This window comes from Virgibacillus sp. MSJ-26 (assembly GCF_018918075.1).
Lineage (GTDB): Bacteria > Bacillota > Bacilli > Bacillales > Amphibacillaceae > MSJ-26.
In genome coordinates this window covers 1-115,343 of record NZ_JAHLPW010000010.1, presented here as the reverse complement: position 1 = coordinate 115,343, position 115,343 = coordinate 1, and the positions used below count along the sequence as shown (strand labels likewise).

Sequence of the window (115,343 nt, the reverse complement as noted above, 5' to 3'; positions counted from 1 at the left end):
TTAAGGAAAGAACAAACCAAAACGATGTGAAGATATCAATATATATAAATGATGTGGAGGGATATGAAAGCGGCTATTATCGCTATGAATCAGACACACTGGTGAAAGTTAGGAAGGCCATCAATCAAATCGAACCTAATCGAATATTAGCAAGCCAGCAATCATATACGAATGTTACAGGGTTAAATATGTGGGTGTTTTTTCATTTTGATAAGCATCAGAATCAACAATCGTATGATCAGAAATTTGTTGACATCGGGTATATTGCCCAATATATATCATTGCTTATAAGTAAATGGGGTAGAGCTTCAAGGGGAATGAAAAATTATAAAGATAGCTATTTAAAAGAGCGCTTTAATATACCCAAGAAAGAATTTTTAGGTTATTCATTGATGATATTTCCTCCTTCTCACAGTGGGCACACTTCTTTTATCGAGGATTAGCAAAGACCCAATTTTTAGAATTGAATATTAAAGGAGAATTTGTATGTGGATATCAAAACATATATTCATTCATGATTATCAATTAATAGATACGTATCTGAAAGATGTCCTTTTGCCTTTAGCAGATAAAGAGTTGTCAGGTAGTTACTTTTTTATCCGCTACTGGGATGGGGGCCCTCACGTTCGAATCAGATATAAAGAAAAAAAGAATAAAACTGACAACAGCTTTGAATATAAATTGCAGTGGTCTTTAGAACAGTTTCGGATTGAAAATAAAAACTGGGATTTTAAGACTGTCATAGATGACGAGCGAGTGGAGAATACAGAGGGGAAAGGCAGTGGCATATCACATCCAAATTTTAGTATTCAGTCAATTGACTATAATCCTGAATATCTGCGTTATGGCGGACAATCTGTTATGAATATTTCAGAGGAAATATTTAAAGCTTCGTCGGAATTTGCTAGTAGTATTATTCAACAAGTTTCCCGAAATAAGCGATACCAGATAGCTTTTGACGTGATGTATGAATGTGGAAGACTGATTGAGAAAATGGGCTTAATTCAAAATCTAAAACAATTTTATCAAGATTATTTCATGGTATGGATAGAGTTTCAGAATCAGCCTGATTTTGAACAATTAAAAAAAGCCTTAATTAAAAGGGCTGGTCAGTTAGAAAATAAGGATACATTAAAACCATACCGTCCGTATCTATCATTTTTAGAAGAAAAAATGAATCAAATTAGAAAAAATCAATCCGTTTATAAAGAACATGAGATATTTTATATTGCAATTTCTCATATGCATATGTTGAATAATCGCTTAGGTGTTTCACCTGATTATGAATATATTTTTTCAAAAATATTGTTTGATTATTATCAAGAAAAAGTTTATCAACAAATTTAGACAAAGGGAGGGAGAACGATGACTTGGACATGGGATTATTCTTTAAAAGCCGATAACAAAATGAAGGATTATCATTATTTCTCAATCAATGATAAAAAGTTCACCTCAACACAGCTATACCGGCATTATGAACGTCAAAAAAAATCCAACAAGGGCTATATAACAAAAGATTTGTCTTATACATTTAACACTTCTAATAGTTTTGAGAATACTATATTTCAAAGAAAAACATGGGTAAATGAACTTCCAAACAAGCAGAGTATTACTAAAGACTTTATATCTCAATTTTCCCAGTTAGCTTTTATTGGAGGAGATCGTCCACATCGTTCATATCCATCAGGTGGAGCACAATATTATGTAAATATCCATTTATTATTTAATGAAAATCGCGTAGAAAAGGAAATATGGAACCAAGGTAATGTGACTGAATTAAACGCTGATACCAATCAGCTTTTAATAAAAAGACATGTCCCATGGTCTCAGATACAAACTACTTTTATTCAGGATCATTTAGCATATACTAGTCAATTCGCTATCGTATTAAGTGTAGATTTTCAATCAATTTTTGAAAAATATAACGATATTTCTTACAAGCTTGTTCAGCAAGAAGCGGGACATATTGGACAAAATATTCAACTGGTAGCAACATACTTGGGGATTGAAGCAATTCCGCTCGGAGGGTTTTATGATTTGGAACTAAACAAAGTAATCGGGGATAGGGAAATAACATTGTATGCATTATTATTAGGGTAGGTGAGAAAATATGTATCTATTAGATCATCGATATGAGATCAGGGAACACGACAATGTTATGATCGTTTCTGATAGTGTACAAAATAAAGTTGAGTTTGCTTTTAAATCACAGGCTGTGGATGACTATAAGTTAAAGAGATTATTATATTTTGGGACTCCCATTAATAAATCAATCTCATCTTTAGAGGAGAGGATGACGCATAATATTGTCAAAAAGTATAATAATTATTTTATAAATTGCAATGAAGAAAGAACCTATCGTTCTTTTAAGTTAATAAGAGAATATACTGAGTTATTACGCGCCGAATTTTTATCGAGAGATCATTTCAATCAATATATTCAAGATATTCAACCGTTTATTCATGGGGACAAGATTGTGCGTATCATCCTAGATATCAATGGTTATAATTATTTGGCAGAGATGCTTGATAAACATCCTTTTCTCGACATGACCGTTATGGCAGGAAATCAAGTACCAATTGATCAGGCTACTTACGACTTTGTAATAACTGAACCATCTGGAGAAGACAAAGATTATCTATGGCAAAGTTTTGCGGAAAGTGTCTTGTTTTTAAAAACTAATCAAGACAAAATAGCAATAGGCCCACTTATTTATACTGATGAATTTCATATACCTAAATTTGATACCGTTAATTCACATGATAAACCTATTATCCTTCACCAGGAAGAGCGCTTACTATACTTCTTTATTGAACGCATTTTATATAGTCATATTTTTGGGTTGAATAGTAAATTAAATAAGGATTGTTGTATTCCTACACGTCATAGTCTAGTTATTAGTCGTTTGGATTTACAAGGTTATAGTGAGGCAGTCACGATCTTTCCGAAGACACCCACTTTGATGGGCGCAAATAAGTGATTATTCATAACATTTATGATACAAATTAAATTTATTTATATCACTTAAGTGTAAATTACACCTTCTTAGATAAGAATTAAGATAGTAAGGACAAACAGATGTATGATGTATGTGAGGTGAGAGAGATGAAGAATTCGGGAGTAAATAAAATTAGTCTTACGGAAATAGCTGCCGCTCGTCTGGCAGATTGGGTGAAAGAGTACCAAAGTACAGACAGGCGAACCTATTTAAAGTTGAAGTATGGCATTGAAGTTCTTTTTATTAACATCACGAAAATGTTTGCAGTTTACTTAACTGCCTACATACTTAATCTACTCACAGCCACGATTATCTTTCATATATCCTATTGTATTATTAGAAAAACAGCCTACGGAATTCATGCTTGGACAAGCATCATGTGTACTTTATTAAGTATCATGTATTTTGTCGGTATTCCATACCTTGCAACATCATACAGCATACCCGGTCCAATGATTCTGCCAATCTACCTTGCAAATGGATTCATATTATATTTATTCGCACCTAGTCTCACTAAAAAAGGTGTGAGCATGGATTACAACAAAAAGCGGAAACTACGTAACCTATCAATTGTTATGTGTATTGTATTAATGATTATTACACTGTTAATCTCAGATGAAACGACTAAAACGCTTATTACTACGGGGGCAACCTTAGCAAGTGTCTTAACGATTCAAAAAAATACAATTTAAATGGAGATGATATGTGATGATGAAAATTATCAAAGGGAATTTTTTTAAAACCATATTAACAGGAATGGTGTCGACATTGGGAACAACAATTGCATCAGCCTCGATGAATTTAAGTTGTTCGATATTTGTTTACGAACCCGAATTTCCAGAAGAACTGAAAGAAGAAGTAAAGTAAACTTTCAAAAATTTCAATATCATGATAAAATGCTCCTAAAGGCCGAAGAGGAGCATTTTTGTGTTGGCAGAGTATATTGGTAGTTTAATTCAAATAATGATTCTTTGTGTTATTAACTTTTGCTTATTGAAAACGAAAGGTTTTACAAAGCAACGAGTGCTGTCAGTTATTCTGCTGGCAGGTAGTGGACCGTTATTTTTTATGTATATTGGTATTATCGGGATTTTTATACCTGTCATTTTTTTGTTTGTCATTAATTACTGGCAAACGAAAGATAAGTTGGGAAGTTTTATTGTCCCTCTTTTCTCATTGTTCATTTTAGTAATTAGTGATCATTTAAGTGCATTGATGGAAATTTATTTATTTAATTTTTCATTTGAAAATGTTGAGACAGATTTATCTTATATGCTCATCCATTTATTAATGATTTTTTTCTTTTGTATGGTATTAACAATTTTTACAAATATTATCATTCGTCGTATTGGCCTATGGGTCCCCTACATAAGAAAGTATGGTTTAATTCTAGCATTGTTAATCGGTGTAACGATTGTCTTTATTTATATTAATATACTTATTTCAAGTCGAATCGGCTTTTCAAACGAAATTGTTCAACTTAATAGTTATATCTTCTTTTTATACTTGATATTTTTTGTTAGTATACTAGGTCTATTATTCTCTTCTATTGTAAAAGAAATAAAGGTTAAGAGTAAGCAAGAAGAGTATAAGCAACTGCGAATTTATTCGGAAAACCTAGAAGATATGTACAGTGAGCTGCAAAAGTTCAGGCATGATTACATTAACATTTTAACTTCTATGTCAGAATACATACGAATGGGCGATATGAAAGAGTTGGAAAGTTACTTCAATCAAAAGATTATGCCAGCCAGTGAGGGTATTAGATTAAATAAATATAAACTTGAATCGATAAAAAATATTAAGATAACAGAAGTGAAAGGAACGCTTGTTTCAAAATTGATGAAGGCCGAGGACGCGGGAGTTGATATTTCTGTAGAAGTCGCGGAACCAATTGAACATATCAATATTGAATCGATCAGTCTTTGTCGTAGTTTAGGTATTCTCTTAGACAATGCAATTGAGGAGTCAGTCGAACATGAAGATGGCAAGGTGACCATTGCATTTATTAAGAAGGAAACCTCAATATTAATTATTGTTGTTAATACTTTTGCCGGAGAAGCGCCTAAGTTATATAAGGTTTTCGAAGAAGGATATTCAACTAAAGGAGAGAATAGAGGATTGGGTTTAACGAGTTTAAAAGATATTGTGTCAACTCTCGATAATGTTACGCTCGAAACAAAGATAGAAGGCAACCAATTTTTTCAAGTGATTGAAATATTAGGGTAAGGGGACATCGTCATGTTAGATATTTTTATTTGCGAAGATGATGAGCAACAAAGGAAAAAAATCACAAAGTATGTTGAAAATTACATTATGATTGAAGAACTGGATATGAAAGTCACACTTTCTACAGATAACCCTGATGAAATTATTGATTATCTTAAAGCAAACAACGTTAATGGGTTATATTTTCTCGACGTTAATTTAAACCATGAAAAAACGGGTATTGCTTTAGGAGCGGATATAAGAAAATATGACTCTAGAGGTTCTATTGTTTTTGTGACATCACATTCTGAGTTGACGTATTTAACCTTTCTTTATAAAGTTGAGGCAATGGATTATATTATTAAAGATGATATTACAGATATTCAAAAAAGGGTCATTGACTGTATTGATACGGCTAATGAAAGGTATATGTCTGAGCATAATGAAACGACGAAAAAAAGGTTTAAAATAACAAGTGGCGATAAAGTTATAAGTGAGGATTATGATAAAATTTTATTCTTTGAAACGTCCTCTAAATTACATAAAATAATTATGCACTCTGAAAACCGCCAAGTAGAGTTTTATGGCAAATTAAAAGAAATAGAAGATTTGGATGATCGATTTTATCGTTGTCACAATTCTTTTGTCGTAAATACGGATAACATTGAATCTATTGATAATAAAACGCGTGATATTACCATGACAAATGGCGCAGTATGTTTTGCTTCGAGCCGGAATTTCAGAAAACTGAAAAAAATGTTGTGGGATGAGAAATGAATTAATTTTGACTATAGGCCTTAGAACAGACGATAGAATATTATGAAATATAGAGGTGGATATCATAAGCACCCACCTCTTCACTTAACCGGTGTCTTTCCCTTTTCTTTCCTAGCTTTAAATCCTTTTCCAATAATTTCACTGACCGTATAAATTGTAACGTAGGCTTCGTCGTCAATCCCGTAAATAATGTCTTTGAGCGTGGGGATTTCGTATTTATTGATGACGAGATAAAGGAGTTCGCGACGTTGGTTGCTGAATCCGCCACGTCCTTCTAAAACAGTGATACCCCGGGACATTCTTGTGAGGACTTCATTTAAAATCTTTGTTTCATATCTCGAAATAATTGTAACGGCAACTTTTTCTTCTTTACCCTTAATAATAGTATCCATCACTTTCGCCCCAACGTAGACCGCAATGACGGTGTAGAGAGCTTTTTCAATACCAATAATATAAATGGAACCAATAACAACAACTATATCAATAAACAGCATCGCACTGCCGACACTCATTCCTAAAAACTGATTGAGAATACGGGCAATAATTGTCGTCCCACCCATAGTACCACCAGATCTGAAAATAAGTCCGATCCCCATACCAACGAAAAGACCGGCAAAAACGGAAGCGAGCAGTGTGTCACTCGTGAAAACCGTCTCGACCCCTTCAGTGTAAAATAGGGCAGTTGAGCTTACGACAATGGCGATAAGTGTATAGATAATTTCTTTTTTATCAAGATATTTAACACTGAACGTGAATAAAATGATATTTAATGTAAAGTTGATTAATCCTGTTGACCAATCAGATAAGTAATGGATAATGACGGTAAGCCCCGTAATTCCCCCTTCAGATAGTTGATTCGGGATGGTGAAATAGTTAATCCCAAACGCGAAAAGGATGGAGCCGAATATGATTATAAGTATTTCTATGGGGTTAAGTTGTGTTTTCATGTAAGCCTCCTCAGTTTTGCTCTAGTTGTTTTAGTGTTTTATTTGAAAAAATAATGTAAATCCACTTGGATGATGCCTATTAATCAATAACCTTTACACCCGGCAGAAAAACATAAATCTACAAAGAGTAAGTCGGCCGTAAATTTTTTAATTTTCCAAGGGGTTGTATAAGCAACATTTCCTTCTTACTTGTAATCTATCATACTACTATATAATATGTTTAAATACAGGAAATCCTAACGGAGGTGATTTTTTGAATTGTAAAAAATGTGGAGCAGAGCAAAGCGCGGATGCGGAGTTTTGTAATGTATGTGGAGAAAAACTAACGAATGGTAATCAGGCTGAAGATGTACGGGAAAATGAACTTAATGACGTGGTAAATGGGACAGGGGAAGGAATAGAACCTAATCAGGAACATGAATCATCAGATGTTGAGGAGCCTTTTCAACATTTAATCAGTTTATATGTAGGAGACAAAATTGATTACTATAGGGCGAAGTGGAAAAAGGGTAAAAATATTAGTTGGAACTGGCCAGCTTTTTTCTTAACGTTCTTTTGGCTAGGTTACCGCAAAATGTATCGCACAGTTTTTATTATTGTAGGTATCTATTTTGCGCTTGATATTGTCTCACTTGTAACTGGAGTTGACTTGGATAGTACAACAAACATAGGTTTGGTTGTCAGCGTCGTTCTTGGCTTAAGTGGGAATAATCTTTATAAAGAACATGTCAACCGCCAAGTAAATAGAATTGAAGAAGAACAAGGTGAAAATGCCGAGTCGTATATTAGGGAAAACGGTGGACCAAGCTGGGGTGGTGTAGGAGTAAGTGTTGCGATTTTCCTAGGCTATGCAGTCATTTCGGCATTTTTATTTCCGTTTTAGGAGACTGAATAATGAAGAGTGTCAGGAGCCGTTTTTTGCTAGCGATTGATTTTAAACGGTATTTCCATTAAAAGATTTGTATTAGTAGGAAGACCACATATATCGGAAAAAGCAGCAATTATGTCATTTATAGCTTTGCAAATGTAAAATCTCCTCATGAAGTAGTCATAAAAAAAGAGGTTCCATCCAATAAAAGGAGCGGAACCTCTTTCTTCACATCTCTAACTAAAAATCGAATTCGGTAAAAAGGCAGACACGAGACAATTCGGCATATTGACAATTTCACTAATCCGCAAATCAACAGCTACACTACAAAGCATATATGCTTCAACTTCTGACATTTTATAAGTATCCATTAAGTGCTCAATCATATAACGGATGGCATTTTGAGACGCTTTATAAATATCTTCCCCGTGACCTGTTGTTACATAATAACCTTTACTATCCGCTTCAGGGGTAGGTGGTCCTGGAATTTCATAACGAGGTTCAGCGATAGATTTTCCTTTATGCAGCTTGAAGCGAATCGTTGTTTCCATGGACGCTTCAATCGCTGTTCCACAAACTTCACCATCACCTTGTGCGGCATGGGTATCCCCGATTGAGAACAGAGCACCTTCAACCCAAACCGGTAGATAGAGTTTTGCTCCGCGTGTGAGGTGGCGAATATCAACATTTCCACCATTTTTGCGAGGTGGCACAACACTGTGATTGCCTGCCTCAGGTAATGCCACACCAACTGTACCCGGAAATGGTTTCATAAATAAATTAATCCCATCTAAAAATTCAACCGTATTTTTCTTAGTTAAATCAAATGTTTTAATAGCTGGTTCCTTAAATTCATCGGTCAGTAAACCGAAACCAGGAATAAGAGCAGTCCATCCCCAGTCAAGTTGAGAAAAATCTAGCATTTCAATTTCTAACGTATCGCCAGGTTCCGCGCCTTTCACGTAAACAGGACCAGCAACAGGGTTAATTCTACCAAAATCAAGCGTTTCAACATCTTTTTTCGTTGAATGTTTTGTAAACTGTCCGCCTGATGCTTCAGTAATTTGATAGGTTAGTTTTTGCTGGGAATCGACTTCAGCAATTGGTTTGATAGAATTATCCCAACCGATATGGCTGTGTGAGTCAAAGTCATGAATGGTCATATAAGGATGTTGGTGATGGTGAATTGTCATTTCAATACGCTCCTTTTATTTGGGAATTCGGAAAAAGGTGTAGAAAGTTTAAAATGCCGCTCATGGAATATACTCGCTTTCCGTGGGCTAGGAAGAATTGGGTTTCATTCTTCTTTGCTAATGAGCCTCCGAATGCTACATTTCGGGGGCGCGTTAGGCCTTAGCTCCCACTGGAGTCTCGCATATTCCATTCGCTAGTAAAAGTGTCTGTTTTATAAACTACACATAAAAAACACCGAAATCCCTTTATTTATATTAAAAAAGTATTAATATTTAGTATACTTTAGGTTTATCACATGTCAATGGATGCATCTTTCTTCTTAATTGCAAAGTAAATAGCGACAACAATACCAATCGCAAGCCAGGCTAATCCAAGAGTTTTCGCTTCGGTTGCTAAGTTAATCCAAACGTAAGCGATGATGATAAAGCCAATGAGTGGCAAGACGAGATATTTCCAGTAATTTTTACTTTTGTTTTTGACGATATAATGGGAAAAGACGGATACATGTAAAAACAGGAATGCTGTTAAAGCACCAAAGTTAATGAATGACGATAAAATCCCAATATCGCCCATGAAAAATAGTCCGACACCTAGTGAAACAAAGGCAACAAAGATGATACTTGTATATGGCGTCTTGTATTTGGGATGGACTTTTGCCAAGAATTTCGGGAGTTTTCGGTCACGTCCCATACTGAATAGAACTCTAGAAATGGCCACTTGTGCAACAAGAGCATCCGCAATCCCCCAAGCAAGCGCAGTTGCGATAGCTGTCAGAACACCGAGCCACGGCCCACCCGCCATTTCAGCTGTTTCATAGAAAGCCGTCCCTATATCATCAAAACTATTAAAATCAGGATAAATTAAGGCTGCGACCCATGTCTGCACCATAAAGAGGACACCAACAATAAGTAAAGACCAAATCGTTGCTTTACCGATTGCTTTTGGTCCATCTGCTGATTCTTCGGAGAGGGTGGAGATGGCATCGAAACCTAAGAAACTGAGTACCGCGATTGACACAGCTCCCATGACAACTTTCATACTAAACGTATCAGGGTTATAGAGAGGATCAAAAGAAAATGTCGCGCCATTAACCCCTTTAGCAATCGCAGAAATTCCCACGACCAAGAAAATAACAAGAACTGCTAATTCAAAAATCAAAAAGATAATGTTCGTTCTAGCAGTAAACTCAATTCCGAAATAGTTAATGACTGTATTAATTAAAATAAAGAGCACAAGCCAAACCCATCCCGGAATGGCAGGCCACATACCTGTTAGAGCTGTAGCACTGACTACATAAAGTAAGGCAGGAACGAGTATATAGTCGAGTAGAATTGCCCAACCGGCAACGAAACCAACATACTGGTTTATGCCTCGACCAGCATATGAATATACCGACCCTGACATTGGAAATGCTTCCGACATTCTAGCATAACTTAAAGCAGTAAAAACCATTCCAACCATCCCAATCAGATAGGCTAAAGCAACCATCCCTTGAGATTCAAGCATGACCTCCCCGTATATACCAAACGGAGCAATTGGTACCATAAAAATAAGTCCATAAATCAGTAAATCCTTGAATGAAAGGGAACGACTTAATTCTTCCTTATAGCCAAATTGACTAATCGACGTTCCTTTGTTTCCTTTTAACATTAATCATCATCTCCTTTACTTAAAAATTATATTTTCAAGATTATAATACTTTAAAGTGTTAAAGTCAATTTTGTTTTCGTAAAAGTTATAAAAATCAGATATTTCATGCGGTAGATGACAAAATGGATTGAAAATTTAGTATTAAAACCAAGTGTATGTCCAAAATGCTTATTTATGAACTACAACTGATAACGTATAGCAAGAGAGGGATTTTACTAAGAAAAACAGAACTCAAAGCCGGAATAATAGTAGGTTTAGCGCTGAGCAGGCTAGTATAACTAGGCTAAAAGACACATTGTTAGTAAAAAACGTATATGCTAATATAAAAATTATAAATAAATTCTAAAAATTTCATCAAAGTACAATGTGGAGGTATATATGCCTAAAAAAAAGCTATTATCATTTTTAATAGTATTCATTCTAGCAATCATGATCGGATGCTCCTCTGAAGACGAAGCGGAAGGAAAGACAGAACCAGAAAGAGATGAGGAACCAGGAGAGGAAGAAGTCGTGGAAACCGAAGCGGACGGAGAAGATGAAGAACAAGAGGAGGAAAAATCAGACTCAGAAGATGAAGAGCAAATGATTGAGGGGCAGGTTACTGTTATAGAAGATGAAAATATTGTTCGTGTTGAATTAGATACGAATTTAGTGGAAAATACAGTTGTCGAGGTTAATATGAGTAAAGCGTATGGGGAACTCAGTAGCCCAATAGGCACAGCAGGTTCTGAAAATGGAGAAATTAAAAGTGATGGGACAGTTACTATTGACTATCCTCTTGATGACGACTTTTTTGAAAAATATAATGGGGAACAAGTTGAAGTTAAAATTGAAATTAAAGGTAGCACTTTTCAAGAAAATGTTGTCGAAGCCTACGGGAAGCAAGGAGAGAAATTCACAGGACCATTCGTTTATCAATTTGACAGTGTTGGTCCCCCCGATCAAAGATTATATATCCCGGTGTACTTTCAAGTAGGAGATGAACAAACAACATTTACTATTGAAACACCGGAAAGAGAGCCTTTACCTGATGATTACGGGAACATAGAAGTTTGGATGGACGTAGAAATTGTTGATAATGATCATCGTTATTTATACGTAAAAGGTAAATCTAACTTATTAGAAGGACTGGTGTTACAAGGTAGATATTTTGAAGATGCCGATGCTACATTTGCTCAAGAATGGGCAACAGAAATGTTTGTAGAGCCAGATGGAACATTTGTATTACCGGTTAAATATGAATCTATCACAAGCGACGGATATATCGAGATTCAAGGTGCGCCAGTTCGCTCACACCGTACAAAAAAAGAAATTCATAAAACATATGGTGAAGATTTTGAGCATTTAACAGGTGATATCGTTAAGGAAGTCGATGACCACCAAGAAATATTAATTACAATAGACAACGAAGGCATGGATATAGATACACCAGAGGATTCTTTAATTACAGAAGACGATGGCGAACTAAAAATCCAAGTGCCTGACGATGTTTTATTTGATTTTGATAAAAGTGATTTGAAAGGCGAAGCAAAAAATACATTGGATGACGTCATTGCAATTTTAGAAGGCCTTGACGAGGGGGAAGACATCCAAATCCATGGTCATACAGATAATGAAGGCGAACCGAATTATAATTTAAATTTATCTGAAGAAAGAGCAGCTTCCGTAGAGGAATATTTAACAAAACATGGTGATTTAAAACATCTTAATATGACTAAAGAGGGTTTTGGACAAACCAAACCTGTAGAGTCCAATGAAGATGAAGAAGGTAGAAAAAGAAATCGTCGCGTCGAGATTATTTTTAATAAAGAATAATGATTACGCCGTAATTAAGCGGTATTGTCTGTCGTACGACAATACCGCTTCTTTTTATCTCAACTAAAATTCAATAAAATATAAGCTAACACAATACCACAATATAAGAAGGCGTTGTTTGCGCAGGAATACTTTTCGTAGAGGCGCCGTAAACAACAATCAGATCTCGATTGATTGGACTACCACTATAAGCTTGCCCGTTTGCAGTGAACATCGGTGTATTTGGTGACATGTTTAATTTTAACTGATTATCTTGACTGACGAGGTTTCTATCAAAATAACTCACTTTGACATTTTGGTCGTCACGCTCTTTAATCATAACTAACGCTGGATATTGGGGTGGAAAAATCATAATAGCGGGTGCATTTGCATCATAATACCCAGTCACTCTGTCTCCAACAACGAGCATTGCCTGATTCAATACATAAGTAGATGGGCTCAAAATAAAATTAACTTGCATCCCCTCTTCATTCTGTAAAGACACCATTTTAACGCAACCTTCTCCATATTCTTGACTCCGCATTTCCTCAATCTGGATGATCCTTCCATTGAACGCCATAAACTGTACCATCTAAAATCGCTCCTAACGTTTTACTTTTTATGTATTATATGCGGGATAGTCGTCGGTGTTAGTTTTCAACCAGGTGAGGTTGCCTGGGTAATATTATAAGTGTACGAATATGTCCAGTTGACATTAATTCGAGGTGAAATAGATAAAAGTAAGTTTCCTCTGTTAAGTTATACGTATAGCCTTTATAATAGAATTATCTATAAAATATTATCTATTGATTCTTTTCAGATAAGAAGTATAGAACTAGGGGTTATAAAGGGAGGATTTAAAATGGCCAAGAATCTATGGAGAAAAGAAATTGATCAATTAACACCTTACGTTCCGGGCAAACCAATTGAAGACGTGAAGCGAGAATATGGAATTACCGATATTACTCGACTTGCATCAAATGAAAGTCCATATGGTCCGTCACCAAAAGCAGTAGATGCCATGAAAGAGGCTGTACATAAAAGTTGGTTATATCCTGAACCGACATGTAGAAATTTACGTGAAAAATTAGCAACTCGACATGATTTATCTCCAGAACAATTTGTTATTGGAAATGGAGCAGATCATCTAATCACATTGATTGGTCATGCATTTATTAATAAAGGTGATGAAGTCATCTATGGTATGCCAACATTTATGAGTTACCGAGAATCGACACTTTCAATGGGGGGCATTCCAGTGGAGGTTCCTTTAACAGATGATTTTGTTTATGACCTTGATGCTATTGAAGAAGCCATCACAGAAAATACGAAATTGGTTTATATTTGTAATCCAAATAATCCAACAGGAACAATCTTGGATTCTGATCAAATTGTTTCATTCTTAGAAAAAGTTCCTTCACATGTTTTGGTCATTCTAGATGAAGCATATATAGACTTTATTACTGAAAAAGATTATCGCACAGGGGTCGAGTTGATTAAGGAAGATCATCGTCTCATCTCATTAAGAACATTTTCAAAATTACATGGCTTGGCCGGAACCAGAGTGGGCTTTGCGATAGGTAATGAAGAAATTTTAGCTCCACTAAAAGCTGTTCGTCCCACATTTGAAGTGAACCGAATTGCCATTGCTGGAGCAGAAGCAAGCCTGGATAATCCTTCCTACAGTGAAAAAGTTCTTGAGAAAATTGTTAGTGAAACAGAAAGATTAAGCAAAGTATATAACGACTATGGATTTGATGTGATTGGAACTCATGCAAATTTTATGTTTATTGATGTAAAGCAAGATGCAGGGGAGCTAATGGAAGCTTTATTGAAAAAAGGACTTATCGTGAGACCATGCGCCCCGTGGGGATTAAAAACACATCTACGTATCACTGTTGGCACGCCTGAGCAAAATAATCATCTCATTGAGGCTATTAAAGACATTATGGAACTAGAAAACATTTAAAACACTTGCACACGCAAGTGTTTTTTTATGACATATAACCCTAGACTTCAAGTCGTTTAAAAAATACCTAATACAAGCCCAATTAACATAGCGATAAGCAGTAATCCTTTTTCACTCTTAGAAACCTGGTGATGATTTTTTATATCTAAATGCGTGACTAAATAAATGGCGAATGAGATCAAGACGATTAAAAGGAAAGCAGCCGTTAAACGAGTGAAAGCTAACCAAATCGGTACCAATCCCGCTAACATTAAATAAAATAAAGCGGGAAAATATGCAAAGTTCACCCCGAATTTCTTAGCAAACCACACAACCGTTGTTACCTTAATTGGTTTAGCTTTTTGATCTGCTTCCAAATCTGGGATATGATGAACCATCACCCAAGCCATACAAACTAACGCATTGATTAACGCATTTTGAACGGCCCACATCGGAATGACATCCATGATTAGCCAAGGGCCAGCAAGCCCTAGCAAAAACATAGAAGGAAATAAACTCAACCATTCACCTAAAAAAGGCCGATAACTTAATCTTAAAGGAGAGAGAGAATAAGACGCAGCCGCCCAAACACCAACCAGAATTAATAATGAAATTTTACCGTGACCTATAATAGCCAGCAAAACAGCCGCCATGAGTAAAAGGATAGCAAGCAACCTTCCTAACCGCCACACAACTTCCGGCTTTAAAATCCCCTTTTGAATAACACGACTCCCTCCTGATAAAATCGCTGGACTATGCTCGTCAGTACCAGACAGAAAATCGGCATAGTCATTAAATAGATGCGTCAGTAATCCATGGATAACAACTGCCCCAGCACTCAAAAAGAAAAACATGAAAACAAAATTCGATGTCGAGAAGGAAGTATACAATAACAATGGAAGCAGACTCGATATCACAGTTGTCACACTGGATGACACAACAGCGATTAAGCGAAGTAATGACCATCCTCCGCTCAAAAACATTGAAAAATGATTAATCACGCTAGCACCCCGATTAAGATTAATATGATTCCATTAATAAATCTACCATTTTTCTCAGTCTAACCAAAAATACCAACTTATAGTCTAATAGTCGGCACTTATCTTACAACCCCCAAATCATTTTATAAAATCCAAAACGTGACACAGACTAATCACGACCAGGTCGCATGATAAATAGAACATCATCCTTAGCCCGTTACGGCTCTACATTCCTCCGTAAATGATGAGAAAACTTGATTAGAACAACTGTTTATGTATAGAGTTATATTATAGGAAAACATGTGAAGGGGACTTTTATAATGCATATTCAGCAACTAGTCTTGTTCATGTCAATTGGTTTTGGTGCCATCGTGTTATTAGATGTATTGCCACCACGTGGTGTGAAACAAATTACTGTTCTTGAATTAAAAGCGATGCTAAAAAATAAGGAAAAACATAATTATCAATATATAGACGTTCGGACGGCCGAACAATTTAATAGATTACATGTGTTTGGATTTAAAAGTTTTCCCCTTCAGGAACTGAAAAAAGATACAGGAACATTATCAAAAGATAAAAAAATAGTCGTCATCAGTCAACGCGGCATCACTGGCAATGAAGCGTGTAAATTATTGAAAAGGCAAGGGTTTACAAACTTAGCCAACGTTCGTGGAGGTATTATCACGTGGGAACCGCATCGCTAGTATCGAGGGGATGACTTCCAATAGTAATTGAATTTCTATCGAGATTTCTGTATATTTTAATTATAACAATAAAAGCGGGGGAAGATTAGATATGTTGGAACTTAATACATTTTCCATTACAGCAAGGTGTGAACGGACAGGCCAATTTGGAATTGCCGTATCAACAAAAGTACCAGCTGTAGGAGCGCTCTGTCCCTATGTAAAATCTGGTGTAGGAGCTGTTGCTTCTCAGTCATTTGTCAATCCTTACATCGGTATCAATGGACTGGAATATTTGGGGGAAGGGTTAACAGCAAAGGCTGTGAAAGAACGAATTCTGTCTGAAGATCCACAACCTGAAATAAGACAATTTGCGATTGTTGATAAAGAAGGACAATCCGCGGCTTACACTGGCGAAAAATGCGTTGGCTGGCACGGACATATAGAAGGAGATGGCTTTGTTGCGGCAGGTAATATGTTAGTGGGGGAAGAGACCATTAAGGAAATGGCACGGATTTTCGAAGCGACGAGCGAGTTGAAATTATCTGAGCGACTATTACAAGCACTAGAAGCAGGACAAGCAGCTGGTGGTGACAAACGAGGAAAACAGTCTGCCGCCCTCAAAGTCGTTTCAACGGAAAGTTACCCCCTCGTGGACTTACGCGTTGACGAACACAAGGATCCCGTTACCGAATTAAGACGCGTCTATGAAGTGGCCAAATACGAACTTTTTCCTTTTATCGAAACATTACCAACCAAAGAAAATCCACTCGGTCAAATGGATTTAGCAACGCAAAAAGAACTTGGATTATTGGATTAAAAACACTTTGTAATAAAATCCTAACTCGGTATAAATAACCCTTGTTGGATGAGAACTAAATCATGTCAATCGGACATGCTTCCATCAAAATGGCACAACGATGTCCAATAGAGCACTCCAATTGGACACACATCCGTCAAAATAGCACTTCAATGTCCAATAGGGCACTCCAATCGGACACGCTTTCGTCAAAATCGTATTACGATGTCCAGTGGAAGTATCTTTAGTATTGAGGAGTTAACGAAGTAAACAAATCCTTGCTGAACGATAGTCAACACACACCGTCAACTAAGCATCCCTCAAACCTGACAAACTCACCAGCATAGGATATAGTCATGAATGATTACTAAAACATGTGAGGAGTAAATCATAATGACAAAAAAAGCAGTATTATCTGTTACAGGAAAATGGGAAGAAAAATTAAAGAACACCATTCAAGTCAGGGATTTAGCACCGTTCACTGTGGATGAGCCAAAAAAGTTGGGCGGATCAAATAGTGGTCCAAATCCTTTAGAGTATTTTTTAGGGGCCTTATCATCTTGTACCTCTATCATGACTTCCTTTGTGGCAAAAGAAATTGATTTTAAATATAACGAATTCGAAATTTCCACGAGTGGTGAGCTTGATCCTAAGGGTTTCCAAGGAGTAAAAGGGATTCAAACATATTTTGAAACTGTTACACTCAAAATAACTATTGAAACTGATGAAGACGAAGAGGCTCTAAAAGAATTACAAGAAAAAGTAGAGCAAAGATGCCCATTGTTTAACCTGTTACTCGATGCAGGTGTAAAAGTGAACAGTGAATGGATAAGGAAATAAATATAATTTTAATATATACACTCTTAGGATGCTGATATTTATGAAATTTGCCTCTATCTATAAAACCAAAGCAGGAAAACGAATCATACAGGAATCCTACGAAAATTACTTAAAATTATTTGATGTACCGTTTGAAAGAATCTATGTAGAAACTCGTTACGGAAAAACCCACACACTCGTCACCGGCCCAAAAGAAGGTAAACCTCTTTTTATTTTGCAAGGTGGGAATAGCATCAATCCTATGACATTAGCATGGTTCAAGAGTGTGTTGAAACAATACCGAGTTTATGCGCCAGATACCATTGGCCACCCGGGTTTTAGTGCTGAGATGCGACTTTCAGGAAAGAATGATGATTTCTCTAACTGGATTTCAGACATCATGGATTATTTTTCTGTAGAAAAAAGTGCTTTCATTGGTCCTTCTTTCGGCGGTGGAATTATTTTGAGATTGGCAACTTATCAACCTCAAAGAATTGCATGTGCTGTTCTGGTAGCACCTTCCGGCATTAAGTTAGGATCCAAAATAGACATGATTCGAAAAATACTTTGGCCCTTAGCATTATATAAATTTGGATTAGATAAGGGACTTAGCAAAATTGCTGAAGCTATGTCAGATGATAAGATGAAGAAACAAGATGAAGAAATTATAGGAAATATTTTCAAACATGTAAAGTTGGAACAGCAGATGCCAAAATTAACAAAGAAAAGGGAGCTCCTCCATTATAGAGCTCCAACTCTAGTTATCGCAGGAGAAAAAGATGTATTTTTCCCAGCAGAAAAGATCATGAAAGCTGCAAGAAGGATCATACCTAATCTCGTATTATATCAATCTTATAATATGGGACATTTTCCTCCAGACGAGATGTTGGCGTCACTTAATAGCGATATCGCTGACTTCCTAACCAGCCATTATTAATCAAACATAAAAGGGACAGTTTCTATGAAGACATCTGTCCCTTTAACTCTAATCTTCTTTTGCCAAATCTTTTACAGCTGGTCCTTCTATCACTTCACCGGTTGCTTTGAAACGCGAACCGTGACACGGACAATCCCATGTTTGATCGCCATTGTTCCAATTCACATCACACCCCATATGCGTGCAGGAAATATTGAGATAATGCAATTTTCCATTGTCGTCTTTAAAAACACCTATTTTCTTATCGTCTTTTTCAAGCACGGTTGCTTCATTGTTCTGTAAATCATCTGGACTTTTATCTAAATTCACTTTATCAATATCATCTTTCACCTGTTCTTGTTTAGGGTTTGTTTCTGTTAAATCAGGGATTTCTCGTCGAGGTTTGAACATCTCACTGTACACATTATCTCGACCCAAAATAGCATCTGTTAGCACTTTTGCACTCGTAGCCCCAACGGCTAGTCCCCATTTACTGAACCCTGTCGCTGTAAAAACATTGGGATAATCCGGATGCAGTTCCCCAACAAAAGGTACACGGTCGTTCGTAATCAAGTCATGTGCTGACCAGCGAAAGGCGACGTCTGTCACGTCAAATGCTTCTCTTGCAAAGTGGTAAATATCTTTGTAACGGTCAAGCTCCGATTTTTCATCACCAATCTGATGACTTTGACCGCCCACTAATAAGTAACCTTCTCCGTTTGACTGCATTTTTCGGAATGTCCGTTTAGGCATATCTTGATTAATATACATACCATCCGGATACTCAATTGGTGCTTTAAAGGCGAGGGCATATGAAATTTCGGGTTTCATACTTGTATAGTGTTTATCTGGTTCAAAGCTCGGATAGTGCGTTGCAAGAATCGCATTTTTACAAGTAATGGTATTAGCCGTCGCCGTTTTTAGGGTGAGCTTGTCGTTTTGTTCGATATCTACCACCATGGTATTCTCGTAAATCTGCACATTGAGTTGTTCCAATGCTTTTAAAACACCATTTAAAAATTGGGCGGGTTGGAATTCAGCTTGTTTTTCCATTTGTATGGCGACTGCGACATCTAGATTGATGGGGAGGTCGTGCAATAGGCCACCATGAATGCCGAGTTTGTTATAGGCATCGGCTTCTTTTGCAAATGTTTCTAATTGGTTTTTATCTTGTGTATAGACGAATGCATCTTGTTCGCACAAATCGCAGTTGATGTTATGTTCATCGGCTATTTGTTTGATGTAGGCAATGCCTTCCATATTGGCTTGGTAAAAGCGTTTCGCGGTGTCTTGTCCATAGCGATTAATGAGTTCGTCATAGATTAATTGATGCTGGGCGGTGAGTTTTGCGGTTGTGTATCCAGTCGTGCCGCCGAAAAAGTTGCGCCCTTCGATGAGGGCAACGCTTTTTCCTTCTTTGGCCAATGTGTAAGCTGAAAGAATGCCGGCAATCCCTCCGCCAACAACAACCACATCAGTTTCAATATTTTGATCTAATTTAGGATAGTGAGGTGTTTTTGCTGTTTCACGCCAAAATGATTGGACTTCTTTTGGTAATTCTTCTGTCATGTTCTTATCCTCCAGTCGGGGGTCATTTTCACGCGAAAGCTGACCCCTTTTTAATATATTGTTTCCTGATTATTGGAGGGAGTAAACATGCAACTATTTAATTTTCAGCGGTTTTAATTGCTCTAAAATAGCATCACGTGAAGAGTTGCCTTGAGCAAGGGTGGCTGCTGTATAGGCGCCTTCAATTAATGATGAATCCATGAGATGCACAGTTTAGTCGGACATCTCTATCACCATTTCAAGGTTCATTTTGGCACTGCCTAAGTTATAGAAGGCAAAGATTTCGTCAGCGTCATTGTCGGCAACGGCTCGATTGATTTTTTCAAAACTAAAGCTGACGTCACTTTCGTCTGTGCCGCCAGCATAGGTGATGGGAACGTTATTTGCGATTTCTTTTAAAAGCTCATGTATCCCATCAGCGATAGAAGAGACATGGGAAACGATGATAAGTCCGAATTTAGTCATTGCTGACACCACTCTCTAGCATAGCTTCAAAAAAGTAGCCACTGGATGCTGCGCCTGGATCAACATGACCGATTGACCGGTCGCCATAGTATGAATAGATTATTCCAGTTTAATACGTTATTATTTATTGGGATAAGATGACTTCTTAATAGAGTAATATGCTCACGATTAAAACTATGAGATTTCTTCCTATTTTGACCGATAGAGCGCTTCTCACGGTTGAAATTTCGGAGTTTCCTCTAATTTTGACCGATAGAGGCACAACTGCGTTTAATTTATATTTTCCCTAATGTTTAATTGATGGAGAAATTACTCTATTGATTAAGCGTCTCAGATTCGAACTTTATTTTCAAAACCAAGGAGTGATCAAAAATGGAGATCAAGAACATATTTTGTGTGGGACGAAATTACGTAAAGCATGCTCGTGAACTTGGAAATGATGTTCCTGATAAACCGATGATTTTTACTAAACCGACGAATTCAATTATTTATGCAGATAATCAGCAAATAAAATTTCCGCGACATCAAGGCGAAATTCACTATGAAATCGAAGTTGTTCTCTATATTGGAAAAGAAGTGACTCGTCCCCTTCAAGTTGATAACATTGTAACAAAAATGGCGCTTGGTATTGATTTCACGTTGAGAGATGTTCAGTCGGCACTTAAAGAAAAGGGGCACCCATGGCTGCTCGCAAAAGGTTTCAAAAATGCTACCTTATTAACAAACTTTTGGGATTTTCCGGGTCAGACAGCATGTGAGCAAGAAGACTTTTCACTCATTAAAAACGCGAGAATCGTTCAACAAGGTAATATTAAATCATTGATTTTTAATTTCCAAAACTTAATAGAATATATTGATGATCATTTTGGCCTAACACCGGGTGACATAATTTTTACAGGAACCCCTGAAGGAGTAGGACCAATTACAGATAAAGATGAACTGAAATTATTTTGGAATGAAGAATTGAAAGGGAGTTTCCAAGTTGGTAAATAGGCTACTTAACGTTTTTAAATATTCTAACTTGCTGAAGATGAAACATTTATTGGTAGGGTGTGAGTTAAGTTCTTAGCGCTTTTATGACGAGACATCATAATTTTAAAGGAGTGGTGTGATTGTCAAGTAAAGTAGACAAAAGTTTGTTCTTGATCAACACGGCATACTGATGACCAAATAATGACATAGTCTACAAATTACACTAGATATTTGCTAAATGGCAACTCACGTAATTTAAGGTGAGTTGCCTATTTTTGTGTTTTAATGGTTAGTAATTATACGAAAAATTCATATTCTACTCATCTGCAATATTAAATGTTGATTATCTATGAAAAAACACGCTGACATCATCGAGTTGTGAAACACTAATATTATTAGCATATTCCTCTTAAAATATGAATAAAATGATTCATGGATGAATAGAGACCAGGGAGGAAGAAAACTATGAAGAAAAAAATAAATTTGATATTTATAGCATTATTAATGACAGCACTTATTGCAGGATGTTCTTCTAAAATTGAGGATGAATTAGTTACCTTGCAAAATGATATGAAAGAAAATGTCGGTGATTCGATGGCTGATGTCGCAGATGAATTTGAACAAAAAGGTATTGATGTTGAAAACGGTGATATTTCACCAGATGAGTTTTTAACTTATTATGATGAAGAAGTTCAGCCCGTCATTAATGAAAAAAGAAAATACATAGCTGATTATGAAGCACCATCAACAGACGAGGCAAAAGAATACCACGACGTTCTTACGGATGGAATGATTTTAGCTTTAGATGTGATTGAGGATTCTGCAGGACTTATGATTGCGCTATTGGATGATTCGATCTCAGAAGAAGAATTTTTTGAGAAAGGTGACGAATTAGAACAAGTTGTTGATGAGCTGGAGGCAAAGGATGAAGAAATTTTAAGCCTACAAAAAGAACTTGAAGATGAATATAATGTCGAGTTTGAAGATATTGACCTTGAATAAGTTTTCTTGATTTTTCATACAAAAAAGAAAATATTTTGTTTTATTATTTAAAATGGGTTATGACATTTAATCACTAAAAATAAGCCTTTAAAAAATGTTTCAGCGGGGCACATATGGAAACCAGATTGTTTAATCAAATGTTGAGTATCTCGATTCAGATGACATCCATCAGCAACTTTTTTCCAAGCAGGGGTGAGAATGTCTTGAATTAAGCCAAAAAGTGGGTTTTCCATCCGCACATGTTCAAAAAATAAAATCGGTGCTCCAGGCTTTGCCACGCGCTTAATTTCAGATAAAGCGCGTAAGGGGTGTTGGATTGTGCAGAAAACAAGCGTTGCTATAACCGATTCAAATGTGTTGTCTTCAAAAGGAAGAGACTCAGCATCTGCTTCATGGGTTGTAATTGGCACAAGGGCAGCACGCTTTTTCTCTTCCGACTTTTTAATCATAAAGGCATTGGGCTCAATTGCGTCAACAGTGACACCTGCCTGATAATAAGGGAAATTGGCGCCTGTCCCCGAACCGATTTCAAGCACTCTTCCTTTTGTTTGTGACAAAAGGTTACGTCTGATAGTGTGAAATTTTAATTTTTCAATGGGTTGCATGATTAAGTCGAACAAAGTGGGAAAAAGCTTCTCCATTGTTTGAACCTCCTATAATTGAGACAATTGCGTCAGTAAACGATTAATAATTATGTCTAATTACTGACAAAATAGATATAATGAACATTGCTATTGCGCATTTGCGGTTTTTTTTCTATCATAACATAGAGGAGGAGTCAGTAATTTATGAACAAGGAAAAAATAACTATACCTGATAATGGAAAGCAACGTAATTATAGTCCGCTTATTTGGGGCTTATCAATACTTGCAGTAATCATAATTCTAGGGACAAATTATATACCACGAAGTACAACAGGAACAATAGCTGGTATGGATTTAACAGTTTTGCCGCTATTAAATGCTATTTTAAATGGGCTGGCATTTTTACTATTAATAGGTGCCTTAGTTGCTATTAAAAAGAAAAATATTAAAGTGCACCGCCGATTTATTTATGCTGCTTTTTCAGCTACATTTTTATTTTTAATTTCATATTTAACTTATCATGCAATGGCAGGGTCGACAAGCTATGGTGACGATGGCATACTAAAATATATTTATTATTTTGTCTTGATAACGCATATTATTTTATCAACAGCCCTCTTACCGCTCTCGCTATTTACATTGGCAAAGGGTCTCAATATGCAGGTTGCCAAACATCGAAAAATCGCGCGTTGGACCATGCCGATTTGGCTTTATGTAAGTGCCACAGGAGTTATTGTCTATCTGTTAATTTCACCGTATTATTAATATAAAATGACATGAGAAGAGAAAGAGTAGATCAAGTCTTAACCGGCTTGATCTTTTTTATCTCATATCATGACAGATCATCATCTTACGATACGTAAAACTCATTTTATCCCATTTCCCATCGTGCTACAGTGTCTTTTTCAATTGATGTTTCGGATTATATATGTAGGGAAAACATTAACTGAGATAATGTTCCCATAAAGGAGTTTTGCGAAATGAATATGTATAGTGTTGTGCCAAATGCTAATGTGTCGGCATGGTTAGTAAAATTAGAGAATGTTGCGCCTGAAAAAGAATACAAATCTGAAGATGAAGCTATTACTGCAGCTAAGCAAATGGCTGAAGAAAATAAACCAAGCATGTTGAAAGTAATGGATAAGAATCATAATGTTGTAAGCGAAGAAAGATATTTAGATTAATCATTAAGGCAATGTCTAGACAAGCAAGCATGGACATTGCCTTTTTGATATTTTTAAATCTATCAGTTCATTTCTCTTTGACCTTGTAATTGAATCATTTATACTTAATTTAATTGAATATTATAAAAAATGAAGTGGGGGGAATTTTAATGAAAAATATTGGGAATAAAGTGCAATACAGTATTTATTCTACCATGCTAAATCCCGATTCAAATAGGCTACCAGTTATTTACGAGGAATGGGAAGAACTGGCTCGTGAAAAACTAGAGGACGGGCCTTTCTATTATATAGCAGGTGGGGCTGGTGGCGAGCAGACGATGTCAGCTAATTTGAAGGCATTTGCTGATCAGAAAATAATTCCACAAATGTTGCGTAATGTCGAGGAGCGTGATTTATCTGTCTCGCTATTCGGAAAAACTTATCCATCGCCTATTCTTCAAGCACCGATTGGTGTTCAGTCGATTATCCATCCTGATGGGGAGGTGGCCTCTGCCTTAGCTTCTGCCGAGTTAGATGTGCCATATATTGCGAGTTCCGCCTCCACCACGCCCATGGAAAAAATTGCAGAAAAAATCGGGGACGCAGAAAAGTGGTTCCAATTATATTGGAGCAAAGATCCTGACGTAACAGCTAGTTTTTTAAAACGAGCGGAAACAGCGGGATACTCCGCTATAGTTGTCACACTTGATACACCCATGATGGCTTGGCGTGAACATGATTTGAAAAATGTTTATTTGCCATTCCTAGCGGGGGAAGGGGTTGGAAATTATTTTACGGACCCAGCCTTTTGCGCAAAACTTGAAAAATCGCCTCAAGAAAATCCTGAAGCAGCCATTATGCATTGGACCCAAGTTTTTGGCAATCCAGGTTTATCTTGGGAAGATGTGGATTTCATAAAGGAGCATACAACATTACCGATTATTTTAAAGGGTATTCTTCATCCGGAAGATGCTAAGCGTGCATTAGAATATGATGTCGATGGAATTATCGTTTCAAATCATGGTGGTCGGCAAGTTGACGGTGCTATCGGGGCTCTAGATGCATTACCGCTAGTATGTGATGTCGTCCAAGATAAAATTCCTGTCTTAATGGATAGCGGAATCCGTCGTGGAGCCGATATTATGAAAGCGATGGCTCTTGGGGCAAAAGCGGTTCTTGTTGGCAGACCTCTGATGTATGGTTTAGCAGTTGCTGGACAAGAAGGAGTTAAAGAAGTTATGACAAACTTGCTCGCTGACTTAGATCTTAATTTAGGCTTAGCTGGTATAAGTTCGTTCTCAGATTTAGACACAAATATTTTAAAAAGTAATAACTAATCATTAAAAAGTAGCTGGCATTAGAGATGCACAGCTACTTTTGTGTTTAAATCAATAAACAATAGATTTCTCTATATTACAAGATTTAATAACACGCTCAATGTCACAATACTAACCAACGTTGAAATAAATGTAATACTAGAGACGAGGTCCGGCTCTGTATCAAACTCAATGGCATACATTGTCGTTGTTGCAGCAGTTGGCATGGCTGAGATGATAATAAGCACTGCTGCAATAAGTGGATCAACGTCAATGACCGAAACAAACAAGAAAGCGACTAAGGGGGCGATAATCATTTTTAATGTGACGCCAGAGATGACAACTTGCCAATCAAGTTTCAGCCCAATAATTGATCCGAGCTGCATGCCAAGCATAATCATCATGACAGGAATTGCGGCATCACCTACCATCGAGAGTGTTGAAAAAATAGCCTCAGGGACGTTTATATTAAAATAATGGAAGATAAAGGCTAAAATGGCCGCATAGGTCGTTGGCATCTTCATGATGTTTTTTAGCGCTCGACTGATCCCGCTCGTGCTACGAGATGCATAATAAATCCCAAAGAAATTATTTTGTAAAGATTGAATGACCATGATAAAAATAGCATAGGGTAGTGCGGCATTACCTAAACTGAAGAGGACGACAGGTAAGCCGTAGTTTCCCGAGTTCATAAAGCCAGTTGCGAGAATCGATGCGCTTTCAGTCTTCCGTTTCCATTTAAACACTTTTGCCAAAAGTTTGTTTAAGATAACCATAGTATAAAATAGGACAAATATATAGACGAGGATAATCATATAACCGCTATCGAACTCGGCCTCATATAGTGAAACGAATACTAGGGCGGGTGATAATATATACAACGAGACAGCCGAAAGAGACCTGACGTCAAGAGGTCTGATTCGTTGTAAAATAAAGCCAGAGGCAAAGACTGCCATAATTGGTAAGATAACACTAAGGAATAAACCCATCAGCAACAACTCCAACTTTTGAGAATCATGAATAGTTTATCATATTTAAATATACCATTAAAAAACACCTTTTTAGAAAGACTAAAAAGGTGTTTGGTTTCAAATTGAAAATTTGTTCTTATGATAAATCTTCTATGTCGGTCACGGTAAGGTTGTTTTTTTCTAAGTCCTCGGCAATTGTTTTAGCTGTTGCTTCATCAACTTCTGTAGGGAGGACGATACATACGCGTCTGACATATTTTGAGTCATTATTTAAGGAAATGACACTTTGGACGTTACAGTATTTATTGACTATTTTAAGCATTTTAGTGAGTACACCTGCATATTCAATGGTTCCAATTGTAAGTGAAAAGCTGCCGTTATGGACACCCCATGCATTTTCAAGGACTTGAATGACATTTCCATTAGTCAAAATGCCTAGGAAATCATCATTATCATTGACAACGGCAAGAAAAGGTAATTCTTTGATATTGGAAAACACCTTAAAAAATGGATCTGTCTCTTTGATTTTACCATTTTTCTCATTGGCAATGAGTTCAGTGAGCGATTCTTCCAGCGATCCTTGATCTCTTTCATGCTTCAACAGGTGGACTTTATAAATATTACCAACGTATTTGCCAGCATCATCTAATACTGGAATGCAGCGATATCCTGATTCAGAAAGTGTTTGTAAGGCGTGTTTCATTGTATCATTTTCTGTTACTGTTACAACTGTTTCTTTATTGACATAATCATTTTTTACTAACATCGCTTTCCCTCCCAAGTTTCTGTCTTAAAATCAATTATATATACAGTATCTCGTAATATCGAATCTTTTGCAATAGTCTAAAAAGGTGTGTTTACTTTTTTTTTCATTGAAAGTGTGGCACATATCCTTTTACGGAAGTGTTTGCAGGATTATTTGTGGTGACTCGCATTTTAAAAGTGAATGGTACCATGATCAGATAGATGATTGGGTAGAAGGCAATTTTCATGAGACTCTTCTTAATGAAACGGAAGGAATAGAAGTAAAGTTACTTCCCGGAAAATCTTAAAGTGTTAGGCGAAATATACAACAGCAAGCGAATAAACTTAAGCAAATGCTTCAAGATAAGGCGAGGAGAAATCAATACTGATTGCCTTATCTTTTTTTATGGATAAGTCTTTCACATATAAATGGCTAAGTGTTGAATACTATTTTTAGTTTCTACACTTAAAAACGTTATACCTTGATTGAAGTTACTTAAAGAGGGGTAATGTCGTCATGTAAATTGTTCGGAAGGACGTCATTTGGCTTAATTTTGAAACTAAAAAAACAATTAAGTATGTGAAAAAAGTTCACATCTTTGTCACTTCTGTTGTCGTAGAGTGTGTGAAAACGCGTCATGAAAGCGTTTAAAATATTTTTATAAGCATATAAAAAATATCAATTATACAAGAAGTCTACTCAGTGTTAAAGTTAAATTGTAAAGGATTTCACAAATAAAAATTTCAATTATAGAAAGGGAGTTAACAATATGTCTAAGAAAAATAATAAGTTAGATTTAGACAGCCTTGTACAAGGGTATGAAAAAGCTTTTCCTTTTTATCAAGTACTCGCTCCTACAGGCGAAGTAGTCAATACTGATCTAGAACCTAAACTAAGTGACGAGGAACTTACAGAACTCATGAGAAGACTAGTTTGGGCTAGCACTTATGATAAACGAGTTACATTACTGAACAGACAAGGTGCACTAGGAAACTATGCTCCTGGAGGCGGACAAGAGGCAAGTCAAATTGCTACTCAATATGCACTAGGTGAAGGCGACTTTTTCGCAGGTACTTATCGTGATTTAGCACCTCTAATTCTACACGGCCTACCATTAGAAAAAGCATTTCTATGGTATAAAGGCCATATGAAAGGGAATGAATTCCCAGAAGACTTCCAAGCGTATGCTCCACAAGTTATCGTTGGTGGTCATATTACGCATGCAATGGGCGTTGCTTTTGGGATGAAGAAACGTAATAAAAAGAATATCGTTATGTCTCTAAGTGGAGATGGTGCGACTTCACAAGGTGATTTCTATGAAGGAATCAACTTTGCAGGTGTTTACAATGTACCTTATGTTGCAGTTGTTCAGAATAACGGTTATGGAATTTCTGTTCCTGTAGAACAACAAACACATGCTAAAACATTAGCACAGAAAGCAGTTGCAGCTGGAATTCCTGGTATTCAAGTTGATGGTATGGATCCACTTGCAATGTATGCTGCTGTATCTATCGCTCGTGAACATGCACTGGCTGGAAAAGGACCTGTCTTAATTGAAGCATTAACGTATCGCTTCGGTCCACATACCATGTCCGATGATCCAACCCGTTATCGTCTTGATGAAGAGCTAGGCGAGTGGGAGAAAAAGGATCCGCTTGTACGTATGAGAAAATACCTTGAAGACAAAGGTCTATGGAGCGAAGAACAAGAAGAAGAAGTTGTTGAGACTTGTAAACAAGAGATTAAAGAAGCAGTCGCTGCTATCGGTCAAGTTGAAAAACAAAAAGTATCCGACTTCTTAAAAAATATGTACGATGTTTCTCCTCAAAATATTCAAGAACAAATTGCTGAATACGAAGAAAGGGAGATGAATGACAATGAGTGAAAAAACAATTGTTCAGGCGATTAATGATGCCTTAGATTCTAAGTTAACTAAAGATGAAAATGTATTATTATTTGGTGAAGATATTGGACCGAACGGCGGTGTATTCCGTGTTACTGACGGATTGCAAAAAAAACATGGGGAAGATCGTGTTTTTGATACACCATTAGCTGAATCCGGTATTTTAGGAATGTCTATTGGTCTTGCGACAGAAGGATTTAGACCCGTTCCTGAAATTCAATTCTCAGGTTTTATTCTTGAAGCTATGTCACCAGTAATTGCTCAATTCTCTCGTATGCGCTATCGCATGGCTAATACAAGAAGCATGCCAATTACAGTAAGAGCACCTTATGGTGGTGGAGTGCATACACCAGAACTTCACTCTGATAGCTTAGAAGGAATTCTAGCACAAGTTCCAGGAATGCGTATTGTTGTACCAAGTAATCCATACGATGCTAAAGGCTTACTACTTTCTTCAATTGAAAGTGAAGATCCAGTTATTTTCTTAGAGCATTTGAAACTTTATCGTTCAATTAAACAAGAAGTGCCTGATGAAGATTACCGTGTACCTTTAGATAAAGCAGCTGTTGCTCGTGAAGGATCTGACGTCACTGTTATCGGATACGGTTTAATGGTTAGTGAAGCACTTAAAGCTGCAAAAGAATTAGAAGGAGAAATTTCTGTTGAAGTTATTGATTTAAGAACAATTTCTCCAATTGATATGGATACAGTTCTTGAGTCTGTCAAGAAAACTGGTCGTGTTGTTGTGACACAGGAAGCACAACGTCAAGCAGGTGTAGCTGGTCAAATCATGTCTGAAATTGGTGAACGTGCATTTATGTACTTAGAATCTCCAATTTCACGAGTAACCGGTCCTGACTCTGTCTTCCCATTTGGAGCTGCTGAAGCAGACTGGCTTCCAAATTCAGTTGATATTGTTAAGAAAGTAAGAGAAGTATACGATTTCTAAAAATTGTTCGAGGAGGAAATTCTAATGATTTATTCATTCATATTACCTGACAGTGGTGAAGGAATTCATGAAAGTGAAATTGTCACTTGGGACGTTAAACCAGGCGACAAAATTGAAGAAGACGATACTCTTGTAGAAATTCAAAGTGATAAAGCAGTCGTCGCGCTTCCTTCCCCAGTTTCAGGTGTTGTAAAAAAATTACTATTTGAAGAAGGTGACGTACCTAAAGTAGGAGACGCCATCGTTGAAATTGAAATTTCAGATGATGCTGCACAAAAAGTTAATCAAGAAGAAGGCGGCGACGTCACAATGGAAAAAGGTACTGACACTGTTGCTATTGAGCATGAAGATGTCAGTCACTTAAAACCTTCTGAACTACCTGAAAAACAATCAGAACAGACACAAGCTGCTAAAAAACCTGCTTCTGATATTGATATAAGAATGTTGGCTATTCCTGCAGTTAGAAAATATGCTCGTGAAAAAGACGTTGATCTAACTCAAGTACCAGCAACAGGTAAGAACAACCGTGTGACTAGAGAAGATATCGATAACTACTTAGCTTCTGGTGGACAAGCAGCACCAAAAGCTGAGCCAACACAAACTCAAAAAACTGAGAGAACACCTGAACCAACAGTTACTGAGCAAGAAACTCGCGTGAAAATGTCTTCTACACGCCGAGCAATTGCTAATGCTATGGTAAACAGTAAACAAACGTCTCCACATGTTACTGTCTTAGATCGTGTTAATGTGACTAAGCTAATGGATCACCGAAATAGATTTAAAGTTATTGCAAAAGAACGTGGCATTAAATTAACATTTACTGCTTATTTTGTTAAAGCTTTAACAGCTATACTAGCCCGTTATCCAGACTTGAACGCTTCTATTGACGAAGAAGCTGGAGAAATTGTTTATAAAAACTATATTAACGTAGGTATTGCGACAGACACTGAAAAAGGTCTATTCGTACCTGTTATTAAAGAAACAGACCGTAAGAGCCTATTCCAAATTGCTGAAGATCTTGCTGAAAATACAGAAAAAGCAATGAATGGAACATTAAAAAGCGCAGACATGAAAAACAGCTCAATGACAATTACAAACGTAGGTGCATTAGCTACAAGTGGTGTTTGGTCTACACCAATCATCAATCAGCCAGAAGTTGCCATTTTAGGTGTTGGAAGAATTGAAGATGAAGTTATTCCAGATGAAAACAAGCAGCCAATTGTGGCACCAATGTTGAAACTTTCGTTTGGCTTCGACCATCGTATTATCGATGGCGGTACAGCACAAAGAGCACTTAATGATTTGAAAGAGTATTTAGCAGATCCGGATTTACTTTTTGTAGAAGGGTAGTGAATAAACATGGTCGTAGGAGATTTTGCTGAAGAACTAGAAACTGTCGTGGTTGGTTCTGGTCCCGGGGGTTATGTTGCAGCTATTAGAGCTGCACAACTCGGCCAGAAAGTGACCATTATTGAAAAATATAAAATTGGTGGCGTTTGTTTGAATGTAGGATGTATTCCTTCTAAAGCATTAATTAATGCCAGTCACCAATATCAAACTTCTCTTGATTCAAAACTACTAGGTATCCATACAAAAGAGACAACAATTAATTTTGAAGAAACTCAAGAATGGAAGGACAATAAAGTAGTTTCAACCTTAACAAAAGGTGTGGAGATGCTTCTTAAGAAAAATAAAGTAGAAATTATCAAAGGTGAAGCACACTTTATCGATGGTCAGACGTTACGTGTTATGTATGACGATGAAACTGGTCAAACATACAACTTTAAACATGCGATTATTGCTACAGGAAGTCGTCCAATCGAAATTAAAGGATTCAAATTTGACAAACGAGTGATCGATTCAACTGGTGCGTTAAATTTAAAACAAATTCCTAAAAAATTAACTGTTGTCGGCGGTGGATACATCGGTATGGAACTCGCTGGTGTCTACGCTAATTTCGGCACAGAAGTGACCATCTTAGAAGGAACTAAGCAAGTACTTCCAGGCTTTGAAAAAGATATGGTAAAACTCGTGGAAAATGACTTTAAATCTAAAAATGTCAATATTGTAACTGAAGCGATGGCTAAATCAGTCAAACAAACAGATAAAAAAGCAACAGTGACTTATGAGGTCAACGGAAAAGAAGAAACAATCGATTCTGATTTTGTTCTTGTTTCTGTCGGACGTAGACCAAATACAGATGATCTTGGTTTAGAATTAGCTGGAATCAAAACAAATGATAAAGGTTTAATTGAAGTTGATGAACAAGGTCGTACCAATAAAAAGAACGTTTTCGCAATTGGTGATGTTGTTCCTGGTGCAGCACTTGCACACAAAGCAAGTTATGAAGCAAAAGTAGCTGCTGAAGCTATTAATGGAAGCAAAGGTGCTGCTGTTGATTATTTATCAATGCCTGCCGTATGCTTCACTGAACCTGAATTAGCAACAGTTGGTTACACGAAGAAAGAAGCAAAAGAACTAGGATATGATGTTAAAGATAGTAAGTTTCCACTAGGCGGAAACGGAAGAGCTCTATCTTTAAATAAGACTGAAGGCTTTGTACGTCTCATCACTGAAAAAGAGAGCGATACTTTATTAGGTGCTCAAGTGGCTGGTGTCGGTGCAAGTGATATTATTGCAGAACTTGGTTTGGCAATTGAAAACGGCTTGACTGCTGAAGATATTACATTAACCATTCATAGCCATCCTTCACTAGGTGAATCTGTTATGGATGCAGCTGAACTTGCTTTAGGTATGCCAATCCACATTTAATGGCAACTTGTTATTCCAATATTTTGAGGGCTTTATCGAAATTAACATTCCATATTCTCCTTAGATAAAGCCCTTATCTTATTTGTTTTAGACCTTCTTATTTACTCTTGAGTTAATCCTCTGGAATGTTAATTATTAAATAATTTTATGTCTTATATTACTTTTTAAAAGGAGAATTTTTATGGGATCTGAAAAGTTGACAGCTAAAAAGTTTTCAATGAATATACTAAACGGAGTAGCAATCGGTACTGTTTTAGCATTGATACCTGGAGCGCTACTTGGTGAATTATTTAAAGCGTTGTTGCCTATTTTTCCTCAAGGTCAGTTTGTATTAGACTTTACAACAATGGCCAATTCATTACTAGGACTAATTGTTGGTGTTTTAATAGGTTATCAATTCAAATTTACTCCCATTCAATCTGCTTCTGTAGGTCTTGCAGTTATGGTCGGTGGGGGAGCAGTGGACTATTCTGGTGAAGCTCTAACTATGTCTGGAACTGGGGACGTTATTAATATGATGTTTACTGGAGCTATTGCTGCTGGAATTGTTCTATTATTAGGTTCCCGCTTAAAAAGTTACAGTATTATTTTAATACCACCTATTCTTTTAATTGTGGGTGGTGGCTTAGGCCACGTTTTATTACCATATGTTGGGCACATTACAACCCTAATCGGACATTTTGTATCACAATTACTCACTTTACAACCTATTGTCATGAGTGTCTTAATTGCAATTCTATTCTCTATTCTCATTACAACCCCAATTACAACAGTAGGAATTGCCCTTGCCGTGTCTTTAGCAGGTATTGGATCAGGAGCTGGCAACCTAGGTGTAGTAGCTGCAGGGTTTGGATTAGCAATCGCAGGTTGGAGAGTGAATTCCGTGGGTACTTCACTTGCTCACTTTATTGGTTCTCCAAAAATGTCAATGCCAAATGTGTTTGCTAAACCGAAAATATTATTACCAGTTATTTGTAATGCTGCTGTTTTAGGAGTATTGGCAGCTTTATTCAAAATTCAAGGAACACCTATGAGTGCAGGGTTTGGATTTAGTGGTCTAGTTGGCCCAGTCAACCATCTTAACTTAGCAGAAGGTGGATGGTCTGTTATGAATATTCTAATCACTTTACTTGTGTTCGTTGTCGCACCAATAGGTTTAGGAATATTTTTCAATTACCTGTTTACAAAAGTATGGCCCATCATTAAACCAGAAGATTATAAACTCGATGTAGAATAACAGGAGGCATGACATGTTACAAGATTTTAAAGAACTTGAACAAAAGATAGACAAAATTGAAGAACCAAAAAGGGTAGCTGTCGTTAAAGCAGCTAGTGAACATTCTTTAGAGAGTATTTTTGAACTAGCCGATCAAGGTGCGGTGATACCTTATTTAATTGATGATCAATCGGCTATTGAAGAATTAATAGCGAAAATGGATATTAAAAGCTCAAATTATCATATTGTTGACGTGTCATCTGATGAAGAAGCTGCGTTTAAAGGTGTCGAATTGGTCAGAGAAAATAAAGTTGACTTTATCATGAAAGGCAATCTTCAAACAGGTACATTACTCAAGCAAGTAGTCAATCGTGAGACAGGGATAAGAGATAAAGATGTTCTTTCACACATGGCATTAATTGATGTACCAGCTTATTCGAAACTCCTTGGTGTAACAGATGGCGGAATGCTGTTAACTCCTGACGTAGATCAGAAGGAAGCAGTTATCAACAATGCGCTTGAAGTAATGAAGGCACTCGGATACGCCAAGCCAAAATTTGCTGTACTTTCTGCCGCAGAAGTTGTGCAGCCTAAACTACCTGCTTCAACAGATGCTGCCGAGCTAACAAAACGTTTTGAAAATAATAAGGAATGTATTGTTGAAGGCCCCATTTCGCTAGATTTATCAATTGATCCATCAATTGCAGCTGAAAAGGGATATGGCGGAAAAATTCAAGGAGATGCCGATGTCTTAGTTGCTTCAGACGTTGTTGCAGGCAATACTTTGTCTAAAAGTATGCTTTTACTTGCTAATGCTTCAATGGCTGGTGTGATTCTTGGCTCTCAAGTGCCAATTGTTTTAACCTCAAGAAGTTCATCGGCTGCCGAGAAAAAATATTCGCTCTTATTAGCATTACAAGTAAGTCACGCACAAGAAGAGAAAGGAGAATAAACACCATGGTAGATCGTGTATTGTCAATTAATCCTGGCGCGACTTCAACAAAAATCGGATATTTCGAAAACGATGAGTTGAAGTTGAAGAAGGAATTCACATATTCTTACGATGACGTTGCAAAGTATGAAACAATCATGGATCAAAAAGAATTTCGCTTTCAAGATATTGCTGAATGGCTAAAAAGTGAAAATATGTCAGAAGGCTCTTTGGACGCTGTTGTGGGACGTGGCGGTTTATTACCTCCAGTTAACGCAGGGGCATATGTAGTTAATGATGCAATTATTGACTGTTTGACACATCGTCCCGTTTTGGAACATGCCTCTAATTTAGGAGCGGGTTTAGCTAGAAAGATTGCAAGTGAATTTGGCACTACAAATTGTGAAGCATATATTTACGATCCAGTAACGGTGGATCAAATGGATGATATTGCTCGCATTTCCGGTGTAGCAGAAATCGAACGAAAAAGTATTGGACATGTACTCAACATGCGGGCGGTATGTATGCAAATCGCTGAAAATGAGTTGCAAAAACCTTATGAAGAAAGCAACCTTATTGTTGCCCATGTTGGTGGAGGAAGTTCAGCCAGTGTTCATAAACAAGGCAGAATGGTTGATTTAATTTCAGATGATGAAGGGCTCTTTTCAACCGAACGTTCAGGTGGCCTTCCTATAAAAGAAGTTATTCCAATGTGTTACGAACGCACGCAAAAAGAAATGACTGACTTAACGCGTAAGCAAGCTGGTCTTGTTTCTTACTTTGGTACAAACGATGCTCGTATTGTGGAAGAAAAAGCGAATAATGGCGATGAGAAAGCAAAGCTTGTTCTTGAAGCTATGGCTTACCAAATTGCAAAAACGATTGGTGAATTGGCTACAGTAGTTTATGGGAAAGTTGATGGAATCATTATAACTGGCGGGCTAGCTCATTCTGATATGATCACTGACTTAGTAAAAGAAAGGACGTCTTTTCTCGCTCCTGTCTTCTTAGTACCAGGTGAAGCTGAGTTGTTAGCTCTCGCTAAAGGTGCAAGACGTGTTATCACCGGTCAAGAAGAAGCACATGTTTTTTCTGAACAACCTACAATGAGAAAAAGTTCTTAATTTAAATCTTTAATTTAATTTAAAAAGCCTGAAACTCCAATAGGGTTTTAGGCTTTTAGATTGATGTCTCATTTACATTTTTAATTGCTTTTAATATGATCAATAAACTTAACTGCCGCAGAATTTAATGATTCATCTTTTCTTTTGGCAATACCAATTTCAAAGTAATTAGCTTTATCATCAAGTGGAATCCATTTTAGATTATGGAAATTACTTAACCGTTCAAGAGCTTGTGGTAGAAGGGTTAAGCCACCTGTGGTTAAGGTGTTCTGCAGAAGAACTTCCCAGTTACCGTTTGTGAAAATAATATTTGGTTGAAAGCCCTGTTCCTGACAACGTTCTTTCGTCACTTTCCCAATAACATAACTTTCAGAGAGTGAACAAATAGCATAATTTTTTAAATCGGCTATTTTAATTACTTTTTTATTGGCGAGTGGATGATCAAACGGAACGACTACTGAGACAGAGTAATTGGGATGTGACGTTTTTAAATTTTGAATAGTAATCGAGGGTTCATAAACAGGGAAGGAAATTAGACCAATATCAATTTCCTTATCAGCTAACATTTTTTGTAACTTTATCGAACCACTTTGAATAAAGGAAAGTTCAACGTCAGGATTTGATGTAGTAAAATGAACAATTTGATCCATATATTGCACTGCAAATAAAACAGTTAACCCTACTTTTAATTTTTGATTTTCTTTACGATCCTCCTCTTTCATTTTTGTTAGAAGATTATCTACATTCTCTAAAACCTTGATAGATTCCTCATAAAATACTTGCCCTAATTTAGTTAGTTTTATGTCATTATCCGATTTATCAAACAAGTTAACATTTAATTCTTCTTCTAATTTTTGCATATTCCATGATAGAGTAGGTTGAGTGACGAATAAACTTTTTGCTGCGTCAGAATAACTCCTTGTATTTGCAATGGTAACAAAGTATTTCATTTGTCGAAGTTCCATTAATATCAGGCCTCTCGAAAATAATAATAAACTGCTAGCAAGAGCTAGCGGGTCTCATTTCAATTATACTTTATTTAGATCGTTTTGGACTTGTAAAAGGCATATAAAATGTAGTCTATTTATCATACAAGTTCACAGTTTAAACATATCTAGTTTTAAATTAATAGGTAGTTTCTAATCAATCATTATATTTCTATCAAGCTTTCATTATAATCCAAGCGTAAGCAAATAGCATTGAAGAAAGCTTAAGTTTTATAAGGGAGTTTCATGTTTATTGCATAAAAATACAATTGGTTGAAAAACAAATAATTACCCAGATTACTAAAGAGTTTTGACTAGATAACATAAGTCGTATATAATCTTCTTCGTGTATTAATTTTACTGATTTATATTTATAAGATGAAAGGAATAAATAATGAATAAAGTTACACAAACTCAAGGAGCAAAAAAGAAAAAGTTTCAGTTTCCACATGTATTTGTTATTTTATTTTCTTTAATTGTAATTATGGCAATCCTTACATATATCATTCCGGCAGGCGAATATGATAGACAAATGACCGATGATGGTCGAGAAGTCGTTGTAGATGGAACATATCACCTAGTAGAATCTAATCCTACTGATTTTCTTGGGATATTTCAAGCCGTTCATAAAGGTATGGAAAACGGAGCAGGTATTATATTCTTTATCTTCATTGTTGGTGGGGCATTTGGAATATTAAATGCGACAAAAGCAATTGAAACCGGACTGAGCACCGTATCTAATAAAATGAAAGGCAAGGAAATTCTTATCATACCTGTTGTGATGGTGTTATTTTCTTTTGGTGGTGCAACATTTGGCATGGCAGAAGAAGCTATACCGATGATTTTAATTTTAGTCCCGTTAGCGATTAAATTAGGCTTTGATTCCTTAGTTGGAACATCGATGGTACTGGTCGGTATTTATGCTGGGTTTACAGCTGCTTTTTTAAATCCATTTACAGTTGGTGTGGCATAAGGAATTGCTGATGTGCCTCTTTTCTCAGGAATAGGATTCAGGCTAATTGCTTGGTTTGTTTTTGTAATCATTAGTGTGACTTATGTGATCATGTATGCTCGAAAGATTAAGAAAAACCCTGCGATAAGTAGTATGTATGAATTTGATAAACAACGAAATGTAGAAGAACTCAAGCCGGACAATGAAAAAACATTGGATGCGAGGCAGGCTTTAATATTAGCTGTTTTAGGAATCACTGTCGTCGGCTTAGCGTTTGGAGTCACAATGTTTGATTGGTATATTACCGAAATTAGCGGGCTATTTCTCCTGATGGGCATTATTGTTGGCTTTATTGGAAAACTAAGAGTTAATGAGATTGCTCAAGCATTTGTGAAAGGGTGCGAAGAATTAGTAGTCGGAGCGCTAGTTGTAGGGTTTGCTTACGGTATTCTAGTTGTCCTTGAAGATAGTTTAACAATCGATACGATTTTACATTCAATCTCTAGCGTTTTGGATCGATTGCCAACCAGTTTAACGGCAATTGGCATGTATGTAACACAAAACTTTCTAAACTTCATCGTACCATCAGGAAGTGGGCAAGCTGCATTAACGATGCCGATTATGTCACCACTTGCTGATTTAACCGGCGTGAGCAGACAGACATCTGTTTTTGCATTCCAATTAGGTGATGGGATTTCTAATATTTTAACACCAACCGGAAGTGTACTAATGGCTTCATTGGCATTAGCTAAAATACCTTGGGTGAAGTGGGTTAAATGGGTCATTCCTTTAATTTTAATTCAATTCATTGCTGGGGCGGTTCTTGTAACGATAGCGCATTTATTTGTATGGACAGTATAAATAATGAGAATTTGGTCTGAAGTTGATCCTTTGGCCTCTTGAATGGTCTAGTTTAGACTGGTAAACTAATGAAAATGAAGTGTAAAATAATAGTTAACTAGATAAAAGAGGTAGGATAATGAAGAAAACGTATACGTTAGGGTTAATTAGTTTGATTATGCTTTCACTGTTTGCTGCTTGTCAGTCTGGTGAAGATGCAGATGAATCAGAAGTGAAGCCACAAGAAGAAGCAGTAGAAGCGGAGGCGGCGGAAACAACGGAACCTGTTGCCGTCGAGATATCAGAGTTTGGTGAAGAAGTCGGTTTGACTTTAGAAGAGCTGTCTAGTGAAGTTGAAACGGTATTTTCACTTGAAGGAACAATCGAACAAGCAGATGAGCTAAACGATGATTATCTTTGGGTTACGATCCAAAAAGCAAATAGCATTGAAGAAATTAATAATAAACTACTTGAGCATTACATACCGATTAAAGATGGGAAGTTTAAAGAGAATTTAAACCTTCACAACGGAGAAGGCGAATTTCTAATAAAGGTTCGTTTACCTAGTAATGATCCCGCTGAAGAAGATAAATTTTATGATGTGGCTAACTTTAAAGTAGAGAATCTCGATAAAGAGATCATACGAGATGTCGAATACACTCCCTATAGCTTACAAAAGGAATTAACACTGTCGGATTCCATTACAGGGTGGAACCAAGCCTCTGAAATGATGGAAATCGAGGGTACAGTAAGTGATCAATATGAAGGAAATGTTCTTTTAGCTGAGGTTGAAAAAGAGGGGGAAAAAAATAAAGTGACCATCCCTATTAAAGATGGTTCTTTTAAAGGTGAGATTCCTTTATATTATGGAAAAGGAACCCATTCTATTCAGTTGCAACTATACAGTGATGATAAAGAAGATAAAGAGGGTACTTTTTACGATGCTGCACTTCTTTATGTTAATAACGATTCTAACAAAGAATTCCCTGAAATAACTCAATACGGGAGTTATTTAGAGAGTGGGATGACGTTAGAAACGCCTGGATGGGATATCGAAACAGAGCAAGATCAAATCGAATATCCGATAAAAGGTAGAATTGACAAAGATGCACCTCTAGCAGATACAGTCAGCCATGTCATTGTCAAAGTCCGACATACAAATGATCGTAAAGATGAAGCGACTTATTTTATACCGGTGAAGGATTACGAATTTGAAGGAGTCACCCATTTCCGATTTGGACCAGGAGAATATGAAGTAACGGTTCATGTACCTAAGGAAGAACAAGAAAAGAAAAATGAGTTTCATTTCATTCCAGCTTTATCTATTAAACATGAGGTTAGCAATATTGAAGATAAACGAGATATCTTGCCATCAAGAGGTGTCGAATCGGATCATCCGATCATGATTAAAAAAGCGGGAGAAATTACAAAAGGGTTAAAGGATGATCGTGAGAAAGCAAAGGCTATCTATGAATTTGTATCAAAAAATGTGGAATATGATGTTGAAAAGTTCAAGGATGATATTTTCCATCCTGACGATAGCGCAATAACTACACTAGATTTAGGTTCTGGCATTTGCCAGGATTATACATTCCTAACGACTGCCCTTCTTAGAAGTATTGATATTGAATCACGCTATGTCGCGGGGTATGCTGGTGGTCGCCATGCATGGGTAGAAGCGAACATTGACGGCGAATGGATTGAAATGGATCCGACCTGGGGCGCAGGCTATGTGGATGGAGATGAGTTTCATTTTAAATACAATGAAGACTATTTTGATCCAGACCCAGATTTTCTAGAAGAAACACATACACGGCAAGAACTTTTGTACTAATGTAAAGAACAAAAGCGCGGGTCGCTCGTTTAGCCTCAGGCACAGCTTAAGCAAGAAACCGCAGTGGCGATTTTTGCCAAAGTGCTAGATCCCCTCCTGGAATATGGTTCAGGGGCAAAACCAGGGAGGATAAATCGGGTACCCTCTCTGAAATATGATTCAGGAGCAAAACCAGGGAGGATAAATCGGGTACCCTCTCTGAAATATGATTCAGGAGCAAAACCAGGGAGGGTAAATCGGGTACCCTCCCTGGAATATGATTCAGGAGCAAAACCAGGGAGGGTAAATCGGGTACCCTCTCTGAAATATGATTCAGGAGCAAATCCGGGGAGGATAAAGCAGATGTACTAGCCGGAATATGGTGCGGGAGTAGCTTTTTCCTATATCTAGATTAAACGCCCAGCCTGTTTGAGGCTATATGGGCGCTTTTCTTTATGACAGTAACAATTAACCTTAGTTATTTCTTTGAAAACCCCTCTTTAATCGCTTGAAACAAATCTTTATTCTTTATTACATCATACCCCGTTTGAGCTAAGCTGAGTACCGCACTTGTAATTGCTTCACGACCATCGTCAGTAATCGTTTGATCGGCAAATGCTGTTGTGTGAAAATTCAAATTGGCATCGTTCATTCCAACATATGGGTGGATTGCTGGCACGACTTGGCTCACATTTCCCATATCTGCTGAGCCACCGGGTTTGGCTGCAGGTTTAACAGGACGTGGACTTATTGATTTGAGATTTTTTGTGAAGGCATCAGATAAAGCCTGATTCGTAATCATGTTGTCATAACTAATCTCGTAATTAGACATTTCTACTGTAGCACCAGTCATTAAAGCAGCTCCGTCAGCGATGTTGGTAACTTTTTTCAGGACTTCATCTAAATCCTCACGTTTCTCAGCACGGAAATAAAATTGTGCGACAGCTCTTTCTGGAACAATATTCGCTGCCTGCCCACCTTCAGAAATAACACCATGCATACGAATATCATCCGGAACATGTTCTCTTAATGCATTAATTCCATTAAACAACTGAATGACTGCATCAAGCGCGTTGATCCCATTTTCAGGCGCTGCTGCTGCATGGGCAGCCTTTCCTGTGTAAGCGAATTGGATGGCGTCCATAGCAAGAGTAGCCCCACTTTCTTCAGATTCGCCGGCAGGATGCACCATCATGGCTACATCAATATCGTCAAACGTACCTTGTTCACTCATCGGTACCTTAGCTCCATTTGTCTCTTCAGCTGGCGTACCGAGAACAATCACTTTACCGCCAATGTCTTTTAATTGTTTACTTAAAACAACGCCTGCTCCTATAGCCATAGTAGCAATTAAATTATGCCCACATCCATGACCAATGCCGGGCAATGCGTCATATTCAGCCAAAAAAGCAATCGTCGGTCCGTCTTTTTCTCCCTTGAATTCAGCTCGGAAAGAGGTTGGCCGATCAACAAGCCCTGTTTCAACCTCAAAATCATGCGAACGAAGGTAGTTTACTAGTAACTCCATCGACTCATATTCTTCATCTCCCAGTTCCGGGTGATCATATAATTGCTTACTTATATGAAAAAAATCCTCTTTGATTTTATTGAATTCTTCTTTTAATGACATGCGTATTCCCCCTAAAGTGACAAAAATCTATTTATAAATTATATCATATAGCAACCAATGGATGGGAAAAGTTGTTTGGTCCCGTATTTTTAGAGATTAATACTCATTTTAATAAAAAAGCTATTGCACCTAACGTAACGTAATGTTGTATAATAGGGAATATTAAAAATAGTCAAGGAAGAAGGAAGTGCATGTATTCAATCGGTGAACTTTCAAAAATTAGTGCTGTAACGGTCAGAACATTGCGTTATTATGATGAAATCGATCTATTAAAACCCTCTGACATTCGAAAAGGAGGTCGGCGTTACTATGATGACTCTAATCTCACCACTCTCGAATATATATTGACGTTAAAAGAAATCGGATTTGATCTTAACGAAATTAAACAATTGCTTAAAGAGAGCGTACAGAACCCTAGAGATTTGCTAGAAATGCGCCTTAAATTTGTAGAAGAACAGCTTGATGAATTAAGTAAAGCCAAAAAGAAGATAACGACAGCAATACAATTATTTGATATTGGAAATTATGAGCATTTGGACGATGTATTTAGTGGGATGCAAATGGATCAAAAGACGAAAAATAACATAGCAAAAGCAAGGCAAAAGAATTTCACATCCGAGGAGCAAGCACTGATTGCCAACTTGCCACAGTTTGGGGAAGATCGTCCTATAACTTGGGAATGGAGCAAATTATTAAGAGATATAAAACAGGCAATTGAAGTTGGAGTACCTGAAAATTCTCAACAGGCACTAAAGCTTGCCGGTAGGTGGAGCAACTTAACGTTGGAGATGTATGAAGGAGACGCAAAAACGGCTCAAAAAGCATGGGATGTTCATAGGAAGCAAGGAAATATCGGCTTTGCGAATTTCAATGAGCAAGCTGTAAATTACATTGAAAAAGCAGTGTACTACTATTTTTATGGAGAAGGGGAGAAAAACAAATGAATAGAAAACTTGCAGCAGCCGATATAATTTTTTATATGGCCTTACCGTTTATTATTTGGAATTATGGAAAAGGGTTTCTAGGTGACTATTTGGCTATGCTCCTATCGACAGTGCCTGGATTCATTTATACGATTTATCGATTTTGGAAAGAAAAACAATTCAATATTGCTGGTCTATTCATTATTAGTTCGCTTTTATTGAGTACGGTAGTTGATCTCGCTTCAGGATCAGCTGAAAACATGATTTGGAATGGGATTTATTTAGGATTATTTTTTACGTTTATACATATGATTACCCTAATCATAAAACGTCCTCTCGCTCTTTATTTCGCTGTAGATTTTGTTTACTTACAGCAAGGGCATCCCCGAGAGCAGAGTAAGAAGCTATTTTATCAACCAGGGATTTTTAAATGGTATCAACTGATTCAAAGCATATTTGTAATCCGAGGCCTTTTCATGGCAGGTCTTAAAACATGGTTACTCCAAAAATATGGTGTAGATGGCTATGGCGGTATGATTCTATATCGACAAGTAGCAGGCTGGACGTTCGGCGCGTTGATTATGGGGCTATATTTTTACTCAAGTGTTCCCATTAATAATTACTTGAAAAAACTACATGGAGTTAAAAAGGAGGAAGCCACTTCTACATGATAATGATTTTTATACCTTGAAAAATAGATCTGAGGCAGACTTGATTTAATTCAGCTGCCTCACGGGTTTGATTCAGTAAATGCAATTATATTCATCATGCGCCACTATCATCAAGAGATCTATAACTTAAACGGATCCACACCCCCGCGTTTTTCCTTCATATATTGACTTACTTCCTGCTCAGTCAGTCCCATCTTCACCAAGCCCCTCGCAATCGTTCGAATATAAGCTTGAGCAGGTTCTTTAATCTTTTGTTCGCTCATTGGCACGTTACTCGTAAAAGTAAAAATAGGCGCCCCATCTTTTTCGCCCAAATACATAATACGACCGTACCAACCGTCCGTGATTTTAGCGGCACCTTCTCGAATAACTTTATCCAAATCAATATCCAAACCTTGTTCATTATTTTCCTGTGCCACCACTTCTTTAAATTGTTCGTTCGTAATTAGGAACTTTCTGCCAATTGTTACTTCATCGTCAACAGGATGATGGTCAATAAATGCCACACCACCCTCACCCCATTTACTTCTTTCCTTAGAAAAATAAAGTGGGTAAGGAATTTCCATTTTGACGTTTTCCTTCGGCGGTGTTTTATCAAAACAACCTAACTCATTCTTCGTCGATCCCTCAGGCGCACCACCCTCGATATAACATAGAAAACGGTCAACCGACAAATTCGACCCATAACTTAAATACCACACATCCACAACACATACCTCCTACTTAAACAATTTCTTCAACAAACCAAAAAAGCCGACAGTCGTTTTATTATAAACCTTATTATAAGCATATTTCTTAGGATTACGGAGATACCCTTTACCGCGTGGCATCTTCATTCCCGTACGATGAATCACTTGCCTCTTAATACTCGTTCTAGCCGAAATGCTCCGTTTTAAACTAGGTTTGCGTATTCCGAACTTCATAGCTTTAACCCCCTTACCCGCATTATAGTGTTAGGTGCCGTCACGATACAATGAATAGCACTCCAACAATGGATCGATTTACTTTTCCCCGAAAGACAACCATTCAATGGCTTTTTTAGAAAAATCTTTATGCAACCATGCTGCCCGGAAGTAGAGCGTCGCGTCACAAGAAAAACACAATCAACTGCGCGGCGACGGCTACAAAGATAAGAGCGAAAGGATAAGCGGCAGCATAAGCAATCGCTGGATCTTCCGCGTCAATCAGTTGGTTGAGTGCTCCGAGTCCGGGCGTACTTGTCATGCCACCACAAAGGGCGCCTAGGGAGTGAACAATACTTAGTTTGAACATTTTCTTTGCGATAAAATAACCAATAATAACCGGCATAATGGTGATTAAGGTTCCACCGAAAACAAGCTTGAGGCCTTCCGTTTGGATGACTTCTACTAATCCTTGGCCAGCGGTTGTTCCCGCTCCAGCTAGAAATAAAACGAGGCCAAGCTCTTGTACGACAAGATTGGCGGGACCGTAATAACGCACATGGACGGGGCCCAGTTTTCCAAAATGTCCGATGATAAGCGCGACGAATAAGGGGCCACCCGCTACGCCAAGAGTGATGGTTCCAAGGCCTGGCAAGTAAATCGGAAGCATGCCGACCAAGACTCCGATGAGTAATGTCAGACTAATGGAGAAGATATGCACGTTAGTGACGGTTAGTTTTTGCTTGGCGAAGAGTTGTTCGACTTCATCAAGTCTATCTTCAGTACTAACAACGGTTAACATGTCACCACGGATAAGTGGCATGTTTGGATTTTGATTCAGTTCGATGCCGTTTCTAACAATACGAGTGACGGTGGTACCGAAATCATGTCGAAGTTTTAAATCTTTAATGGATTTCCCCACAATATCATCTGCTTCAACGGTAATTTTTCGCAGCTGAATATTGTCTGGGTTATCGAGTTCAACGGCCGCTTTTTCACCCACATAATGAGTAAATGCTTCGAGTTCAGGCTTGATACCAACAGCAACAAGTTTATCACCAAGGAGAATGACTGTATCACTTAAAGCAATATTGGTATGACCATTACGAATGACGCGGCTAATGACCACTGAACTTTTATGAAAAGCAAGTTCTTTTAATGTTTTTTTATCTAAATCTGGATTGGTCACTTTAATGGTTGCCACGATAGGTGGATGAGCGCTCTTAATCGGATTATTCGCTTTTTCAAGGTCTTTCTTTAAATCAGTTTTTAAAAGTCTTGGCAAAAGTTGTACGAATAACACGACAGCGAGGACACCGAATGGGTAGGCAATCCCATATCCCACTGAAGCGAGCGGGTCGTTTGTTGCTTGTAAGGCAGCGGCGAGTCCTGGAGTACTTGTGAGGGCGCCAGTCATCAAGCCGACACTTAATGGAGCGGATAAATGGAACACTTTTGCTACAATTACAGTTGTGATGACTGATATTAAAATAATAGATAAAGAAATAAGGCCAAAAATCATCCCTTTTGACCGCATCATACGGAAAAAACGGGGACCAGCTTGGAGTCCAATAGCGACAATAAACAGACTAAGTCCTAAGTTTTGAACGATCGGCGACACTTCATAGCCAAAATGCCCAAAAACCATAGCAACGAGTAGTACACCAGCTGCTCCGAGACTGAGTCCTTTTACTTTTATTTGACCAAGCCATGAGCCTAAGAATAATATAATAAATACTAAGATAAGGGGTTCGTTCAACAAACTGATTATCTGGTCCATCGTTATGCTCCTTCTTGATGCGCTATACTTTTATTTTACTAAATCTAGGATTAAAATAAAGAAAAGACTAGAAGAAACTTTGGAAAGTTTATGTCTTGGTAGATATGTACTGGATATGTGCAAAATAGCAGGGCGGTTTCAATATGTCAATTAGTGATATTAATGCAGAAAAAAAGTGGAGGAAAATCCCAAAAGAAATGCGCGAGCGCTTACTAAGTAATGTTTTTTGTTTGAAGTGTAGGGTAACGACCATTGAAGATTATTCTGTTTTTGATGAGGATAATGGTATTTTGCTCCAAGGGAAATGTAAAACATGTGGCGGAGAAGTGGCTCGTTTAATAGAAGATGAATAAGTGGAATGATGCTGAGTTAGGTTTTATGGTGAGTATTGGGAAGGGGGAAGTTATCCCTTCCCTTTTGAGTTGCGTGGGAAAAATTCAAGATGCTCGTTCTGCTTTCGGTAGACTTTTCTGCCTCATAGCATTGATATAGGGCAAGAAAAAGGCAATAATCATGCCTGAGAATAAAGCGTTGGCTAGTGTGCCAATGCCAATCGGTCCGCTAAATAGAAAGGCGACAATTACAAGTGTTGCGTTGATGGCAACACGTGCATTGGAAACATTCCATCCCGTTAGTTCGGATACGATTAACATCGACCGATCCATTGGATTCGGAGCAATGTTTGAATGTAAATAAGTCGCTATCCCTAATGCGCTGAACAGAAGACCGAGGATGAGAACAATAGTCTGTCCACTCCAAACTGTCGGTGCCAAGTGATCCTGGATGAGGAACAACCAAGTGTCGATGCCCACTCCAGTGAGGAATGATGTGAGAAAAGCTACGTATTCCGGCTGTTTTTTCTCGGCCAACGCATTTAATAACAACATCGTCGTACCCACCACAATTTCCCAGCTTCCAATCGTGAGTCCAAATGTTCGATATAGTCCAACGAGAAGCGCGTCAAACGGCGACGTCCCAAGCGCAGATTGGATGGTCAGCGCGATACCCAACGTTAATATAATTAATCCTATCAAATAAAAATGTAATCCTGCCCGCAAAAGCCTCTGCACAGATGTACTTCACTTCCTTTTAACAAACATACTTCTTCTACCTTATCATAGATAGCGAGGGAATGTTTTCTTTGGTGTAAGTTTTATGTGGTGGGTGACCTGTGATTATGGCGCTCGCGCTGTAAGACGCCTTGGTCGAGCGGTGGAACGGTCAACTCGGGCAGGAATGGCTCCCACTCGGGCGACAACAGGTCCAACTCGGGCGGCATCACCGCCAACTCGCGCACCGCTTTCCTACTAATCTCACAAAAAACTCTCATTCCTACTCAGCCCATCTGAATACTTTTACAATAATCAGAACTCATGGTATCTTTAAGTTAAATAAAGCAGTATCTAAGGGGGAAGGCAAGATGGTTAAAGAGTTAAATATACCTTCACGTATTTTAATGGGACCGGGACCGAGTGATGTTGACCCACGCGTTTTAAAGGCGATGGCAACGCCAATGATTGGTCACATGGATCCGAAGTTTATGACAGTTATGGATGAAGTGATGCAGTTATTGCGTTATGTTTTTCAAACGGAAAATGAGCTGACCGTCGCGATGTCTGGAACGGGAAGTGCAGGTATGGAAACGGTCTTCGTCAACTTGCTTGATCCGGGCGATCAGGTGATTGTCGGAGTAAACGGACTCTTCGGTGAGCGGATGGTTGACGTCGCTGAACGTTGCGGTGCTGAAGTGATTCAAATCCATGCGAATTGGGGCGACGTTTTTACGCAAGAACAAATTGAAACCGCGTTAAAGAATAATCCTGATGTGAAATTCGTGGCGCTTGTTCATGCAGAAACGTCAACTGGTGCTCTGCAACCGTTAGAAGGCCTCGCAGATATTGTCCATGCGCATGATGCCTTACTTATCCTTGATGCTGTGACTTCACTTGGTGGAAGTCCAATTAAAATTGATGAAATGAAAGTCGATGCTTGCTACAGTGGAACACAAAAATGTTTAAGTGCCCCTCCTGGATTAGCACCTGTTACATTCAGCAAGCGTACTTTAGATGTTATGGAAAATAAGAAAAATAAAGTACAAAGTTGGTACTTAGATCTATCGATGATTCGCGATTATTGGGGAAGCGAAAGAGCTTATCACCATACAGCACCAATTAGTATGAATTACGCACTACACGAATCCCTTAGAATTATTAAAGAAGAGGGCTTAGAAAATGCATTTGAACGGCATGAACGTCTAGGAAAAGCACTCCATGCTGGTCTTGAAGAGATGGGCCTTGAGCTTCATGTTGATGAAAAATATCGATTACCCCAATTAACAGCAGTTCGTGTTCCCGAAGGCGTTAATGAAGCAGAGGTGCGCCAAGAACTCTTAAACAATTACTCTATTGAAGTGGGAGCAGGTCTCGGAGCATTAAAAGGAAAAATTTGGCGTATTGGCTTGATGGGTTGTTCATGTAAAGAAACAAATGTGGTTACATTACTAGGAGCACTAGAGCAAATCTTAAAGGATAAAGGTGCGAAAATCCGTCTTGGCGTTGCTATTGAAGCAGCAACAAAGGTCATGTTTCATAAAAAAGTGAATGAGTAACCAAATTGAATAAAATAAAATTGTAAACAGCAAAAAAGTCAGCCTTATCTATGTTTATCACATAAGGGTGACTTTTTCTTTATTTCTAAGCATAATCTCTCCCTGTTCATTTTATTCATGCGAATATTGCTATGTTTAACCATGTTAAAGACTTGGGAACATGCATATTTAAGGGAGGGGAGCAATGATGTCACCAGATCAAATTGGATTTGCTCTATTATATTTAGGTATTTTTATATTAATAGGTAAGTGGCTGAGAGTAAAGGTAACATGGATGCAAAATTTATTTTTACCATCTTCCATGATTGCTGGATTTATAGCTCTTTTACTTGGTCCTCAAGTACTAGGGAAATTAATAGGTTTGTGGGCAGAAGAGGGAAGTTTGCTCACTTCTGGTGCTCTTCCAGATACCATTATAACTGTTTGGGATAAATTGCCTGGACTGATGATCAATATTGTTTTCGCTACTTTATTTTTAGGTAAACAAATACCCTCGAAAAAAGACGTTTTGGATTATGGTGGGCCTCAGCTCGCTTACGGTTGGACGGTCGGTTGGGGTCAGTATGTCATCGGAATTTTATTAATGGTTTTATTCATTACACCAGTATTTGGTTTACCTTCGATGGCTGGGGCTTTAATAGAAATTGCCTTTGAAGGAGGTCATGGGACAGCAGCCGGGTTACAGGGGACTTTTAAAAAATTAGGCTTTGAGGAAGGATATGATCTAGCAATAGGTCTAGCTACCATTGGTGTTTTAACTGGTGTCATTGTAGGCATTATCCTTATTAATTGGGGAGTGAGAAAGCAAAAGACGAAAGTAATCAGGGATGTTAAAGGTTTTTCAAAATTACGAAAGCAAGGCATTATGGAATATGAAAATCGTGAACCAGCTGCTGAACTCACAGTACGCCCTGAATCAATCGAACCCATGTCACTTCACTTTGCGCTTGTAGGATTGGCAGTCATTATCGGTTATATTATTTTGCAAGTATTGATTTGGATTGAATCTGTTACATGGGGAGCTTGGACTGGAACCGAAATTATGACTTACATTCCGTTATTCCCACTCGCTATGATTGGGGGTATTACTTTACAATACATTCTAAGCAAAGTGGATAGAGAACATATATTGGATTGGAAAATGATTAATAGAATTCAAGGATTCGCTTTAGATGTTTTGATTTTAACAGCGATAGGGACCGTTTCGCTAGATATTATCGGCCAGTATATAATTCCATTTCTAACCTTAGCCTTAGCAGGAATTGTCTGGAATGTGTTTACATTCATGTTTTTAGCAAAGCGTATGATACCCGAGTATTGGTTTGAACGTGGTATTGGCGATTTTGGCCAATCGACTGGAATCACAGCAACAGGACTCTTGCTCATGCGTGTAGTAGATCCTGAAAATAAATCACCGGCTTTTGAAGCATTCGGATACAAGCAGCTCGTTTACGAACCGTTTTTAGGCGGCGGTCTTGTAACAGCATTATCCGTTCCTATTCTGTACAATTTCGGACCCTACCCATTCTTGATTTTCTCAGCAGTCATGAGTGTGATAGGATTAGTTGTTGGATTGTTTTATTATGGAAAAAAACGGTGAAAGTAAGATAGCAAATACAACTATCTTGCCTTTCACAACTCACTAATAAAGTGGTAAACTAAAATAAAAGAGCTGCCTATAGAAGTAAGGAAGAAGATTATGTCTAAAACAACCAATCATGTAAAATTTGCATCATGGATCGCTGTCATTCTTTGGATGGCGCTCATTTTTTATTTGTCACATCAACCATCATCCGTCTCAAGTGGACTGAGTTCCGGATTACTCATGTCTATTTTAAATAGAGTTGAAGGAATCATTCCTTTTGAAGGCCTGGATATGGGAACATTACACCATCTCTTTCGTAAAAGTGCCCATTTTATCGCCTATCTGATTTTAGGGATGTTATGCTTTAATGCATTGAAGAAAAGTTATCCACATGCCGTAAAATCAGCCACATTGGCATTCTTGATTTGTGTCCTATATGCAATTTCTGATGAAACTCATCAATTGTTTATTCCCGGAAGAAGCGGGGAAGTCCGAGATGTATTCATCGATAGCCTTGGATCCATTACGGGAATAAGTATTTATTATATGATTGCTCAATTAAAGAAAATAGTGAGTAGCACAAGTAATGAAGAAGCATAATCAAATTTGTCCATATTCTATTCCTCGAGCGGTGATGCGCCTCGGTCGAGAACGAAAGCATCAAACTCGAGCGGCGACGCACCTCAGCCGAGCAGTGACATATCGAACTTTAATTTTCTCACGCAACACTTTAATTAAAGCGGAATCTCCCAGTCTATTTCATCAAGCCCCTCTTGCCGTAAAATTTTATTAGTCCTTGAAAAAGGCTTGCTTTCAAAGAAACCTCGATAAGCAGATAGAGGACTAGGATGAGGAGATTTAATTGTGTAATGCTTATCCAGGTCTATTAATCTCTGTTTATCTTGCGCCGCTTTACCCCATAATATATAGACTACGGAATGTTCCTTTTCATTTAAGGTTTCAATTACTCGATTTGTAAATTGTTCCCACCCTTTCCCTCGATGTGAATGAGCCTGACCTTCTCTTACAGTGAGAACATTATTTAATAATAGAACACCTTGTTTAGCCCATTTCACCAAGTAACCATCACTTGGTGGTGCGATATTCAAATCGCTTTGAAGTTCCTTGAAAATATTGGCAAGTGACGGAGGTTGCTTCACACCAGGTTGCACTGAAAAACTTAACCCATGAGCCTGACCGGCACCATGATAAGGATCTTGCCCAAGAATCACCACTTTAACGTTTCGAAATGACGTATAATGTAGCGCATTGTATATATCTTCCATCGGTGGATAAATTGTTTTAGTCATATACTCTTTTTTCAGAAACTCTCTTAACTCCAAGTAATAAGGCTTTAAAAATTCTTCATTCAATAGAGGTGCCCAATCATTTTTTAAAATTTGTTTCATATAAAAACTCCCTTTTCACAGTTCTTTTACCCCATTATTGCAGGATAAACAACCTTTTTACTCTTTCTAACATCCATCCTCAAAAGGTACCAAAGCTAGTTATTACCTAGGCATTTCCGCTCAATTTTCGATTGAAAAGTTTACACACAGCAAGCAAGGGAATGGCAGTAGCAAAGACATCGTGATGCGTGAAAAGAAAATCTACTCATTAACAGAGCCTACATAGAATAATAACAACAGACCCGATTCGTAACAACCCCTGCTTCATAAGACTTAAATTCACCCGTTTGCGCATCATAAATTAGTCTTTTGAATACCCTTCACTGAAGGGAAAAATAAGGAGGGAAAATCTATGATTCGAATTCTTAAATCCAGCATGTGGGTCGCTTTAGTACTCACGCTAATCTTCGGATCGGCGACGGCAACTTTTGCATCTGAAAAGAATCATACGGGTCCAGAAGATATGGTCACCACTTACAAAGCAGATGATCAATCTACCCAAGGAAAAGCAGGAAACGGAAATGATGAAACACCGGGAGAATGGTATGCTGGTGACGCTCCAACCAATCCAGTTCCAAATGCTCCGGTACTATTATTTGTTCCAGGACTTAATAACGTCGCACAGATTTTCTGGGAAGATAATGATATGCGTGAAACAGCACGAGAAGCCGGCTACCAAACTGCCTTTGTTCAACTTCATGATGCAGGAGGAGCGTCAGCAGATATGTGGGATAACGGTGAACTTCTTGCCGAGAAAGTGGAAGAAATATCGGAACACTTTGACGGTCGGAAAGTGGCCATCATCGCATATAGTAAAGGTGGAGTAGACACCCATACAGCGATGACTTATTACGGTGCATCAGAATACGTTGATAATGTCATCACTCTATCAAGTCCACATCACGGCTCACAACTTGCTGATTTAGCCTACAGTTCGTGGGCTGGTTGGTTAGCTGATTTAATCGGAGCAACAGGTGATGGAACCTACTCCTTGCAGATGGGCAACATGGAAGAATTTCGCGCAGAGATCGATAACGAGCCGGGTGCTTATGCGGCCAATTATTACACTTTAGGCGGAACGGACTGGGGAAGTATGTTTTCCTCAACGTGGTTTGGTGGCACCTATTTATCACAATACGGTTCAAATGATGGGGTAGTCACAACAGCGAGCAGTGCTCTTCCAGGAGGTCAAGAATTAGCTATTGGCGAATGGAACCACACGTCCATTAGAAGTGGAGAGACCTTTTCGGAATTTGAAAATTATTTGATGGCTGCACCTAGCCTGAGTAAAATTACTACTTTTCCAGGCGAAAGTGTCAAAGATGACATGACTCCAACGGGGACACAATGGGTCCATGGGGGACCGCTGGAAAAGGGAGTGACGAATAAGACTTCCGTTTCAATTGAAGATGATGTGGAACAAGTCCAACTCCAAGTATTGACATCAGAACCCTTGGCTGATTTACAATTAAAAGACACTGCAGGAAAAGAAGCAGCAACTAAGGTACAGAGTCATAAAACTGAAGAAGGAGTTTTCGCTGGCGCCCATCAGTATTCCCTCACTGTCGAAAAACCAAAAGCGGGTGAATGGGAACTATCTATAGACGCAAAAGATGACAGCGCATACTTGCTTGTAGCTGATTTCCATACTAAAGCAGATCTTTTGCAAGGAGGGACCGACCATGTTGACCTGGGTCAGCAAGTCTCTTATCAATTAAACTTGAATCCAAAAGAAGTCCAGTCAAACTCAATCAAAGCAACCTATCAGATCACTCAATCAAACAATCCGACAAATAGCAAAACATACCATATCAACGGCCAAACAAATGTATCACAGAACTTTTCTGTTAGTGAGGGAAGAGAGGTGTATAATATAACGATTGATATCGAAGGATTAACCCAATCCGGCAAGCTATTCAAACGAACAGTAATTGATTCTGTATATGTAGACTAAATAAATCAAGGGGTTCAATTGATTGAACCCCTTGATTTAACTGTTTAACTGACTCCTCTCTGTGCAAGTAAATGTCTCACTCGCGCGGTCGGTCTCTTCACTCACGGGAAAAGGTCCAACTCAGGCGATAAGTCCAATCACTCATTTAAATTAATCGCTTGCTTAGCTAAAATATCGGCTTGTTTATTTTCCTTACTTGGAATCCATTTAATAAAAAAGTAGGGAAATGTACTTCCAAGCTCATTAATTTTGTTAAGGAGCGGAAGGAAATTATGATTTTTAGTATGGTTTTTATCAATGGCATCAACAACGACTTGCGAATCTGATCGAAAAGACAGAATTTCCCCTGGATAGGAGCTTTGACAAATTTCGAGCGCTTTAATCACCGCATAAAATTCAGCTTCATGATTGGATAAAATGCCAAGAGGAGATTGATGTTCATAGACTTGACCATGAGCTTTAATATATATTCCCGCTCCGCTTAATCCTGGATTCCCTTTCGACGCACCGTCCGTATACACTTCAATCAAAATGGCTCACCTACGTTAAAAATAATAGATTCATTATATATTTTTTATATTAGAATATCTAGGGCAATATAGAACGCTACCTGGAAGGATTCCATAAAAGAAGAACTCTAATACATACTTATCGCAATCACCGGATTGACTCTAAATAAAGTTGGCTTATTATTTTGACACGGCTCTTAGAGCTAGTCAATTATTATTCATCATCAAAAAGAAATTATGAATAAACACAATATTATAATCCTGATAAGTAGATTTCGGAAACAGTTCCGCAAAAAAATTAATTTGAATTGACAGATTATTAAATATATTTTACATTAATTACAAGGCTATTTAAATGAAAATTAATCAATGTTTTTATGACATGTATTTCCAAATTGAAGCATAACTACAACAAAGAGAGAGGATGATGTTTTAGTGAAAAAAGCTACCATTGTATTCATAACTATATTGGTTGAAACGGGGTTTCTTTGGTTTATTTCTGATATAATTTCTTGGCAATTTGTAGACATAATATTTATAGGTGGAATAATTATATTTGGAATCGTTTGGTTCTTTCAACTTGATAAAAATCAAAATAGTAACGTTTTTAATGCAAATAGAAAAGGATGGAATGGTGAAGGAGAGGCGGAAGTTAAGCCATTTGAATTCAAGTTGTCATCGGTTTCATTGGGATTATTGTTATTTATTGTTATAAGTCCTTTGGTAACGGTCGTAACATATTTCCCTTATTTTATCGCAGGTTAATTGATTGGAGAATATGTGCAATCTAAGAATCATAGTAAGGATATGTGTACCCTGTTCTTAAGAATCTCGGACTTTACACATGAGAGGTTCGAGAATTATCGTGACAAAAAATATACTTAGGAAAGTCAGTCTCGCACTCAAGTGAGGCTTTTTATTATGGTTTTAAAGATATATATAGGACTAATAAAATTGAATGACTACAAGCTATTTGTGATATATTAAGAGTATAATAGTTTTTGATATTAAGGGGCTGAGAGCTTGTACTGTGTTCATTGTGGAGGTTTATTAGAGGTAGATGCCAAGTTTTGTACGTTTTGTGGCACGGCTGTACCAACTGAAGTGCAAGCGATTGAAAATCAAGAAGAACAATATAAATATACCGATCAACACGCGTCTACAAAAGATTTTTCCCATCACATGAAAGATTCATTTTTATATGCAACAGATAAAATTAATACATGGGTCGGTGAGCAAGAAAAAGTTGACTTGAATTTAAAGGATATTTTCTCTAACGTGTTTAAGAAACATACGAAGCAAGAAGCAGAGCTAATTTTCATTTCAGGTACTTCTTTTACGACACCAAAGGAAGAAGACATTTCATCGACATGGCCAAAACCGTGGTTATTTTCACGGATTTTTATAACGTTGGCATTAACCTATCTTTTTCTATTTATTGCAATGGACATTTTTCAAAACATTTATGCCTTGCCAGGTTTAATGGTTATTGGATCATTTGCTGTCCCTTTTTCGCTACTCATTTTTTTCTGGGAAATGAACGCACCGCAAAATATTAGTTTTTATGAAAACTCAATCATGTTTTTTGTTGGCGGCGCAGCTTCTATTCCAGCAACACTTATTCTTTATTCTATCTTTCCTGTTTATGATTTAACGTTTTCAGGGGCAATTATTGTTGGCGTCATTGAGGAAATTGGTAAACTTGCTATTATTATTTATTTTATACGAAAGTTAAATCCAAAATATATTTTAAATGGGCTTCTCATTGGTGCAGCAATTGGTGCGGGATTTGCGGCTTTTGAATCAGCAGGTTATGCATTTACATCAGAGTTATTTGGAGATTATGGCATGACGAATGTCATCTTTTTACGGGCTTGGACAGGAATTGGAACACATACGATTTGGTCAGCCATCGCTGGTGCTGCTTTAGTTTACGTTAAAGAGGATGATAAATTAACGAGTAATCATATCTTCTCTAGCAAATTTATACGTCTATTTGCGGTGTCGATGATTCTTCATGCTGTATGGGATATGCCACTGTATGCGCTCCAAAATTTCTATTTACAATACATTATTTTAATTGTTATTGGATGGATTTTTATTTTTGTATTAATTAGCGCAGGGTTGAAACAGATTGTCAGGATCCATTCAGTTCCACATCAAGAGGTAGTGAAGGAAGAATCAAATGTAAAGATGACTGAGGAATAATTAGGCATTCATCAGTCATCTATATTGTTAACTATAAACTCATATCAAGTACAATTCGTCCTTGTATTTTACCATGTTCCATATCATCTAAAATATTATTGATTTCCTCAAGAGGTTTCATCTGAACAATTGGGACGACTTTTCCTTCTGCACCGAACTGGAATGCTTCTTCTAGGTCCTTTCTTGTCCCCACTAATGATCCAACGACTTCAATACCGTCTAATACGGTTTTCACAATTTCTAAATCCATTGTTTCAGGAGGTAGCCCTACTGCGACGACTTTCGAAGCGGCACGTAATGAGTTCACAGCTTCATTGAATGCTACTTTAGAAACTGCTGTTACTACGGCACCATGTGCTCCGCCAACTTGTTCTTGGATCCATTTACCTGAATCGCCAATTTCTATCGGGTTGCAAGTTAAATCAGCCCCAACTTCCTTGGCAAGTTCTAATTTATCATTATTAATATCAACAGCAATCACTTTTGCGTTAAAAACATTTTTTGCATATTGAATAGCTAGATTACCTAAACCTCCACAGCCATAAATGGCAATCCACTGACCAGGTTTTACATCAGCCACTTTGATAGCCTTGTAACATGTTACGCCTGCGCAAGTTATACTACTGGCTTGAGCGGGATCTAAGTTATCTGGTACTTTGACAGCATAATCAGCAGTTACAATACACTGTTCAGCCATTGCTCCATTGACACTAAAACCCGCATTTTTTACGTCGCGACAAAATGTCTCTCTACCTGTGATGCAATATTCACATGTTCCGCACCCTTCATAGAACCAGGCAATACTAACTCGATCACCAACTTTTAAACTCGTTACATCATCAGCAATCTCTTTTACAACTCCAATACCTTCGTGTCCAGGAATTCTGCCAGGAACTTCGCCAAAATCTCCTTTAATAACATGAAGATCTGTGTGACAAACGCCACAATACTCAACATTGACAAGTGCTTGACCAGACTGTAATTCAGGAAGCTCAACATCTATAATATCTACTTTACCTTTATTTTTTTCACTTACAACAGCTGCTTTCATCACTTATTCCTCCTAAAAGAGATTGGTTTGTGAAATGATTCACAATTAAATTATAGTATAAGACAGGATGAATAGCAATAGTTATCAAACTTAAAATAAAAATAATGACTCTAAAATTGTGACGATATTCACGAAGTTGTATAATAAACATAGAACCAGTCTCTAATAAATATAATCCTAACTAAGAAAAGGTGATGGAAATGAATCGTTTAGAAGATAAAGTAACCATTATTACAGGTAGCGGTGCAGGTATTGGAAAAGAAATTGCCCTTGCCTTTGCTAAAGAAGGCGCAAAAGTGGTTATCGCAGATTTTAATGAAGAGTCATTGAATAAAACCGTCGCTGAACTAAAAGAATTGAATTATGAAGCCCTAGGAGTCAAAGTAAACGTAGCTCTTGAAGAGGATGTTAATAAGATGGTTGACGAGACAGTTGCCAAATTTGGTCGTGTTGATATTGTCGTCAATAACGCAGGTGTTGGTGATAATATGCAAGCAGCAGCGAACGTGAAGGATGAAACGTGGGATCGCGTTATGACTGTTAACGTCAACGGTGTTATGCGTACGTTACGTAAAGTTATCCCAGTATTTGTTGAAAATGGTGGGGGAACAATTGTAAATATGGCTTCTATCTCTGGATTAACTGGTGGCCGTGGTGGTCTTGCTTATACAGCAGCTAAACATGCGGTTGTCGGGATGACGAAAAATGTCGCTTCTCAATATGGCCCGCAAAATGTTCGTTGTAACGCTATTGCACCAGCCCATGTTGAAACGGGATTTGCTGCAACTATGACAAATGTGGATGAGTTTGGTATGGAAGTCGCTACTCGTGGGGTTAATTTAATGCCAAAAGCTGGAACAGTTCAAGATATTGCTAATATAGCTCTTTTCTTAGCTTCAGACGAATCAGCTTATATAAATGGTGTTACTTTAGCAGCTGATGCTGGGTGGAGTGCATACTAAGCAGCTAATAAATTATATCTTAAGCTAAAAGGCTAACGCAGACTCGAAAGGATAGCGTTAGCCTTTTATAGTTCAGGAAACTATAACATTATAGCTCTTGTCGATAACTTTATACTGAAATTGGCCACGTTTAGCTTCAGCTTTTGCTCGTCCAGCATAAGCGCCCAGCAACTAGCAAGTTTCGAATGCCTTCCTACGATAAGTCGACTTTGAATCGCTCCGCTCTTTAAGTCTCCTTTATCTCGTCAAGCCTTCTCCAACTTGTCCGTTGCTAATCGGGCGCTTCAGCTTTTGCTCGTCCAGCATAAGCGCCCAGCAACTAGCAAGTTTCGAATGCCTTCCTACGATAAGTTGACTTTGAATCGCTCCGCTCTTCAAGTCTCCTTTATCTCGTCAGGCCTTCTCCAACTTGTACGTTGCTAATCGGGCGCTTCAGCTTTTGCTCTGTCTTTAAAATTTAACGGATCCACCATCTACGTTAATAGTTTGACCTGAAATATATTTGGAATCGTCGCTGGCAAGGAATACGGCAGCTCGTCCAATGTCTAATTCAGGGTCTCCAAATTTTTTCATTGGTATTTTATTAAGTACTTCTTGATAGTACTCAGGCTCAGCCTCGGCCCACTGTTTGACGCCTGGTGAATTGGTAATAGGAGCGATCAGGTTAACGGTAATGCCATCTTTGCCAAACTCATTAGCGGCAACGCGTGTAATCGCACGAATCGCTTCCTTAGCTGCTGCATAAGAAGCTTGACTAGCATGTCCCTCGACCCCAGCCCCAGAATCGAAGTTAATAATATTTCCTTTTGTTTCTTTAAGGTGTGGAATGGCTGCCTGCATGAGATAAAATGTAGGATAAAACCCTGTATTAAAAGAAAGATCTAAGTCGTCTTGTGTTTGTTCAAGGAATGGTTTATTACGTGATGCATGTGCGTTATTCACTAAAATATCTAGCTTATTATAATTAGAAACCACATCATCAACGATATTTTTTAAGTTTTGATGATCAGTCAGGTCAGCTTGTATAAAATTCGATTCAGGTTGAAATCTTTTTAATTCTTCCAAGGCTTCTAAACCAGCTTCTTCGTTCACATCAACGATAGCAACTTTTGCTCCTTCTTTAACAAAAGCTGTGGCAATCCCTTTTCCAATTCCACCTGCTCCACCTGTGATAATAGCAACTTTCCCCTGCAACTTACCCATATCAATCATCTCCTTGAAAATAACTTCACATTTATTATAGCACGCATGATAGTTTGTAAACATTAAATGTAAATTGACTAGTGAAGCGGGTTATAAAATGTTTAAAGTTGTCCAATTGGGGCAATTAATAACTTTAACAGATAAAACTCTCATTGTACTTTATATACAACGCTAATATTTTTATCAAAAAAGTGCTTTATAGAAGGAGTGAAACAGATGCTTTGGACAATTATTGGAATTTTAATAGTTCTGTGGATTTTAGGCTTCTCCTTTAAAATCGCAGGTGGCCTTGTTCATATATTATTAGTCATTGCATTGGTTGTATTAATCATAAAATTGGTCACAGGCAACCGAGCACCTTAAAATAATTTATTTTAAGGTTGGTATATAGCTTAAAATGAATGTTGGAGGATTGACTATTCTGATGGCAATCCTCTTTTTTTATTATTTTATTGATTTCACACTTATAAAGCCAACCATAAACGTCTATTATTTCTTTTATCACAAGGTCATATGTTATCTTAAATAAGAAGGGAGAAGAAAAATGACTGAAAAGAATATAAAACAAGACGAACCAAATTTCAATACCGATTCTAAATATGCTATTGTGTCTGGTTGGCTAATACTTCCCGCGATTCATGTGTTTGTTTCTACGTTTGGATCAGTGCTTATTTTGCTTATGGCCAACCCAGTCGAACTTGATCAAGTGGGTCTAACAACCTACATTTTTAGTGCAGTAATGCTATTATTCACAGCTGTTGTTATTTATTCATGGATTAAAAGAAAGCGTTTTGTACCTATATTAATGATTATCTTTTATTTGGTTCAAGCTGCTGAAAGTTTACTAGTCTATATTTCTGGCTATGCAGAGGAAATGTTTTATCTATTAGTCAGTGTCGTTTTGATTGTATATTTTATAAGGTCAAAACGAGTCAAGGCGACATTTACCAAGTGAATCCTTCAAGGAAAGCACTAGATACATATAAATTGACAGCTTTTATTTAGAATTTTTAACCACTTGATTAAGGAGGAACAGAAGTGAAGCGACCTTTTAGATTAACGATAATTGCCATTATCGCCGGCACGGTTCTTGCAGGATTTTTAAAAGTAGTTCAGCTTCTAACTGGTAAGCAAGCTTATGTTCTTCTTTTTAATATGGACTACATACCCTTATTAAAGCGTGTTGATACGATTTTTGGTGTTGTTTCACTATACCTTTTGTATTGTCAGTGTACTAGCACTCTATTATTTTTTAAGAGTTTTTCAAGTAGAGAAGAAAATGATAGCCTATATCGTAATTTATACGTTAGGAAGTGCTATTCTATTTTCATTAACAGCTCTAACTGAGAAACCACCTAACGTAACGGATTATCTTGCGTGGGCTTACTGGTCATTTGCACATTCTATGTTTGGTATTGTGGTTGGCTTTTTAGTAAGGGTATGGGATAGGTAGTAATGAATAGTTTTCTGACTAAATAAAACTTAACTGCAAAAAAGACCTGGGGACACTGCTTTCGTATAATAAAGCGAGCTTTACCAAGTCTTTTTTGTTTAAGCCAATTAACTGTTTTTATGTTGATTCATTTTTTCATAACGACGGCTTTGCCGGTAGCCATAAGTTATATCTCGAACAAGTTCCTCATTTTCAAGACCTGCTCCAATGGCACTTACAATCGTTGAGATAGAAGCGGCGGCCCATGCGGCGCGAGCATAGTTAACGAATATAGAACTTGCTTCATCATATTCATGAATCATACTTTGAAAATAATCAACAGGAATAAATATAAAACATGCTATCAGAAACAAACAAAACAAGACGAAATAATATGTGATGACATCAATAATGAGGGTAGAGGTGGTTGCTAAATTATAAAGTCTTCGTATATTTGGATCATTTCTTTTGGATGGGTATTCCCATAAATTATGAGCCGAAATAATCCAGGCTACTAAGCCAAAAATAGCAGCGAGCATGATTCCGCTCAAACGATAGACTGATAAGATTTGTCCCATATTCCAAATGGTTGGAAAGATAAGCGCAAAGGCCCCAGTTGTAAATGCAATAGCGATGACATTTTTAAAGGAAGACATAATTTTCATTGGGTTATTCGCGAATGTCATACCTAATATAAGCCTCATTCGCCCATTAACCCGGGGGAAAACGATATACCGTACATCAATATTATTGTCATTTGCTTCATTACTGCTATCTTCTTTATCTTTATCATCTTTATCTTCGGTTGATTCTTCATCCATGTTATTATCATCTTTGTCTTTATTATTATGGAGCACATTATTTACATAATCTAAACCACTTTTAAATGAAATATCAGGGTTTTCTTGGCGACGTATTGGCATAATGGGAAATTGGCGTTTAAAGATATGAGTCATCGATGTTTCTTTCTGTTTTTCGAAAGTTCGCGAATTATAATGTTTAGGATTATCCGCTGTGTAATTTCCGTGAAGTTCAGATAAAAGTTGAATAATCGCTCTTTGAATCCGTTTTTGCATAGGTACCCAACCAAAAGCAGGGATTGATATTTGAGCCACTTTATAATTAAAACTTATATCAGCTGCAACGATATCTTTATTATAAAAAATCGGCAAATCGGTTAGGCAGATTGCATATTCCCAATTTTTGTTTCTCTTAATATGAGCAGCATTATAAAGAATATCTTGAGCGGCTTCAGCAGCACCTGTCAGGGGATCAACGAGTCGCTCGACTTCCCAAGTAATTTCTTTATCAATGGTCTTGGAAAAGTGGCTTGCTAACTTTCCGATTATGTTCCCGGTAATATTAGCTGCACGTTCAGGGGCAGCTATAATACCGATTTTAATTTTCTCTTTTTCATTCATATTTAACAATCCCCCCTTAATCACGAATCAAATGGTTCCGCTTTGAATGCTCGCTTTTTTTCATGCTTTCTTGGTCTTCATTTCCTTGATCTCCTTTATTTTTATTATCATCATTTTCATCTTCAATTTCATAGTAACGATTAATCTGTCGATAGGAATACGTAATTTGCCGTATTTTGCTTTCGTCTTCACTTGCTGTTCCAATTGAACCGGCGAGTGTACCAAGTGAAGTAACCAACCAAGTTAATAAGAAGTAATTTTTAATAGAGGGATCATTCTTCAAATCTGTTCCTGCTTCAAATAATCCAGGTGGAACAAAAATACCAATTGCTGCTGAAAATAAACAAAATAACAATGTATAATTGATTAGGACTATCACTAACAATGTCGTAATTGTTGTATAATTATAAAGTTTTCTTAGCCGTATATCTCCTTTCTTGGTCGGTTTTTCCCAGAGATTATGGGCGAAAATAATCCATGTCACCATACCAATAATAGCTACAATCGTTAATAGGATAAATCTTGGAATACTATAGATTGTACTCAGTTCCCATGGAGTAGGAAAAATGGTAATATACACACCTGTTCCAAAGGCGAGCATGAGTATTTTTTTAAATGAAACTAACGCGGTCCAAGGCCTATTGGAAAAGGTCATTCCTAATATAATACGGAGTTGACTAATAAACTTAGATTTTATGATATAACGTATATCTGATTTCTTTTCTGTATCTTCTTGAGTTTTTTCCTCATCTTTGCCATTATTTTCATGATCTGTGTTCTTATCGTCACTTGTTTGTTTGTCTTGCTTGTTAGGATGATCTTGACTTTTATTTGGTATTTTTTCATTTGCTTGTTCATTCTTATCCGTGTCCCGAAACTTTTTAGCTTTCTCATTTTCGTTATGAAGGTTTATTCGCTTCACCAAGGAAAAATGAGACTTTTTCTGTTCTTTTTTATACTCTCGTCGACTGACTTGTGTGGTATTCGTTTCATCGTACATATCGTTTAAAATATTACGGATGGTTCGTTTTGTGCGGTATTTCATAGGAAAGGCACCAAATGCTGGTATTGAAATTAAAGCAACTTTATTCTGTGTATTGACATCAGCGATTACAATATGTTTTTCCATGAAATGTGGAAGATCGGTTAAACAAATGACATAATCCCAGTTGTTTTTCTTTTTTAATTTAATGGCCTTATCCATCAAGAGACTCATATACTCGGCTGACCCAACGAGAGGATCGATAACAATATCAGAATTCCATGAGACGGAATCATCCACATGGGAACTTAGAAAGTCTGGCAAGTCATCAACAAAATTACTAGTAAGTTCAGCAGGTAAATCAGGAGAAGGAATAAGCCCCAACTTTATTTTTTGCAATTCCGCCTCCTCCTTTTTAGATTTGTTTAAGACATAATACCTATATCGATGATTAGTTGCCAACTCCATCTTATTCACTGTAATCAATTTGATTTTGTTTACTGCCATCCACTTTTTGGATAATTAGGCCTGTCCGTTTATTTTTAGCCACCTTTTTTCCATATTTGATAGCTTCATCTTTGTTATCAAATACTTTACTGGGTTTCTTTGCATCTTTTGATTGAATTGCCCATTTGTTATCTTCATACGGAATAACCATTTCGGGTTTGTCCAGCAGTTCTGGTCGACTATGTTCATGTGATTTTCGTTTTGTTGGGTCACCTTTTTCCGTGTATTCATAGCGTTCGTTTTCACTTGCGTTGTCGTACCACTCTTTTGCTTGTTCAGTCGCAATAGGAATAGCTCTGTCTTCACTATATCCTTCGTCTATTAATGCATTTGCAATATCTATTGCTTTTTTCTTAGTTGCTTTATTAAAATTCTTTAGAGAGCTTGGATAATCATTCATATCCCACGGCATCATTTCCAACTCCTTTTTATAAAATCTTTAAAGTAATATATATAAACGTGTACCCTAATTTAATTGATTTTTAACTTATATAAATTATTGAAATGAATTTTAGTTTAGACAGGTTCAAAACGGGAAAAGAAATAACCAGATGGGTGATAGTAACCGTCATAAACACACTCAGAGAGAAAGCGGCAAGCTTTATCACACCGTAAAGTAAAATTTAGTGGAGGGATATTTAGATGAAACCAGTAGTAAAGGAATTTAAAGATGATACAGAATTAATGAAAGAAGTAAAAAGTCTGTCTGAAAAAGGTATCTCAAAAGACAATCTGTATGTAATGTCTCATGATGATGACCGAACAGACCGTGTTGCAGATAGCGTAGATGCAAGTAAAGTAGGAATGAAAGAAGAAGGTTTTGGAACGTATGTTAGTAATATTTTCAGTAAAAAGGGTGATGAGTTAAGATCGCAAATGAAGGAGCTTGGATTTACTCAAGCTGAAGCCGATGACTATGAAGAGAAACTTGACCAAGGAACAATCTTGCTAATAAATACCAAGCCAGATGTTTAATTAGATATTAACAACATCCTAGGAGGTTGGACAAGTTTACCAACCTCCATATGATGAATATACAGAAGGTTGGTAATTCCAAGCGACCATTGCATTTAATGAGTGAACACCAAAGGAGGTATTCTTCATGCTTTGGACAATTATTGGGATTTTAGTGCTTATGTGGTTACTAGGATTTTCATTCGATATCGGTGGCGATTTAGTTCATCTTTTACTTGTTATCGCACTAATAGTATTAATTGTTAGAATGATAACAGGTAATCGCACGGCCTGACTGTTTAGAAAGTTTCCTAGATTACCGTATTTTTATTGAAGGTTGATGAACAAAAAATTGACGGATCTAACATGGAGTTGGATTCGTTTTTTTGTGTAATCTAAGAAGTCTGATAGGGAATTAGGTAATAGTTCCTTCACCTTTCCTTAGGCTAATAGTCTTTATAACGGTGATGAACGACAACTTTTCATGAAATCTCGTATAATTGGTCTTCATAGCGGTGATGAACGACAACTTTTCATGAAAATCTCGTATAATTGGTCTTCATAGCGATAAAAAACGTCAAAATTATAGAATCTTGTTTGAGGGTGTTAACGCTTTTGTATATAAACATGTTATTATAAATTTAACTTAAAAAATAAGTGAAAAGCAGGGGGGCGAGTGAAATGCCAAGACGTCCTAAAATCTGTGTTGTCGGCAGTATTAATATGGATCTGGTGACAACAACGAAGTCAATGCCTGAACAAGGAGAAACTGTTATGGGAGAGGCATTTGCAACTTATCCGGGTGGAAAAGGGGCCAATCAAGCAGTTGCTGCAGTTAAACTAGGAGCAGAAGTCACGATGATTGGGGCGATAGGTGAGGATGCGTTTGGAAGTGACCTTTTATCTCATTTTGAAAAGGAAGGTATTTATACAAACGGGATTAAAAAGTGTCCACAACAGACAACCGGTATCGCAACAATCATTTTATCAAAACAAGATAACCGAATCATTGTTGCAGCAGGGGCTAATACAGAAGTGACTCCTGAATGGGTGAAGGGTAACAAACAAGAGATTTTGAAATGTGATGTCATATTATTACAGTTTGAAATCCCAATGGAGACGATCCAATATGTGACACGTCTAGCTTTTGATAATGGCATTCCTATCGTGATAAATCCGGCGCCTTTTCAAGAGTTTCCTAAGGAATTACTTGAAAAAGCGACTTATTTCACACCTAACGAAATAGAACTTTTATCAATGAACCAAATGGAAAACTTTAATAAAGTGAGTGACAAAATGATTGTAACAAAAGGCAGTCAAGGCGTACAGTTTGTAAATGAAAGTGGTGACTTGCAACATGTATCAGCGTTCCAGGTTAAGGTTGAAGATACGACGGGAGCAGGTGATACATTTAACGGTGCTTTGGCTGCTGAATTAGCACGAGGTGCTGAATTAGAAAAGGCTGCTTATTATGCAAATGCGGCAGCAGCTCTATCCGTAACAAAACTTGGTGCTCAAGGTGGCATGCCTACTAGAGAAGAAGTTGAAACGTTTTTAAGAGAAAATCAAAAGTAATTAAAACTTTTGATGCTGGAGGCTGATAAGTGAATGAATAAGAAACCAATTATTATAGATACAGACCCGGGGATTGATGATGCTGTTGCACTAGCAATTGCCTTGCATGATAAAACACTTGATGTCCGCTTAATTACAACAGTTCATGGTAATGTAAGTTTAGAGAAAGTGACACGGAATGCTTTGAAATTACTTCATTTTTTCAATAAGGATGTTCCAGTAGCTGCCGGAAGTGACCGTCCACTTCTTCGTGATGTGATCGATGCAAGTGAAGTCCACGGTGAATCAGGCATGGATGGTTATGAGTTTGCTGCGCCGGGTAACATTCTTTTAAAAGACGAACATGCTGTTAATGCGATGTATAAGGAAATAATGGAAAGCAAGGAAAAAATAACCCTTGTTCCAATTGGTCCATTAACCAATATTGCTTTATTGATTCGACTTTATCCTGAAGTTGTTAAGGAAATTAAGGAAATTGTATTAATGGGCGGGTCGACATCAAGAGGCAATGCAAGTCCGGCTGCTGAATTTAATATATTAGCTGATCCTGAAGCAGCTAAAATCGTTTTTCAAAGTTCAGTTCCAATTGTTATGCTCGGACTGAATATTGGAGATAAAGCTAAAATCTATAATGAGGATAGTAAGAAAATTAAAGACCTAAACCAAACAGGTAGGATGATACACGATCTTTTTCAACATTACCGGGGCGGAACAATGGAGACCGGACTTACAATGTACGATAGTACGGCCATAGGTTATTTGAGTAAGCCAGATATGTACCAAGTTGCCGAAGCTTATGTTGATGTTGAAGTTACGGGACAACTCACAATGGGAGCAACGATTGTTGATCTGGAACATCAATTTGAACAACAGTCTAATGCCAAAGTAGCTGTTGATTTAGATGATCAAGCTTTTAAGCATTGGCTTATTAATAGTTTAGCTAGGTGTAATTGATTAAAAAACTACAATAACTTGCTTGTCATAGCAAGTTATTGTAGTTTTTTGCTCTTAGAAATACTCATTACTTTTTTATAATAGAGTTGAACAAAAGGATAAATATTTATCGAAACAGTAAAACTTTTCATCATATATCCTTGCAATATTCTTAAGAATTACGTATGGTTAATAACGTCAAATAAATTAGGAGGACATATGAAGAACGTCTCAAAGGTATTTTATATTACATTAGTTTTAGTGATTATTGCAGTAGTATTTGGTGGTCTTTTTCCTGTTCAATTTGAAAATATTACAACGAATATTCAAGAATTTGTAGCTACCAAATTTGGCTGGTATTATATGTTGCTTATGTCAGCTACGGTTATTTTATCTATTTTTATTGCTATTAGCCCGTACGGAAAAATTCGTTTAGGAAAGGATAATTCAAAACCAGATTTCTCAACACCGACATGGATTGCGATGCTGTTTTCAGCGGGAATGGGTATTGGGCTTGTTTTTTACGGGGCAGCAGAGCCTTTATCACATTATTTAACTGATGCCCCCTCTTCAGAAGTTGGATCCAATGCAGCATTTAAGGAAGGTTTGACGTCAGCCTATTTTCATTGGGGGCTACATGTCTGGGCGATGTATGGGATGATAGCATTAGCGCTTGCTTATTTCCAATTCCGCAAAGAAGAGCCTGGCCTTATATCAGCTACGTTAAAACCATTATTTGGTGAAAAAATGAATGGTCCGTGGGGTGTTCTAATTGACGTCCTCGCTGTTTTTGCAACGGTCTTTGGTGTCGCGACATCTCTTGGATTTGGAGCAGTTCAAATAAATGGAGGGTTATCCCATTTATTTGGAATAAAAATTGGTTTTGGTTCACAATTTATAATTATTTCTATAGTGACACTTTTATTTTTAGCTTCTGCTTGGTCAGGATTAAGTAAAGGGATTAAATATTTATCCAACACAAATATGGTCTTAGCCGTCATATTACTAATAACTGTGTTAATAGTAGGTCCGACCCTACTCATATTAAACATGTATACTGAAACGCTTGGTCTTTATATACAAGATTTAATAAAAATGAGTTTTAGAACGGCTCCTTTAGAAGGAGACAACAGAGGTTGGCTTGATAGTTGGACAATTTTTTACTGGGCATGGTGGATCTCGTGGGCTCCTTTTGTCGGTATGTTTATCGCTCGTGTCTCACGTGGTAGGACAATACGTTCATTTATGACGGGCGTATTAATTGTTCCAACGTTATTTGTGACCATTTGGTATGCTGTTTTTGGTACAACAGCAGGCGATGTACAAAATCACGGCACGGAATTAACACAATATTCCACAGAACTTGTGCTGTTTAATATGTTTGATCAGCTGCCAATTTCCATGATTTTATCGGTGATAGCTATTTTGCTGATTGCTTCATTTTTTGTGACATCTGCGGATTCAGCAACGTTTGTCTTAGGGATGCAGTCAACAAAAGGATCACTTATTCCACCCAATAATGTAAAGGTCATTTGGGGAGTTGCTCAATCGGCTGTAGCATTAATACTCCTTTATGTTGGAGGGTTACAGGCTATTCAAAATACGATTATTTCTGCAGCTTTGCCATTTTCATTTGTGATGATTTTAATGATTGTTTCTTTGTTTATAGCTCTTAATAAAGAACTTAAATAATATTAACTGCACTTATATTAAAAGGAGTCTATCCCCAATTGACTCCTTTTAATAATGAAATATTTGAAAACTTTGTAATACGTAGTGACAGACAATCTTTATAGTGATAAAATATGAGTCATTAGTCCTGAATTTAAAAAATCATAGGAGAAAGAAGTATAAAAATATTACGTGGATTGGAGTAAAGTGGATGAAAAAATGTAATCAATGTGGATTTGAACAAGAAGACGGAAAGTTTTGTGGCAAATGTGGCAGTCCTCTAGAAGATAAAGCTACTGCTCAATCGAGTGAAAGCGACAAAAGTGAAAAGGCTGATGGCATTAATCAATCAGTTAGTCAGCAAGCAAGTGATGAAGAAAATCAAGGCTCTCAACCTCAAACATCTGAACAGGATGAAATTGCCGCAACGACTGCACAGAGAGAAACAACAGTACAAAACTCAAGCTCAACTGCTTCACAAAATGCTCAATCGGAAAATGACACGGTTGAAAAAATGAAAGAAACATCAAAAGAATTTTGGTCTTATTTTACATATTATTTAAAGCAACCATCACATATATTTGCAGAACGTGGTAACGAATTTACTAATGGCATCATAAATATTGTAGCCATGTTATTCTTATTTTCGTTAAGCACTTATTTTCTTTTTAGAAACTTTATGTCGGCCACAATGGGTAGCTTTAGTCCGAGCGTGCCATTCTTTCCAATCTTTGGTAACACTTTGTTTTTCACAGCTATATTTATTGTGTTGGTAATAGCTATTCTCTTTGGAATAAACAAATTATTCGGTTCAGAGTATTCGTTTAAGGAAATAATCAGCGTTTATGGGGGCCATCTGTCCCTTACTACGATTGTTGCAGCCGCTGCATTCATTTTATTACTAGTTAAAGCGAATCTAATCGGGATGATTTTAATAGCAATTGTATTTGGACTTGCGATTACAACGACCCCACTCTACTTGATTAGTAGTCTATTAACTAGAAAATCAAAGTCGCTTGATCCGTTTTATGGTTATCTTATTTATACTGTAGCTGTAGCAGTTGGTTTCATTATTTTGTTTACTATTTTAGCAGATTCAGCTGTAGGTGGACTATTAGATGACTTAGAGGATATATTTTATTATCTCTAAATTTCATAAGCTACATCAATGAAAAGTCGTTTGGTTTTCAGATTTACTGGAAACTAAACGGCTTTTTTGTAGTTTTGGGAAACTATAACATTAAAACCCCTGTGGATAACATTATACTAAAATTGGCCACGTCTAGCTTCAGCACCCAGCCTGCCTGAGGCTAATCGGGCGCTTCAGCTTTTGATCGTCCAGCGCAAGCGCCCAGAAACTATCAATGCTTTTTGGTGGGGCGAGTAATCGCAGCCCCAAGTTTCGAATGCCTTCCTACGATAAGTCGACTTTGAATCGCTTCGCTTTTCACGTCTCCTTTATCTCGTCAGGCCTTCTCCAACTTGTATGTTGCTAATCGGACGTTTGCACTTTTGTTCCTTTTCAATCTTCCTACTCAGTAAAGTGAATGTATGGTAAAGTTATATTATTGCTGAAAAATCAATAAAGGAGAACAGTGGAACATGAAAGATTATTTGGATAAATTGGCTCAATCCCCCAGTCGATCATACATAGGTTCGATGTTACCAGGAATTATAGTTTGTTTTTTAGTTATGATGGCAGGGATATATGGGGCAGAGTTGATCGGCGCTTTACTCATTAAATTGAATTTTTTACCTGAAGGCAGTGCAAGTCCCGTTTCAGGTATATTTGTTGCCATTATTCTTGGGATTTTAATTCGAAATACAGTAGGTTTACATCTTATTTTTAAAGAAGGTACGGCTCTTTCGGTAAAATATGCTTTAAGATTAGGGATTATTTTACTTGGATTACGGTTAAGTTTGGTGGAAGCACTTAAACTAGGAGCCTGGGGTGTTCCTTTAATTGTTATCTGTATTAGTTGTGGGTTGGCAGTTACATTATACTTTACTAAAAAGCTACAGCAATCTGAAAGACTAGGAACTTTAATCGCTTGTGGGACGGGGATTTGCGGCGTGACAGCGATCATGGCCACGTCACCTGTGATTGAAGCGAAAGAGAATGAAATTTCTTACGCGGTTGCTAATATTACTATTTTTGGCTTGGTTGGCATGTTATTTTATCCTTATTTGGCTCATTTCTTTTTTGCTGAAGATCCAATTAAAGCGGGATTATTTCTTGGAACTGCGATTCATGATACCGCGCAAGTGACAGGGTCAGCTTTAATTTATGATCAAATGTTCCAAATGGAAAAAGCAGTCGATGTCGCCATGGTGACGAAATTGACAAGGAATTTATTTATTATAGCTGTTATTCCAATCGTACCTCTGCTTTTCTTTAGAAATTCACAACGAGCAACAATGGCTGAAGGGGCTCAATTAGACTTAGATAGCGGGGGCGAGGTAAGCGAATCTTCACGTTTACCGAAATGGTATAAACTTGTTCCTTTATTTGTAATTGGCTTTTTATTGCTTGCCTTAGTAAGGACCGTTGGTGATATGACACTTACTAATAGTGGAGCAGCGTTTGGGTTTTTAACAGCGGATGCATGGCAAAGTTTCTATGAATCAAGCAGTTCTTTCGGTACGACTTATATGCTTGGTATAGCAATGGCAGGGGTTGGGTTGACCACTGATTTAAGTCAATTTAAAGGATTAGGGATGAAGCCATTTTATATTGGGTTGATTGCAGCTCTCTCTATTGGTTTAGTTAGTTTTACGCTTATTAGTTTATTCGGTCATTTGGTGACGGTTTAAAAAAGTGCGCTATCTCATGAAGAGACAGCGCATTTTTTGTTATTTTATATTACTAATGTCTTAAGATAACCACCTGTATCGATAAGATATTGATGAATTACTTTTTATCGGGCGCGAGTAGTACCCTCACGATGCGAAAACACCGAATCTGCTATTAATACAACATGAGAAACACCCTCACGATGCGAAATACCCCGGATTCGGTATTTATACAACATGATAAGCTCCCTCACGATGCGAAAACACTAAGCCTGCTATTAATACAACATGAGAAACACCCGTGATGCGAAAACACCAAATCTGATATTTATACAACGTGAGATACACTCTCACGATATATAAAAAGCTCGAAACCGGTATTTATAGCAATGAGAGAGCCTCTCTCATAATACAAAATCCTACACATTCTTTTGATAGGCGGGTTCTGAGTGGATTAAGACTTGGCCGATTTTTTTTATACAGCTTGCTGGAAAGTTTTGTTTGCTGAAACGATAGTCAAATAAGGCAATGCCGGTTTACTTAAATAAAATAGAGCCACCCAAACGCGATACACATAGACTCTAACCCTATTGTACAAACTGCACAATAGCCTTATTAAGATCAATGATAAAGCGAAAACTTTCTTTGGTCTGAACTCTGAGGACAAGTCGTAAATTTTATGTAGTTTTAAATTTTTGCTATTATACTATTAAGAGAACTCATGAACATAAGAGTCAGCGGGAAAAATTAGCTAGTAGTGAATAATTTTAAAGTAGCTTTACATAAGCTGAATAAGGAGGATGAGGCAATGCTTGTTATATCTGAACAAGACATGATGGAAAATTATATTATGAAAGATGCTATATCAGATCTTAAAAAAGGAATGAAAGCTAAAAAAGAAAAATTGATACTAAATCCTGAGCGAACCGTTATTAATTTTCCAGAGCAGGAAGGCTCAGCGTTATATATGCCGAGTGCCAATTTGCATGAGGATAAGGCGTCTGTGAAAGTCGTAACCATTTTCCCCAAAAATCCTCAGTTTGGAAAAGCAACAACTCAAGGTGTGCTACTCTTGAGTGATGCTGAAACTGGTGAACATCTATGTTTAATGAATGCATCATATCTTACTAGATTAAGAACCGGAGCCTTAAGTGGTGTTGCTTCTGAAGTATTTGCTCGTCAGGAATCCAGTGAATTGGCTGTAATCGGAACAGGTGCCATGGCTTTTGAGCAAGTGCTTGGTGTATTGGAAGTACGGTCGCTTAGTACGATCAATCTATTTAATCGAACACGAGAAAAAGCTTTCCAATTTAAAGAAAAGTTAATTAAATTCGGTGTGACTTGTGAGATAAATATTTCCAGTGATGTTAATCAGATTGTTGAAACAGCAGATATTATTTGTTGTGCAACGCGTTCAAAGGATCCTGTGTTTGACGGAACTCGATTACAAGAAGGAACACATATTAATGGGGTTGGATCTTTTCTACCGACAATGCGAGAAGTTGATCTTACGACAATTCAAAAAGCAGATAAGATAATAGTTGATGATATAAAAGGTGTCAAGGAGGAAGCTGGGGAACTGATTCACGCAACCGAACTAGGTAACTGGCGCTTTGCAGATATCTATGCTGAACTTTATGAAGTCGATGGAAGTACATTTAAGCGGGAAAATAATCAGGAAATAACATTTTTTAAATCAGTAGGGAGCGCTTATTTTGATCAAGCATTAGCCCAAGGAGTTTATAAATTAGCGAAAAGCCGAGGATTTGGTGAAGAAATCGATATATAAGAACTTTTAAAATAGACATTTAGTAACAAGCATGCGCTTTTTGACATAAGTGTTATTTTTCTATATTTGAGGTGAATCAGTTGTTAAAAGACACAGGAGAAAGAGTCATACCAGAGAAAATGGACGTTACAGATTATATGCTTATTGAACATCTTGCCAGATATCACTTTGCGAATCTGTATGTCAAAGGACGCGTTCTTGATTTAGCTTGTGGATCTGGATATGGCACCCACATTATAGCAAAGCGTTGCAGGAACCAAATTAATGAAGTCATTGGTATAGATAATAGTAGAGAGGCTTTAGACTATGCACGGTACAGTTACTATCATCCGAAATCTATATTTATAGAGGAGGATGTAGTGAGCGACAACCTCCCACAACACTTAGGACAATTCGACTCTATTGTTAGTTTTGAAACGCTTGAACACATAAAGGAAGAAGAACAATTTTTAAAAAATATTTATGACATGCTGAAACCAGGTGGCTCTTTGATTTTATCGACACCATTTGGTCAGGGTCGTGGCAAGCCTTGTGGTAATCCATTTCATATTCATCAACTTACTAAAAAACAATTTAAAGCATTATTTACTAGATACGAGTCAGCGAACTATTATTACCAAGCCGGGGCTCTAATTGTGCCTGAGGAATTTGCTAAAGATACAAACTTTCCAATTGGAATTGTTGTCTGTCAAAAATAAATATGCTTTCTAAATCAAAAAGAAACCTATCGCCATAATAACGTATCCACCTAATAAAGCTAAACCGTCAAACCAGTTTGATTCGCCATCAACTGATAACATAATGATTAATAAAACAGCAGTAATCATACTAATTAACTCTGGCCATGTAAAGATGAGTGGCATTGAGATAGGAAAAAACATCGATATTACAACTAGAATGGGGGCAACAAACATTGCGACTTGTAGGGTAGATCCGACAGCAATCTCTACCGCCACGTCCATTTTATTTTTATAGGCTAGAAAAACAGCTGAGGCGTGTTCAGCAGCGTTACCAACGAAGGCAACGATAATTACTCCGATGAATAATTCTGACCAGCCAAATGTTTCACCGACAACGGTAAATGTATCAACGAGATGGTCTGAGATGAAAGCAACAGCCAGAGTTGCTAGCGCCAAGATGGTCATGGCTCTGCCTTTACTCCATTCAGGTTCTTCTTCAACGACTTCTGTCGATTGATTGGATTTTATTTCTTCAGGATGTATTTTTTCTTTACTTTGAAAAAGTCCTCGATGTGTAAATAATTTGAAGAACAAAGCGGCTAAGTAAAGTATAATAAGTGTAATGGACACACCTACACTGAGGAACATTGTTTGACTTTCATCCATTGATAAAGTGAACACCTTAGGAATGATAAAAGCTAATATGATTGAGAATATCAGTAATCCAGCATTATGCATAGCATTATTAATATTAAACGTTTGCCGCTTGTATTTTAGCCCACCAATAAAGAATGAAAACCCACCAACTAAAAGTAAATTACCCAATATAGATCCAGTTAAAGAGGCGAGTACAATGCCAATCAACCCCGATTTCAATGCGAAAATAGAGATAATCAGTTCAACAGCATTACCAAATGTCGCATTAAGTAACCCACCAATTCGTGGCCCTAAGACAATTGCTAACCTCTCCGTTGATTTTCCGATTAATCCCGCTAATGCAATGATAGTTAAAGAATAAATAGTAAACATAAGAACAGGCGACCAATCCATCATTGCACCAATTATAGCTATAGGTAAGCCTATAGCTGTTAGCCCAAAAAATATTTTATTTGCCATTAACAAAACTCCTTTAAAAGTAGCAATAGTTAGCATACCCGAAGTTTATCTATTTATTGATTTTATAGGGAGAAAATGAATTCATAATGTAAAGCAAGTAAAAGTGGTGAGAATTTGACCAACGATTCGATTATTTCCTGGGGAATAAGCTGTTAGAAGAAAGTTTTTGTGGTGATTCGACAATGATTTAATTAGAATCTCAATATAAATCTGTTGATTTAATCTTGCATTAAATATGTATATGCTTTTTTCAATAATAAAGGATAGAGGAGTTACTCAGATTGCTCTCTCTATCCACCTAAAAATACGGCTCCATAAATAAGAGCTCCTAATACAACATATGCAGGACTGACTCGTTTGATTTCTAAAAAGAAATAACCAGCAACAATCAGAAGAACGGTATGAATGATTCCAACATCGATATATGAATCAAAAAAGAATTCATAAGTCATAACACCGAGTAATATAGCAATTGTAGGGCGAATAATTTGCGTTAGCTTTTTCACTCGTGGTGAATCTTTGAATTTAAGTAAGATCCCTAATAGAACAATAAGCATTACGATTGTAGGTGCAACAGAAGCGAAAACACCAATAATAGAGCCAATGATGCCACCTTGATCATAGCCAATATAGGCAGCCATCTTTGTGGCAATCGGTCCAGGCAATCCATTTCCTAAAGCAACCATTTCACTGAATTCTTGGTTACTAAACCAACCATACTCATCGACAACTTCACGTTGAAGAAGAGGGATGGTTGCTGGTCCACCGCCGTAACCTAATATATTAGCAATGAAATTAGAATAAAAAATTTGCCAATACGTGGTTAACATCATTCACCCTCCTGTTTTTGCTTTTGTTGTCTTTCTTCTTTTGATTTAAATAAAAGAGCGTATAAAATAAGGGCAACAATGACAATGGCTGGATGGATATCAACTAATTCTATCAGGAGCAAACTTAACACTAGATAAACTATCGTCATGTTCCATCCCATTAATAACTTAGACTTTTTAATGAAATCCCAAGCTAAAACACCGATCATCACTCCAGCGATCGGGAGGACGCCTTTCGACATGCCTTGCACCCACGGCTTATCTTTATACGCGTTTAAAGTTGTTAATAATAAAATAATTAAGAATGCAGTTGGTGCAACTGTAGCTATAATACAGTTTAACATTCCCCAAAACCCTTTTAATCTCCAACCTATGTAGCCTGACATTTTAGTATTAATGGGGCCAGGTAAAGTGTTAGCCAACGCTAGAATATCGGAGAATTCATCATCGTCCATCCATTGATATCTCTCGACCACTTCTTTTTGCATCAAAGGAATGGCTGACAATCCTCCCCCGTAGCCAAGCATTCCGGCCCGGAAAAAGGCCATGAATAAATTTTTATGCATATATGATAACATCTCCTTTTGCCTCGCCAATAAATAATATTATCATACGAAAGTTTGTAAAAAAAGTCAAAGTACGCCATGCAAATATATGTGTTATCAACTGATTATGCTTATTAATGATAATATATATCATAAAAACCTTCATTTTGTTTATAGACGTAAATTAAATGTATATGCAATAAATAATTTCAATATAAATATCGTTTATTAGATGGCGGAAATGGTATACTGTGTTTATGGATAAGTTTGGAGGGGTAAGAATGAAATTTGATGAGACAGACAAGAAAATTATTGATTGCCTTGTCAAAGACGGTAGAAAATCATATGTAGAATTAGCTGAAGAAGTCGGTTTATCACGTGTAGCTGTTAAAGATCGAATTGAAAACTTAATTGAAAAAGGTGTTATTGAGAATTTTACAATCACTGTTAACTCAGAAAAGTTCGGTAAAAAAGTGTCAGCTTTTTTCGAAGTAGATGTTGAGCCGAAAAACTTACAAGAGGTTGCGGGAAATCTAGCTAATAACCCTAATGTAGCTAGCATATATCAAATGACAGGGCCAAGCACCCTCCATATGCATGTACTTGTAAATGATTTTAAAATGCTTGAAGAGTTTATTAACAATGAATTATATGCTGTTGAAGGGATAACAAGAGTAGAGAGCAATGTTATTCTGAAACGATTTAAGAGTCGTGGCGGTTATAAATTATAATATTATTAAATAATTGGTTGGCAATAGAAAACCCATATTGTATTAGGAAAGTTATATATCCTTATGCAACATGGGCATTTTTATATTACTTCTTCTTAACTTTCATTCTCTTTTAGCTTCAACAAAATCATCAATAAATTCAGCTAAATTTGTGAGGGCTTCTTGGATTATTTTCTCACCGAGTTCGTAGCTTCCTTTTCTTCCATCACCTATGTTTCCATTATTCGTAATTTCATTAAACTGGTAAACAACTTTGACAAAATCACTTTTCATATAGTTTAAAGCAAATGCATCGCGATTCATATCTCCCTCTTCAATTAAATCTTCTCTAACAATGCTTGGTGCTAAGTATAAGCATTCAGAAATCTCACGCTCACAGGCATGTCCGAAATATTCTGAGTCAATATCTTCCCGAAGTGTTTGCTTTGCCGCGTCAACAAATTTAGTATGAGCTATTTCCACTTCGTATTGACGAGCTAATTTCTCCGCAGCCACTCCTAAAGGTGCACTATTCCCACCATGGGCATTCAGAAATAAAAATTTCTTAATCCCATGATGTTTTAAGCTAGATACTACATCCTCCATAATGGCAATCAGCGTTTCAGGTCGAAGAGTGATGGTTCCCGGAAAATCCATATGGTGCGGGGAAACTCCAAAATTAATAGTAGGTGTGACTAACACTTTAGGAAAACACTCTTCAGCTAACAGGGCGGAAAATTCTTTGGCACGGTAAGAATCACAACCTTCAGCAATGTGATAACCATGTTGCTCCTGTGCACCTACTGGAACAATAGCAATCGAAGCAGTCTTAAGCGCTTCTTTAATCTCAGGCCACGTCATATCAGGTAAAATATACTTCTTCATTTTACTAATACATCTCCATCCATTTTCAGTCATTTGCGTAAAAAGTTTTAATATTCTTTTTAAACTATAACGGTCTTTAAAAGAGACGTCAAGGTAGTAAATAACTTTTTAAAGTTTACAAATGCTTTGAGTGAATTAATATAAGACGAATTTTTGTGAAATTGGGGAGTAGACTGCTTGAAATCAAGCTATTTACATGAATTGAGTAGATTAATAGAGTATTATAGAAGTATACCAACTCTAAGGAGAGGATCTAAATGACAGCTAAACAAACCGTATATGTTAATAGGTTCACAGATGGGATTCTCGATCCAAGTAAGGAAATGGAGTATGTAGTAAAAGATGGTGGTTTTATTGTCGCAAACACAGCACCAGGTTGTTGGGGACCGATGATTACACCTGAATTAAAAGGTGGGCATGAAGTAACAAGACCTGTCTACGTTGAAGGAGCAGAAGTAGGGGACGCTATTGCTATCCACATCAAAAATATTGAAGTCACGTCTATTGCGTCTGGCTCAGGGAATGACGTGCCTGTTGAGGGACATTTTAATGGTGATCCGTTTGTGGCGGCTAAATGTCCAGGATGTGGAACTGTCAATCCCGAAACAGTTATTAAGGGAATTGGCGAAGAAGCAATACGTTGTGTAAAATGTGATACCGTTATTACACCGTTTGCCCTGACACATGCTTATTCAATCGCTTTTAATGATGACAAGTCGGTTGGTTTAACTTTAAATAAACAAGCAGCTGAAACCGTTGCGAAAGACGGAAGAACATATATGAATACGCCAGAACAGTCCATTCAAAATTCAATTTTGACGCTTGCACCCCATGATATGCCTGGAGTGATTGCTCGCTTAAGACCGTTCCTAGGTCAATTAGGTACAACCCCTGCAAGAGCCTTTCCAGATTCACATAACGCTGGTGACTTTGGGCAATCTTTACTTGATGTACCACATGATTATAGTATGACAAAAGAAGAACTTGAAGAACACCGGACAGATGGTCATATGGATGTCAATCGAGTAAGAACAGGAGCCATTTTAATTTGTCCTGTGAAAGTTGAAGGAGGCGGAGTATATGTTGGGGACATGCACGCTATGCAAGGTGACGGTGAAATTGCTGGTCATACAGCCGATGTCGCCGGTATCGTCAACCTTCAAGTGAATGTCTTGAAAAATGTAAATTTAGATGGTCCAGTATTGCTCCCAGTTACTGAAGACTTACCATATTTAGCTAAGCCATTCACAGAAGACGAAAAGCGCCAAGCTCTTGCGCTTAGTGAGCAATGGGGCGTGCGTGAAATAGAAGACAGCTATCCAATTTCATTTATCGGATCTGGTGCAGATCTTAATGATGCGACAACCAATGGCATGGAGAGAGCGGCCAATCTTTTTGGCATTACTGTTCCAGAAGTAATGAATCGTGCTACAATCAACGGCTCAATAGAAATTGGTCGGCATCCGGGTGTCGTTACAGTTACGTTTCTAGCACCTGAATCATATTTGAAGGAGAAAGGATTGCTAGATTTAATTAAGAATCAATATGTGTTATAAATAGTAGATGCAACTATCCTTAGATTCTCTACTGGATGATTCATCACCATTTTTTCATAATATAATAAGATTAAACGCTTTGTTTTCTAAAACAAATCAAAAAACCGAACGGATTTGGGTCTTTACCAAAAAGCATCGAATCCAGTTCGGTTTTTTTATGGTTAAGGTTTTCGGAGAAGCCTAAACATGAAGTTGTAAAAAATCTATAAAATTAATCCTGAAAAACTTTGCCCATGTTATATTAGATATATCAAATATATGAACTGAAGGGTGGTTTTTATATGGATTTTTTCTGGTTAGGTCTTGGATTAGCGGCTGCAGGCTATTTCATAGGCAGTGGATTACAAAACTTTAAAAGTCCAACGACGCCAGACTTATTTGATCTAAGTGACGATGATGAACATAAATTAATTGGTGAAAAAGATGTGCATTGGTTCATTGGTGTCACAAAGGAAGATGCTAAAAAGTTAATAGAGGAGCATCCAAATGTGCCACATCTCACTTTGAATGGCAAAACGTATTATCCAAGGGAAAAATTAAAAAAGTGGCTACTGGAAATAGGAGATGCGGACAATAATTAGATACTAGTGTCAGTTTTTCAATGTATAATAAGAAAAACTGGCTTTTTTATTTTTTTGAAATGGAAAAATGTTGTTGGTCGGGGCTGCCGGGCGCCCTGCGCTTTTGTCCCATCCAGCTTCAGCGCCTAGCCCGCCTGAGGTCTTAAGCAATAAATCTACGTGGCAAAAACCTTGCCACTACGTTTTCTTGCTTAAGCTTTTCGGGGCTACCCGGGCGCCCTGCGCTTTTGTAATAATAAAGAATTTATAAACTTTTATTTAACTTATTAAAAGGGTGTTATATTGACATTGTAGGGGGAGGAATCATCATGGAAGCACGTCTTTTGCTAGTGGAGGACGACTCTGAAATTGCGCGCATTATAAGGGATACATTGATCCAAGATGGATATGAGGTGACCTGGGCAACAACAGGTCTTGAGGGTTGGGAGGATTTTCAGGCGGCGGGCTATGATCTTGCTCTCGTTGATCTTATGCTCCCAGAAATGGATGGCTTTACTTTGTGTAAAAATATTCGTTTGAAAAGTGACGTGCCACTCATCATTATCAGTGCACGAAAGGAAGATGAAGACAAGGTGGAAGGCCTTGGTCTTGGTGCGGATGATTATTTGGCAAAGCCATTTAGTCTCGTAGAATTAAAAGCACGCATTAATTCACAATTAAGAAGGTGGCATAGGTATCAAGGTGTCCCTGAAACAGAAGACATTTCAAAATACACAAATGGACTAAAAATTAATTGGGACCAACGTAAAGTGATCCTACTTAATGAAGAAATTCAATTAACTGTAAAAGAATTTGACTTACTTGATGTTTTAGCAAAACATCCAGGACATACTTTTTCAAAACAAGAACTTTATGAACATATATGGAATCAAATAGAAGCAGATGGTCTTCATACTGTCACCGTTCATATCAAATCATTACGTAAAAAATTAAATGATCCAGTAAAAACACCACAGTTTATTCAAACCGTTTGGGGTAAAGGTTATAAGTTTATCGGTGAGCAAAAGTGAAAATAAAAACGTGGCTATTAATCTCGTATTTAATGGTGATGATTCTTCCTCTAATTACAGCTTATTTTCTGTTTGCCTGGATTAATTCATATAATAATGAACAAAAAGTGGAAGAACATGTCCAGTTACGGGCTGAATTAGAAGATGTTAAACAAAAATTGAACAATCCTGCGCTCTACGCTTCACAAGCAGACAGGAGGCACCTTGAGAGGGACACTGATCAAACAAAATTAATTACGCTTTACGATAAAAATGGTGTGATTGTTTATTCATCGAACCCATCAATACAATCAACACAATTTGCGCTTAGCAAAGGGCAACTCTATCAAGATTTGTACAAGTTAGAACAGGGGTATAGTTCATTCTCATATAAGCAGCCCGTCTTTGATCATCATGAACTCATTGGCTTTTTTGATATAGAAATAGCTCGAGATGAATGGGTTGCGGGTGTGGAAAAACGCAGTTATATTGTTGGAGGCCTCTTTTTTGTTGTATTTGTGCTGATTTATTTAACGGTGATTCGGCTTGTGAATAAAAAACTAAATACTCGTCTCACTGGATTGATGGGTGACATGTCGGCTTATGCAGCTGGAAAAACAGTGAATGAACGGCCGACAAACCAAGACGAAATTGGGGAATTAACAGAACATTTTTATCATATGAAGCAACAAATTGATGCTGCGAGAGAAACAATCGAACAGGAACAAGAAACAAAAGAATATTTAATAGCGAGTGTCTCTCATGATTTAAAGACACCACTCACATCAATCAAGGCTTATGCTGAAGCTCTTCATACGCAAAAGTTAACAAATGAGGAACAAAGGGAATACCGACGAGTCATTGTGGAAAAATCGGACTTTATGCAACATATGCTAGACGACTTGTTAACATACACATTACTCAAATCACCGAGCCATGAAATGGAGTTAGTCGAGGTTGACGGTGGTGAATTTTTCGAAATGCTCGTCTCTGATTACGAAGAGGTAAGTAGGAAACAAGGGATTTATCTTGAAACGACAGTAGATGTTTGCGGAATATATCAAGTGAATCCAAAAGAGATGATGCGGCTAGCGGACAATTTAGTTAGCAATGCGATTCAGCATACGAAAAGTGAAAATCGCCTTTGGATAGCCGCACTCTCAAGTGACATGATGCCTCCTGATTGGCTGTTTGACTTTATACCTAAATTTTGGAAGGGAAATGCCGTGTACTTCATCGTGCAAAATGAAGGAAAAGGTCTATCAGAAGAAAAATCAGCTCACGTTTTTGATCCGCTCTATCAAGCAGATGAGGCGAGAAGTAAACAATACGTACACGGTTCTGGACTGGGTTTAAGTATTACAAAACAAATTACTGAAAAACATGATGGCAACGTTTATTTTTATTCGAAAGAAAGCGTTGGTACGTGTGTGATATGTGAATTACCAAAACTACAGTAAAGAAGGGGAAGACAATGAAACTTTTGAAAGGATTGATCATTTTTTGTGCGATAGGAGGCGTGGTCTTAATGGCTGGATGCTCGGAAGAAAGTTATTATTCACCAGAACAAATGATTAATAATGCACTTGATGAAAAAGAAACAGAATCTTACATCGGTGAAGCAACGACAACGGTTAGTGGAAATGGCGACGTTATTGAAACGATGGTAATGAAAGAGTGGCGTAATAAAGACGGAAAAATAAGAGTTGAAATTGAAAATCAAAATGGTGAAGAGAAAGCTATTTCAGTAAATAATGGAGAAACAATTACAACTTATGACGAAGAACAAAATCAAGCAATCATCATTGACGATGAGGAAATATTGGAATTTAATCAACCATCACCGAAAGCACAAGTAGATTATTCTTGATATGATCCGCGACACTCATGAAATATCTGGTAAGGGTGAGGAAAAAATTGCTGGAAGATCAACCTATCATTTAGTAGCGACTCCTAATAAAGAAAACACCTTATTAGGAAAACAAGAAATATGGATTGATAAAGAAAATTGGATGGCCTTAAAAATGATTTCCAGCTCTGGTAATCAAAAAACTGAAATGGTCTATAACGATATCGACTTCGATGTTGATATTCCTGTAGATAAATTCACACTTGACCTACCCGATGATGCAGACATTGTAAATTCGGAAGACTTACTTGACACAGAGGAAGTAACCTTAGAAGAAGCTAAGAAAGGAATAGGCCAACCGTTTTATTATTTTCCTGAAGAAGATGGTCTAGAAATATCCACCATAGAAAAGGATGAACTCACTGGTGAACTTGACCGAACAGAGGTTAACATTGATTACAAAAAAGAGGGTGCCCCGTTTCTGACTTTGTCGGTATTTGAATCACCTAAGGATTTAGAAGATGACTTTAGTTTTCCTGAAGAAAAAGAAGTGACTATCCGTGATCAAGATGGCACGTTCACAGATACGGATGGTTTTCGAGCTATGTTTTGGCAAGAAGACGGATTAAACTACTCCTTAGTTATTATTGATCCGACAATTAGTCTTGAAGAACTCCAAAATCTTGCTGAATCAATGAATATTGTTGAGTAGAGAACTATTTACTATGACATATATAGAAAGGAGGGATTTAATTGCTCCCTGGAGCATATACCATCATTGGGTTTATCTCGTTGTCTGTTTTAATTGCGTTCATTCCATTTCTCTTTAAGAAATTGATTGGAAATATCATTGAAATAACGTTAATCATTGTGAGCTTAGCTTATCTTTTTATCGCTTATCCTTTTACCGAAGCCATAATGTTATTTAGTTTAATGGCAATGATGTATGGAAATCTAGGTGTCATTTTTAACAAGAATAAACGGAATAAGAGATATCAATTGAAACAAGAATTAGCTGATTGTAATTACAGCATCATTAATCAAGAAAAAGACATAAAGCGTATTAGCGTGGACGTCATTTTGGCAGTGGTTATTAGTGCAGGAGCAATTGTGTTTTTACTGTTTGCACCTCAGATCTATAGTGTGCTGAAATTTTTGATTGGAATCGGATTAATTACTTTGATAACTCAATTAATTGCCCGAGTTGGGAATGCTTTATTTACAAAAGTTTATTGGTTGCCTCAACAGGAAAGATTAATTATTTTATCAACGTTTGAATCTAGGGACTTACCTGTGAATGATCTGGAAGAAGTTCAAGTTGAGTCGTCGCCCGATTTATTGAAACTTCATCCGTTATTTACGTTTTTATCTGAAAATCAAGACTATACGACATCATTTCATCAAGTTTTGAGATTATCCTTTCCTAGTGAAAATATTTACTTTACACCAAATAACGTTCGCGCATGGCAAAACATCTTTATAGATTATGTAGATGATGAAGAAAAACAAGAGAAGCATGTTTTACCACTATGGCATCCGGAAAATTTAAAGCGGCTTTTCTGGAAAGGTTATTTTGCCATGACCGTTAAAGGTATATCAGCTTACACAGGACTACTATTTATTCTTATTTGGCTTGACGTTCCCTCGTATATCATGATTACCTTTGTTCTTATGTGGTGGTTGTTTAATCTTTACGTTTCAGATCGGCTGCTTATCGCAGGAACAGATGCTGTGGAATTAACGGAAGGCCATTTGTATAATGAAGCTCAAGAACTATTCAGGCGAGCTAGTATTCCGAATATAAAGCTGTTTTTAATTGACTCACCTGTTCATAATGGTCTTGCGACTGGAATGAATATTGGTCGGGGAACGATCATGTTGACGACCGCTACGACTCAGTTGTCTCTAGAATCGATACAAGCTATATTGGCTCACGAAATCATCCATATTAAAAAACGAGATGTTTTAATTAATCAAATCACACGCTTGGTCATGTTTCTCCTTCTCGGTTTAATCATTTATGTCTTTTTTGATTATATAACTCTACTAGCTGAAAATATGGTTCTATTTATAATAACCATATACATTACTATGACGGTGTTGCCTATTTATTTATCTTTTGTAGCCCAATTGACTGAAGTGCGAGCTGACTTTTTGGGGGGAAGACTATTAGTAGGTGGTACACGACAAATGGCAGAAGGTCTCAAAGAACTAGGATTAGCACTAGATGCAGCAAGGGATAAAAAATTTCAGTATAGCATCACAGACGAAAAACCAATGAAAGAAACATCAAATACAGCCCGTGATAACTGGTTTTTCAGATTTATTGAATTTCAATTTCAAGCTCATCCACCACTCTATTGGAGAATTAAAACTCTGTATTCATCGTTGAGTTGGTGCCAAATGGTAACAGCCTGGTTGGGTGGTCGAATTAAAGAATCAATCCCTGATTGGGGGAGAAGGAAAGTTAAAAGCTAGTCATGAGTTAATTATAATTAAAGGGGAGAGGCTGTTGAATTGGCCGGTCATTAAAGACATTAAATTCATTGTTTTGACAATCCTCAGCCTATCGTGTTCCATTAGTGCTATTATTCTTTTAGTATATGATTATCAGTATTGGGGATTACTTTTTATAGGTTCTTATTTGTTTTCCTTTTGGAGTGTACAAAGAGCGACCCAGATAATGAAAAATCAATAGGGCGACTTATTTTTGTTTTTTAAATCAATCTAAAGGGAAAGTTATAAATGAGCATTCATAAGGAGGGAAGCATGTGCCAAACGAATATAAAACTGAAGATCAATATAACATGGTGCCGCTTAATGCTGAGAAGCTTGATCAAGAATTGGGTAAATTACCAGAATGGAAGCAAATTAGTGATAAGTGGATAGCGCGCGAGTACAAATTTAACAGTTATTTGGATGGAGTTAATTTCGCTAAAAAAGCCGGAGAGTATGCAGAACAACGGCAACATCATCCTAGTATTAAAATAGATTATAAAAAAGTAACAATTAAAATTTCTTCTTGGCGAGCGAAAGGGATAACTGAACTGGATATCGAAATGGTTAAAGACTTTGATGCTATTTATTGCAGCTTTTATGAGTGATATTACTATAACTGAGTGAGCTTAAACCTAGGCATTGAAAAGTTTAATTGAACTTTTCAATGCCTATTTTAGTTAGTTTTTATCTTTTTTTGAAAATTCCTTTCTTACAAAGGAATCAATGGGACCAATCATAAAATATTCTTCAAATATAGGAAAAAATTTTTAATCATAAGTACTCTAAATCCTTATAGACATGAGGAAAGGGAAAGTTATAAAAAGATATTATATTGACAACTATTTTTAAATTATATAGTATATGAATAATTTAAAAAATACCTCTCATATAAGATATCTTCCTATTTACTTTCTTAGCTCCGATTAGAAAGAGGTAGAAAATATAGAGGTCTATATCTTCGTAACACAGATGAAGGACAAGTTTTAGTATTTTCTCGATATTTTGTCCTTCATTCACTGATATAAATTTAACCTTTAGCGTTTGATAAGAAAGCGCAACACTAGATCGGTAATATATGGAGAATTGGACAGAGCGGAAAGGAGATAAAGGAAGTGTCGCCGATTACTGGTAAATAAGCTAACTCCAAACTCCAATAAGTTAGCGATCTGAGCCTTCAATGTTATAAAAAAGAATCAATGTCAGCTCAACATTATTAGAAGAGGGGTTATTACAATGAAATCATTAAACTATTTTGCAAATCCTTATCCAATTCAACGAAATGCAACTTTTGCTAGAAATGGAATGGTGGCAACGTCACAGCCACTGGCAGCTGACGCAGGAATGGATATTCTGAAAAAAGGGGGGAATGCGATAGATGCTGCGATTGCGACAGCAGCTTGTTTAACGGTTGTTGAACCGACTTCAAATGGCATTGGTGGTGACGTATTCGCACTTGTTTGGATTAAAGGGAAATTACATGGTTTGAATGGAAGTGGGCGATCTCCGGAAGCAATATCGATTGAGGCGGTCAAAAAAGAAGGTTATGAAAAAATGCCAAAGTATGGTTGGATGCCCGTCACTGTACCAGGTGCTCCAAGTGCTTGGGTCGAGTTATCCGAACGGTTTGGGAAATTACCTCTTACAGAAGTTTTACGACCAGCCATTCAATATGCAGCTGAAGGATATCCTTTATCACCAACCTTGGCAAAGTTTTGGCGACGTGCCTATCGGATTTTTAATGAAAATTTAAAAGGTGATAAATTTAAGTCATGGTTTGATACATTTGCACCAGATGGAAAAGTACCCCAAGTTGGTGATGTTTGGTCATCTAGAGATCATGCTAGAACCTTAGAATTAATTGCTGAAACAAAGGGGACTGCATTTTATCATGGAGAATTAGCGGAAGAAATCGCAAATTTTTCCAAAGAAACGGGTGGCTTTTTAACGCAGGAAGATTTAGCGAATCATCAATCGGAGTGGGTTGATCCGGTCAGTATTAAATATCGAGACTATGAAGTTTGGGAGTTACCGCCAAACGGACAAGGGGTAGTGGCCCTGCAAGCGATGAATATATTAAAAGGGTTTAATTTTACAGATAAAGAATCTGTTAAAACGTATCATAAACAGATTGAAGCTATTAAACTCGCATTTGCCGATGGTTTTAAGTATGTTAGTGATGAAACTCGGATGTCTGTTACTTTAGAAGAACTTCTAGAGGAAGACTACGTTGCCAAACGAAGACGATTAATTAATGAGGCAGCATTGACACCTGAAGCAGGTGACCCGAAAGCAAGTGGAACCGTATATCTTGCCACAGCTGATAAAGAGGGGAATATGGTATCCCTTATTCAAAGTAATTATATGGGCTTTGGTTCTGGACTGGTTGTTCCTGGGACGGGAATTTCATTACAAAATCGTGGGCATGACTTTTCACTGGACCCTAGTCACGTCAACGCCTTAGAAGGTAGTAAGAAAACTTATCATACGATTATTCCTGGTTTTTTAACGAAAAGACAGTTACCGGTCGGACCATTCGGTGTTATGGGGGGATTAATGATGCCCCAAGGCCATGTCCAGGTATTAATGAACACCATTGATTTTGGACTGAATCCACAAGCTGCACTTGATGCGCCAAGATGGCAATGGATGGGAGATAAGGTTGTAGAGGTCGAACCCCGCTTCCCATATCATATCGCATCTGAGTTAATAGAAAGAGGACATGATGTTCGTATGGCAATGGAGCCTAATAGTTTTGGTCGTGGACAAATCATCTGGCGTAATCCTGAAACCGGTGTATTAGTTGGTGGTACTGAATCGCGAACAGACGGTAGTATCGCAGCTTGGTAGATATGTTAAAAATAATAATTCCGTTCGAGAATAAAAAAATAAACAAGCACTCAAATAAAGGGTGCTTGTTTCGTGTTCAAAATAGATTATCCTAATTGTACAGCAAGCTTGGCTCCGAGGATAGCATTGTTTTTAACGAGTTCGATATTAGCTTCTAGACTTTTGCCCTCAGTTAACTCAACAACTTTGCCTAGTAAAAATGGTGTGACATCTTTACCGTGAATGTTATTTTCTTCTGCTTCTTGGAGAGCTGTTTCAATAATTGACGTGATTTCCTCTTCAGGCATGGCATGTTCCTCTGGAATAGGATTTGCAATGACTGCTCCACCATTTAAATTTAAATCCCATTTTGTTTTAAGTGTATTGGCAACCGTCTGAACATCGTTAGCACGAAAGTTAACAGGAAATTCACTTGTTCTTGTATAGAAAGCAGGGAGGACATCGGTCTCGTAACCAATGACAGGGACACCTTGTGTTTCTAAATACTCAAGGGTAAGTCCGAGATCGAGAATAGACTTGGCTCCAGCACAGACGACAGCTACATTTGTTTTTGAAAGCTCCTCTAGGTCGGCCGAAATATCCATTGTAGTTTCAGCACCACGATGGACTCCGCCAATTCCACCTGTTGCAAAAATCTTTATATCTGCAAGTTCAGCACAAATCATCGTAGCAGCGACAGTTGTAGCTCCAGTTTGTTTTGTAGCAAGCAAATACGGGAGATCACGCCGAGAGGCTTTTGCTACACCTTTACTATTACCTAGACATTCTAGCTCATCGTCGGATAGGCCTATTTTAATTTTTCCATCCATAAGCGCAATGGTTGCGGGAACAGCTCCATTGTCACGGATTAATTTTTCTACAAATCGGGCAGTTTCAACGTTTTTCGGATACGGCATACCATGTGAAATAATAGTTGATTCTAGAGCGACGACGGGTTGATTATTTTCTTTTGCTGCTAAAACTTCTTCTGAGAAAGTTAGATATTGTTTCATTTTGTTTCCTCCATATCAGTTTGTAGTTGTGTAGCAGATAAATTTTGACGAACAGTATAGGGTGATGTTAATGTCTGGACCGCGTTTACAATGCCTGCTTTACCAATATTGAGTAGAGACTCACCTTCTAGCCAAGCATAAACTACTGCAGAAGAAAAAGCGTCACCTGCTCCAGTCACATCAATAATTTTTGTAGGCTTAATCGAAGGTATATGATGGATACCCTCATCCTGATTTCCAATCATTGCTCCTTTATCTCCGCCGGTAATGACGACATTTGTAATACCTAAATCAAGATAACGTTCGACAGCGCTTTTCCATTCAGTATTTGTTGAAATCTTTTGTGTAAAATAGGCTTCCGTTTCATCAATATTTGTAATCAACCAGGTGACATCATCAAGATTATCTGGCATTCGCTTCATTTTAGGTGATGAAACAGTTATAAGAATGAGAGGGATGTGATGATTTTTAGTAACGTTTCCTAATGTTTCTAGTGTATCTTTTGGACAGTTTAAATCGGCAATGATACATCTTGCATGTGAGAGCATAGCTGATTTGTTTTGAATGATATCTGGAGTTAGCTGTTCATAGACATCCATATCGGCAAAAGCAACTGACATTTCGCCTGTTGCATCCAAAAGCGCTGTGTATGATCCGGTTGTTACGTCAGGTAGTTTAATCACATCATCCATATTTACATAGGGAGTTGAAGAAGCTTCGATAAAAGACCAATCTGAATCATTTCCACTAGCTGTAATGAGTGTTGCAGGCGAGCCAAGCCGACCCAGATTTTCGGCAACATTGCGTGCAACACCACCGGCATTTTGAGTTGAACGGATGGGGTTAGATGTTTTCCATTCTAATGTATTGTTTAAATAAAACTTGCGGTCAACATTGGCTCCACCAATACAAATAACAGGTTTTGTTTCGTTTAAAACATATGCTTTACCAAGAATATACCCTTTTCTAACTAACCCCGATATAATATTAGCAATTGAGGGGCGAGATAAGTTCACTTTATTGGCAAGTTCTTGTTGACTAATAAAAGGATCTTGTTTAATTAGTCGATAAATCTTTTGTTCATTTTTGCTTAATGAATCCCACTTATTTTCAAGCATCGTCACACCACCTTTAAACTTATGTTTATATAATAAACTAATGTTTTGCTGGTGTCAATTATAATATAATCTTAGTTTGGTAGGACTTTGTACATTCATAAATTGTTCTCTGTATTTCGTCAATCGTCGCAATCTTATAATTATGATATTATTAGAAGAAGAATTGACGTTTAATATTTAAAGAGGTGATTAGATGAATTGGATGAACTTTGAAAAAGAATTGAAAAAACGTATGGAAAAAGAACATATTCCGGGAGTAGCACTTGCGGTGAGCAAAGACAATGAGATAATTTATCAAAAAGGATTTGGATTCAGAGATATGGAAGCTGAACTTCCAGTTACCCCTGATACTCTTTTCGGAACTGCTTCGGTAACAAAGTCTTTTACCGCGCTAGCTATAATGAAACTGGTAGCTCAAGAGGAAATCGCTTTGACGGATCCTGTCTCTACATATTTACCAAAGTTTAGTATCAGAGGAATTGAGCCGATCGAACAGGTGACAATTCATCATTTGTTAACTCATACAACCGGTCTTGCACCAATCGAACGTCATGAAGAGTTTAATCATTTTGAAGAGCATTTAACCTATTTAAGAGAAAGAAATCACGATATACTTGGAAAACCAGGTGAGTATTTCAGTTATTCAAATGATGCTTTTTTGTTACTGGGAGCAATCATAGAAAAAGTAACAGGGCGCCTATATCGTCGTTATATCACTGAAGAAATACTCAATCCCTTACAAATGAATCGATCAACTTTTAGTATTGAAGAGATAAAGAAGTTTACGAATGTGACTGTTCCATATATTTTTGACAAAGATAAAGAAAAGCATGAAAAACAATTATGGCCAAAGCTTGGAAATTATGAAGTTGGAGGCGGTCTTCGGTCAACGGTTCTCGATTTAATAAAGTATGGAGATCTTTTCATAAACGGTGGTAAAGTCGAGGATAAACAAACAATTACTGAAAGGTTTTTAAAGAAAATCTATCAACCATATGTGCAAACGGATCAGAAGACCTATTATGGTTATGCCTTTAAAGTTACACCTGGTTATTACGGAACAACATTAGTTGAGCATAGTGGTGGACAGCCTGGTGTGGCTTCAAATTTTGGATTTTTGCCTGAAAAAAATATTTCTATAGCTGTGTTAACGAATTTATCCGGAGCTACAGCTGGGGATATATGGTTGGAAGCAGTCAATACAGTTCTTGAACTTCCTTTAAGTACGAAGGAAAGCGTGCTACCAGTGACAACATTGAATAAAGAAGAGAAAAAGAGATTTGTCGGGGAGTTTGTAAATAAGGAAGGCCAGCGTGTTGTTATTGAATTTGTAAATGGTGATTTAACAGCACAGATGGAAGGTGGGCAATTTTCCCTAGTGGAAAGTGATGAGAAAACACTTATCATAAAAGAGAATGAAAAGCCAATTCAATTCTACTTTAATAGAGAACAGAAACCATGGGCAATTTTTATGGGAATGCGAATGTTATTACGTAAAAAGTAATGGCAAATTGAATAACAAATAGATAGAACACAAGGAGGGGAGGAATCCCTCCTTTAATTGTAATTTAATACTCATCAAAAGCTTTCTGTATATCTTTTAACGAATCATATTTCAGTAAGGCAAGCATTAATAATATACGCGCTTTTTGTGGTGTTAAATTATCTCCAGTGATGAGGTTTAAATGACTAAAAGCATCAATATCAACGACTCTTCCGTTGCCCCCACGGCTGCTTCGGACAATGAATAATCCTTCGTCAATAGCACGCGAAAGAGCTTCTTCTTCAAGATTCGAAAAGCGCCCTGCGCCTGTTCCAGCTAAAATGATACCCTGATAGTTTTTGGACTGTGTAACCATATCAATAACGGTACCTGTTGCGCCGGCATAAGAGTACACTATTTCAATCAGAGGAACTTTATTTAAAGAAACATCTGTCAATTCAGAGTGGATAGTGTGCCTTCTAAGCGGTTCCCGGTAATATTGGACAGTGTCATCTGTTTCAATGTAGCCAAGGCACCCTAAGTCCGTTGATTGAAAAGTATCTAAACGGTACGTATCTGTCTTAGTAACATCACGCGCACTGTAGATTCTGTCATTGCTTACTATTAAAACACCTTTGTTTTCTGAAGCTTCGTGCACAGCGACTTTCACAGCTTGAATTAGGTTTAGCGGTGCATCCGAGCTTAATGCGGAAAAAGGTCTTTGCGCCCCAACTAGTACGATGGGTTTTTTACAGTTAATTTTTAAATGCAGAAAATAGGCAGTTTCTTCGAGAGTACTCGTTCCGTGTGTGATTACTACACCATCATATTGGTTTTCATTTAAATAAGTTTCAATCAGCCTTTTAAGTTTCATCCAATGTTTTATATTAATATTAGTGCTACTAACCCCATCCAATTCATACATTTTTATGTCTGCTAAACTCTGTATCTCTGGTAGACTACTGAAAAACTCATCCCCACTCACTTTGCCTGATTGATAATCTTTTAAATCAAGACGATTTTTCCCTTGAGCAGAAATAGTTCCACCCAAATGTATTATTATTATCTTCTTCATTTTTCTCAATCCTTTTTAGTCACTCTAACTTAAAAATAAATGGGATATTAAAAGAATGCAAGTTAATTAACAAACAAAAGATTAGAAACTTTAAAAACCTCATAAATACGTTCATGGTAAGAAGTAGCGTTAATATAACCTTGTATGCGGTTACAATATTTAAAGGTGATATAGTGCTTATAATTAATTGAAAAAACACTGGATTTACTAAATTCAATCAGATATACTATTGTTTATCTTTAAATATTTCTAACTATTATAACGAGGAGGCAATTTATCAAATGAGAATGAAGAAGTTGTTTTTACTTTCATTACTTTTATTGGTTGGTGTAATGATTGCTGCTTGTGCAAGTGAACCTGAAGAATCTTCTGCAACTGGAGGGGATAGTGAAGAAGAGGGGTTAGGTTCAGGCGGTGATTTGGTCATTGCCAATTTATCTGATGCCGTATCTTTAGATCCAGCTGGTGTAAATGACGTGCCTTCTTATGATGTTCAAACAAATATCTTTGAAAGATTAGTTAGACAAGATGAAGATATGGAACTTCAACCGTTACTGGCAGAACGCTGGGAAGCAATCGATGATGTTACTTGGGAGTTTAAGTTGCAAGAAGGGGTTACATTTCATGATGGATCAGAATTTAATGCCGATGTTGTCAAAACAAATGTCGAGCGTGTTTTAGATCCTGATGTTGCCGCACCAGCAGCAAGCTATTTAGCTATGATTGATGAAATTGAAGTAGTAGATGATTATACGATTCGCTTTATAACTGAATTTCCTTTTTCTGCGCTTCCATCCCATTTTGCGCATAATGTTGGGGGCATGATTTCAAAAGAACAAATCGAAGACGATTATGCAGCCATGGAAGAAGGAAATGAACCTGGTACGGTTATTAATGAGAATCCTACTGGGACAGGTTATTTTAAATTTGAATCATGGACCCCTGGTGATTCTATAAAACTTGTAAAGAATGAAGAATACTGGGACGGTGAGGCTAAACTAGATTCGGTGACATTTAAAGTCGTTTCCGAAGATTTAACGAGGATTGCTGAAATTGAAACAGGTGATTCACATATTACAAACCCTCTTAGCCCATCAGATATAGAGCAAGTAAGTGGGGCAGATGGTGTGCATGTTACTGAACAAGATAGCGTGGCACTAGATTATATTGGGTTTAATGTAACCCAAGAGCCATTTGATGAAGAAAAGGTTCGCCAAGCAGTTACAATGGCCATTGATAAAGAACAGATTGTAGATGGTATCTACAATGGTGTTGGAGAATTGGCTATTGGTCCATTAGCTCCAGCTGTACCAGGCTATGACGATTCAATTTCGGGATTGGAATACAATGTTGATAAAGCAAAAGAACTATTAGCTGAAGCGGGTTATGAAGATGGATTTTCTACAACAATTTGGACAAACGATAGTCGAGAACGGATTGATGTAGCAACGAATGTCCAAGCACAATTAAAAGAAATAGGGATTGATCTTGAAGTAGAAATCCTTGAGTGGGGTGCCTATTTAGATAAAGTCGATAATGGGGAACAAGAAATGTATATTCTTGGTTGGTCAAATTCAACTGCAACAGCCGATACAGGGATATATCCGCTTTTCCATTCTGAAAACTTAGGCAATGCGGGGAATATGTCATTCTTAGAAGATGATGATATTGACGCTTTAATTGAAGAAGCAAGAAAAGAAATGGATGAAGAAAAGCGTAATGACATTTACAGTGAAATTCAGGAAGACTTAGTTGACATTGCACCGATGATTTATGTTTTACATCAAAAATACTCACTTGGTGTTCGTGATGAAGTAAAAGATCTCATTCAATTACCGACAAAAGTTCTTTATCTTAAGGATACTTATTTAGAAGAGTAATCGATGGGAATAAAGGTGTATTAGAACAAAAGCGCAGGACGCCCGGTTAGCCTCAGGCACAGCTTAAGCAAGAAACCGGAGTGCCACGTAGGATTATTGCTTAAGACCTCAGGCGGGCTGGGCGCCTTGCGCTGGACGTGGCCAATTTCAGTATAAAGTTATCCACAGGAATTTTAATGTTATAGTTTCCTTAATTAAGAAAAAAGCGAATCTGGATTACTAGATTCGCTTTCTTAAATATTTCCGTATTTAGTTATGATGATACTTAAAATGTTGGAGTCGGGCGCTTACATAGAGTAAAACGATACAGGAGAACATGAAATAAGGAGATTAACCATATGACAAAATCTAATGAAGATTTATTAAAGGCTTACTTAAATGTCAACGAAGCGTATAGTCCAGTAATAATCCCTGGTCAAAATTCTATTACATTTCTATCCAAAAAGTCAGGACTTCCACAAGTATGGAAATGGGACAGTGAAACCAGAGATACGACGCAGTATACGGATTTGTCTGACAGAATCTTGTCAGTTCATCACTCACATTCTGGAAAAGAAACTATTGTAGGCATGGATAAGAACGGAAATGAGAAGCAACAACTTTATTTATTAAAAAATAAAGGTCAAGATATTGAAGAGTTGGTGATATCTGAGGACCATTTTCATCAATTTGGCGGCTGGTCGCCTGATGATAAAACTATTTCATTTACTAGCAATCGCAGGCATCCTGGATATTTTGATATCTATATTTATGATTTATCAAAAGGAAAAGAAGAGCTTTTATATAAAAACGATGGCCAGTGCACACCTGTAAGTTGGACCAACGATGGAGCCCATCTTATTTTAAGCATGGCAGATACGAACATAGATAGATCATTTTATCTGTTTGCTATTAAAACAAGAAAATTAACCATAATTGGTGACACAAATGAATTAGCAAGATATGCTTCAATAGAGTTATTCAAAAATGGCCAAGATGGCTTTATATTATCAGATATCGAACGGAATACATTAGGTGTTCATCAGTTTTCGTTAAGAAATCCGGAAAAAGTAAACCACCTTTTTTCCAATAAGGACTGGGACATTGAAGAAATAAAACTTTCTCCTAATGAGGAACAATTAGCATATACGACAAACGAAGGTGGTATTTCAACACTTGGATTATATGATGTTACATCACAAACACACCAGCAAATAAGTAGTCTTCCTCGAGGTGTGTATAAATCACTCGATTGGTATAGTAATACTGAACTTGTGCTAGGGCTTAAAAGTGCGGTAATTCCTGGAGATATATGGAAAGTGGATGTGAACAATAAAACGTCCGAAAGACTTACTTGGTTTGGAGATGATAAGGAGATTAGCCATTTATGGATGGAACCTGAGCTCTGTCATTTTCATTCGTTTGATGGACTTGAAGTGCCATACTTTTTATATGGAAAAGAAAAAAGTAATCAGCCAGCTGTTGTCTATGTACATGGAGGTCCGGAGAGCCAAATCAGAGAACAGTTTAATCCTGCTATCCAACTTTTAGCACATTTAGGATTTGCCGTGATTGCCCCGAACGTAAGAGGAAGTATGGGGTATGGCAGAAGTTACGTGAAATTAGATGATGTCCGAAAGAGAATGTATGCTGTCGCAGATTTAAAGTGGCTTGTAAAAGGTTTTGGCATAGCACCACCGACTGCATTTCCCAATCCCGGCATCTTTAGCCATCTTCGCTGTTTCTTCTGGTGAATTAAAAGCCACTTCAACCACCACCTAAGTTTGATGAAATATATGACAATTCACTAATTAATCATATTAATTCTTTATCCAAACAAAATTATGTCAAAACAAAGAAAGGGAAATCATTAAGTCGGTTATTTCTCCAATTGATTTTCATTTGGATTAAAGTCAAAACAATGTTATATACAAATATTCAAAAATTATGTATACTACGTTCAAAGGATACGAAATATTTTATTATTAAATGTACTTCATAAATTAAAGAGACACGCAGACGGTATTATTGTTTAAGGGCAAATAATGAATGTGCCTCCAATAGATGAATCCAATTGTGACCCGCAGACTTTCTTATTGTAAGCTTGCAAACAATCGTCAGTAGGGCACTAGCCCCCTTAGAGGCTTCAGTTATAACCATTGGAAAGATTGAAGGCGGCACTGCTTCTAATATCATTAGTGATTCAGTATGCATAGAAGGTTCTGTCCGGACATACGATATAAAAATTAAAAAGTGATTAAAGGCACGTTTCTTCGAGGTTATTCACCATGTTACCGAGATGTTTAATAATGAAGTGGATATAGACTATCTTGATGGTTATCCAGCAACTATTAATACTCCAAAATGGGCTCGTCTCGTTCGAAAATCTGCCTAAAGTCTGTTTGGTGAGAAGTCTACACCTGAATTACACCTTCATAAGCCGCAGAAGACTTTAGCCAGTTTTTAGAGAATATTCCAAGAGCTTTTATTTGGCTTGGGACCGAAATTGAAAATAAAGATGAGCAGAAGAGCTTGCATGATGCACGTTTTAAAATAAATGAAAATGTCCTACCTAAGGGGCAGCTCTATTAACTAAAATTGCAATTAACACTATTAAGGAGTTAAAGTCCAATAAAGGTTAATTAGATTGCATTTAGGAAATGGCTCTTATTAGGCGAATAAGGGGGAGGTTGATGACATTTATCAAGTTGCATTATAATTCGAATTACACTCAGAGTTGACGGAATATTTAGATTACACTTCATGTAACAACACCTAGAATTAAAATTATTTAATAAAAAGAAGGTGATGGTATGAAGGACAAAAAAGGAATTTTTCAAAGGTTTTTAGACATTGTTGAAAGAGTAGGGAATAGGCTTCCAGATCCATTTATTTTGTTTGTGTTTTTAGCCTTTTTAATGATTATTATTTCATGGATTTTTAGTATGTTTGATGCAAGTGTTGTGCATCCCGGAACAGGTGAGGATACTCCTATAAAAAGTTTAGTCTCTGGTGAAGGGGTACAGTTTATTCTAACGTCAATGATAGAGAACTTTACAGGCTTTGCTCCGTTAGGTATTGTGCTAGCAATGATGTTAGGGATAGGACTAACGGAAAGAGTAGGATTGTTAGATTACACCATTCGTAAAACAATACTAAAATCACCACCCGTTTTAATCACGTACACGGTAGTATTTGTCGGTATTTTAGGGAATTTAGCTTCAGATGCGGCGATTGTTCTGATCCCCCCGTTAGCAGCTATTGTATTTTACAAAATCGGTAGACATCCGCTAGCGGGATTGGCCGCAGGGTATGCTGGAGCAGGAGCTGGTTTTACTGCAAACTTGTTTGTTGCTGGAACGGATGCCTTGCTCGCAGGGATTTCTACTGAAGCGGCAGCTATTATTGATGATACAATAACGGTAACACCAGTGGATAACTGGTTTTTCAATATTGTCTCGGTGTTTGTGTTGACAGTTGTTGGAGGACTTATCACTACTAGATTTATTGAGCCTCGTCTAGGTAAATATGAGGGAGAAGCAGTGGAAGAGGATAATACTGAGGAGTTGCCTAATGCCAGAAAAGGTTTTATAAATGCTTTATTGGCAGGAATTGTATATATTGCTTTGCTCGTCGTTGTTATTTTCCTACCTAATAGCCCACTGAGAAATGACGATGGAGGCATTGTACCGTCCCCGTTTTTAGATGGGATTGTTCCGATTATATTGATATTCTTTATCATTATTGGTGTGAGTTTTGGAATGACAGTAGGGAGAATTAAGTCAGGCAAAGATATTAGCAATTACATGGCAGACTCTATTAAAGAAATGGGCGGTTATATTGTCCTTGTGTTCGCTATTGCACAGTTTATAGCTTATTTTAATTGGTCCAATTTAGGTACATGGGTAGCAGTCAACGGGGCTGATTTCCTCTCGAGTATTAACTTCACAGGCATGGGCTTGATTATAGGATATATAATTTTTACTGCTTTATTGAACTTTTTAATAACATCAGGATCTGCCAAATGGGCGATTGAAGCACCTATTTTTATTCCGATGTTTATGCAGCTAGGGTATCACCCAGCGTTTACTCAAGTCGCTTACCGTGTAGCTGATTCATCGACGAACATCATGACACCATTATTTCCATATATGGTAATCATACTTTCATTCATGAGGAAATACGATAAGAACGCAAACATTGGAACATACATGTCTTTAATGATCCCTTATACTGTATCATTTTTAATTACATGGATTATACTCATTGTAATTTTCTATTATACTGGTATTCCATTTGGTCCAGGTATTTCGGCAAATCTATAAGACTTAGTTAGGAGAACAGTGATGACAAAGAAAGACTTAGCATTAAAAATGAAAGAATGGCGACGTGATTTTCATCAATATCCGGAAACTGGCTTTTTAGAGATGAGAACGGCGTCAATTGTCGCCTCCACCTTGGCAGACTTAGGTTTTGATTTACAACTTGGAAGAAAGGTGATGTCTGAACAAGATTGCATGGGCAAGCCGAGTGAAGTTGAAACAAGAGAACATCTCAAATGGGCAAAAGAAAATGGTGCAAATGAAAATTATCTCCCGTACTTTGAAGAAGGCTATACAGGAATTGTTGCGACTTATGATACATCACGTGAAGGTCCCACCATCGCTATTCGGGTTGATATGGATGCTTTAAACATCCATGAAGCAGAGGAAAATAACCATTTTCCCGTGCAAGAAGGTTTTCGTTCTAAGCTTCCAAATAAAATGCATGCCTGTGGCCATGATGCCCATACAGCAATGGGGCTTGGGCTTGCAACAATGATTGTCGAAAATAAAGATTGTCTTAACGGAATAATAAAGTTAATTTTCCAGCCAGCAGAAGAAGGAACACGTGGGGCAAAGTCGATGGTTAACGCGGGAGTCGTGAAGGATGTCGATTACTTTATCGCACTCCATATTGGCTTAGGTGTCCCGTCTAAAGAATTTGCCGCAGCTAATAATGGTTTTTTAGCGACTTCAAAATTAGATATTTCGTTTAGTGGTAGATCTGCTCACGCTGGTGGAGAACCAGAACAAGGACGTAACTCTCTCCTAGCTGCATCCTCAGCGGCACTAAATATATATTCAATCCCACGCCACTCCGGTGGTTTGACACGAGTGAATATAGGGGAAATACATGCAGGCTCAGGGAGAAATATTATTCCGAGTGTGGCAAAATTAAAAGTAGAAACACGTGGTGAAACTTCTACTATTAATCAGTATGTTCAACAGCAAGTGGAAGCAATAGTAAAAGGAGCGGCAACGATGTACCAAAATGATTATAGTATCGATGTCGTTGGAGAAGGAAAAGCTTGTGATTGCTCTCGCGATTTAGCCGAGGTGCTTCATACTTGTGCGACCAAGCATCCAATAATCAAAAAAAGTGTTTTAGAAAGTAATGAAAGCGCTGGTTCAGAAGATGCCACTTTCTTTATGGAGGCAGTTCAAAAAAATGGTGGTTTAGCAACTTACTGTATTTTTGGAACGGATTTAGCTGCAGGCCACCATAATGAGAAATTTGATATTAACGAAGAGTCCCTCTTACCATCTGTAGAGATTTTGTATAACTCGATTATTAAATTGACTCAGTGAACTAGAGGCATTCAACGTTCTTACTAAAACCCTTAAAAGGTAGATTGACCTTTTAAGGGTTTTTATGGTTAGTGAAGAAAATATAAGAAGATTATGATAATATAGAATGAATAACAAAATAAAATATACTTTTACTTAGTTATGTAGAAAGGTGATATACGTGACAGTTATTACAGTAGATTTTGATGGAACATTATACAAAGGAAACTCTTTTAATGCAATGTTTCAGTTAGCACAAAAAGAATTTACGATAAAAGAGTGGCTAGTTGTAGGCCAAGGGGTGGTAATTTCTGCTTTTGCTGGTCTACTAAAAGGGAGAGAGGCCTTACGTAAACAATTTTTTCTCTCTTTTGTAAGATCTTTTAAAGGGAGAACGGAACAGGAACTGGGTGATTTTTTTGAAAAACTTGTTGAAATTGGAAAGGCAGATATAAATTGGCCACTCATTGAAAAAATTCATGAACATAAGAAGAATGGGGATGAAATTATCATCGTATCTGGTGCTTTACATCCTTTTTTACAGGAATTTATTAAAGAAGTGAACTTGGATGTACCAATTATAAGTACAAAAATTTCATATGATGAAAATGGAATTTGTACTGGAGATATTCATGAATATATCAATGGTGAACAGAAGGTAAGGCATATACAGAAATGGATGAAATCAAAAAGTATAGAGGAAGATACGTCTGTTTGGGCCTATGCTGATAGCAAAAGTGATCTGCCGCTGTTTAGATTTGCAAATCATCCAGTTGTAGTGAATCCAAATAAAGAAATGGCAATCATCGCTGATCAGTACCAGTGGCGGGTCTTTCAGTAATAAATGTATTACTATACCTTAAATGTTAAATTATATGCACATAATACAAACCTAATTAATCTTATAATATTACTATGATTTAAAGAGGAGACTAAAAGATGAAAAAATATCAGTATAGCTTTCTTTCATTAGTAATATTTGTGATTGTTGGTTTAGCAGCATGTGCACAGGAGCCTGATTCGGTTGATGGACATAATGAGACGAAAGAGAAAGAGGATCAATATGGCGGGGAGTTAATTGTTGATTTAGCATCGGATCCTGTTTCGCTGGATCCACATGCAGCGAATGATGGTAATTCACTTTATGTGATGAATGCGATGTATGATACGTTGGTGGCATTAGATAAAGATTTAAATATAGAACCGGCATTAGCGGAGAGCATTGAACAGATAGAAGATAAAGTATGGGAAGTGAAAATAAGAAAAGACGTGGAATTTCACGATGGGTCAGAATTAAATGCTGATGTAGTCAAAGCGAATTTAGATCGTGTATTAGATCCTGAGATTGGCTCATCACTTGCCTTTTTATTCGATATGATTGAATCTGTCGAGGTCAAAGACGACTATAGAATATATATCACTACAAAGTATCCATTTTCTGCGTTACCACTTCATTTAGCTCATCCAGGAGGTCATATCATTAGTTTAAAATCAATTGAAGCTGATTATGCCGCAATTGATAATGGTGAAGAGCCTTTCGCTTCTGTGAATGACAATCCTGTTGGTACGGGTTACTTTCAATATGATGAACGTTCTAATGGAGAATACATTAAACTCGTCAAAAATAAAGACTATTGGGGAGACAAAGCGAATGTAGACTCAGTAACGTTTAAAGTTGTACCAGAAGATATGACACGGATTGCTGAACTTGAAACAGAAGAAGCAGATATTATTTATCCAGTGAATGCTAATGATATAGAACGAATTGATGCCAATGAGGGAACATATGTCAAACAAACAGATAGTGCAAGTTTGACATATATAGGCATGAATACAGAACAAAAACCATTTGATGATGTAAAGGTAAGGCAAGCTGTTTCTATGGCGATTGATAAAGAAGTTGTTAATGAAGGTGTAACTGATGGGGTAGCATTACAAGCGAATGGCCCACTAGCTCCCACTGTCTTTGGTTTCAGTGAGGACTTACAGCCAATTAATTATAACCAAGAGGAAGCAAAAAAGTTATTAGAAAACGCAGGTTATGAAGATGGATTTAATGCCACTATATTAGTTAATGATCGTACTACAGCAGATTTAGCTGAAATTGCTCAAGACCAACTCAGTGAGATAGGGATTGAACTTGATATAGAAATGATGGAAACAGGCGCTTATCTTGAAGCGACTGCCAATGGTGATGTCGATATGTTTGTGGGAAGCTGGGGTACAGTTACTTTAGATGCTGATTATGGGCTTTATCCGATGTTCCACTCTGAAAACGTTGGTGCTTCCGGCAACAGATCGTTTTTTAATAATGATGATGTTGATCAATTACTAGAAGAGGCTAGAAAGACAATAGATGAGGATGAACGGCTTGAACTGTATACTGAAGCACAGCAGATTATTATTGATGAGGCACCGATTGTTCCAGTCTACCATTCTGTGTTGCTAGCTGGTCTAAGAGACAATATTCATGGTTTCTTTCAATATCCAAGCAGTTTTCCTTTCTTAAGAGATGTGACTTTGGAAGAGTAAACTGTCATTTTCGAAAGAACAATAAATAACATCGAATCAATTATTGAAGAATACGCACAGAAAAAGAGATAGTGAAACAATTGTAGCCAAACATCATCCTTAACCCAGTAAATTATCAATGAGTTAAGGATGATGTTAATTTCTATACAAAAAATGAGTACTTAAGTTTACAGGTTTTATGAACTTAAAACGGGTAAAGTTTAGAAAGGCTTAAATTTAAAGTACACCATATTTCTTCATGAGAAATCATAGACATGATATTATATAGCGAGAAGATAATTGTGGCTTTGTTGATGTTGTTCATAAGGACAACTTCTATTAATATGAATAAGGCTATACCTTGTATCCCCCGTTAACTACCACTAGAAATACTCCTTTCGAAAATTCAGGAGAAGCGACATAGGAGAAGTGGGGGACTGCCAATAAATGTCCGACTTTGCTCAACTAACAGTCAGTCAGGAATGGAAGAAACCTCCCTACTGATTGAGGTTTCGCTTTACCAGGAGGTTAAAATATGAATTTTAATATAGGTCCTCGAACGATGAAAACCGGGCTAGCGGTGGCTTTGTCAATACTTGTTACAGAGCTACTTAATTATGAGATGGGTCTGGTGGCGGTCATCACTTCCGTAGTAGCCATGCAGCCTTCAATCATGCGCTCAATTACGTATATCAAAGAGACAGCAATCTCGACTGCTATAGGGGTTGGCTTTGCTTTGCTTGCAGCTTATACAATTGGTCTACACCCCCTGTCTATTGGGATCACGGTCATTCTTGCCATTGCATTTAATATAAAAATGGGTTGGGTTAAAACTGTTAACTTATCAATCTTAACGATAGCAATTATTATGATGTCAGGTGAGGAAACAATTAATTTCACTTATCTTACACAACGTTTATCGTTAATTGGAATTGGGATTTCTTCAGCGTTTATTATCAATACGTTAATATTTCCACCCAATCATCAAAAATTACTCTATGACATGATAAAAGAGGCCTTAGATAAAACAAGTTTCCTGCTACGTGTTATTCCAAATAAAACAATGAAAGTAAAAGAACTCAAGAAGAAAGAAAAAGACTTAAAGGACGACACCAAGGAAATCAGTAATTATCTTGGTATTATCAATGATGAAAAAAGTCGCATGTTTATTAACGACCGATTTCATTTCATGCGAGATATTGTTATCTTTAAACAGATGTTAAGAGTAGTTGAGTTAGAGTATGATCTCATTGAAAATTTGGAGCTAAAATTGGATAAGATAGAAGAGATATCCCCGAATCAGTCCTTTTTGGTCAAAAAACTAGTTGCTAAGATTGTTGAATATCACGAAAATATAATTTTAACGTATGAAGATAAGGTAACAGTTCAAAAAGAACTGCAGCAAGAAAGTTTTACCGCTATGAATTTAACTATTAATGATTTAATTGGCGAACTTCAGCAATCGGAAATAGAAAAATGGATTGAAATATTTCCAGTGGCTAGCAGTGTTGTAGAATTAATGGTTGAACTTGAAAAGTTGGATAAATATATTAGCCGGCAAGAGAAAAAGTTTTAGTTTTATCGATGTGAGGGAGTAAAGTAGTTATGCATTGTCCAGTTAGAAATGTTTCATCATAAAGTTACTTTATTTGGAAAAAGTAAAATAAGAAATTCACATCGCTTGGTTGACGACTTTGTGTCGGCTTTGTGAATAAAAGAGGCATTTATAGATACGCCATAAACTTCATGTTATAATAAAATTGTTGAATTATGACATTAATGACGAATATTTTTATAGGATCAAACAAATATGGGGTGTTAAATGTGGAGAAGGCATCTTCATTGTTAACAAGTGAGACAAGTGAAGTGAATAAGGGAAAATTGGCAAGATTACTAACAGATGTTAAATCGTTAACAAAAATGGTTGTATTGATATTAAATGTTTTACCTGTGTTTACAGGGTTTTGGTTAGCCACACACTTCACAGGAACTTCAATTACAGCCAATGCAGATCTTTTTCTATTAACAATAGTAGGGAGTACGCTAGTCATGGCTGGCGCATTGATGTTTAATAATTGGTATGAAGTAGATCTTGATGTTGAAATGAAACGAACACAATCTCGTCCTACGGTAACAGGTAATATTTCTTTACCAGTTGTATTAGGACTTTCTATTGGAGCAACTGTCATCGGATTTATTATGTTGTTGTTTACTTCGATGGAGGCAACATTATATGCTTTTGTAGGTTGGTTTACATATGTTGTTCTTTATACATTATGGACGAAACGTAGATATACACTGAATACAATCGTAGGTAGTTTATCAGGAGCAGTTACGCCGCTCATTGGATGGGCAGCTGTTGATTCAGCGATTCATGTTGTACCGATGATTATGTTTTTGCTATTATTTATTTGGCAGATTCCACATACATTTGCGATTGCTATGAGACGTTATGATGAGTATAAAGCGGCTGGTGTTCCAATGTTACCAGTTGTTCAAGGTTTTAAAATGACGAAACGCCAAACGGTTATTTATATGGCATGTTTATTACCATTGCCACTGTATTTAACATCACTTGGTCTTCCATTTGTGATTATTATTTCACTTATCAACCTTGCATGGCTCGCCGTGGGGATTAGCGGATTTTATATGAAAGACGACCTGAAATGGGCAAATATAGTATTCAAAACATCGTTATATTACTTAATGGCTTTCTTTATGTTAATGATTGTATTTACGTTATAAGAAATATAAAAAACTCTCTTATCTTGAAAGAGAGTTTTTTTATTTGACAACTACTTAGAATTATTTTCAAAATTGTAGTCATGCCCTGTAAGAGCCCCTCTTATAATATGAAATCTTTCAAATGCGAAGTTATGCATCGTGACAGTGGCTCTCAAGATGTATAAACTTCAAAATGCGGAGTTACGTATCGTGATAGTGGCTCTCAAGATGTATAAACTTCAAAATGCGGAGTTCACGTATCGTGACAACGACTCTTCTGATATGAACTCTTAAGAATATGAAATGACGCACTCTACTGTCAACTATACCATTCAGACACTGTTTCATCGGTTGGCAGGAGATAAGTGAGTAGGCCAAGAAATGGTAAGAGTGAAATTCCTATCATCGTTTCTGTTATACCAAATAAATCGATAAACCATCCTAGAGCCACTGAACCGACAGCCCCCATCCCAAAACCGAGACCTACAATTAAACCAGACATCGTACCAATTTTTCCAGGGACCAGTTCCTGAGCGTAGACAACTGCTACTGAGAAACTTGACATCAGCATAAAACCGACAAGCGCTAGAACGATAATCGAGCCTGCTTGGCCTACATATGGTAAAAACAATGATAATGGTGCCGGGCCAAGAAACGAAACTAAGATCACATTCCGTTTGCCAAACCGGTCAGATAATGGTCCGCCGAAAAACGTGCCAGCAGCTCCCATAAATAAAAAGGTGAAAATATAGATTTGTGCTTGTGCAATGGTCAGGCCAAAGCTATCCATCACAAAGAAAGCGTAAAAGTTAGAAATCGCACTCATATACCAAGAACGGGCGAACACTAAAAAGACGAGCACAACGAGTGCCCATTTTATCGCTTTAGACACAGACGCATCTCTATTTCCGTTGGATTTAACATGAGTTTGACTTTCTTTAATTGCAGCTATTTGCCCTGAGTACCATTTGGCAATATAAGATAAAAATAATACTGCAATTCCAGCAATCAATGTGAACCAAATAGCTCCGAATTGTCCAAGAGGTACGAGCACTAGAGCTGTGATAACGGGAGCCAAAGCTTGTCCGGTATTCCCGCCGACTTGAAATATGGACTGGGACAGACCGCGTCGAGGACCTGCTGCAAGAAAAGCAACACGAGATCCTTCAGGATGGAAAACTGCAGACCCTAACCCGATAAAAACAACGCTTATTAAAATTGTAATGAAGTTCGGAGCTAGGGCTAATCCGAGCATGCCAAACATACTGCTGGCAAGACCAAGCGGTAAGGCATATGGTTTGGGAAATTTATCAGTATACATTCCAACTAACGGCTGCATAACGGATGCGACCATATTTAAAGTAAAAGCAATTAAACCTAATTGTGTAAAGGTGAGTCCTAATGATTTTTCCAAAATAGGAAACATCGCCGGGATGACGGCTTGAAGAGAATCGTTAAGTAAATGGCAAAGACCAATAATAAATAATATCGGATAAACTGTTTTGCTGTAGGCTAGTGTATTTGTGCTCATTATGTATCCTTTCTATAACAAAAATAACTTTTAAAATAAGTCCTTATCATAGTGTGCAATATTTTTGGAAAGATATCTAGTAAGAATACTCAAAACTTTAATCCGGTATGATTTTATCGCAGGTTAACTGGCTGTAAGACCCTTAACGAGAAGATTCGATGAGAATCAAGAATTATAAGTGGGGGAAGTATGCAAACCCCCGCTGATTGAAGTTTCACTTTATCCGTTAGCTTAGTGTATCTATTTTCTATAAAATATAATAGAATAACTTTCATGGGGGGTGAATAATTTGGATAAGTTAACAACCTTATCATTACTTGATGTTATGTCTGATCTTTTTTCTGATGAACTTTCCATCGGTGTATCCAACCAAGAAGAATACATTTATTTTCGGCCAAGTAAACGAATCGATTTAAAGATAAAACCAGGTGATCCTATTAAACAGGGGACTCTAGCTCATAAAGCGATAACAACAGAACAAAAAGTCTCTGAGTTTATAGAAAGAGATGTTTTTGGAGTACCGTATCATGGTATGGCTGTTCCGATACATCATAACGAAACGGTGGAAGGCTGTGTGTTAGCAATATCGCCTGCTTTGACCGAAGGAAAATCGGTGATCACGGTTAAAACGAGTGACGGCTGGAAACCAATCCCTTTTAATGAAGTTATTTACTTAGAGGTTAAAGAACGAAAAACTCATGTGATAGCCGAGCAAATAGCTGGGTCACATAATAATACTCTACAAGAATTTGAGTATTCATTACCAAAAGAATCCTTCATTCGTTGTCACCGCTCGTTTATAGCAAATGTTAATCAAATCAAACATATTTTCCCAGATACACATTCGACGTTCGTCTTAGAAATGACAAACGGAGATAAAGTACCTGTGAGCCAATCTTATTCAAGTTACTTTAGGAAGTTACTTGGCTTTTAATGGATTTTTAATTCAGCAAATCAATTTGCTCTTATTAACAGAAATTTTCTGGAATAGACAAATATTATAATGTTTAAAGCAAATTTTTCATAATTCCGACACAATTTTCCGCATCCTTATTTTCATAAGTTAAAATAGCTATAAGAGAAGAGAGAAAGAAAAGAGGGGATGGCATGGAAAAACAATATAATCGTATTCATGATGCTGGTTTACATGATCGAGTGGTATCAGCGAGGGAAGCGGCATCATGGATTAAAGACGGCATGACTTTGGGGTTAAGCGGTTTTACACGTGCGGGCGACGTGAAAGCGGTACCAATGGCGCTGATTGACAGGGCAGAACAAGAAAGGTTTAAAGTCAACGTTTTCACCGGTGCATCAATGGGATCAGATATAGATAAATTATTTGCTGAAGTGGGAATTATCAATAAGCGTTTACCATTTCAAGCTGACCGCACCATGAGAGAAAAAATAAATGAGGGTAGTCATTTATTTGTTGACCATCATCTTTCACACACCGCCGAGTTATTAAGATCAAATGCGATTGAATCTATTGATTACGCTATTTTGGAAGCGGTTTCCATAACGGAAGATGGGCAGATCATTCTGACTACATCGATTGGAAACTCTCTTTCCTTTGCTGAAAATGCTGAACACATCATTATTGAAATTAATATGTCACAATCTGAAAAATTACAAGGGATCCACGATTTATACAACCCGGGAAAACAAGGCGAACGTATGCCAATTCCACTCAGTAAAGCAGATGGCCGCATTGGAACAGAAGGCATCCAGGTTGATTGGCAAAAGGTAAAAGGAATTGTGTTTACCAATCAACTCGATTCACCGTCAACAATCGTTGCACCCGACGAAGAAACTAAAATAATGGCCGATCATTTACTAACTTTTTTACGAAGTGAAGTCGAAGCAGGTCGGTTAACTGAAAAATTAGCACCACTTCAATCGGGAATTGGTTCTGTAGCAAATGCCGTCTTGCATGGCATGCTTGATTCAGAGTTTGAAAACCTTGAAGTTTATTCAGAAGTTTTACAAGATGCGGTGTTTGATTTAATTGATGCTGGTAAAGTTGACTTTGCTTCATGTTGTTCAATTACATTATCAGAAGAAAAAATGGACCAAGTTTTCAGTGATTTTGATAGATACAAGGACAAGATCATCATGCGTCCACAAGAAATATCGAACCATCCTGAAATTATTCGCCGACTCGGTTTAATTGCCATTAACACGGCACTTGAGCTAGACATTTATGGAAACGTTAACTCGACTCATGTCACGGGTACAAAGATGATGAATGGAATTGGCGGCTCAGGTGACTTTGCTAGAAATTCACGTCTCGCTATTTTCGTAACAAAGTCAATTGCAAAAAATGGCGATATTTCAAGTGTCGTGCCATTTGCTTCACACGTTGATCACACCGAGCATGATGTTGATGTTATCGTTACTGAGCTAGGATACGCCGATTTACGTGGACTGGCACCAAGAGAACGAGTGCCTCTGATTATCGAGAACTGTGCACATCCAATGTACCGTGATCAATTATGGGATTATTATAACGAAGCACTTGAACGCGGAGGTCAAACGCCACATGTGCTTGAAAAAGCGTTATCATGGCATATTAATTTTCAAAAAGAAGGTACGATGAGAGAAGTTGCGAAACAGATTTAATTTAGACAAGGGGTTTGTTTCATATAAATATTACGTGGAAGGCAGCGGTGGGCAGACCGTGAAGCCGGTAAAATCAGGGAACTCTATTAGAGAACCCTGATTTCTTTAATTGAAGTGAAACTTTTTGCTGATAGTGATCGTATATATGCTAGAATTAGAGTTTATTATTTATTGGAGGAATTTATTTTGTCTGGTATTTTAACGTTATTAATAGCAATAGGTACAATTATTTATACTATTAAGTCAAATAAAGATATAGTTGAGCAACTAACATTAAAACAAAAATTTGGTGTCAGCCTCATATTTATCGCAACCATTGCTTTTGCTACAGTTTGTATATACTTTGGTGGCAATTGGATAGTGAGTTTTATGGCAGAAGGAATATTAAAAACAATCATGCAATATATCATTATATTGGTTGTGTTAATTGTATCTATCCTTAGCATGCATAAGGCGATGCATAAAGTAACAAATGGGATAATTTGAAAATCGATAAAGATAGATTGCTAGGAGAAATCACAATGAGCAAACGTTTTATTACTTTTAAACCTGTGACAGGAGTATATGAAAAAGCGATTCAGCCATATAAAAAATGGTATGAGTTAGCGGATATGAGTCCACTGATTGAAGTGGATGGGGAATATTACCGGATTTTAAGGTTGACGGGATTGATTAATAAGATTAATACACGAAAAATGGTTATATGTCATGAGGATGGTCAACTGATTAAAGATAAGGAAGTATCATGTGAGTGCGCAAAGATTTTTTTTTACTTAGATGCTTTCCAAATGAACAGTGAAGGAATGGTTGCAAGTAGTAAGGAAGATACAGCTACGAAATTACAAGAGTTTATTATGGAGTTTAGAAAAATGCTGAATAACGTGTCTCCTAAATTAACTGAACAAGAGCGGGTGGCAATGAGATTTCATCTTTATTACTATGAAGAAACAAAACGCTATGCGGAATTAGTAGCTAAGGATGCCAACAGGCTCTCTACTTATATAGAACCAATAAAAAAGAATCAAATTAAAGCTTTTTCTTCTCAGCTTATCCATGAGCTGGGACAACATCTTGCTCATTGGGAGCTAAATAAAAGTTATATCGAGGCGTTAATTATAGAAAATGGGAAGAAATCAAGAAATATTGTTAGGAAAATTTTAAGGAACGCAGACTACCAATCTTGTTTTCCAAATCAAAGGATAAAAAAAGAAATGTTGGATGAGATGCTTCAGTCAGAAATGGCAGTTACGCGATTTCTTCACGATGGTAAGATAGGATGGGAGCGCGAAAAGAAATGGTTAAATCCGAATAAGGGAGAATTCAACATAGAGACTTATTTAGAAGAATCTTGGAATAGAAATAGTTCTGAGGTGTTTATGAAAGTTAGTATAAATGAATTCATTAAAGGTTACTGGTTGTTTTCACCGACTAGAATTCATTCATAATCTTTGTTAACAAATCTTTAGTGTGATAGTGATAGCATTAATATTACATAATAGTGTTAGAATTTGGATTCAATTTTAAGGAGCGATCATATTGGTACGTCATTATATTACTTTTAAGCCAGCAACTGGAAAGTTTGAAAAAGCCATTCTACCTTATAAGAAATGGTATCAAGTGACGGATATGAGTTTACCGATTGAGGTTGATGGAAATTATTATCGCATTTTAAGAACGACAGGACCGATTGATAGGCTAGGTCCAAAGAAACTTGTAGTTTGTAATGAAGATGGAGAATTAATTAAAGATAAAGAGATTTCACGAAAATGCTTTCGGTTTTATGTTTATATAGGAAATTACGAATTTGATAAGAGAAAACTAAAAGCTGACTTAAAGCAAGATGGAGCTAAGCGATACAACCCCATTATTCCAGAATATCAGAAAATGATGAAGGATTTAACACCTGTGTTGAATGAGCATGAAATGGAAGCATTGGAATACCATTTGTTTTACTTTAGAGAGATGGTCCGCATTACTACTTTAAGGATAGAACTAGCCGAGAAATTAATGTTATATAAAGAGCAAATACAGCCTGGTAACATAGATGAAATCACGAATTCTACAGTAACTAAGGTGATAGATACTTTCTCTAAATGGATAAAATGTAGTTATGAGTTAGAGGCTCTTTTACATGAGGATGGTTTATTAGCAAGAGATACTGTAAGAGGAATATTAAAAAATACGGAGAAGCACAAGTATATCGGAAATATGGCGATTGCAAGAGAAATTATTAGTGATTTAGATTCGGGAGAGGCAACCGCTAGGCGGTTTATACCATTAGAGAATGAGCAACGTAAAGAACTTAGGAAATGGATAGATTTAGAAGAGATGGGCAAAGAAGTCTCCAGTATAGAAATTTATATTAAAGAACTGCGTTACACTAAGACAGCAGAAATATTGGCTAATGCCGCTTTAGAAGAGCTCATGAGCACATTATGGGTGTTTTCATAAAAACCTTTCATAATCACACAGTCCTACATACATAATAATATTAAAAAATGTGCTTGAACAAGAGATAGGTCTAATAGCTAAGAAAATGATTGTGGATAAAAGGCTTATTACAACTAGAATGGAAAACAATATACATAAATTTTCGGAGTAAGATTATTTATCAGTCTTTCTATAAAGTGTACAAGAGTATTTCATTATTTCGACGTGCATTAAAACAATAGTAAAGTATGATTTTAAGATAGAGAAGATATCTCACTAAAAAAGGAAGAGAACTATCTTTATATCCAGACTCTCTTAATAAAAAACATTAATGAGTTATTAAATTCAAATCAATTCATTGAAGATTATTGGCTGTTTTCACCAAGGATTCGTTTTTTAAATTATGCTAAATAGATGCTAAGTGTGAGAAGACAGGATAAACAGAGTATTACATTTGAATTCAGCGTTAAGGAGCGATCATATTGGTACGTCATTATATTACTTTTAAGCCAGCAACTGGAAAGTTTGAAAAAGCCATTCTACCTTATAAGAAATGGTATCAAATGACGGATATGAGTTTACCGATTGAGGTTGATGGAAATTATTATCGCATTTTAAGGACAACTGGTCCGATTGATAGAGTCAGTCCTAAAAAACTTGTTGTTTGTAATGCAGATGGAGAATTAATTAGAGATGAAGAGATTTCACGAAAGTGCTTTAAGATTTATGTTTGGTTAGGAAACTATGAGTTTAATAAAAGAAAATTAAAAGCTGATTTAAAACAGGATGGAGCCAAGCGATATAATCCGATTATCCCTGAATATAAAAAAATAATGGAGGATTTATCGCCTCTATTAACTGAAGCTGAAATGGAAGCAATGACATACCATTTGTTTTATTTCAACGAGATTGTTCGCATTACAACACAAAGAATTGAACTTGCTAGAAAGTTATTAATATACCAAGAGAAAATTCAACATAAAATTAATAAATTATCAAGTGATCTAACTAAAAAAATTAAAGATACTTTTTCAAAGTGGCTAAAATATAGTTATGAGTTGGAGGGCCTTTTGCATGAGGATGGATTGTTAGCAAGAAATACTGTAAGAAGACTATTGAAAGACCCAAATTACAACAAGTATCTAAAAAACAAAGATGTCATAAGAGAAATTTTAAGCGATTTGGATTCCGCTGAAGCGACAGCTCAAAGATTTATCAGAGCGGAGAATGAATACCGAAAGGACGTAGATGAGTGGGCAGGTCTTGGAGGTTTAGAAAAAAAGGTTCCTAATATCGAAAGTTATATTTATGAATTACGTTATATCAAGACAGTAGATATAACAGCAAAAGCTAATTTGGAAAAGCTTATGAATACAGTATGGGTTTTTTCTTGAACTATCTCATGACTAAACACGGGTATTCTCGGCTGGCTGATAAAAATATTAGCGCATCACACTATCAGGTATATAAACAAATCCGATATTCGCTGATAAAGATCATGATTTTTGAAAATTTTTCTAAAGTTGTCGTTCATAACATCGATGAGGACCACAATTCTTAAAAAACGCTCAAACTTGTCGTTTATCTAGCGCAAGCCCAAAAAAATCACCCTCCACAAAAAGAGGATGGGACATAAGTATTTTAGTTAATGTAAAAGCGAACGTATTAAAGTATATTTCTTTTAATATACACTTTTAAAATCAGCGTAGGAAAAATACGTAGACTCCAGCAGGATGAAAAGCTTAGATGAGACCCCGCAGAGCGTAGCTCGAGGAGGCTCATCAGCGCCTGCGGAAAGCGAAGTATTTTTCCGAAGCGAATAACGCTCGCTTAAAATTGTTCGTCTTTTAATTACTAATACTTAATTTTGTCCCAGCCTCTTTCCTACGATTAGTCAAGTCTAAACCTTATAAATTCAATAAGGATTTATTGATTGAAAAAATTTGGCATATCAAATAAACCCCATGTATTTAATTTTTTAAACTGTGGGAAGATATGT

107 protein-coding genes and 1 pseudogene (1 of these 108 running past the window's edge) are annotated in these 115,343 nt (G+C 37.1%); 77 read left to right on the top strand and 31 right to left on the bottom strand.

Going from position 1 to position 115,343, the window contains the following annotated elements; all coding sequences use genetic code 11:
• From KQI49_RS11120 to KQI49_RS11085, 8 genes are all read left to right on the top strand, one after another.
• Positions 1-443, top strand: the final stretch of a protein-coding gene (locus tag KQI49_RS11120; protein ID WP_216488994.1) for a hypothetical protein. It extends 748 nt beyond the left edge of the window; 443 of the gene's 1,191 nt are visible here — the last part of the coding sequence; its start codon lies beyond the left edge, outside the window; it ends in the stop codon at positions 441-443.
• Between the two features lie 43 nt (positions 444-486).
• Complete coding sequence (locus KQI49_RS11115; protein ID WP_216488992.1) at positions 487-1,347, top strand: thiopeptide-type bacteriocin biosynthesis protein; 861 nt, start codon at positions 487-489, stop codon at positions 1,345-1,347.
• An 18-nt stretch (positions 1,348-1,365) separates the two neighbouring features.
• Positions 1,366-2,100 (top strand): SagB/ThcOx family dehydrogenase, encoded by a 735-nt coding sequence (locus tag KQI49_RS11110; protein WP_253286800.1) that lies wholly within the window; start codon positions 1,366-1,368, stop codon positions 2,098-2,100.
• 10 nt (positions 2,101-2,110) lie between these two features.
• Complete coding sequence (locus tag KQI49_RS11105; RefSeq protein ID WP_216488990.1) at positions 2,111-2,980, top strand: hypothetical protein; 870 nt, start codon at positions 2,111-2,113, stop codon at positions 2,978-2,980.
• A gap of 125 nt (positions 2,981-3,105) precedes the next feature.
• Positions 3,106-3,690, top strand: a complete 585-nt coding sequence (locus KQI49_RS11100) for an accessory gene regulator AgrB (protein ID WP_216488988.1) — start codon at positions 3,106-3,108, stop codon at positions 3,688-3,690.
• 16 nt (positions 3,691-3,706) lie between these two features.
• Positions 3,707-3,865: a cyclic lactone autoinducer peptide gene (locus KQI49_RS11095; RefSeq protein WP_216488986.1), complete on the top strand. Its 159-nt coding sequence runs from the start codon at positions 3,707-3,709 to the stop codon at positions 3,863-3,865.
• A 63-nt stretch (positions 3,866-3,928) separates the two neighbouring features.
• Positions 3,929-5,227 carry a sensor histidine kinase gene (locus tag KQI49_RS11090; RefSeq protein WP_216488984.1) on the top strand — a complete coding sequence of 433 codons (1,299 nt, stop codon included), beginning with the start codon at positions 3,929-3,931 and terminating at the stop codon, positions 5,225-5,227.
• Positions 5,228-5,239: 12 nt separating this feature from the next.
• On the top strand, positions 5,240-5,983 hold the full coding sequence (locus KQI49_RS11085) for a LytR/AlgR family response regulator transcription factor (RefSeq protein WP_216488982.1): 744 nt from the start codon (positions 5,240-5,242) through the stop codon (positions 5,981-5,983).
• Between the two features lie 80 nt (positions 5,984-6,063).
• Here the strand turns inward: KQI49_RS11085 and KQI49_RS11080 are convergent, their stop codons facing one another.
• A complete protein-coding gene (locus KQI49_RS11080) occupies positions 6,064-6,930 on the bottom strand; it encodes a YitT family protein (protein ID WP_216488980.1) in 867 nt (288 codons plus the stop codon).
• A gap of 253 nt (positions 6,931-7,183) precedes the next feature.
• Between KQI49_RS11080 and KQI49_RS11075 the strand changes: the two genes are divergently transcribed.
• Positions 7,184-7,813: a DUF2628 domain-containing protein gene (locus KQI49_RS11075; RefSeq protein WP_216488978.1), complete on the top strand. Its 630-nt coding sequence runs from the start codon at positions 7,184-7,186 to the stop codon at positions 7,811-7,813.
• Positions 7,814-8,034: 221 nt separating this feature from the next.
• Here KQI49_RS11075 and KQI49_RS11070 read toward each other — a convergent pair whose 3' ends face one another.
• Both KQI49_RS11070 and KQI49_RS11065 read right to left on the bottom strand, forming a co-directional pair.
• Positions 8,035-8,991 carry an acetamidase/formamidase family protein gene (locus KQI49_RS11070; RefSeq protein ID WP_216488976.1) on the bottom strand — a complete coding sequence of 319 codons (957 nt, stop codon included), beginning with the start codon at positions 8,989-8,991 and terminating at the stop codon, positions 8,035-8,037.
• 292 nt (positions 8,992-9,283) lie between these two features.
• Entirely contained in the window at positions 9,284-10,642 is a 1,359-nt protein-coding gene (locus KQI49_RS11065) for an APC family permease (protein ID WP_216488974.1), read from the bottom strand.
• A gap of 378 nt (positions 10,643-11,020) precedes the next feature.
• Between KQI49_RS11065 and KQI49_RS11060 the strand changes: the two genes are divergently transcribed.
• Complete coding sequence (locus KQI49_RS11060; RefSeq protein WP_216488972.1) at positions 11,021-12,457, top strand: OmpA family protein; 1,437 nt, start codon at positions 11,021-11,023, stop codon at positions 12,455-12,457.
• 85 nt (positions 12,458-12,542) lie between these two features.
• Here KQI49_RS11060 and KQI49_RS11055 read toward each other — a convergent pair whose 3' ends face one another.
• The gene (locus tag KQI49_RS11055; RefSeq protein ID WP_216488970.1) at positions 12,543-13,028 is read right to left on the bottom strand and encodes a hypothetical protein; all 486 of its coding nucleotides are present in this window, start codon (positions 13,026-13,028) and stop codon (positions 12,543-12,545) included.
• 270 nt (positions 13,029-13,298) lie between these two features.
• On the opposite strand from KQI49_RS11055, the gene hisC reads away from it, so the two are divergent.
• Positions 13,299-14,405, top strand: a complete 1,107-nt coding sequence (gene hisC / locus KQI49_RS11050) for a histidinol-phosphate transaminase (protein ID WP_216488968.1) — start codon at positions 13,299-13,301, stop codon at positions 14,403-14,405.
• A gap of 56 nt (positions 14,406-14,461) precedes the next feature.
• Here the strand turns inward: hisC and KQI49_RS11045 are convergent, their stop codons facing one another.
• Positions 14,462-15,385: a prenyltransferase gene (locus KQI49_RS11045; protein WP_371817561.1), complete on the bottom strand. Its 924-nt coding sequence runs from the start codon at positions 15,383-15,385 to the stop codon at positions 14,462-14,464.
• A gap of 299 nt (positions 15,386-15,684) precedes the next feature.
• On the opposite strand from KQI49_RS11045, the gene KQI49_RS11040 reads away from it, so the two are divergent.
• The 4 genes from KQI49_RS11040 (at position 15,685) to KQI49_RS11025 (ending at position 18,602) form a co-directional block, all read left to right on the top strand.
• Positions 15,685-16,068, top strand: a complete 384-nt coding sequence (locus KQI49_RS11040) for a rhodanese-like domain-containing protein (RefSeq protein ID WP_253286799.1) — start codon at positions 15,685-15,687, stop codon at positions 16,066-16,068.
• A gap of 91 nt (positions 16,069-16,159) precedes the next feature.
• Positions 16,160-16,867 (top strand): DUF1028 domain-containing protein, encoded by a 708-nt coding sequence (locus KQI49_RS11035; protein ID WP_216488967.1) that lies wholly within the window; start codon positions 16,160-16,162, stop codon positions 16,865-16,867.
• Between the two features lie 372 nt (positions 16,868-17,239).
• The gene (locus KQI49_RS11030) at positions 17,240-17,686 is read left to right on the top strand and encodes an OsmC family protein (protein WP_216488965.1); all 447 of its coding nucleotides are present in this window, start codon (positions 17,240-17,242) and stop codon (positions 17,684-17,686) included.
• A gap of 40 nt (positions 17,687-17,726) precedes the next feature.
• Positions 17,727-18,602 carry an alpha/beta fold hydrolase gene (locus KQI49_RS11025; protein WP_216488963.1) on the top strand — a complete coding sequence of 292 codons (876 nt, stop codon included), beginning with the start codon at positions 17,727-17,729 and terminating at the stop codon, positions 18,600-18,602.
• A 48-nt stretch (positions 18,603-18,650) separates the two neighbouring features.
• Here the strand turns inward: KQI49_RS11025 and KQI49_RS11020 are convergent, their stop codons facing one another.
• Together KQI49_RS11020 and KQI49_RS11015 are read right to left on the bottom strand one after the other, a co-directional pair.
• Positions 18,651-20,150, bottom strand: a complete 1,500-nt coding sequence (locus KQI49_RS11020; protein WP_216488961.1) for an FAD-dependent oxidoreductase — start codon at positions 20,148-20,150, stop codon at positions 18,651-18,653.
• 213 nt (positions 20,151-20,363) lie between these two features.
• Positions 20,364-20,615, bottom strand: a complete 252-nt coding sequence (locus KQI49_RS11015) for a PTS sugar transporter subunit IIA domain-containing protein (protein ID WP_371817560.1) — start codon at positions 20,613-20,615, stop codon at positions 20,364-20,366.
• A 372-nt stretch (positions 20,616-20,987) separates the two neighbouring features.
• Here KQI49_RS11015 and KQI49_RS11005 point away from each other — a divergent pair, with 372 nt between their 5' ends.
• Together KQI49_RS11005 and KQI49_RS11000 are read left to right on the top strand one after the other, a co-directional pair.
• The gene (locus tag KQI49_RS11005; protein WP_216488959.1) at positions 20,988-21,608 is read left to right on the top strand and encodes a fumarylacetoacetate hydrolase family protein; all 621 of its coding nucleotides are present in this window, start codon (positions 20,988-20,990) and stop codon (positions 21,606-21,608) included.
• Between the two features lie 444 nt (positions 21,609-22,052).
• Entirely contained in the window at positions 22,053-22,589 is a 537-nt protein-coding gene (locus KQI49_RS11000; protein ID WP_216488957.1) for a hypothetical protein, read from the top strand.
• A gap of 47 nt (positions 22,590-22,636) precedes the next feature.
• Here KQI49_RS11000 and KQI49_RS10995 read toward each other — a convergent pair whose 3' ends face one another.
• Positions 22,637-23,230 (bottom strand): class I SAM-dependent methyltransferase, encoded by a 594-nt coding sequence (locus KQI49_RS10995; protein ID WP_216488955.1) that lies wholly within the window; start codon positions 23,228-23,230, stop codon positions 22,637-22,639.
• Between the two features lie 147 nt (positions 23,231-23,377).
• On the opposite strand from KQI49_RS10995, the gene KQI49_RS10990 reads away from it, so the two are divergent.
• The 3 genes from KQI49_RS10990 (at position 23,378) to KQI49_RS10980 (ending at position 25,673) form a co-directional block, all read left to right on the top strand.
• Positions 23,378-23,938 (top strand): DUF420 domain-containing protein, encoded by a 561-nt coding sequence (locus KQI49_RS10990; RefSeq protein ID WP_216488953.1) that lies wholly within the window; start codon positions 23,378-23,380, stop codon positions 23,936-23,938.
• A 215-nt stretch (positions 23,939-24,153) separates the two neighbouring features.
• Positions 24,154-24,357, top strand: a complete 204-nt coding sequence (locus tag KQI49_RS10985) for a DUF2188 domain-containing protein (protein ID WP_216488951.1) — start codon at positions 24,154-24,156, stop codon at positions 24,355-24,357.
• A 149-nt stretch (positions 24,358-24,506) separates the two neighbouring features.
• Positions 24,507-25,673: a lactate 2-monooxygenase gene (locus KQI49_RS10980; RefSeq protein ID WP_216488950.1), complete on the top strand. Its 1,167-nt coding sequence runs from the start codon at positions 24,507-24,509 to the stop codon at positions 25,671-25,673.
• A 71-nt stretch (positions 25,674-25,744) separates the two neighbouring features.
• Here KQI49_RS10980 and KQI49_RS10975 read toward each other — a convergent pair whose 3' ends face one another.
• Both KQI49_RS10975 and cbpA read right to left on the bottom strand, forming a co-directional pair.
• Positions 25,745-26,641, bottom strand: coding sequence for an AEC family transporter (locus KQI49_RS10975; RefSeq protein ID WP_216488948.1), 897 nt, complete (start codon positions 26,639-26,641; stop codon positions 25,745-25,747).
• Between the two features lie 118 nt (positions 26,642-26,759).
• Positions 26,760-27,389: a cyclic di-AMP binding protein CbpA gene (gene cbpA, locus KQI49_RS10970; RefSeq protein ID WP_216488946.1), complete on the bottom strand. Its 630-nt coding sequence runs from the start codon at positions 27,387-27,389 to the stop codon at positions 26,760-26,762.
• A gap of 748 nt (positions 27,390-28,137) precedes the next feature.
• Here cbpA and pdhA point away from each other — a divergent pair.
• The 7 genes from pdhA to buk all read left to right on the top strand — a co-directional run bounded on the left by pdhA (position 28,138) and on the right by buk (position 36,263).
• Positions 28,138-29,253 carry a pyruvate dehydrogenase (acetyl-transferring) E1 component subunit alpha gene (gene pdhA / locus KQI49_RS10965; protein ID WP_216488944.1) on the top strand — a complete coding sequence of 372 codons (1,116 nt, stop codon included), beginning with the start codon at positions 28,138-28,140 and terminating at the stop codon, positions 29,251-29,253.
• Entirely contained in the window at positions 29,246-30,220 is a 975-nt protein-coding gene (locus KQI49_RS10960) for an alpha-ketoacid dehydrogenase subunit beta (protein WP_216488942.1), read from the top strand. The genes pdhA and KQI49_RS10960 overlap by 8 nt, the downstream gene beginning before the upstream one ends.
• A 24-nt stretch (positions 30,221-30,244) precedes the next feature.
• Positions 30,245-31,570 carry a dihydrolipoamide acetyltransferase family protein gene (locus KQI49_RS10955; RefSeq protein ID WP_216488940.1) on the top strand — a complete coding sequence of 442 codons (1,326 nt, stop codon included), beginning with the start codon at positions 30,245-30,247 and terminating at the stop codon, positions 31,568-31,570.
• A 9-nt stretch (positions 31,571-31,579) separates the two neighbouring features.
• Positions 31,580-32,992: a dihydrolipoyl dehydrogenase gene (gene lpdA, locus KQI49_RS10950; RefSeq protein WP_216488938.1), complete on the top strand. Its 1,413-nt coding sequence runs from the start codon at positions 31,580-31,582 to the stop codon at positions 32,990-32,992.
• A 181-nt stretch (positions 32,993-33,173) separates the two neighbouring features.
• Positions 33,174-34,229, top strand: coding sequence for a PTS sugar transporter subunit IIC (locus tag KQI49_RS10945; RefSeq protein WP_216488936.1), 1,056 nt, complete (start codon positions 33,174-33,176; stop codon positions 34,227-34,229).
• 13 nt (positions 34,230-34,242) lie between these two features.
• Entirely contained in the window at positions 34,243-35,160 is a 918-nt protein-coding gene (locus KQI49_RS10940) for a phosphate acyltransferase (protein ID WP_216488934.1), read from the top strand.
• A 5-nt stretch (positions 35,161-35,165) separates the two neighbouring features.
• Positions 35,166-36,263 (top strand): butyrate kinase, encoded by a 1,098-nt coding sequence (buk, locus tag KQI49_RS10935; protein WP_216488932.1) that lies wholly within the window; start codon positions 35,166-35,168, stop codon positions 36,261-36,263.
• Positions 36,264-36,343: 80 nt separating this feature from the next.
• Here buk and KQI49_RS10930 read toward each other — a convergent pair whose 3' ends face one another.
• Positions 36,344-37,228, bottom strand: a complete 885-nt coding sequence (locus KQI49_RS10930; RefSeq protein ID WP_216488930.1) for a LysR family transcriptional regulator — start codon at positions 37,226-37,228, stop codon at positions 36,344-36,346.
• A 415-nt stretch (positions 37,229-37,643) separates the two neighbouring features.
• Here KQI49_RS10930 and KQI49_RS10925 point away from each other — a divergent pair.
• Both KQI49_RS10925 and KQI49_RS10920 read left to right on the top strand, forming a co-directional pair.
• A pseudogene (locus tag KQI49_RS10925) lies at positions 37,644-39,062 on the top strand (YfcC family protein).
• A 118-nt stretch (positions 39,063-39,180) separates the two neighbouring features.
• A complete protein-coding gene (locus KQI49_RS10920) occupies positions 39,181-40,875 on the top strand; it encodes a transglutaminase domain-containing protein (RefSeq protein WP_216488928.1) in 1,695 nt (564 codons plus the stop codon).
• Between the two features lie 457 nt (positions 40,876-41,332).
• On the opposite strand, the gene KQI49_RS10915 is transcribed toward KQI49_RS10920, so the two are convergent.
• Positions 41,333-42,490: a M20 family metallopeptidase gene (locus KQI49_RS10915; protein WP_371817562.1), complete on the bottom strand. Its 1,158-nt coding sequence runs from the start codon at positions 42,488-42,490 to the stop codon at positions 41,333-41,335.
• 185 nt (positions 42,491-42,675) lie between these two features.
• On the opposite strand from KQI49_RS10915, the gene KQI49_RS10910 reads away from it, so the two are divergent.
• Both KQI49_RS10910 and KQI49_RS10905 read left to right on the top strand, forming a co-directional pair.
• Positions 42,676-43,428, top strand: a complete 753-nt coding sequence (locus KQI49_RS10910; protein ID WP_216488923.1) for a MerR family transcriptional regulator — start codon at positions 42,676-42,678, stop codon at positions 43,426-43,428.
• Complete coding sequence (locus KQI49_RS10905; protein ID WP_216488921.1) at positions 43,425-44,078, top strand: VC0807 family protein; 654 nt, start codon at positions 43,425-43,427, stop codon at positions 44,076-44,078. Before KQI49_RS10910 ends, KQI49_RS10905 begins: the two co-directional genes overlap by 4 nt.
• A 119-nt stretch (positions 44,079-44,197) precedes the next feature.
• On the opposite strand, the gene KQI49_RS10900 is transcribed toward KQI49_RS10905, so the two are convergent.
• From KQI49_RS10900 to KQI49_RS10890, 3 genes are all read right to left on the bottom strand, one after another.
• Positions 44,198-44,785, bottom strand: a complete 588-nt coding sequence (locus tag KQI49_RS10900) for a hypothetical protein (protein WP_216488919.1) — start codon at positions 44,783-44,785, stop codon at positions 44,198-44,200.
• A 12-nt stretch (positions 44,786-44,797) separates the two neighbouring features.
• Complete coding sequence (locus KQI49_RS10895; RefSeq protein ID WP_216488917.1) at positions 44,798-45,001, bottom strand: hypothetical protein; 204 nt, start codon at positions 44,999-45,001, stop codon at positions 44,798-44,800.
• A gap of 163 nt (positions 45,002-45,164) precedes the next feature.
• Positions 45,165-46,760, bottom strand: a complete 1,596-nt coding sequence (locus tag KQI49_RS10890) for an aspartate:alanine exchanger family transporter (RefSeq protein WP_216488915.1) — start codon at positions 46,758-46,760, stop codon at positions 45,165-45,167.
• Positions 46,761-46,903: 143 nt separating this feature from the next.
• On the opposite strand from KQI49_RS10890, the gene KQI49_RS10885 reads away from it, so the two are divergent.
• A complete protein-coding gene (locus tag KQI49_RS10885; RefSeq protein ID WP_216488914.1) occupies positions 46,904-47,113 on the top strand; it encodes a hypothetical protein in 210 nt (69 codons plus the stop codon).
• 84 nt (positions 47,114-47,197) lie between these two features.
• Here KQI49_RS10885 and KQI49_RS10880 read toward each other — a convergent pair whose 3' ends face one another.
• Positions 47,198-47,794 (bottom strand): YczE/YyaS/YitT family protein, encoded by a 597-nt coding sequence (locus tag KQI49_RS10880; RefSeq protein ID WP_253286798.1) that lies wholly within the window; start codon positions 47,792-47,794, stop codon positions 47,198-47,200.
• A 121-nt stretch (positions 47,795-47,915) separates the two neighbouring features.
• Between KQI49_RS10880 and KQI49_RS10875 the strand changes: the two genes are divergently transcribed.
• From KQI49_RS10875 to KQI49_RS10860, 4 genes are all read left to right on the top strand, one after another.
• Complete coding sequence (locus tag KQI49_RS10875; RefSeq protein WP_216488910.1) at positions 47,916-48,071, top strand: hypothetical protein; 156 nt, start codon at positions 47,916-47,918, stop codon at positions 48,069-48,071.
• Positions 48,072-48,180: 109 nt separating this feature from the next.
• A complete protein-coding gene (locus tag KQI49_RS10870) occupies positions 48,181-49,368 on the top strand; it encodes a pyridoxal-phosphate-dependent aminotransferase family protein (RefSeq protein ID WP_216488908.1) in 1,188 nt (395 codons plus the stop codon).
• A gap of 187 nt (positions 49,369-49,555) precedes the next feature.
• Positions 49,556-50,968 (top strand): sodium/glutamate symporter, encoded by a 1,413-nt coding sequence (locus tag KQI49_RS10865; protein ID WP_216488907.1) that lies wholly within the window; start codon positions 49,556-49,558, stop codon positions 50,966-50,968.
• A gap of 99 nt (positions 50,969-51,067) precedes the next feature.
• Complete coding sequence (locus tag KQI49_RS10860) at positions 51,068-51,553, top strand: VanZ family protein (protein WP_216488905.1); 486 nt, start codon at positions 51,068-51,070, stop codon at positions 51,551-51,553.
• Positions 51,554-51,687: 134 nt separating this feature from the next.
• On the opposite strand, the gene KQI49_RS10855 is transcribed toward KQI49_RS10860, so the two are convergent.
• Complete coding sequence (locus KQI49_RS10855; RefSeq protein WP_216488903.1) at positions 51,688-52,362, bottom strand: uracil-DNA glycosylase; 675 nt, start codon at positions 52,360-52,362, stop codon at positions 51,688-51,690.
• A gap of 352 nt (positions 52,363-52,714) precedes the next feature.
• Between KQI49_RS10855 and KQI49_RS10850 the strand changes: the two genes are divergently transcribed.
• Entirely contained in the window at positions 52,715-54,316 is a 1,602-nt protein-coding gene (locus tag KQI49_RS10850) for an esterase/lipase family protein (protein ID WP_216488901.1), read from the top strand.
• Positions 54,317-54,453: 137 nt separating this feature from the next.
• Here the strand turns inward: KQI49_RS10850 and KQI49_RS10845 are convergent, their stop codons facing one another.
• On the bottom strand, positions 54,454-54,846 hold the full coding sequence (locus KQI49_RS10845) for a ribonuclease HI family protein (protein WP_216488899.1): 393 nt from the start codon (positions 54,844-54,846) through the stop codon (positions 54,454-54,456).
• A 414-nt stretch (positions 54,847-55,260) separates the two neighbouring features.
• On the opposite strand from KQI49_RS10845, the gene KQI49_RS10840 reads away from it, so the two are divergent.
• Together KQI49_RS10840 and KQI49_RS10835 are read left to right on the top strand one after the other, a co-directional pair.
• Entirely contained in the window at positions 55,261-55,590 is a 330-nt protein-coding gene (locus tag KQI49_RS10840; protein WP_216488897.1) for a hypothetical protein, read from the top strand.
• 258 nt (positions 55,591-55,848) lie between these two features.
• Positions 55,849-57,033 carry a PrsW family glutamic-type intramembrane protease gene (locus KQI49_RS10835; protein WP_253286797.1) on the top strand — a complete coding sequence of 395 codons (1,185 nt, stop codon included), beginning with the start codon at positions 55,849-55,851 and terminating at the stop codon, positions 57,031-57,033.
• Between the two features lie 31 nt (positions 57,034-57,064).
• On the opposite strand, the gene adhP is transcribed toward KQI49_RS10835, so the two are convergent.
• The gene (gene adhP / locus KQI49_RS10830; protein ID WP_216488895.1) at positions 57,065-58,084 is read right to left on the bottom strand and encodes an alcohol dehydrogenase AdhP; all 1,020 of its coding nucleotides are present in this window, start codon (positions 58,082-58,084) and stop codon (positions 57,065-57,067) included.
• A gap of 200 nt (positions 58,085-58,284) precedes the next feature.
• Between adhP and KQI49_RS10825 the strand changes: the two genes are divergently transcribed.
• Positions 58,285-59,046 carry a glucose 1-dehydrogenase gene (locus tag KQI49_RS10825; RefSeq protein ID WP_216488894.1) on the top strand — a complete coding sequence of 254 codons (762 nt, stop codon included), beginning with the start codon at positions 58,285-58,287 and terminating at the stop codon, positions 59,044-59,046.
• Between the two features lie 450 nt (positions 59,047-59,496).
• Here KQI49_RS10825 and KQI49_RS10820 read toward each other — a convergent pair whose 3' ends face one another.
• Positions 59,497-60,249, bottom strand: coding sequence for an SDR family NAD(P)-dependent oxidoreductase (locus KQI49_RS10820; protein WP_216488892.1), 753 nt, complete (start codon positions 60,247-60,249; stop codon positions 59,497-59,499).
• A gap of 216 nt (positions 60,250-60,465) precedes the next feature.
• On the opposite strand from KQI49_RS10820, the gene KQI49_RS10815 reads away from it, so the two are divergent.
• From KQI49_RS10815 to KQI49_RS18620, 3 genes are all read left to right on the top strand, one after another.
• Entirely contained in the window at positions 60,466-60,612 is a 147-nt protein-coding gene (locus KQI49_RS10815) for a lmo0937 family membrane protein (RefSeq protein ID WP_216488890.1), read from the top strand.
• A 181-nt stretch (positions 60,613-60,793) separates the two neighbouring features.
• Positions 60,794-61,204, top strand: a complete 411-nt coding sequence (locus KQI49_RS10810) for a DUF2569 family protein (protein WP_216488888.1) — start codon at positions 60,794-60,796, stop codon at positions 61,202-61,204.
• A gap of 324 nt (positions 61,205-61,528) precedes the next feature.
• Entirely contained in the window at positions 61,529-61,702 is a 174-nt protein-coding gene (locus tag KQI49_RS18620) for a hypothetical protein (RefSeq protein ID WP_253286796.1), read from the top strand.
• 107 nt (positions 61,703-61,809) lie between these two features.
• On the opposite strand, the gene KQI49_RS10800 is transcribed toward KQI49_RS18620, so the two are convergent.
• From KQI49_RS10800 to KQI49_RS10790, 3 genes are all read right to left on the bottom strand, one after another.
• Positions 61,810-63,102 carry a hypothetical protein gene (locus tag KQI49_RS10800; protein WP_216488886.1) on the bottom strand — a complete coding sequence of 431 codons (1,293 nt, stop codon included), beginning with the start codon at positions 63,100-63,102 and terminating at the stop codon, positions 61,810-61,812.
• A gap of 16 nt (positions 63,103-63,118) precedes the next feature.
• Positions 63,119-64,483 carry an MFS transporter gene (locus tag KQI49_RS10795; RefSeq protein ID WP_216488884.1) on the bottom strand — a complete coding sequence of 455 codons (1,365 nt, stop codon included), beginning with the start codon at positions 64,481-64,483 and terminating at the stop codon, positions 63,119-63,121.
• 70 nt (positions 64,484-64,553) lie between these two features.
• Positions 64,554-65,003 carry a DUF2188 domain-containing protein gene (locus tag KQI49_RS10790; RefSeq protein WP_216488882.1) on the bottom strand — a complete coding sequence of 150 codons (450 nt, stop codon included), beginning with the start codon at positions 65,001-65,003 and terminating at the stop codon, positions 64,554-64,556.
• Between the two features lie 230 nt (positions 65,004-65,233).
• On the opposite strand from KQI49_RS10790, the gene KQI49_RS10785 reads away from it, so the two are divergent.
• From KQI49_RS10785 to KQI49_RS10745, 9 genes are all read left to right on the top strand, one after another.
• Positions 65,234-65,566 (top strand): YflT domain-containing protein, encoded by a 333-nt coding sequence (locus KQI49_RS10785; RefSeq protein WP_216488881.1) that lies wholly within the window; start codon positions 65,234-65,236, stop codon positions 65,564-65,566.
• Between the two features lie 127 nt (positions 65,567-65,693).
• Entirely contained in the window at positions 65,694-65,840 is a 147-nt protein-coding gene (locus KQI49_RS10780; protein ID WP_216488880.1) for a lmo0937 family membrane protein, read from the top strand.
• A 386-nt stretch (positions 65,841-66,226) separates the two neighbouring features.
• Positions 66,227-67,120, top strand: coding sequence for a ribokinase (gene rbsK, locus KQI49_RS10775; protein ID WP_216488879.1), 894 nt, complete (start codon positions 66,227-66,229; stop codon positions 67,118-67,120).
• Between the two features lie 33 nt (positions 67,121-67,153).
• Complete coding sequence (gene rihC / locus KQI49_RS10770; protein ID WP_216488877.1) at positions 67,154-68,074, top strand: ribonucleoside hydrolase RihC; 921 nt, start codon at positions 67,154-67,156, stop codon at positions 68,072-68,074.
• 198 nt (positions 68,075-68,272) lie between these two features.
• Positions 68,273-69,745 (top strand): glycine betaine uptake BCCT transporter, encoded by a 1,473-nt coding sequence (locus KQI49_RS10765; RefSeq protein ID WP_216488875.1) that lies wholly within the window; start codon positions 68,273-68,275, stop codon positions 69,743-69,745.
• A gap of 190 nt (positions 69,746-69,935) precedes the next feature.
• Complete coding sequence (locus KQI49_RS10760) at positions 69,936-70,874, top strand: DUF6574 domain-containing protein (RefSeq protein ID WP_216488873.1); 939 nt, start codon at positions 69,936-69,938, stop codon at positions 70,872-70,874.
• 452 nt (positions 70,875-71,326) lie between these two features.
• Positions 71,327-72,538 carry a YeiH family protein gene (locus KQI49_RS10755; protein ID WP_253286795.1) on the top strand — a complete coding sequence of 404 codons (1,212 nt, stop codon included), beginning with the start codon at positions 71,327-71,329 and terminating at the stop codon, positions 72,536-72,538.
• Positions 72,539-73,325: 787 nt separating this feature from the next.
• Entirely contained in the window at positions 73,326-74,306 is a 981-nt protein-coding gene (locus KQI49_RS10750; protein WP_216488871.1) for an ornithine cyclodeaminase family protein, read from the top strand.
• A 71-nt stretch (positions 74,307-74,377) separates the two neighbouring features.
• Positions 74,378-75,004: a class I SAM-dependent methyltransferase gene (locus KQI49_RS10745; RefSeq protein ID WP_371817559.1), complete on the top strand. Its 627-nt coding sequence runs from the start codon at positions 74,378-74,380 to the stop codon at positions 75,002-75,004.
• Between the two features lie 9 nt (positions 75,005-75,013).
• On the opposite strand, the gene cax is transcribed toward KQI49_RS10745, so the two are convergent.
• The 3 genes from cax to KQI49_RS10730 form a co-directional block, all read right to left on the bottom strand.
• Complete coding sequence (gene cax / locus KQI49_RS10740) at positions 75,014-76,102, bottom strand: calcium/proton exchanger (RefSeq protein WP_216488867.1); 1,089 nt, start codon at positions 76,100-76,102, stop codon at positions 75,014-75,016.
• Between the two features lie 290 nt (positions 76,103-76,392).
• On the bottom strand, positions 76,393-76,932 hold the full coding sequence (locus KQI49_RS10735) for a chromate transporter (RefSeq protein WP_371817558.1): 540 nt from the start codon (positions 76,930-76,932) through the stop codon (positions 76,393-76,395).
• Positions 76,932-77,498: a chromate transporter gene (locus KQI49_RS10730; protein WP_253286794.1), complete on the bottom strand. Its 567-nt coding sequence runs from the start codon at positions 77,496-77,498 to the stop codon at positions 76,932-76,934. Before KQI49_RS10730 ends, KQI49_RS10735 begins: the two co-directional genes overlap by 1 nt.
• Before the next feature lie 260 nt (positions 77,499-77,758).
• Between KQI49_RS10730 and KQI49_RS10725 the strand changes: the two genes are divergently transcribed.
• Positions 77,759-78,208, top strand: coding sequence for an Lrp/AsnC family transcriptional regulator (locus tag KQI49_RS10725; protein WP_216488861.1), 450 nt, complete (start codon positions 77,759-77,761; stop codon positions 78,206-78,208).
• Between the two features lie 102 nt (positions 78,209-78,310).
• Here the strand turns inward: KQI49_RS10725 and KQI49_RS10720 are convergent, their stop codons facing one another.
• Positions 78,311-79,072, bottom strand: coding sequence for a creatininase family protein (locus KQI49_RS10720; RefSeq protein WP_216488859.1), 762 nt, complete (start codon positions 79,070-79,072; stop codon positions 78,311-78,313).
• Positions 79,073-79,329: 257 nt separating this feature from the next.
• Here KQI49_RS10720 and KQI49_RS10715 point away from each other — a divergent pair, with 257 nt between their 5' ends.
• The 9 genes from KQI49_RS10715 (at position 79,330) to KQI49_RS10675 (ending at position 89,393) form a co-directional block, all read left to right on the top strand.
• A complete protein-coding gene (locus KQI49_RS10715; protein ID WP_216488857.1) occupies positions 79,330-80,628 on the top strand; it encodes an acetamidase/formamidase family protein in 1,299 nt (432 codons plus the stop codon).
• A 281-nt stretch (positions 80,629-80,909) separates the two neighbouring features.
• Positions 80,910-81,209 (top strand): DNA-binding protein, encoded by a 300-nt coding sequence (locus tag KQI49_RS10710; RefSeq protein WP_216488855.1) that lies wholly within the window; start codon positions 80,910-80,912, stop codon positions 81,207-81,209.
• A 308-nt stretch (positions 81,210-81,517) separates the two neighbouring features.
• Positions 81,518-82,219, top strand: coding sequence for a response regulator transcription factor (locus KQI49_RS10705; RefSeq protein WP_216488853.1), 702 nt, complete (start codon positions 81,518-81,520; stop codon positions 82,217-82,219).
• Positions 82,216-83,658 carry a sensor histidine kinase gene (locus KQI49_RS10700; protein WP_216488851.1) on the top strand — a complete coding sequence of 481 codons (1,443 nt, stop codon included), beginning with the start codon at positions 82,216-82,218 and terminating at the stop codon, positions 83,656-83,658. Before KQI49_RS10705 ends, KQI49_RS10700 begins: the two co-directional genes overlap by 4 nt.
• A gap of 14 nt (positions 83,659-83,672) precedes the next feature.
• Positions 83,673-84,068, top strand: a complete 396-nt coding sequence (locus tag KQI49_RS10695) for a LolA family protein (protein ID WP_216488849.1) — start codon at positions 83,673-83,675, stop codon at positions 84,066-84,068.
• Between the two features lies 1 nt (position 84,069).
• On the top strand, positions 84,070-84,759 hold the full coding sequence (locus KQI49_RS10690) for a LolA family protein (protein WP_216488847.1): 690 nt from the start codon (positions 84,070-84,072) through the stop codon (positions 84,757-84,759).
• Positions 84,760-84,800: 41 nt separating this feature from the next.
• Positions 84,801-86,525 carry a M56 family metallopeptidase gene (locus KQI49_RS10685; RefSeq protein WP_253286793.1) on the top strand — a complete coding sequence of 575 codons (1,725 nt, stop codon included), beginning with the start codon at positions 84,801-84,803 and terminating at the stop codon, positions 86,523-86,525.
• 293 nt (positions 86,526-86,818) lie between these two features.
• Positions 86,819-87,151 carry a 4a-hydroxytetrahydrobiopterin dehydratase gene (locus tag KQI49_RS10680; protein ID WP_371817557.1) on the top strand — a complete coding sequence of 111 codons (333 nt, stop codon included), beginning with the start codon at positions 86,819-86,821 and terminating at the stop codon, positions 87,149-87,151.
• A 628-nt stretch (positions 87,152-87,779) separates the two neighbouring features.
• The gene (locus KQI49_RS10675) at positions 87,780-89,393 is read left to right on the top strand and encodes a gamma-glutamyltransferase family protein (protein ID WP_216488845.1); all 1,614 of its coding nucleotides are present in this window, start codon (positions 87,780-87,782) and stop codon (positions 89,391-89,393) included.
• 86 nt (positions 89,394-89,479) lie between these two features.
• Here KQI49_RS10675 and KQI49_RS10670 read toward each other — a convergent pair whose 3' ends face one another.
• The gene (locus tag KQI49_RS10670) at positions 89,480-90,385 is read right to left on the bottom strand and encodes a pseudouridine-5'-phosphate glycosidase (protein ID WP_216488843.1); all 906 of its coding nucleotides are present in this window, start codon (positions 90,383-90,385) and stop codon (positions 89,480-89,482) included.
• A complete protein-coding gene (locus KQI49_RS10665) occupies positions 90,382-91,503 on the bottom strand; it encodes a carbohydrate kinase (RefSeq protein WP_216488841.1) in 1,122 nt (373 codons plus the stop codon). The genes KQI49_RS10670 and KQI49_RS10665 overlap by 4 nt, the downstream gene beginning before the upstream one ends.
• 193 nt (positions 91,504-91,696) lie before the next feature.
• Between KQI49_RS10665 and KQI49_RS10660 the strand changes: the two genes are divergently transcribed.
• Positions 91,697-93,007 (top strand): serine hydrolase domain-containing protein, encoded by a 1,311-nt coding sequence (locus tag KQI49_RS10660; RefSeq protein WP_216488839.1) that lies wholly within the window; start codon positions 91,697-91,699, stop codon positions 93,005-93,007.
• 64 nt (positions 93,008-93,071) lie between these two features.
• Here KQI49_RS10660 and KQI49_RS10655 read toward each other — a convergent pair whose 3' ends face one another.
• A complete protein-coding gene (locus tag KQI49_RS10655; RefSeq protein ID WP_216488837.1) occupies positions 93,072-94,061 on the bottom strand; it encodes an asparaginase in 990 nt (329 codons plus the stop codon).
• Positions 94,062-94,342: 281 nt separating this feature from the next.
• Between KQI49_RS10655 and KQI49_RS10650 the strand changes: the two genes are divergently transcribed.
• From KQI49_RS10650 to cyoE, 8 genes are all read left to right on the top strand, one after another.
• The gene (locus KQI49_RS10650; RefSeq protein ID WP_216488835.1) at positions 94,343-95,941 is read left to right on the top strand and encodes a glutathione ABC transporter substrate-binding protein; all 1,599 of its coding nucleotides are present in this window, start codon (positions 94,343-94,345) and stop codon (positions 95,939-95,941) included.
• Positions 95,942-96,279: 338 nt separating this feature from the next.
• Positions 96,280-97,674 (top strand): S9 family peptidase, encoded by a 1,395-nt coding sequence (locus KQI49_RS10645; RefSeq protein ID WP_216488833.1) that lies wholly within the window; start codon positions 96,280-96,282, stop codon positions 97,672-97,674.
• A 1,059-nt stretch (positions 97,675-98,733) separates the two neighbouring features.
• A complete protein-coding gene (locus tag KQI49_RS10640) occupies positions 98,734-100,245 on the top strand; it encodes an AbgT family transporter (protein ID WP_216488831.1) in 1,512 nt (503 codons plus the stop codon).
• Between the two features lie 21 nt (positions 100,246-100,266).
• A complete protein-coding gene (locus tag KQI49_RS10635) occupies positions 100,267-101,550 on the top strand; it encodes an amidohydrolase (RefSeq protein WP_216488829.1) in 1,284 nt (427 codons plus the stop codon).
• Positions 101,551-101,710: 160 nt separating this feature from the next.
• A complete protein-coding gene (locus KQI49_RS10630; RefSeq protein WP_371817556.1) occupies positions 101,711-102,370 on the top strand; it encodes an HAD family hydrolase in 660 nt (219 codons plus the stop codon).
• 98 nt (positions 102,371-102,468) lie between these two features.
• Positions 102,469-104,061, top strand: coding sequence for a glutathione ABC transporter substrate-binding protein (locus KQI49_RS10625; RefSeq protein ID WP_216488827.1), 1,593 nt, complete (start codon positions 102,469-102,471; stop codon positions 104,059-104,061).
• Positions 104,062-104,575: 514 nt separating this feature from the next.
• Positions 104,576-105,616, top strand: coding sequence for an FUSC family protein (locus tag KQI49_RS10620; protein WP_216488825.1), 1,041 nt, complete (start codon positions 104,576-104,578; stop codon positions 105,614-105,616).
• Positions 105,617-105,864: 248 nt separating this feature from the next.
• A complete protein-coding gene (cyoE, locus tag KQI49_RS10615) occupies positions 105,865-106,785 on the top strand; it encodes a heme o synthase (RefSeq protein ID WP_216488818.1) in 921 nt (306 codons plus the stop codon).
• A 298-nt stretch (positions 106,786-107,083) separates the two neighbouring features.
• Here the strand turns inward: cyoE and KQI49_RS10610 are convergent, their stop codons facing one another.
• Complete coding sequence (locus tag KQI49_RS10610) at positions 107,084-108,295, bottom strand: MFS transporter (protein ID WP_216488816.1); 1,212 nt, start codon at positions 108,293-108,295, stop codon at positions 107,084-107,086.
• Positions 108,296-108,620: 325 nt separating this feature from the next.
• Here KQI49_RS10610 and KQI49_RS10605 point away from each other — a divergent pair, with 325 nt between their 5' ends.
• The 6 genes from KQI49_RS10605 (at position 108,621) to KQI49_RS10580 (ending at position 114,738) form a co-directional block, all read left to right on the top strand.
• On the top strand, positions 108,621-109,229 hold the full coding sequence (locus KQI49_RS10605; RefSeq protein ID WP_216489027.1) for a LytTR family DNA-binding domain-containing protein: 609 nt from the start codon (positions 108,621-108,623) through the stop codon (positions 109,227-109,229).
• 173 nt (positions 109,230-109,402) lie between these two features.
• A complete protein-coding gene (scpC, locus tag KQI49_RS10600; RefSeq protein WP_216488814.1) occupies positions 109,403-110,914 on the top strand; it encodes a succinyl-CoA:acetate CoA-transferase ScpC in 1,512 nt (503 codons plus the stop codon).
• A 186-nt stretch (positions 110,915-111,100) separates the two neighbouring features.
• Positions 111,101-111,400: a hypothetical protein gene (locus KQI49_RS10595; RefSeq protein ID WP_216488812.1), complete on the top strand. Its 300-nt coding sequence runs from the start codon at positions 111,101-111,103 to the stop codon at positions 111,398-111,400.
• 35 nt (positions 111,401-111,435) lie between these two features.
• Positions 111,436-112,359: a hypothetical protein gene (locus tag KQI49_RS10590; RefSeq protein ID WP_216488810.1), complete on the top strand. Its 924-nt coding sequence runs from the start codon at positions 111,436-111,438 to the stop codon at positions 112,357-112,359.
• Positions 112,360-112,450: 91 nt separating this feature from the next.
• Positions 112,451-113,365: a hypothetical protein gene (locus tag KQI49_RS10585; RefSeq protein WP_216488808.1), complete on the top strand. Its 915-nt coding sequence runs from the start codon at positions 112,451-112,453 to the stop codon at positions 113,363-113,365.
• 461 nt (positions 113,366-113,826) lie between these two features.
• Positions 113,827-114,738 carry a hypothetical protein gene (locus tag KQI49_RS10580; RefSeq protein ID WP_216488806.1) on the top strand — a complete coding sequence of 304 codons (912 nt, stop codon included), beginning with the start codon at positions 113,827-113,829 and terminating at the stop codon, positions 114,736-114,738.
• Positions 114,739-115,343 lie beyond the last annotated feature (605 nt).

What these genes read in the sequence shown, in the direction of transcription:
- KQI49_RS11100 (WP_216488988.1), top strand. Translation starts at nt 3,106, where the DNA reads ATGAAGAATTCGGGAGTAAATAAAATTAGTCTTACGGAAATAGCTGCC.
- KQI49_RS10610 (WP_216488816.1), bottom strand. Translation starts at nt 108,295, where the DNA reads ATGAGCACAAATACACTAGCCTACAGCAAAACAGTTTATCCGATATTA.
- KQI49_RS10985 (WP_216488951.1), top strand. Translation starts at nt 24,154, where the DNA reads ATGAATATGTATAGTGTTGTGCCAAATGCTAATGTGTCGGCATGGTTA.
- KQI49_RS10870 (WP_216488908.1), top strand. Translation starts at nt 48,181, where the DNA reads ATGGTTAAAGAGTTAAATATACCTTCACGTATTTTAATGGGACCGGGA.
- KQI49_RS10690 (WP_216488847.1), top strand. Translation starts at nt 84,070, where the DNA reads ATGATCCGCGACACTCATGAAATATCTGGTAAGGGTGAGGAAAAAATT.
- KQI49_RS10905 (WP_216488921.1), top strand. Translation starts at nt 43,425, where the DNA reads ATGAATAGAAAACTTGCAGCAGCCGATATAATTTTTTATATGGCCTTA.
- KQI49_RS11105 (WP_216488990.1), top strand. Translation starts at nt 2,111, where the DNA reads ATGTATCTATTAGATCATCGATATGAGATCAGGGAACACGACAATGTT.
- KQI49_RS10655 (WP_216488837.1), bottom strand. Translation starts at nt 94,061, where the DNA reads ATGAAGAAGATAATAATAATACATTTGGGTGGAACTATTTCTGCTCAA.
- KQI49_RS10815 (WP_216488890.1), top strand. Translation starts at nt 60,466, where the DNA reads ATGCTTTGGACAATTATTGGAATTTTAATAGTTCTGTGGATTTTAGGC.
- KQI49_RS11005 (WP_216488959.1), top strand. Translation starts at nt 20,988, where the DNA reads ATGGAGATCAAGAACATATTTTGTGTGGGACGAAATTACGTAAAGCAT.
- KQI49_RS11000 (WP_216488957.1), top strand. Translation starts at nt 22,053, where the DNA reads ATGAAGAAAAAAATAAATTTGATATTTATAGCATTATTAATGACAGCA.
- KQI49_RS10885 (WP_216488914.1), top strand. Translation starts at nt 46,904, where the DNA reads ATGTCAATTAGTGATATTAATGCAGAAAAAAAGTGGAGGAAAATCCCA.
- KQI49_RS10660 (WP_216488839.1), top strand. Translation starts at nt 91,697, where the DNA reads ATGAATTGGATGAACTTTGAAAAAGAATTGAAAAAACGTATGGAAAAA.
- KQI49_RS10825 (WP_216488894.1), top strand. Translation starts at nt 58,285, where the DNA reads ATGAATCGTTTAGAAGATAAAGTAACCATTATTACAGGTAGCGGTGCA.
- KQI49_RS10675 (WP_216488845.1), top strand. Translation starts at nt 87,780, where the DNA reads ATGAAATCATTAAACTATTTTGCAAATCCTTATCCAATTCAACGAAAT.
- KQI49_RS11065 (WP_216488974.1), bottom strand. Translation starts at nt 10,642, where the DNA reads ATGTTAAAAGGAAACAAAGGAACGTCGATTAGTCAATTTGGCTATAAG.
- KQI49_RS11095 (WP_216488986.1), top strand. Translation starts at nt 3,707, where the DNA reads ATGATGAAAATTATCAAAGGGAATTTTTTTAAAACCATATTAACAGGA.
- KQI49_RS10765 (WP_216488875.1), top strand. Translation starts at nt 68,273, where the DNA reads ATGAAGAACGTCTCAAAGGTATTTTATATTACATTAGTTTTAGTGATT.
- buk (WP_216488932.1), top strand. Translation starts at nt 35,166, where the DNA reads ATGGTAGATCGTGTATTGTCAATTAATCCTGGCGCGACTTCAACAAAA.
- KQI49_RS10670 (WP_216488843.1), bottom strand. Translation starts at nt 90,385, where the DNA reads ATGAAACAATATCTAACTTTCTCAGAAGAAGTTTTAGCAGCAAAAGAA.
- KQI49_RS11055 (WP_216488970.1), bottom strand. Translation starts at nt 13,028, where the DNA reads ATGGTACAGTTTATGGCGTTCAATGGAAGGATCATCCAGATTGAGGAA.
- KQI49_RS10590 (WP_216488810.1), top strand. Translation starts at nt 111,436, where the DNA reads ATGAGCAAACGTTTTATTACTTTTAAACCTGTGACAGGAGTATATGAA.
- KQI49_RS10960 (WP_216488942.1), top strand. Translation starts at nt 29,246, where the DNA reads ATGAGTGAAAAAACAATTGTTCAGGCGATTAATGATGCCTTAGATTCT.
- KQI49_RS10790 (WP_216488882.1), bottom strand. Translation starts at nt 65,003, where the DNA reads ATGCCGTGGGATATGAATGATTATCCAAGCTCTCTAAAGAATTTTAAT.
- KQI49_RS10735 (WP_371817558.1), bottom strand. Translation starts at nt 76,932, where the DNA reads ATGTTAACCACGTATTGGCAAATTTTTTATTCTAATTTCATTGCTAAT.
- KQI49_RS10635 (WP_216488829.1), top strand. Translation starts at nt 100,267, where the DNA reads ATGACAAAGAAAGACTTAGCATTAAAAATGAAAGAATGGCGACGTGAT.
- KQI49_RS10620 (WP_216488825.1), top strand. Translation starts at nt 104,576, where the DNA reads ATGAATTTTAATATAGGTCCTCGAACGATGAAAACCGGGCTAGCGGTG.
- KQI49_RS10895 (WP_216488917.1), bottom strand. Translation starts at nt 45,001, where the DNA reads ATGAAGTTCGGAATACGCAAACCTAGTTTAAAACGGAGCATTTCGGCT.
- KQI49_RS11015 (WP_371817560.1), bottom strand. Translation starts at nt 20,615, where the DNA reads ATGACTAAATTCGGACTTATCATCGTTTCCCATGTCTCTTCTATCGCT.
- rihC (WP_216488877.1), top strand. Translation starts at nt 67,154, where the DNA reads ATGAATAAGAAACCAATTATTATAGATACAGACCCGGGGATTGATGAT.
- pdhA (WP_216488944.1), top strand. Translation starts at nt 28,138, where the DNA reads ATGTCTAAGAAAAATAATAAGTTAGATTTAGACAGCCTTGTACAAGGG.
- KQI49_RS11025 (WP_216488963.1), top strand. Translation starts at nt 17,727, where the DNA reads ATGAAATTTGCCTCTATCTATAAAACCAAAGCAGGAAAACGAATCATA.
- KQI49_RS10640 (WP_216488831.1), top strand. Translation starts at nt 98,734, where the DNA reads ATGAAGGACAAAAAAGGAATTTTTCAAAGGTTTTTAGACATTGTTGAA.
- KQI49_RS10810 (WP_216488888.1), top strand. Translation starts at nt 60,794, where the DNA reads ATGACTGAAAAGAATATAAAACAAGACGAACCAAATTTCAATACCGAT.
- KQI49_RS11115 (WP_216488992.1), top strand. Translation starts at nt 487, where the DNA reads ATGTGGATATCAAAACATATATTCATTCATGATTATCAATTAATAGAT.
- KQI49_RS11060 (WP_216488972.1), top strand. Translation starts at nt 11,021, where the DNA reads ATGCCTAAAAAAAAGCTATTATCATTTTTAATAGTATTCATTCTAGCA.
- KQI49_RS10755 (WP_253286795.1), top strand. Translation starts at nt 71,327, where the DNA reads ATGAAAGATTATTTGGATAAATTGGCTCAATCCCCCAGTCGATCATAC.
- hisC (WP_216488968.1), top strand. Translation starts at nt 13,299, where the DNA reads ATGGCCAAGAATCTATGGAGAAAAGAAATTGATCAATTAACACCTTAC.
- KQI49_RS10725 (WP_216488861.1), top strand. Translation starts at nt 77,759, where the DNA reads ATGAAATTTGATGAGACAGACAAGAAAATTATTGATTGCCTTGTCAAA.
- KQI49_RS11030 (WP_216488965.1), top strand. Translation starts at nt 17,240, where the DNA reads ATGACAAAAAAAGCAGTATTATCTGTTACAGGAAAATGGGAAGAAAAA.
- KQI49_RS10625 (WP_216488827.1), top strand. Translation starts at nt 102,469, where the DNA reads ATGAAAAAATATCAGTATAGCTTTCTTTCATTAGTAATATTTGTGATT.
- KQI49_RS18620 (WP_253286796.1), top strand. Translation starts at nt 61,529, where the DNA reads ATGATAGCCTATATCGTAATTTATACGTTAGGAAGTGCTATTCTATTT.
- KQI49_RS10705 (WP_216488853.1), top strand. Translation starts at nt 81,518, where the DNA reads ATGGAAGCACGTCTTTTGCTAGTGGAGGACGACTCTGAAATTGCGCGC.
- KQI49_RS10940 (WP_216488934.1), top strand. Translation starts at nt 34,243, where the DNA reads ATGTTACAAGATTTTAAAGAACTTGAACAAAAGATAGACAAAATTGAA.
- KQI49_RS10890 (WP_216488915.1), bottom strand. Translation starts at nt 46,760, where the DNA reads ATGGACCAGATAATCAGTTTGTTGAACGAACCCCTTATCTTAGTATTT.
- KQI49_RS10720 (WP_216488859.1), bottom strand. Translation starts at nt 79,072, where the DNA reads ATGAAGAAGTATATTTTACCTGATATGACGTGGCCTGAGATTAAAGAA.
- KQI49_RS10910 (WP_216488923.1), top strand. Translation starts at nt 42,676, where the DNA reads ATGTATTCAATCGGTGAACTTTCAAAAATTAGTGCTGTAACGGTCAGA.
- KQI49_RS10975 (WP_216488948.1), bottom strand. Translation starts at nt 26,641, where the DNA reads ATGGGTTTATTCCTTAGTGTTATCTTACCAATTATGGCAGTCTTTGCC.
- KQI49_RS10715 (WP_216488857.1), top strand. Translation starts at nt 79,330, where the DNA reads ATGACAGCTAAACAAACCGTATATGTTAATAGGTTCACAGATGGGATT.
- KQI49_RS10860 (WP_216488905.1), top strand. Translation starts at nt 51,068, where the DNA reads ATGTCTAAAACAACCAATCATGTAAAATTTGCATCATGGATCGCTGTC.
- KQI49_RS10785 (WP_216488881.1), top strand. Translation starts at nt 65,234, where the DNA reads ATGAAACCAGTAGTAAAGGAATTTAAAGATGATACAGAATTAATGAAA.
- KQI49_RS10850 (WP_216488901.1), top strand. Translation starts at nt 52,715, where the DNA reads ATGATTCGAATTCTTAAATCCAGCATGTGGGTCGCTTTAGTACTCACG.
- KQI49_RS10865 (WP_216488907.1), top strand. Translation starts at nt 49,556, where the DNA reads ATGTCACCAGATCAAATTGGATTTGCTCTATTATATTTAGGTATTTTT.
- scpC (WP_216488814.1), top strand. Translation starts at nt 109,403, where the DNA reads ATGGAAAAACAATATAATCGTATTCATGATGCTGGTTTACATGATCGA.
- KQI49_RS11085 (WP_216488982.1), top strand. Translation starts at nt 5,240, where the DNA reads ATGTTAGATATTTTTATTTGCGAAGATGATGAGCAACAAAGGAAAAAA.
- KQI49_RS10605 (WP_216489027.1), top strand. Translation starts at nt 108,621, where the DNA reads ATGTCTGATCTTTTTTCTGATGAACTTTCCATCGGTGTATCCAACCAA.
- KQI49_RS10650 (WP_216488835.1), top strand. Translation starts at nt 94,343, where the DNA reads ATGAGAATGAAGAAGTTGTTTTTACTTTCATTACTTTTATTGGTTGGT.
- KQI49_RS10645 (WP_216488833.1), top strand. Translation starts at nt 96,280, where the DNA reads ATGACAAAATCTAATGAAGATTTATTAAAGGCTTACTTAAATGTCAAC.
- KQI49_RS11035 (WP_216488967.1), top strand. Translation starts at nt 16,160, where the DNA reads ATGTTGGAACTTAATACATTTTCCATTACAGCAAGGTGTGAACGGACA.
- lpdA (WP_216488938.1), top strand. Translation starts at nt 31,580, where the DNA reads ATGGTCGTAGGAGATTTTGCTGAAGAACTAGAAACTGTCGTGGTTGGT.
- KQI49_RS11070 (WP_216488976.1), bottom strand. Translation starts at nt 8,991, where the DNA reads ATGACAATTCACCATCACCAACATCCTTATATGACCATTCATGACTTT.
- KQI49_RS10955 (WP_216488940.1), top strand. Translation starts at nt 30,245, where the DNA reads ATGATTTATTCATTCATATTACCTGACAGTGGTGAAGGAATTCATGAA.
- KQI49_RS11110 (WP_253286800.1), top strand. Translation starts at nt 1,366, where the DNA reads ATGACTTGGACATGGGATTATTCTTTAAAAGCCGATAACAAAATGAAG.
- KQI49_RS10665 (WP_216488841.1), bottom strand. Translation starts at nt 91,503, where the DNA reads ATGCTTGAAAATAAGTGGGATTCATTAAGCAAAAATGAACAAAAGATT.
- KQI49_RS10800 (WP_216488886.1), bottom strand. Translation starts at nt 63,102, where the DNA reads ATGAATGAAAAAGAGAAAATTAAAATCGGTATTATAGCTGCCCCTGAA.
- KQI49_RS10695 (WP_216488849.1), top strand. Translation starts at nt 83,673, where the DNA reads ATGAAACTTTTGAAAGGATTGATCATTTTTTGTGCGATAGGAGGCGTG.
- KQI49_RS10945 (WP_216488936.1), top strand. Translation starts at nt 33,174, where the DNA reads ATGGGATCTGAAAAGTTGACAGCTAAAAAGTTTTCAATGAATATACTA.
- adhP (WP_216488895.1), bottom strand. Translation starts at nt 58,084, where the DNA reads ATGAAAGCAGCTGTTGTAAGTGAAAAAAATAAAGGTAAAGTAGATATT.
- KQI49_RS10995 (WP_216488955.1), bottom strand. Translation starts at nt 23,230, where the DNA reads ATGGAGAAGCTTTTTCCCACTTTGTTCGACTTAATCATGCAACCCATT.
- KQI49_RS11080 (WP_216488980.1), bottom strand. Translation starts at nt 6,930, where the DNA reads ATGAAAACACAACTTAACCCCATAGAAATACTTATAATCATATTCGGC.
- KQI49_RS10780 (WP_216488880.1), top strand. Translation starts at nt 65,694, where the DNA reads ATGCTTTGGACAATTATTGGGATTTTAGTGCTTATGTGGTTACTAGGA.
- cax (WP_216488867.1), bottom strand. Translation starts at nt 76,102, where the DNA reads ATGGCAAATAAAATATTTTTTGGGCTAACAGCTATAGGCTTACCTATA.
- rbsK (WP_216488879.1), top strand. Translation starts at nt 66,227, where the DNA reads ATGCCAAGACGTCCTAAAATCTGTGTTGTCGGCAGTATTAATATGGAT.
- KQI49_RS10710 (WP_216488855.1), top strand. Translation starts at nt 80,910, where the DNA reads ATGGATTTTTTCTGGTTAGGTCTTGGATTAGCGGCTGCAGGCTATTTC.
- KQI49_RS10760 (WP_216488873.1), top strand. Translation starts at nt 69,936, where the DNA reads ATGAAAAAATGTAATCAATGTGGATTTGAACAAGAAGACGGAAAGTTT.
- KQI49_RS10730 (WP_253286794.1), bottom strand. Translation starts at nt 77,498, where the DNA reads ATGCATAAAAATTTATTCATGGCCTTTTTCCGGGCCGGAATGCTTGGC.
- KQI49_RS10820 (WP_216488892.1), bottom strand. Translation starts at nt 60,249, where the DNA reads ATGGGTAAGTTGCAGGGGAAAGTTGCTATTATCACAGGTGGAGCAGGT.
- KQI49_RS10930 (WP_216488930.1), bottom strand. Translation starts at nt 37,228, where the DNA reads ATGGAACTTCGACAAATGAAATACTTTGTTACCATTGCAAATACAAGG.
- KQI49_RS10980 (WP_216488950.1), top strand. Translation starts at nt 24,507, where the DNA reads ATGAAAAATATTGGGAATAAAGTGCAATACAGTATTTATTCTACCATG.
- KQI49_RS10875 (WP_216488910.1), top strand. Translation starts at nt 47,916, where the DNA reads ATGTGGTGGGTGACCTGTGATTATGGCGCTCGCGCTGTAAGACGCCTT.
- KQI49_RS11040 (WP_253286799.1), top strand. Translation starts at nt 15,685, where the DNA reads ATGCATATTCAGCAACTAGTCTTGTTCATGTCAATTGGTTTTGGTGCC.
- KQI49_RS11020 (WP_216488961.1), bottom strand. Translation starts at nt 20,150, where the DNA reads ATGACAGAAGAATTACCAAAAGAAGTCCAATCATTTTGGCGTGAAACA.
- KQI49_RS10750 (WP_216488871.1), top strand. Translation starts at nt 73,326, where the DNA reads ATGCTTGTTATATCTGAACAAGACATGATGGAAAATTATATTATGAAA.
- KQI49_RS10990 (WP_216488953.1), top strand. Translation starts at nt 23,378, where the DNA reads ATGAACAAGGAAAAAATAACTATACCTGATAATGGAAAGCAACGTAAT.
- cbpA (WP_216488946.1), bottom strand. Translation starts at nt 27,389, where the DNA reads ATGTTAGTAAAAAATGATTATGTCAATAAAGAAACAGTTGTAACAGTA.
- KQI49_RS10920 (WP_216488928.1), top strand. Translation starts at nt 39,181, where the DNA reads ATGAAGAAAACGTATACGTTAGGGTTAATTAGTTTGATTATGCTTTCA.
- KQI49_RS10855 (WP_216488903.1), bottom strand. Translation starts at nt 52,362, where the DNA reads ATGAAACAAATTTTAAAAAATGATTGGGCACCTCTATTGAATGAAGAA.